The 115,343-nt window shown below is 45.1% G+C and carries 87 protein-coding genes (2 of these 87 cut by a window edge); 41 read left to right on the forward strand and 46 right to left on the reverse strand.

Translation table 11 applies throughout. The features are described from left to right. The 8 genes in view from ABDV94_RS01390 to ABDV94_RS01425 are tightly spaced (at most 10 nt apart) and all read left to right on the forward strand, a layout consistent with a single transcriptional unit that may run on beyond the window. Positions 1-1,441: the 3' portion of a hypothetical protein gene (locus ABDV94_RS01390; protein ID WP_343604116.1), read on the forward strand. 305 nt of this gene lie to the left of the window's left edge; 1,441 of the gene's 1,746 nt are visible here — the last part of the coding sequence; its start codon lies off the left edge, out of view; its stop codon occupies positions 1,439-1,441. After that, entirely contained in the window at positions 1,434-3,434 is a 2,001-nt protein-coding gene (locus ABDV94_RS01395) for a hypothetical protein (RefSeq protein ID WP_343604117.1), read from the forward strand. The genes ABDV94_RS01390 and ABDV94_RS01395 overlap by 8 nt, the downstream gene beginning before the upstream one ends. 10 nt (positions 3,435-3,444) lie before the next feature. Beyond that, positions 3,445-4,419 carry a hypothetical protein gene (locus ABDV94_RS01400; RefSeq protein WP_343604118.1) on the forward strand — a complete coding sequence of 325 codons (975 nt, stop codon included), beginning with the start codon at positions 3,445-3,447 and terminating at the stop codon, positions 4,417-4,419. A 1-nt stretch (position 4,420) separates the two neighbouring features. Then, a complete protein-coding gene (locus tag ABDV94_RS01405) occupies positions 4,421-8,698 on the forward strand; it encodes a PKD domain-containing protein (protein ID WP_343604119.1) in 4,278 nt (1,425 codons plus the stop codon). Between the two features lie 7 nt (positions 8,699-8,705). Next, the gene (locus tag ABDV94_RS01410; RefSeq protein ID WP_343604120.1) at positions 8,706-10,169 is read left to right on the forward strand and encodes a PorP/SprF family type IX secretion system membrane protein; all 1,464 of its coding nucleotides are present in this window, start codon (positions 8,706-8,708) and stop codon (positions 10,167-10,169) included. 8 nt (positions 10,170-10,177) lie between these two features. Further along, a complete protein-coding gene (locus tag ABDV94_RS01415) occupies positions 10,178-13,504 on the forward strand; it encodes a PKD domain-containing protein (RefSeq protein ID WP_343604121.1) in 3,327 nt (1,108 codons plus the stop codon). 7 nt (positions 13,505-13,511) lie between these two features. Further along, positions 13,512-18,668, forward strand: coding sequence for a hypothetical protein (locus ABDV94_RS01420; protein WP_343604123.1), 5,157 nt, complete (start codon positions 13,512-13,514; stop codon positions 18,666-18,668). Continuing rightward, positions 18,637-19,584, forward strand: a complete 948-nt coding sequence (locus ABDV94_RS01425) for a hypothetical protein (protein WP_343604125.1) — start codon at positions 18,637-18,639, stop codon at positions 19,582-19,584. Before ABDV94_RS01420 ends, ABDV94_RS01425 begins: the two co-directional genes overlap by 32 nt. 123 nt (positions 19,585-19,707) lie before the next feature. On the opposite strand, the gene ABDV94_RS01430 is transcribed toward ABDV94_RS01425, so the two are convergent. After that, a complete protein-coding gene (locus ABDV94_RS01430; protein WP_343604127.1) occupies positions 19,708-19,833 on the reverse strand; it encodes a hypothetical protein in 126 nt (41 codons plus the stop codon). 253 nt (positions 19,834-20,086) lie between these two features. Here ABDV94_RS01430 and ABDV94_RS01435 point away from each other — a divergent pair, with 253 nt between their 5' ends. Both ABDV94_RS01435 and ABDV94_RS01440 read left to right on the forward strand, forming a co-directional pair. After that, positions 20,087-25,720 carry a Hint domain-containing protein gene (locus tag ABDV94_RS01435; protein WP_343604129.1) on the forward strand — a complete coding sequence of 1,878 codons (5,634 nt, stop codon included), beginning with the start codon at positions 20,087-20,089 and terminating at the stop codon, positions 25,718-25,720. A 6-nt stretch (positions 25,721-25,726) separates the two neighbouring features. Continuing rightward, on the forward strand, positions 25,727-26,443 hold the full coding sequence (locus tag ABDV94_RS01440; protein ID WP_343604131.1) for a hypothetical protein: 717 nt from the start codon (positions 25,727-25,729) through the stop codon (positions 26,441-26,443). Positions 26,444-26,539: 96 nt separating this feature from the next. Here ABDV94_RS01440 and ABDV94_RS01445 read toward each other — a convergent pair whose 3' ends face one another. Continuing rightward, positions 26,540-27,235, reverse strand: a complete 696-nt coding sequence (locus tag ABDV94_RS01445) for an SMUG2 DNA glycosylase family protein (protein ID WP_343604133.1) — start codon at positions 27,233-27,235, stop codon at positions 26,540-26,542. 174 nt (positions 27,236-27,409) lie between these two features. Between ABDV94_RS01445 and ABDV94_RS01450 the strand changes: the two genes are divergently transcribed. Next, positions 27,410-27,934, forward strand: coding sequence for a hypothetical protein (locus tag ABDV94_RS01450; RefSeq protein ID WP_343604135.1), 525 nt, complete (start codon positions 27,410-27,412; stop codon positions 27,932-27,934). A gap of 102 nt (positions 27,935-28,036) precedes the next feature. Next, complete coding sequence (locus ABDV94_RS01455; RefSeq protein ID WP_343604137.1) at positions 28,037-28,888, forward strand: DUF2911 domain-containing protein; 852 nt, start codon at positions 28,037-28,039, stop codon at positions 28,886-28,888. 175 nt (positions 28,889-29,063) lie between these two features. On the opposite strand, the gene ABDV94_RS01460 is transcribed toward ABDV94_RS01455, so the two are convergent. The 6 genes from ABDV94_RS01460 to ABDV94_RS01485 all read right to left on the reverse strand — a co-directional run bounded on the left by ABDV94_RS01460 (position 29,064) and on the right by ABDV94_RS01485 (position 40,152). Then, the gene (locus tag ABDV94_RS01460) at positions 29,064-30,785 is read right to left on the reverse strand and encodes a sodium:solute symporter (RefSeq protein ID WP_343604138.1); all 1,722 of its coding nucleotides are present in this window, start codon (positions 30,783-30,785) and stop codon (positions 29,064-29,066) included. A gap of 185 nt (positions 30,786-30,970) precedes the next feature. Then, the gene (locus tag ABDV94_RS01465; protein WP_343604139.1) at positions 30,971-33,457 is read right to left on the reverse strand and encodes a PIG-L family deacetylase; all 2,487 of its coding nucleotides are present in this window, start codon (positions 33,455-33,457) and stop codon (positions 30,971-30,973) included. Positions 33,458-33,832: 375 nt separating this feature from the next. Continuing rightward, positions 33,833-35,269 (reverse strand): efflux transporter outer membrane subunit, encoded by a 1,437-nt coding sequence (locus ABDV94_RS01470; protein WP_343604141.1) that lies wholly within the window; start codon positions 35,267-35,269, stop codon positions 33,833-33,835. After that, complete coding sequence (locus ABDV94_RS01475) at positions 35,259-38,471, reverse strand: efflux RND transporter permease subunit (RefSeq protein ID WP_343604143.1); 3,213 nt, start codon at positions 38,469-38,471, stop codon at positions 35,259-35,261. Before ABDV94_RS01475 ends, ABDV94_RS01470 begins: the two co-directional genes overlap by 11 nt. A 24-nt stretch (positions 38,472-38,495) precedes the next feature. Further along, positions 38,496-39,578 (reverse strand): efflux RND transporter periplasmic adaptor subunit, encoded by a 1,083-nt coding sequence (locus tag ABDV94_RS01480; protein WP_343604144.1) that lies wholly within the window; start codon positions 39,576-39,578, stop codon positions 38,496-38,498. Between the two features lie 163 nt (positions 39,579-39,741). Beyond that, complete coding sequence (locus ABDV94_RS01485; protein WP_343604146.1) at positions 39,742-40,152, reverse strand: hypothetical protein; 411 nt, start codon at positions 40,150-40,152, stop codon at positions 39,742-39,744. A gap of 593 nt (positions 40,153-40,745) precedes the next feature. On the opposite strand from ABDV94_RS01485, the gene ABDV94_RS01490 reads away from it, so the two are divergent. The 10 genes from ABDV94_RS01490 (at position 40,746) to ABDV94_RS01535 (ending at position 53,924) form a co-directional block, all read left to right on the forward strand. Further along, positions 40,746-41,378, forward strand: coding sequence for a hypothetical protein (locus ABDV94_RS01490; RefSeq protein WP_343604147.1), 633 nt, complete (start codon positions 40,746-40,748; stop codon positions 41,376-41,378). Positions 41,379-41,672: 294 nt separating this feature from the next. Further along, positions 41,673-42,293, forward strand: a complete 621-nt coding sequence (locus tag ABDV94_RS01495) for a class I SAM-dependent methyltransferase (protein ID WP_343604148.1) — start codon at positions 41,673-41,675, stop codon at positions 42,291-42,293. 204 nt (positions 42,294-42,497) lie between these two features. Further along, positions 42,498-43,583: a histidine kinase gene (locus ABDV94_RS01500; protein ID WP_343604149.1), complete on the forward strand. Its 1,086-nt coding sequence runs from the start codon at positions 42,498-42,500 to the stop codon at positions 43,581-43,583. Continuing rightward, positions 43,580-44,332: a LytTR family DNA-binding domain-containing protein gene (locus ABDV94_RS01505; protein WP_343604151.1), complete on the forward strand. Its 753-nt coding sequence runs from the start codon at positions 43,580-43,582 to the stop codon at positions 44,330-44,332. The genes ABDV94_RS01500 and ABDV94_RS01505 overlap by 4 nt, the downstream gene beginning before the upstream one ends. 408 nt (positions 44,333-44,740) lie before the next feature. After that, positions 44,741-45,877 (forward strand): efflux RND transporter periplasmic adaptor subunit, encoded by a 1,137-nt coding sequence (locus tag ABDV94_RS01510; protein ID WP_343604153.1) that lies wholly within the window; start codon positions 44,741-44,743, stop codon positions 45,875-45,877. 45 nt (positions 45,878-45,922) lie between these two features. Further along, on the forward strand, positions 45,923-49,069 hold the full coding sequence (locus tag ABDV94_RS01515) for an efflux RND transporter permease subunit (RefSeq protein WP_343604155.1): 3,147 nt from the start codon (positions 45,923-45,925) through the stop codon (positions 49,067-49,069). A gap of 10 nt (positions 49,070-49,079) precedes the next feature. Beyond that, a complete protein-coding gene (locus ABDV94_RS01520; RefSeq protein WP_343604157.1) occupies positions 49,080-50,495 on the forward strand; it encodes an efflux transporter outer membrane subunit in 1,416 nt (471 codons plus the stop codon). Positions 50,496-50,733: 238 nt separating this feature from the next. Further along, entirely contained in the window at positions 50,734-52,734 is a 2,001-nt protein-coding gene (locus ABDV94_RS01525; protein WP_343604159.1) for a tetratricopeptide repeat protein, read from the forward strand. Further along, positions 52,725-53,348: a response regulator transcription factor gene (locus ABDV94_RS01530; RefSeq protein WP_343604161.1), complete on the forward strand. Its 624-nt coding sequence runs from the start codon at positions 52,725-52,727 to the stop codon at positions 53,346-53,348. The genes ABDV94_RS01525 and ABDV94_RS01530 overlap by 10 nt, the downstream gene beginning before the upstream one ends. 45 nt (positions 53,349-53,393) lie before the next feature. Beyond that, complete coding sequence (locus ABDV94_RS01535) at positions 53,394-53,924, forward strand: hypothetical protein (protein WP_343604163.1); 531 nt, start codon at positions 53,394-53,396, stop codon at positions 53,922-53,924. Between the two features lies 1 nt (position 53,925). Here the strand turns inward: ABDV94_RS01535 and ABDV94_RS01540 are convergent, their stop codons facing one another. Next, positions 53,926-55,674: a VWA domain-containing protein gene (locus ABDV94_RS01540; RefSeq protein ID WP_343604165.1), complete on the reverse strand. Its 1,749-nt coding sequence runs from the start codon at positions 55,672-55,674 to the stop codon at positions 53,926-53,928. A gap of 5 nt (positions 55,675-55,679) precedes the next feature. After that, positions 55,680-56,510, reverse strand: coding sequence for an AraC family transcriptional regulator (locus ABDV94_RS01545; protein WP_343604167.1), 831 nt, complete (start codon positions 56,508-56,510; stop codon positions 55,680-55,682). A gap of 86 nt (positions 56,511-56,596) precedes the next feature. Here ABDV94_RS01545 and ABDV94_RS01550 point away from each other — a divergent pair, with 86 nt between their 5' ends. From ABDV94_RS01550 to ABDV94_RS01560, 3 genes are all read left to right on the forward strand, one after another. Continuing rightward, positions 56,597-57,778, forward strand: a complete 1,182-nt coding sequence (locus ABDV94_RS01550; protein WP_343604169.1) for an MFS transporter — start codon at positions 56,597-56,599, stop codon at positions 57,776-57,778. Between the two features lie 82 nt (positions 57,779-57,860). Further along, positions 57,861-58,532 carry a hypothetical protein gene (locus ABDV94_RS01555; protein ID WP_343604171.1) on the forward strand — a complete coding sequence of 224 codons (672 nt, stop codon included), beginning with the start codon at positions 57,861-57,863 and terminating at the stop codon, positions 58,530-58,532. A gap of 95 nt (positions 58,533-58,627) precedes the next feature. Then, complete coding sequence (locus ABDV94_RS01560; RefSeq protein WP_343604173.1) at positions 58,628-59,479, forward strand: thioredoxin domain-containing protein; 852 nt, start codon at positions 58,628-58,630, stop codon at positions 59,477-59,479. 278 nt (positions 59,480-59,757) lie between these two features. Here ABDV94_RS01560 and ABDV94_RS01565 read toward each other — a convergent pair whose 3' ends face one another. The 14 genes from ABDV94_RS01565 to ABDV94_RS01630 form a co-directional block, all read right to left on the reverse strand. Continuing rightward, on the reverse strand, positions 59,758-60,726 hold the full coding sequence (locus tag ABDV94_RS01565; protein ID WP_343604175.1) for an ADP-ribosylglycohydrolase family protein: 969 nt from the start codon (positions 60,724-60,726) through the stop codon (positions 59,758-59,760). Positions 60,727-60,974: 248 nt separating this feature from the next. After that, positions 60,975-62,432 carry a nicotinate phosphoribosyltransferase gene (locus ABDV94_RS01570; RefSeq protein ID WP_343604177.1) on the reverse strand — a complete coding sequence of 486 codons (1,458 nt, stop codon included), beginning with the start codon at positions 62,430-62,432 and terminating at the stop codon, positions 60,975-60,977. Positions 62,433-62,542: 110 nt separating this feature from the next. Continuing rightward, the gene (gene prs, locus ABDV94_RS01575) at positions 62,543-63,382 is read right to left on the reverse strand and encodes a ribose-phosphate diphosphokinase (RefSeq protein WP_343604178.1); all 840 of its coding nucleotides are present in this window, start codon (positions 63,380-63,382) and stop codon (positions 62,543-62,545) included. Positions 63,383-63,456: 74 nt separating this feature from the next. After that, positions 63,457-64,149, reverse strand: coding sequence for an NUDIX domain-containing protein (locus ABDV94_RS01580; RefSeq protein ID WP_343604180.1), 693 nt, complete (start codon positions 64,147-64,149; stop codon positions 63,457-63,459). 60 nt (positions 64,150-64,209) lie between these two features. Next, entirely contained in the window at positions 64,210-65,574 is a 1,365-nt protein-coding gene (locus ABDV94_RS01585) for an aldehyde dehydrogenase family protein (protein ID WP_343604182.1), read from the reverse strand. A 52-nt stretch (positions 65,575-65,626) separates the two neighbouring features. Then, positions 65,627-66,535, reverse strand: coding sequence for a hypothetical protein (locus tag ABDV94_RS01590; protein ID WP_343604183.1), 909 nt, complete (start codon positions 66,533-66,535; stop codon positions 65,627-65,629). A 50-nt stretch (positions 66,536-66,585) separates the two neighbouring features. Beyond that, positions 66,586-67,143 carry a hypothetical protein gene (locus ABDV94_RS01595; RefSeq protein ID WP_343604184.1) on the reverse strand — a complete coding sequence of 186 codons (558 nt, stop codon included), beginning with the start codon at positions 67,141-67,143 and terminating at the stop codon, positions 66,586-66,588. A 40-nt stretch (positions 67,144-67,183) separates the two neighbouring features. Next, on the reverse strand, positions 67,184-67,969 hold the full coding sequence (locus ABDV94_RS01600) for a hypothetical protein (RefSeq protein WP_343604186.1): 786 nt from the start codon (positions 67,967-67,969) through the stop codon (positions 67,184-67,186). 163 nt (positions 67,970-68,132) lie between these two features. Next, a complete protein-coding gene (locus tag ABDV94_RS01605; protein ID WP_343604188.1) occupies positions 68,133-68,426 on the reverse strand; it encodes a hypothetical protein in 294 nt (97 codons plus the stop codon). Positions 68,427-68,437: 11 nt separating this feature from the next. Then, a complete protein-coding gene (locus tag ABDV94_RS01610) occupies positions 68,438-68,818 on the reverse strand; it encodes a hypothetical protein (protein ID WP_343604190.1) in 381 nt (126 codons plus the stop codon). Between the two features lie 39 nt (positions 68,819-68,857). Beyond that, positions 68,858-69,784 (reverse strand): carbon-nitrogen hydrolase family protein, encoded by a 927-nt coding sequence (locus tag ABDV94_RS01615; RefSeq protein WP_343604192.1) that lies wholly within the window; start codon positions 69,782-69,784, stop codon positions 68,858-68,860. Then, positions 69,775-70,365: a GNAT family N-acetyltransferase gene (locus ABDV94_RS01620; RefSeq protein WP_343604194.1), complete on the reverse strand. Its 591-nt coding sequence runs from the start codon at positions 70,363-70,365 to the stop codon at positions 69,775-69,777. Before ABDV94_RS01620 ends, ABDV94_RS01615 begins: the two co-directional genes overlap by 10 nt. 2 nt (positions 70,366-70,367) lie before the next feature. Continuing rightward, a complete protein-coding gene (locus ABDV94_RS01625; protein ID WP_343604196.1) occupies positions 70,368-70,769 on the reverse strand; it encodes a ketosteroid isomerase-related protein in 402 nt (133 codons plus the stop codon). 72 nt (positions 70,770-70,841) lie between these two features. After that, a complete protein-coding gene (locus ABDV94_RS01630) occupies positions 70,842-71,054 on the reverse strand; it encodes a Kazal-type serine protease inhibitor (protein ID WP_343604198.1) in 213 nt (70 codons plus the stop codon). A 244-nt stretch (positions 71,055-71,298) separates the two neighbouring features. On the opposite strand from ABDV94_RS01630, the gene ABDV94_RS01635 reads away from it, so the two are divergent. Further along, entirely contained in the window at positions 71,299-73,020 is a 1,722-nt protein-coding gene (locus ABDV94_RS01635) for a PKD domain-containing protein (RefSeq protein WP_343604200.1), read from the forward strand. Positions 73,021-73,400: 380 nt separating this feature from the next. Further along, on the forward strand, positions 73,401-74,645 hold the full coding sequence (locus tag ABDV94_RS01640; RefSeq protein ID WP_343604202.1) for a cation:proton antiporter: 1,245 nt from the start codon (positions 73,401-73,403) through the stop codon (positions 74,643-74,645). A gap of 163 nt (positions 74,646-74,808) precedes the next feature. Here ABDV94_RS01640 and ABDV94_RS01645 read toward each other — a convergent pair whose 3' ends face one another. The 3 genes from ABDV94_RS01645 to rplS all read right to left on the reverse strand — a co-directional run bounded on the left by ABDV94_RS01645 (position 74,809) and on the right by rplS (position 77,032). Further along, positions 74,809-75,684, reverse strand: coding sequence for a nucleoside hydrolase (locus ABDV94_RS01645; protein ID WP_343604204.1), 876 nt, complete (start codon positions 75,682-75,684; stop codon positions 74,809-74,811). 94 nt (positions 75,685-75,778) lie between these two features. Beyond that, entirely contained in the window at positions 75,779-76,570 is a 792-nt protein-coding gene (locus tag ABDV94_RS01650; protein ID WP_343604206.1) for a hypothetical protein, read from the reverse strand. A gap of 105 nt (positions 76,571-76,675) precedes the next feature. Next, positions 76,676-77,032, reverse strand: coding sequence for a 50S ribosomal protein L19 (gene rplS / locus ABDV94_RS01655; protein ID WP_343604208.1), 357 nt, complete (start codon positions 77,030-77,032; stop codon positions 76,676-76,678). Positions 77,033-77,437: 405 nt separating this feature from the next. Between rplS and ABDV94_RS01660 the strand changes: the two genes are divergently transcribed. From ABDV94_RS01660 to ABDV94_RS01700, 9 genes are all read left to right on the forward strand, one after another. Next, complete coding sequence (locus ABDV94_RS01660; protein WP_343604209.1) at positions 77,438-77,887, forward strand: RimK/LysX family protein; 450 nt, start codon at positions 77,438-77,440, stop codon at positions 77,885-77,887. 38 nt (positions 77,888-77,925) lie between these two features. Continuing rightward, positions 77,926-78,804, forward strand: a complete 879-nt coding sequence (rimK, locus tag ABDV94_RS01665) for a 30S ribosomal protein S6--L-glutamate ligase (protein WP_343604210.1) — start codon at positions 77,926-77,928, stop codon at positions 78,802-78,804. A gap of 129 nt (positions 78,805-78,933) precedes the next feature. After that, positions 78,934-79,920: a succinylglutamate desuccinylase/aspartoacylase family protein gene (locus ABDV94_RS01670; RefSeq protein ID WP_343604212.1), complete on the forward strand. Its 987-nt coding sequence runs from the start codon at positions 78,934-78,936 to the stop codon at positions 79,918-79,920. Continuing rightward, positions 79,910-80,392, forward strand: coding sequence for an RNA methyltransferase (locus tag ABDV94_RS01675; RefSeq protein ID WP_343604213.1), 483 nt, complete (start codon positions 79,910-79,912; stop codon positions 80,390-80,392). The genes ABDV94_RS01670 and ABDV94_RS01675 overlap by 11 nt, the downstream gene beginning before the upstream one ends. Positions 80,393-80,578: 186 nt before the next feature. Next, entirely contained in the window at positions 80,579-83,998 is a 3,420-nt protein-coding gene (locus ABDV94_RS01680; RefSeq protein WP_343604215.1) for a PKD domain-containing protein, read from the forward strand. Further along, the gene (locus ABDV94_RS01685; RefSeq protein WP_343604217.1) at positions 83,998-84,969 is read left to right on the forward strand and encodes a type IX secretion system membrane protein PorP/SprF; all 972 of its coding nucleotides are present in this window, start codon (positions 83,998-84,000) and stop codon (positions 84,967-84,969) included. Before ABDV94_RS01680 ends, ABDV94_RS01685 begins: the two co-directional genes overlap by 1 nt. A 19-nt stretch (positions 84,970-84,988) precedes the next feature. After that, complete coding sequence (locus tag ABDV94_RS01690) at positions 84,989-88,675, forward strand: PKD domain-containing protein (protein ID WP_343604219.1); 3,687 nt, start codon at positions 84,989-84,991, stop codon at positions 88,673-88,675. A gap of 3 nt (positions 88,676-88,678) precedes the next feature. Next, positions 88,679-89,665 (forward strand): PorP/SprF family type IX secretion system membrane protein, encoded by a 987-nt coding sequence (locus ABDV94_RS01695; protein WP_343604221.1) that lies wholly within the window; start codon positions 88,679-88,681, stop codon positions 89,663-89,665. 84 nt (positions 89,666-89,749) lie between these two features. Next, entirely contained in the window at positions 89,750-91,771 is a 2,022-nt protein-coding gene (locus ABDV94_RS01700; RefSeq protein WP_343604223.1) for an OmpA family protein, read from the forward strand. Positions 91,772-92,051: 280 nt separating this feature from the next. Here the strand turns inward: ABDV94_RS01700 and ABDV94_RS01705 are convergent, their stop codons facing one another. Then, complete coding sequence (locus tag ABDV94_RS01705; protein ID WP_343604225.1) at positions 92,052-94,100, reverse strand: OmpA family protein; 2,049 nt, start codon at positions 94,098-94,100, stop codon at positions 92,052-92,054. A gap of 340 nt (positions 94,101-94,440) precedes the next feature. Here ABDV94_RS01705 and ABDV94_RS01710 point away from each other — a divergent pair, with 340 nt between their 5' ends. Further along, entirely contained in the window at positions 94,441-94,941 is a 501-nt protein-coding gene (locus ABDV94_RS01710) for a hypothetical protein (RefSeq protein WP_343604227.1), read from the forward strand. A 69-nt stretch (positions 94,942-95,010) separates the two neighbouring features. On the opposite strand, the gene ABDV94_RS01715 is transcribed toward ABDV94_RS01710, so the two are convergent. The 6 genes from ABDV94_RS01715 to ABDV94_RS01740 all read right to left on the reverse strand — a co-directional run bounded on the left by ABDV94_RS01715 (position 95,011) and on the right by ABDV94_RS01740 (position 99,938). Then, on the reverse strand, positions 95,011-95,652 hold the full coding sequence (locus tag ABDV94_RS01715; protein ID WP_343604229.1) for a class I SAM-dependent methyltransferase: 642 nt from the start codon (positions 95,650-95,652) through the stop codon (positions 95,011-95,013). A gap of 1 nt (position 95,653) precedes the next feature. Continuing rightward, entirely contained in the window at positions 95,654-96,103 is a 450-nt protein-coding gene (locus ABDV94_RS01720; protein ID WP_343604231.1) for a DUF1569 domain-containing protein, read from the reverse strand. A 3-nt stretch (positions 96,104-96,106) separates the two neighbouring features. Continuing rightward, the gene (locus ABDV94_RS01725; RefSeq protein WP_343604233.1) at positions 96,107-96,964 is read right to left on the reverse strand and encodes a hypothetical protein; all 858 of its coding nucleotides are present in this window, start codon (positions 96,962-96,964) and stop codon (positions 96,107-96,109) included. A gap of 79 nt (positions 96,965-97,043) precedes the next feature. After that, positions 97,044-97,379: a DUF6150 family protein gene (locus tag ABDV94_RS01730; RefSeq protein ID WP_343604235.1), complete on the reverse strand. Its 336-nt coding sequence runs from the start codon at positions 97,377-97,379 to the stop codon at positions 97,044-97,046. A 122-nt stretch (positions 97,380-97,501) separates the two neighbouring features. Beyond that, entirely contained in the window at positions 97,502-99,040 is a 1,539-nt protein-coding gene (locus tag ABDV94_RS01735; RefSeq protein WP_343604237.1) for a carbon-nitrogen hydrolase family protein, read from the reverse strand. 334 nt (positions 99,041-99,374) lie between these two features. Then, entirely contained in the window at positions 99,375-99,938 is a 564-nt protein-coding gene (locus ABDV94_RS01740; protein WP_343604238.1) for a hypothetical protein, read from the reverse strand. 239 nt (positions 99,939-100,177) lie between these two features. On the opposite strand from ABDV94_RS01740, the gene ABDV94_RS01745 reads away from it, so the two are divergent. Together ABDV94_RS01745 and ABDV94_RS01750 are read left to right on the forward strand one after the other, a co-directional pair. Next, positions 100,178-100,708 carry a sigma-70 family RNA polymerase sigma factor gene (locus ABDV94_RS01745; protein ID WP_343604240.1) on the forward strand — a complete coding sequence of 177 codons (531 nt, stop codon included), beginning with the start codon at positions 100,178-100,180 and terminating at the stop codon, positions 100,706-100,708. 3 nt (positions 100,709-100,711) lie between these two features. After that, the gene (locus ABDV94_RS01750) at positions 100,712-101,662 is read left to right on the forward strand and encodes a WG repeat-containing protein (RefSeq protein ID WP_343604242.1); all 951 of its coding nucleotides are present in this window, start codon (positions 100,712-100,714) and stop codon (positions 101,660-101,662) included. On the opposite strand, the gene ABDV94_RS01755 is transcribed toward ABDV94_RS01750, so the two are convergent. From ABDV94_RS01755 to ccoS, 7 genes are all read right to left on the reverse strand, one after another. Then, entirely contained in the window at positions 101,659-102,414 is a 756-nt protein-coding gene (locus ABDV94_RS01755) for a sulfite exporter TauE/SafE family protein (protein ID WP_343604243.1), read from the reverse strand. The two genes, ABDV94_RS01750 and ABDV94_RS01755, sit on opposite strands and share 4 nt — an antisense overlap. After that, entirely contained in the window at positions 102,411-102,833 is a 423-nt protein-coding gene (locus ABDV94_RS01760; protein ID WP_343604244.1) for a FixH family protein, read from the reverse strand. Before ABDV94_RS01760 ends, ABDV94_RS01755 begins: the two co-directional genes overlap by 4 nt. Positions 102,834-102,919: 86 nt before the next feature. Further along, the gene (ccoG, locus tag ABDV94_RS01765; protein WP_343604246.1) at positions 102,920-104,305 is read right to left on the reverse strand and encodes a cytochrome c oxidase accessory protein CcoG; all 1,386 of its coding nucleotides are present in this window, start codon (positions 104,303-104,305) and stop codon (positions 102,920-102,922) included. 39 nt (positions 104,306-104,344) lie between these two features. Further along, positions 104,345-105,754, reverse strand: a complete 1,410-nt coding sequence (locus ABDV94_RS01770) for a c-type cytochrome (protein WP_343604248.1) — start codon at positions 105,752-105,754, stop codon at positions 104,345-104,347. Continuing rightward, positions 105,751-105,948: a cbb3-type cytochrome c oxidase subunit 3 gene (locus ABDV94_RS01775; RefSeq protein WP_343604250.1), complete on the reverse strand. Its 198-nt coding sequence runs from the start codon at positions 105,946-105,948 to the stop codon at positions 105,751-105,753. The genes ABDV94_RS01770 and ABDV94_RS01775 overlap by 4 nt, the downstream gene beginning before the upstream one ends. Positions 105,949-105,955: 7 nt before the next feature. Continuing rightward, on the reverse strand, positions 105,956-108,118 hold the full coding sequence (gene ccoN, locus ABDV94_RS01780; RefSeq protein WP_343604252.1) for a cytochrome-c oxidase, cbb3-type subunit I: 2,163 nt from the start codon (positions 108,116-108,118) through the stop codon (positions 105,956-105,958). Then, positions 108,087-108,287: a cbb3-type cytochrome oxidase assembly protein CcoS gene (gene ccoS / locus ABDV94_RS01785; protein WP_343604253.1), complete on the reverse strand. Its 201-nt coding sequence runs from the start codon at positions 108,285-108,287 to the stop codon at positions 108,087-108,089. Before ccoS ends, ccoN begins: the two co-directional genes overlap by 32 nt. A 355-nt stretch (positions 108,288-108,642) precedes the next feature. On the opposite strand from ccoS, the gene ABDV94_RS01790 reads away from it, so the two are divergent. Next, positions 108,643-109,746: a DEAD/DEAH box helicase gene (locus ABDV94_RS01790; protein WP_343604254.1), complete on the forward strand. Its 1,104-nt coding sequence runs from the start codon at positions 108,643-108,645 to the stop codon at positions 109,744-109,746. A 141-nt stretch (positions 109,747-109,887) separates the two neighbouring features. Here ABDV94_RS01790 and ABDV94_RS01795 read toward each other — a convergent pair whose 3' ends face one another. Together ABDV94_RS01795 and hemN are read right to left on the reverse strand one after the other, a co-directional pair. Next, complete coding sequence (locus ABDV94_RS01795; protein ID WP_343604255.1) at positions 109,888-112,257, reverse strand: heavy metal translocating P-type ATPase metal-binding domain-containing protein; 2,370 nt, start codon at positions 112,255-112,257, stop codon at positions 109,888-109,890. Between the two features lies 1 nt (position 112,258). Next, entirely contained in the window at positions 112,259-113,614 is a 1,356-nt protein-coding gene (hemN, locus tag ABDV94_RS01800; protein ID WP_343604257.1) for an oxygen-independent coproporphyrinogen III oxidase, read from the reverse strand. A 205-nt stretch (positions 113,615-113,819) separates the two neighbouring features. Between hemN and ABDV94_RS01805 the strand changes: the two genes are divergently transcribed. After that, entirely contained in the window at positions 113,820-114,428 is a 609-nt protein-coding gene (locus tag ABDV94_RS01805) for a Crp/Fnr family transcriptional regulator (RefSeq protein ID WP_343604259.1), read from the forward strand. Between the two features lie 9 nt (positions 114,429-114,437). On the opposite strand, the gene ABDV94_RS01810 is transcribed toward ABDV94_RS01805, so the two are convergent. The 3 genes in view from ABDV94_RS01810 to ABDV94_RS01820 are tightly spaced (at most 47 nt apart) and all read right to left on the reverse strand, a layout consistent with a single transcriptional unit that may run on beyond the window. Next, positions 114,438-114,851, reverse strand: coding sequence for a hypothetical protein (locus ABDV94_RS01810; RefSeq protein ID WP_343604260.1), 414 nt, complete (start codon positions 114,849-114,851; stop codon positions 114,438-114,440). Positions 114,852-114,898: 47 nt separating this feature from the next. After that, positions 114,899-115,261 (reverse strand): hypothetical protein, encoded by a 363-nt coding sequence (locus tag ABDV94_RS01815; protein ID WP_343604262.1) that lies wholly within the window; start codon positions 115,259-115,261, stop codon positions 114,899-114,901. A gap of 39 nt (positions 115,262-115,300) precedes the next feature. Further along, positions 115,301-115,343: the end of an ATP-grasp domain-containing protein gene (locus ABDV94_RS01820; protein ID WP_343604263.1), read on the reverse strand. The gene runs 695 nt beyond the window's last position; only the last 43 of its 738 coding nucleotides appear in the window; the start codon falls outside the window, past its right edge — the gene reads right to left on this strand; the stop codon is at positions 115,301-115,303.

A 115,343-nucleotide genomic window follows, 5' to 3' on the forward strand; every position in this document is an offset into this window, starting at 1 on the left:
GCCTTTCAACCAGTTTGGAATCAGTCCACACTACAAATGGCTCACGGTGCATGCCGGCTACCGCACGATGGAATTCAGCGAATACTCCCTGAGCGGAGCCATGTTCCTGGGGGGCGGTGTGGAAATAGCACCAACGAAAGGAATTGTATCGGGGAGTGTGGCATTCGGCCGTTTTCTGAGAGCTATTCCGACGGGTGGAATTGACGGTGTTTCCGTTTCCCTGCCTTCCTACGAACGATGGGGCGGAGCGGCAAAACTCAAAGTGGGAAAAGACAAGAACTTCATCGAGTTCATTTACTTTAAAGCGACGGATAAAAAAGAATCCATTCCTTTTGATACGTCTACGAATGTACTTCCGGCAGACAACCAGATCGTGGGATTGAAATTCATGAAATCCATCGGTGAGAAACTGTCGTTTCAGGGATCATACCACTACAGCATGTTCACGCCGAATACCTATCTGCCCGTTTCCAAAATTGAGCGCTTTACGTATATCAACAAAGTTTTTTCGCCACGCGCCAATTCCCGCTTCAATGCAAGCTACAATTTCCAGGTCGATTACGAGATCAAAGGTTACCGGATCGGGGCGAAATTCAAACGCGTAGATCCTGATTATGCTTCGTTGGGTTCCGTTTTCATCACCAATGACGTGCAGGAATTTTCAGGTACGCTGGGGAAGGGATTCTTCAAAAACCGGGTGAACATCAACCTGGGAGTGGGAACCACCAGAAACAACCTTGACCGGAACCAGATTGCCACGCAGCGCCGCCTGGCATTGAACGGATCCGTGAACATGAGTTTGGTGAAAAACATGAACCTGTCCCTTTCATACAATAGTTTTTCAACGGATGTGGTAGCGATCAAAGACGTATTCTACGATTCGATCCGCTTGTCGCAGGTCAATGAAACCGGAACGATGAATATCAGCTACAACCTGGGGAAAAATATCCGCCACGTCTTCAACCTGAATACGACGTACCAGGAATCGGGAGGAAACAAGCAGGCTGCAACTTCGGTTTTCATGCTCAATCCTTCCTACAACATGAATGTGTCGAAATACAACATCGGTTTCACGGTTGCGGGAGCCTATACGGTGAGTGATGCGCTGTCTTCCCGGACGGAAAATTTCGGACCTACTTTGGGATTGAATACCTCTTTCTTCAAAAACAAACTGAAAGCCGGAGTGAACGGTTCATACCAGAGTTCCAAAATGAATAAAGTGCTTTCGAACCGGAACTATGCGGTGACTTCGTTCCTGAATTACACACTCACCAAATCACAAGCCCTGAAAGTCAATTATGCCTTTATCAACCGGGTGGCTGTGGTTGCCGGAGCACAGGATTTTATCGAAAACAGGCTCACCATTGCTTATAGCTACACATTCAACACCAGCTACCGCAAAATAAAAGAACTCATTAAAGCGAAAAAAACGGATGAATAGACTGCTTGGAATACTGTTTCTATTGGTTTCATGTTCCCTGTCTGCACAGGAGAACCGATTGGTGATGAAGCAAAACAGTCATTCGATTGAAGTGAAATGGTACTCGAAAGAGCTGATCTTTCGCGAACCGACTGTGTTGTTCCGCTCTGTCAATAACGGAGAATGGGAGAAGGTCGGTCCGGTGCAGTTTGTATTTGGTCAACAGAAACCCACAGCGGAAGAAGTCAAAGCCGATCCGGAGCTGAAAGATTTGCAGGATTTGTTTAAAAGCTCCAAAAAGCTCGACGGACTGGGCTTGCTGATCGTGACCCTGAAATCATTTAACAGCGTTCCTTTTTGCCGTTTTTTAGGAAATTATTACGAAGATACACAGGTAACGGCCGGAAATGCATACCGCTACCGCGTTGTGAAAGCAGGGCAAACCGCTTCGAATCCGCTGGCGGAATCGGTTGTGCAGGTGATGGGAGCACCAACGCTTAGTGCTCCGGTAGACAGTTTGCAGTTCAAAACCCGAAAAAGAGCCGTTGATTTCCGCTGGAAGCCGGAACCGGATCGGTATTACGGAGTAGAAGTGTACCGGTCGGAACAGCCGGACAGTATCGGGAAGTTGATGACCAAAGACCCGATTTTGATTTCGAAGGTTCAGGATCCGAACGGAAAAACCACTTACCCCGAATTCTTTTTCAGCGAAGAAAAACTGGCAGAGAAGAAAACCTATTACTACACCTTTGTGGGAGTTGGTTTCTTTGGCGAACGATTAAAAGCTTCCGCACCGTTAAAAGTGCGCATCAAAGACGAAACATTGCCGGGAGCACCGGAAAATCTTCATAAAACGGTCTACGGAAAACAAGTGCAGCTGAACTGGTTTAAAGAAACGCAGGAAAGCGATTTTGCCGGTTACCGGGTCTACCAGGGGAAGGCAAAAAACAGGGACTCAGCTCAATTTGAAATTTCAAACAAAGAGTTACTACCGTTTGCAGATTCATCTTTCCGTGCATCGGTTCCGGAATTTGGGGTGTATTTCTTCAAAGTGGCGGCAGTGGATGATGATGAAAACGAAGGTTTCTCTGCCGAATTGGTTATTGAAGTCATAGACAACGAACCTCCGTCTATTCCATTGAATGTGAAAGTGATCAGCGATACGGCCCGGTTGATCATCACCTGGGACAACAACCCGGAATCCGATATATTGGGGTATAAAATTTACCGATCGATCAAAAACGATCAAAACAACTTATCGCTGCTATCGGCAAACGTATTGAAAACGAATGTGTTTTACGATTCGCTGCCGGCAAATGCCCTGAATGCGTTTACCTATGCGGTCATTGCGCTCGATACCAGCTTAAACGAAAGTAAATTGTCGGAGCCGGCAACCAATGTGATGATTGATATTCGTCCGCCGAAACAACCATTCCTGAAACAGGTGTACCGGGAAGATGATAAAGTGGTGATCGAATGGGTGAAAAACACCGAACTGGATTTGGCGGGTTATCAGTTGTTCCGCATTTCAGAGACCGATACGAACCGTGTGCGCCTGAACAAAGACCTCGTTCCGAAAGACATTTCAAGTTACTACGACCGCACGGCAGAGCCGGGGAAATCGTATGACTATTTTATGACTGCGCTGGATATCCGGTCGAACTGTTCGAAAGAATCCAACCGGATCACAATCCGCATCAAAAGCGAAACGGCTGATGTGAAGCGCAAAGTGGAGATTTCCAAAGTGAAATACGATAAAGTTACCGGATCGGTGAAAGTTTCCTGGAAATCGAGTCCGGTAGAAGAAACGGTGAGTTATGTGCTTTTCAAGCGAACTGCCGGAACCGAATTTAAAATGCTGACCTCCCGGAGTGAGATGACTTCCTACCGGGATGAGTCTGTACAGCCTGGAGATTTAATGGAATACCAGGTGCGTATGTACAACCAGGAAGGAAAAGTAGTCAGAAGCGGGATCGTCTCGTTTTCAGTACCAGAAAAGAAAAAGAAAAAATAAAACAATCGCTATGAAAAGATCAATCGTTTTCGCTTTGTTTGCCTTGTTCACAGTAACCGGTTTGCAGGCGCAGGTAGGAATCAACACCCAAACACCTGATAGTACCGCTGCTTTGGATATTCAATCTCCATCGGGAGGAGCTAGTCAGCGCGGAGTCTTATTTCCGAGAATGACGAGTGTCCAGAGAACCGGAATGAGCAATCCTGCGCAATCTCTGTTGGTATTTGATACGGATAGTATGATGTTTTATTACTATGTAGGAACCCGATGGGTCGGTCTGGCCGCTGTTGAACCGGTAGGCTCAGCTAATTCCGGCGTTCCGAATATCAGCGGTGATTTGAAACTGAATGCAGGGACGGTTTCTGCAACAAACATTAACTCGAATACTGTCAATACCGGTCTTCTTGCGGTAAACGGGTTCTCCAATAATGCACTTGTGCCTACCGGAGCAATTATGCTTTGGAGCGGAACAACGCTCCCTGCCGGGTGGGGATTGTGCAATGGTCATTATTACGGCCCGGGAGGTTCCGAATTTGTTTCACTTCCACCATTTTTTATTCCTGATTTAATCAAGGCTCCTGATTTGAGCGGGCGTTTTGTTGTTGGCTATAACCCTGGAGCGGCGGCGACACCTGCAACGGCTCCGGCTGATGGAACAACCATCAACTACGGTCAGATCGGGAATACCGGGGGAGAAACCGGACATCAACTGACAAGTGCCGAAAGTGGTCTTCCTGCTCATAATCACAATATCAATGATCCGGGACACTACCACACGATGTACGGATATATCCAGAGTGGTGATGGTTATGCCAACGGAAATGACAATGGAGATGGTGCTTTGCAGGGAAATAACGCTGGTACAAGTACTTACTCGGCTTCAACCGGGATTTCGATTCAAAACAGTGCGACACAGGACGCTTCGCAGGTGCACGAGAACAGACCACCATATTATGTGTTAGCCTACATCATCAAACTGCCTTAACATGAACAAACAACTACTTCTATGGATGTTGTTTCTGCTGGGTGGGGGATTTTCCATCGCTCAAAACGGGTTGTTTGTCAACGACTCACTTGGCGGAATCAGGGTCATGCATAATACGTTTATCAGCATCGACGGAGACTTGCAAATGCTCAAGGCCTTCCCGAATCCACTCAATAAGATGTTTAACGGCCAGGTATACCTTACGGGAAACCTGGTGACTACCGATACGCTTTATTTTGAGCGACAAGACAGCGTGCCGGGAATCAAACCGGCGCAAATTCACTTTATCGGGAATACCGACTCCCGGATTCTGGGGACGATTCCTCCGAAACTTTCCCAGGTGATTATCAACAAATCTGCCGGGAATGTATTGGCCGAATCCGGATTTGAACTGCACGACACGATCCGTTTTCAGAGCGGAAATGTCATTATCGATACGAATGTACTGGTTGAGCTGGTCTACCACACGGGAACCAATTCCGTTGATTCCAATCCGTGGCTGATCGGGGAATCCGCCCAGCACCGGTTTACCGGGGAAGGAATGCTGCACACCACTTTTCCCATCGCCGCAGGGCATGAATTGTCGGTTGCCAATACGGGATTCTTCTTTTACGGACACCAGAGTGATACGCTGAACCTGTACCGCGGACATAAAAAAATGCTGTATGCAGGAAACGGAAGTATTGACCGCTTCTTCGACGTGGCTTTTGTCAACTCCATGCTGAATATCATCAATCACGATACGATTTCATTGAAATACCTCGGAGATGTGAACTATGCCGCGATGGGTGTTGATGCCAATCGTTTGGGAGTGTTTGTTTCCCCGCAGTTCCAGGACATGGATTTCCGGAGAATTCCCGCACAGCAATTCCCGGCACAGGATAGCGCTTCGCTCACGAACGGTGCTCATTTTGCTTTGCCGCAGGTCAATGTTTCACCGGCATTTTACCGCGTAACCTTTGCGGATACCTTGTGTAACCAAATTCCGGTTTCGGCACTTCCTGACACGATGCTGCACATTTGTGCGGGAGACAGCGCCCTGGTGCAGGTTCCGGGAGCAGGTCATCCGTACCCGGTTTATTGTTTCTGGGCAGACGGATCGCAGGCAAGCAGCCGCTATGTTCATCCGGCATCGGTTCAGCAGCAACTGATTGTGCGTTTGATCGATTCACGTGGTTGTGCGTTAACGGACACCTTGTTCATTGACAGTACGGCTTCTGCTCCTGTCGCGCATTTTACGTGGGACGATGCCTGTTTCGGGGATTCGGTGTATGTACACAATGGTTCGACGATTAATCCGGGAACGTTCACTTCTTCCTGGGCATTCGGAAACAATACCTTCCAGGTTTCTGCCGACAGTACGATCGGAATTCACTATGCAACTCCGGGAACGTATGTGGTGAGTCTTCACCTGGAATCCAACTACGGCTGTACAGCAGACACGTCTCACCAGGTCGATGTGTTTAACCTTCCGACAGCTTCCTTTACCTTAACGGAAAATTGTTTCTACGATGTTTTCCAGGCGGATGGAAGTGCTTCGACGGGAATCACGATTCCTTCTTCGTATGCAGTAACTTCTTACAACTGGTTCCTGGATAATGCATTGCTTCCAAATACCACTTCGACGTTCAATTTAACTCCTCCTGCAGTTGGAAACCACACGCTGGATTTGGTTGTTGCTGCAGGTGGCGGATGTTCGGATACGCTTCAGCAGGCATTTACGGTCTTTGCACCGGATACTGCATCGTTTACGATTTCGAATGCGTGTGCCGGGCAAACGGTAACCATTTCCAATACGTCTTTGATTCAGAACTCCGGGGCAACCTATTTCTGGACTTTCGGTGACGGAACCACTTCAACGGCGGCAACTCCGGTGAAAACGTATGCGAACCCGGGAACATATTCTGTTAAATTGATTGTATCAACGGATGCCAATTGTGCTGATACTGCGACGACCTCCGTAACGATTTACGGTCTTCCTCCGGTTTCATTCACTGCCGGGAATTCCTGTGTGTTTGTACTCAATGCTCCGATGCCGGATGTGATCGACAACAACCTCACATACTCCTGGAATTTCGGAGACGGGTATACCAGCTCGCAAATCACTCCGCAACATGCTTACGGAATTTCCGGAACCTATACGATTTCCCTCGATGTTTCCAATTCAAACGGCTGTTCAAGTCACCAGGAAGTTCCGGTAACGATTTACACTGCTCCGAATGCTTCTTTCAACAATACGACGGCTTGTCTCGGAAACGGAACGCAGTTCTATTCGAATGCATCCGGAACGGGATTGAGTTATTCCTGGAATTTCGGAGATTTGACACAGTCGGCTTTAATGAACCCGGTTCATACATACGGAACCTCCGGAAATTACCCGGTTCAGCAAATCGTGACGGATTTGAACGGCTGTTCCGATACAACAGTTCACACGGTGGTAGTCAATGCCTTGCCAAGTGTCAGCTTCGGAACCATTTCCACCTGTGGTTCACAATACGTATTGAATGCACAAAACCCGGGAAGTACTTACCTGTGGTCGCCGGGCAATCAAACCACACAGTCAATCCAGGTGCTTCAGTCCGGAACGTACTCGGTGTCCGTGACCAATGCAAACGGCTGTTCTTCTTCAGCTGCCGCAAACGTGACGCTGAACAGCATTGTTTCCCCGGATTTGGGAGCAGATACTTCCATTTGTGGTACCGTTTTGTTTGATGCGCATTACCCGGGATCAACGTATCTCTGGCAGGATGGATCAACTGCTCAGACCTTCACGGCTTCCGCTGCCGGAACTTATTGGGTTCAGGTAACGGATCAGAATGGTTGTGTGGGCGCTGATACAGTGGAGATTCAGAACGTATTTGCTGCTGCTGCTCCGAACCTGGGGCCGGATCAATTGTTGTGTTCAACCAGCCAGTCGGTGACTTTGACTCCGGGAACTTTTGCAAGTTATTCCTGGAATACCGGTTCGCAAACGCCTTCTATCCAGGTAAGCACGAGCGGTTACTACATCGTGAGTGTGACAACTGCGGATGGTTGTTCCGGGAAAGATACCGTTTCGGTACAGTTCAATAGTTCACCGGTGACTTCTCTGCCGAATAACGTAACGGGGTGTGACAATACCACATTGGTCGGAGCTTCGAATCCGGGATACCAGTATCTGTGGAACGATGGAAATACGAACCAGATCCGCACGATTTCAACATCCGGAACGTATAGCGTTATCGTGACCAACCCTTCAAACGGTTGTACATCTTACGATACCACCGTGGTGCAGATCAACCCGACTCCTGTAGTGAATTTGGGCCCTGACGCAACCGTGTGTTCCAATACACCTTTGCAATTGAATGCACCGCAGATTGCAGGAGCTTCCTATTCGTGGACTTCTTCATCGAACGCGGTGGTGAGTACCACTTCATCGTATGTTCCGACCAGCAGTGATACGTATGTAGTGACCGTGAATACACAGGGCTGTTCAGCCAGCGACGCGATTTCCGTAACGCTGCTTCCTGCGCCTTATGTACCACAGCACGCTTCGGTTTACTATATCTGCGGAACAACTCCTGTTACGCTCAACGGTAGTTTGTTCGGTCAGAATAACTGGACATCCAGTTTCGGATTGATTTCCCAACAGCAGAACCTGACCGTGTATGAAACCGGATCGTATTATTTGCAGGCGGCAGTTGCCGGTTGTCACGTAGCTGACACCTTTAAACTGGAAACCTCTCCGAGCCAGATCCAGGCGATGTACATGGTAGACAACGATACAACGAAAAACAATGCCCTGAAATTCATCGATTTGTCCGAACCGACTCCGCTGAGCTACCACTGGGATTTCGGCGACGGAACGTTTGATACGATTCCATACCCGGTACACGAGTATTCGTTCGTAGACACCTTCTACACGAGCTTGACGGTATCGAACGGAATTTGCATCAGCACCTACCAGAAAATGGTGAATCAGAAAGACTTCATGCCGCACGATCTGAACCCGAATCCGGGGGCGTCTCTGGATTTTGACCAGGTGAATGTCTATCCGAATCCTTCATCGGGACTCCTGCATGTGGAAATCGGTCTGAACAACAAAGCCGATTTGAAAGTGGTATTGGTCAACCCGCTCGGACAGCAGTTGAAAGCAGATTTCCTGAACGAAGTAAATTCCTATTATGTGGATTACGACCTGACGGAGTTTGCCCAGGGAATGTATTATGTGCACGTAACGGCGGAAAGTCTGAAAGGAAAGATTTCACGCATGTTTAAAGTATTGAAAACGAATTATTAATTGAAATATGTTCAAACGGATTAACGTAATCGGTATTTGCTTGTTGGTTGCTTTTTATGGAAAGTCACAGCAGGTAAATACCATCAACCTCATTCATCAGCAGCCGGCCTTTTTGAATCCTGCAGGGCTGGGTATTTCCGGGAATACGGTTTTTGCCGATTACCGGAAACAATGGTCCGGATTTTCAAACGCTCCGGAACAACTGTCCTTGTTGATGGAGGGAGCATTTATGCAAAACAAAATCGGATTGGGGTTGATGGTGGAGCAGAACCAGGTGGGGATGCTGAACCGTTTTCACATCGGGGGAGGTTACCGCCACCGCTTGAAATTTTCGGATGAACATTACCTGAACCTGGGGTTACAGCTCGGAGCAGAGCGCAGTTCCATCGACTTTTCGCGCGTGCAGGCTTACGATCCTTCTGAGATTGGGGATTTGCAAAACGGGCAGTCTTCAACGGTGGCACGGGCAACGGTTGGAGCTCATTACCATGTTGCGAAGTTTGATATCGGATTGGCAGCGACGTTGTTTTTTGGGCGCAACCTGAAATTCACGAACCCGGTTACCACTGCTTCGATGTATTTTTCGAAGGTTCCGTATTACAGTTTTTACGTCAGAAGACCATTCAAATTGTCCGACAGATGGAAGTATACGCCATCCCTGATCCTGATTTCAACCCAGGGACTTCCTGCATTTATTGATCACTGTCACACCTTTGATTTCGACAACCGGATTGATTTCGGAATCGGTCACCGGCAAACGTCGAACCTGTACCTGCATGCAGGAGTGGTGTTGTGGTCGCAGATCAAAATTTCCTATGTCTACCAGCAGAATGTGTCGAGATACGCAGCGATTTTATCGAATACACACGAAGTCGGCATCCGTTTTAACCTGAAATCGCGGGAACAGGGCGTGTCGGGAACACCTTCGCGCCGTTCGGACGAAAAACTACAGGAGCAGATTGATCAGAACGAAATCCGCATCCGGGAACTGAACCGCAAACTGGATTCGCTGCAGCGCCACCTGATTGATCAGAATAACGAGATTGAATCCATTAAGAAAGAACAAATCGACAAAGGCGAACTGGAAAAACTGATCCGCGAGGTGAAAAACCAGGATTCGCTCAGTACCATCAAAGTGGCTTCCTACGAGGTAATCAACGTTCCGAATGATGTGAACCTGAACAACATGCTGGAGGATGCAAATGCTTCCTACCACATTGTGTTGGGAGCATTCCGGAATATGAACAAAGCGCAGGAACTGAAGAAACTGCTCAAACGGGATGCAGGAATCGATTCCCGCCTGATTTCCATCATTCTCTCTGACCGGACGATGTATATGGTCACTTTGAACGAGGAATACAAAGAACTGAAGAAGGCAACGAAAGATTTGCTGGCTTTCAGAAAGGAAAAGCGGGTTCAGCTTGCTAACATGATCAACGGAGAAGTGTGGATTTTAAAAATGAAGAAATAATGAAGAGCATGTTGAAAATCGTTTTCGGAATAGTGCTGCTGGTCGGTTCGATTGGCGGTGCAACTGCTCAGGCTTCGGTTGGGGGAACATTGCAAAGTCCCGACACGGCTAAATGTGTTACATCCAACTCGGGAAGCATTCAATTGACCGGGTATACCGGAAATATCATCCGCTGGGAATACAGCTACAGCGGGGGAGATCCGTGGACGCCGATTGCTCATACTTCTGCGGTATACAACTTCACGAATTTGTCGCAGTCCATTTCATTCCGCGCGATCGTCCAGGTTCCGTCCAATCTTCCGGCAACTTCTTCCGTGATCCGTGTCAATGTGTACCAAACTTCTCTGGGAGGAACGATCAGCGGTGCGGCAGAAGTATGTCAAAGTTCCAATTACGTGTATGCACTTTCCGGGAGCAGGGGAAAAGTCCTGAACTGGGATCAAAGCACGAACGGAGGCTCTACCTGGTCGGCAGTGACGCAAAGCACGGACAGTACGGTACTTTCCCGGTCATTTACTCAAAATACACTGTACAGAGCCGTACTCAAAAGCGGGGTTTGCCCAACAGTGAATTCGCCTTCATTTTCGATCACGGCATACCAGCCATCCGTGAGCGGAACGATTTCCGGAACAGACAGTGTGTGTAAAGCGGCCAATACCGTTGCGCTCAACCTGAATGCTTCCACGGGAACGCAATTCGGCTGGCAGGCTTCCGTGAACCCGAATGGACCGTGGTCTGTTACGGGAACGAATGCCACCACTTATTCAACATCCAACCTTCAGAATACGTCTTACTACCGCGTGGTGGTTCAAAACGGAACCTGTCCGGAAAGTACTTCATCCGTTTACAAAGTGGCTGTTTCCGAAGTTTCAAACGGTGGAACTCTTGCCGGAGATCAACTGATTTGTATCGGGGATTCTGTGTTGCTGACGAATGTAAACTATACGGGAGCTATTCTGAACTGGGAAAAAAGTACTACCAGCGGGTCGGGCTGGAATGCTATCGGAAACCAAACGGTTTCTTACCTGGATAACACGCCGGCTTCCGATACCTGGTACCGCACTTCGGTGAAAAACGGCGTATGTCCGGCGGTATACAGCGTGGTGAAACAAGTCACAGTTTCTCCTTTGCCCGTTCCGGATTTTTCATTTGCGAATGCCTGTTCGGGAACACTGGTTTCGTTTACCAATACAACTCCCGGGACCAATACCTATACCTGGGATTACGGAGACGGAACCGGGAATACCGTCACAAATTCCAATCATACCTTTGCCGCTGCCGGAAATTACACCGTAACACTGAATGCAGTAAACACGGCAGGATGTTCCAATTCGATTGCTCACGGAATCACCGTGTATGCGCGTCCAACGGCTAACTTCAGCACAGAAGACACCATCTGTCTGGAAGACCTGGTGGTGTTTGCAAACCTGAGTCAGAATACGCAAGGTTCGATTGTCAGCTATGCATGGAATTTCAATAACCTGGGAACTTCCAACCTGGCAAATCCAACATTCTCTCAGTTTGTGAGCGGAACAAACCCGGTAAAATTGGTTGTTACGAACTCTGCAGGTTGCGCGGACTCCATTTCGAAAGTGCTGGTTATCCGCGATAAACCGATTGCAGGATTCGAATTTCAAAATGCTTGTTTGGGGATTCCGATCACGTTCTCGAACACGTCTTACGGTGGAAATGCACAGCCGTTCTATCACTGGAATTTTGGTGACGGGCAAACTGCTGCTGCTGTGAATCCGTCGCATACTTTTGCGGCTTCCGGGAACTACAACGTTTCGTTGATTGTTTCCAACAGTTTCCAATGTGCCGATACACTGGTATTGCCGTTGAACGTATTCAACCAGCCACAGATTAACTTTACCAATAACAGCGCGTGTTTGGGAGATTCTACCTTCTTCACGCCGTCTGTGAGCGGAGTGAGTGCGTATGCAACCAGCTGGAGTTTTGGTGACGGTTTCTCCGACACGGTAAACGCTCCGGGACACGTATTCAATAATTACGGAGATTTCCAGGTGCAATTAACCGTTTTGTCTGATTCCGGATGTACACAGAGCATCGTGAAGAATGTGCAGGTGTATGCCGTTCCGAACGCGCTTTTCAACGTACAGAACGGTTGTATGCTGGATTCTCTGGTTTTCACCAACTATTCATCGGTCGCTGCCGGAACGGTTTCAGCTGCCTGGGATTTGGGGAACGGCGTTACAACAACGACCTGGAGTCCTGTGAATGCCTACAACGCAGAAGGAGTTTACCCGATCAGCCTGATTGTGACTTCCAATTTTGGATGTACCGACACGATGCTTTCCGCATTAACCATTTTTGATAAGCCGCAGGCTTCGTTTACCGCAGCCAATGTGTGTTACGGTGTAGCAGTTGATTTCCATAACAGCAGTTCGGTTTCTTACGGAATCATTTCGGGCGTGTTGTGGGATTTCGGCGACAACTCTAATTCCACGATTTACAATCCGCAGAAAGCATACCTGAACAGCGGTTCCTACAACGTGAGCCTGGTGGTTCAATCTTCCAACGGGTGTAGTGATACGGTGGTTCAAACCATTGCCGTTTACGATGCCCCGATTGCCAATTTTACAGCATACAACAGTTGTTTGGGCAGCGCCACCACTTTTGATAATACGACGATTCTCGATAACGGTTCATTCTCTTCCCTGTGGCATTTCGGAGACGGGAATACCAGTACCTCATTTGCTCCGCAATACACTTTTGGAAGTGCGGGAGTTTACGTGGCAAAACTGGTCATCACTTCCGATTTTGGTTGTATGGATTCCATCAGCCGCCCGGTGGTGGTGTACAACCTTCCTGCTGCCAATGCAGGCCCGGATGCTCAAATCGACAAAGGATACCAGGCTGTGCTCACCGGAAGCGGGGGAGTGAATTATACCTGGGCGCCGTCAAACGGGTTGCTTACTCCGACAACGGCTTCCACGCCCGCTTCACCGGATGAAACGACAACGTATGTGATGACCGTATTCGATGTCAACGGCTGTATGAATACTGATACAGTGACCGTTTACGTGGACGACAGCTATAAAGTGAAACCGTTTAATTTCCTGACTCCGGACGGAAACGGGAAAAACGATACCTGGATTGTGGAGAATATCGAGACGTATCCGTCCAACCACGTGTCCGTATTCAATGAATTGGGCCATGAGATCTGGAGTACGGATTCCTATGCCAATACCTGGGACGGAAGAAACAAAACCGGTGAGATCATCACCGACGGAACGTATTACTATATCATTACTTTCTCCGGCTCGGACAAAGTGTATAAAGGAGATCTATTACTAATCAGAAATCACCAATAATCCGATGATGTTCAAACGTTTTATCCTGGTTTTTGCGGTACTTTTCGGGTTGCAGCATGCGGCGGTTTCCCAGGTCTATCCGACCGTGGTGAGTCCGTCCATTTTGGGCCCGTGTTCCATTTATTTTGAGGATTTCTACTCGGCGATGAATCCCAAATTAAGCGTACTGCTGCAACTCAACGATATGTCAGTTGCCCAGCGGGATGTGTACCTGAAAATGAAGATTACAGGTCCGGGGTTAACGATTGCGAGTATGCCGAATTCCAGGCCTGCCGTTCCGATTACGCTGACCGCCGGAATTCCTTCTACCTTGTTCGGAGCGGATATTTCGAGTGTTTTTGATTTCAATAACCTGGTTTTCTCCGGGATTTCACGCCAGCAGCTGGAGATCAACGGGCGTTTGCCGGAAGGAGCCTACATGGTGTGTTTCACCATCATGGATTACCAGCAAAATGTACCGCTTTCGCATGAAACCTGTGTTCCGGTTCAGTTGGCATTGAGTGATCCGCCTACGATTATCAATCCGCAGTGCGGAAGCGTGATTGAACAAGTTACTCCGACCAATTTCCTGTTCAACTGGATGCTCACCAACTCCAACTCGCAGGTAGATATGAGTAATGTCAATTACCAGATCAAACTATACGAAGTAACGCCTCAGACGGCAAATCCCCAGACTGCGATCATCAACAACCAGGCATTGCAGGTGTGGGAATCGGAACTGATTCACGGATATGTGTACAATTACGGGATCACCAACCCGGCGCTGGAAGTCGGGAAGAAATACGTGTACACCGTACAGGCCATTGAAAACACTCCGAAGTCTCAGATCAAGAATAACGGGTATTCTGCTCCCTGCTGGTTTTATTTCGGTTACCCGGAAGGTGGTAAAATTGAACTCACCAAACCGGATAGTTCCTACCAGTTTAACCTGAGCGACATCGGGTTATTCGGATGGAAACGACCGAACAATGCACTTTCCGGTCAGCTGGTGTCGTATAACTACAAACTGGTGAAACTGAACAACGGGCAGTCTCCTGTGGATGCAGTGGCAAACAATCCGCTGGTGAATACCTACACGATTAACCCGACCACGGAATCAAACATTTATTATACTTTGCCCCACGCTGCGCTGAACAGCCTGGAGAAGATGAAGACTTATGCCTGGACCGTTGAGGGAAAATCAGGCATGCAGACGATTGCCAAAAGTAACATCTATACGTTTGTCGGGCCGCCTCATATCGACCGTTTCTATGCCGCGAACTTCCTGGTGAGTGTGACCCGGATTACAGCATATGACTCTGTTACGCATATCATTTCCGGAACGGGGAAAACGCTTCTGAACGGACTCAATGAATCGCCGGAGTTTGAATTTCACAACATTCAGCTGGAATCTGCCGGAAATAACCTGTGGGTGATGGTTGCCGGACAAATCAAAGACGACATTATTCTTTCCGGCTATAACCTGAATCCGAAGACGCTTACTGCCAATGGCGTGATGCGTTTTCAACCGGACAGTATTTTCATTGATGCGGAAGAACTTAGGCTGGGAGGGAAGTGTTCCCTGCAATTGCCGCTAATTACGGATAATCATGTCGTTCCGCTGATTTATTCCCGGTATACCCGTTTGGCACTCACCAATTACTCATTTATCTTGTCGTATGAGAACCTGATCGAACTGGATAATAATTACAATTTCCCGCTTCTGGAGCCTTTCGGATTCCGCTTTTTGGTCGATCAGCCGTCGAAAATCCATATCCTCCAAAGTAAGTATGAATTGTTCCTGGACGGATTTGTCGAACTGCCTTCCAAGGTGAAAGAAACAAACGGTTCGTCGGTACTCATTCCGTATCGAAGCCAGCAGCAGGTGAATTACATGGAGGAAAACAACAACTCCTTCCTGGCCGAGCAGATCGATTTTCTTGAACATGCGGATTTCGGACTGCGTGCAAAGCATTACATGATCGACCTCACGGAATTGAAATCACCGGGAGATTTGGCGGCAGACAGTTTGTGGAAAGGGGTGTATTTTTATGCCGCAGACCTGGTGATTCCTCCGAACGGGGAAGCTACCAATCAATTGCTGGCGGACGAACAATTGAATGTGTCCTTCTTCAATACCACTACCGACTCCAATTCGGTGTATGTAGATGATAACGGGTTGCAGCTGGTAGGACAAGTTCCTTTTTCTTCATCTTCAGTCTTGAAATTCAATACCTTTCCGTCTTCATCAACGAACCTGACGATTGATATCCGGGAAAACTTCTTCAATTCGGGGAAACTGGTCGGGAATATCCAGATTCCGGTGATTGACACGACGCGTTTGTTCCCATACACCATCCCGCTGACTTCCGCTGGATTTACGATCGGTAACATTGATGAATCTTTGGTGAACCTGGCATTTACATTCAATGCCGGAGGTGGCGACGAAGAACGGGTGAATATGACGATTACACGTGCTGTATTCCGCGATAAGAACCGCATCGACATGGATTTGGATGCCGTTTGGCCTCATTTCCAGACAACATTGAACAACTTACAGGGCTTCAATGCCTGGGGAAATGGAAACATCGGGTTTGATATTCCGAACGGAGCAGCTTCCCTGAATGACCAGGCCATTGCCAAAAGCGGCGATTACAACCTGGTGATCGATTACGTGGGATGCGGACGAAACCTCAATGCGTATGCCTTCGGAGTTTCTGCCAAAATGAACATGGCGGAAAACATTTCAGGTGATGACGGAGCTCCGGTGGTGAATGCATACAGTGTGTACCTGAATCCGCTGCTTTCCGGAACGTTTGTGGGGAATGCGAGTGACCCGAACAGTATTCTAAGCGGATTCAACCCGGACGGTAATTCGGGAGTTTCTCCTGCTACTGCGGCAAATGCTGCCAACCTGAACGGCGATTTGAACTATTTAAGTGACAGCCTTGGGATCAATTATTCCGATACCCTGAATCCGGGTGGAAGTTCGAATGTACTGATCTCTGAAGGAACCTACGCGCAATTGCAGCGCATCGTAGACATTGCAGAGTTCTTCGTACAGTTTATGGATTCGACGAAAGTCGGTAAAGCACAGGATTACATCACGGTTGCAAAACAGGCCTTGAATTCAGACCTGGTAAAAGGAGCTGTAAACAAGGATCCGAAGGAATTTTTAAAAGATATCCTGGAAGATGCCCTCGATGGTTTGATCAAACGCGTCAACCAGCCGATTGTAAATGCAACGCAGTACGCCACCGGGAAATTCCGGAACCTGGTTAATGATAATGTTACTGATCCGATCAATAACAAGATCGACACGATCATCAAGAAAGTCTTTACCAAGATTGAAGAGCAGGCCGCGGCATACATTGAAGACCCGGCGGCGCTGAATGTGGTGAAAAACATCATCACTTCGGCAAAAACGGCTATCAGTACCGAGATCACGCAATCGGTTCACAATTCGATCGAGAATAACGTGACGAAGAAAATCACCGACTTTATCGAGATCGGGATTGCCAAACAGGTAACGGACTTTATTTCGAAGGAAATCAAGTATGTCGGGATGGAATTCATCACCAACGGTGTCCATGCAGACATCCGGATGGATAACATTGTAAACGATGCCGGTGACCTCTTTAAAAATATCGGGGACACGATTGTGCAGGGTGTGAAAAGCATCAGCATGAAAAACATTGTCAACACGGCACAAAGCCTGGTGGAAGATGCTGTGACGGGAATTGACTGGGATGCAGTCTTGCAGAAGATCTTGAATGACGTTGCCGGTCAGGGACTCGGTTCTTTGGTCAACTCCGCATTAGGAGATGCATTGAACGGATTGGGCGGCGAAGCATTCTCTTCGTTGCTGAACAATGTGAAGTTTGATTTCTCCAACCTCGGAGAGAAAATCAAGAACGGCGATATCAAAGGAATCGTCAAGTTTGACCCGACCAATATTACGATTAAAACCAGTGCCTGTGAGATCAAAGGACAGTTGAATCACACGAAAGATGATCCGATTTACGGCGACCACTGGCGTGCCATGGTGGAAGTCAAACTACTGAAGCCGGAAAAATTAAAATCCGTGTTTATTTCAGCCTTGTTTATTACCGGGAAAACCGGGTATTCGGCTCCGGTTTCTGCAAATTACGTTTCCCCGGTTGATCCGAATGACGCGGCGGCTGTTGCTGCTCAGCAGGCAGCATTGGCGGCAGACCTTGCAGATACCACCTTGTTCAGCTACTGGTTTGCCAGCCTGGATGTGGGCGGATTGAACGTACCGTTGACGCCGATCCCTTTAGCATTGAATGGAATCGGTGGATTTGCTTACCACCACATGCAGAAAGATTCCCCGACGGCCACGCCGGTTCCGTGCAGGCGCAACAAACTCGGGTTAGGCGTGAAGTTCCAGTTCTCAGATATTCCGATGACCGGAAAAATCGTCAAACTCGACATGCAGCTTGAAGTGATTATCAACGACGGAGCCTGGGCGATGGAAATGTATACGCAAGCCAAGGTCGGGAACAAAGGAGGAAACTCCGGAAGCTTCCCGCCGATCGCTACGGCAACGGGGATCATGGGGTATTACAGTGCGCTCAAGACCTTCAAAGGAGAAATTGTTGTTACGTTCAACACTTCGCCGCTCTTGTGTGCAGGAGGTAAAATCAAATTCCATTTCGACGGATTGAACCATACGTGGTATGTGAGTGCCGGTACGCAGGCAGAACCGATTTATGCGAAACTGTTGTGTAAAGACTGGTTGTCCGTTTCAGCATTCGTTGAAGCACAAAATACCGGGTTCAAAGCCGGGTTGGACATCAATATCGATATCCAGGCAAAATCTCCATGGGTTGATTTTGGAGTGGTTGAAGTGCGCGGTACGGCAGGATTCTATTTCAAATTCAATTCATACGTAGACTTGCAGTTTGAACCGGATTTCCGACTCAACGAAGCCTATGTATATCTCGCCGCCGGAGCTTCCATTGGAATTGATTGGAAAACAGCCGTCAAGGATGGACACTTTACGATTGCAGGAATTTCCATTGCGGGGTATGTGCATTACAAATCCGTGCCGGAAGGAAACCTGAGCGGTGGATTGAGCGGTTCGGTCACAGTATTGGGAATCAGTTGTGGAATTAATTTAAATGTGAATTATGACTTGGGGAACAGATCGGATAATTCGTAACGGATTGATCGCATGCATGCTGCTGACTGCTGGATTTTCACAGGAGCTTTATGCCCAGGGAAATGTGAGTCAGTGGGTGAAAGCATATATCGGAGGAAAAGGAAAGGATCAAAAGGCCTTTAGCTCCCTGATGCAGCACAACCCATCGGCAGATGTGGTGAAAGAGGTGGCTGCTTATGTGAAAGACACCAATAACACCACGTTTGAATATGCCGTATTCCTGGTGAAGAAAATCGAGAAGCGGGTTACGGACAAACAGGCGCGAACTTCATTGGTAAGGTCGCTGCTGGATTGTGCATTGAAACAAGACGCGCAGCTCAGTAAATCCGCACTCCGGGCGATGACCATTTTTGAGAAAACCTGCTTCACCGACGGAATCAAAGAAGACATCCGGCTGATCGCTGCTCACTATCCATCCGGCCGCCAGGAAGCAATGCTGCTTTTGGGCTACGTGGGAGAATCGGGCGATATTTCCTACCTGAACGGACTGGGACGCTATACCTCTCTGAGCAAGCAGGACAAGTATTACAGACAGCTTGCACTGGCTCGTTTGAATGATGGCGATGCGGTACAGGAACTGTGTGCTCAGATTAAGGAAAAGAAGTTGAATGACGAGGTCGTGATGAACATTGTGCCGGATTTGATTTACACCCGGAACAAGAAAATCTTCGACTTGCTGGTTCAGGAGATTCTAAACGACACCCCGAATTGCCTGTCGGCAAACAACGATTCACAGCAGCTGATTTTATGCGCCTACCGGATTATGGAGCAATTGTCGGGGAAAATCGTCGGGTTTCCCGTTCAGACAGATCGTTCGGGAGAAATCGCCGGAGATTATGCCGCTGCTTTGGAGCAGGCGCGAAAATGGATTGTAAGTACCAAACTGGAGTATTCTATTAACACGAATTACTATTAATTAACCGAACATGAAAAAGTTTCTGATATTCATCATTCTGATGGCATTTACAGCATTTCAGAGTGAGGCGCAGGATACCACCACTGCTCAGAATAATTATTTCCTGGAATTTGTCAAGAAGGTTTATTTCAACCCGACGGTTTTCCTGCGAACACAGAATTTCCGTGAAAGCACCAAGGTTAGGGCGCTGGTACTTCCGGATTTGAACGGTTCCGAAGCCAATACGATTACCGGTTTTGAAAAAGCCATGCAGAAGATTATCCGCTTCCTGATCGAAGGAGACGATAAGGGTTCGGTGCGCTTCTATTTTGACATGCATAACGGCACGGCTCCTTTTTCGTTTGTTCCTTCAGACGAATTGAAGTGTAAATTCCGGAATGCCGATGTGGATAGTATCACCAAACGTTTGAATGCTCCTTTTGCAGGGGCAAACTTCAACCTCAACAGCCACATATTGTTCGAAACGGCGATTGATAAGGCATTGAATTACATTTCCGTGTGTTTGCAGAACAATACGTTTGAATGTGGCGATCAGGCCGATAACCAGACGACTGAGATCAATACGAAACCGTTGTCAATTGGTCTTTACAATACTACGGGATCGAAATTCGACGTGGATGTCAAGCAATTTACCCAGCTGGAATCCTTCTACGCCAAAGCCTACGACGTTTTTACCCAGCAGGATTGGTACGCCCCGGCGAAAGTACTTGTCAGCGGAGCCGATGCGGATGAACCGATGGTGCTGGCGCTCAACAGGCATGAATCCTTGTTCAAGAAGGAAAACCTGATGATCAAGGTGCTCTACAATAATTCCGTACTTCCGGTTCTTGCTGGAAGCACCAATGATTCGATCCGCTTTAAGATTCCGAAAGACCTTCCCGTAGGAAACCCGGTGGAAGTGGTGGTCACCTACAAAAGTCCGGTAGATAGCATGACCTACACGGTTGGTTTCTTCATGGTTCAGGTGATGGAAAAGCAGACCATCAAAGTGAATTTGGTGGCGGCTAATGGCTTCAACCTGGCAGGAAGCAAAGCCCAGATCGAAGCCGAACTGAAGAAAATCTACGATCCGGTTGGGATTACTTTTGAAATTGCCGAGAAATCCCTCATCCCGGAAAGTGATTGGAAAACTACTATCGAAATCGGAAGCAGCGGTTTGTTGTCGAATTATCCTCCGGACCTGCGCGATTGGGTAAATGGCGTTCAGGACATCGCAGACTACGATAAAGATGAGTATTACCTTGTTTATGGTTTGTCTACTTCAGAACAACTCGGCTACATGCCGCGTGCGCGTAATATCGGGTTCATTTTCTCCGGCGCTTCGAATCTGGGTGAGACATCTGCTCACGAGTTAGGTCACGGAATCTTCCACCTGCGCCACATTTTCGCAGATGAGGAGCTGGGTGCGAATGGGATGTATGGCACCAGAAATGTGATGGATTATAAAGATGGCGAAACAATCAAATTACGCGATTTATATGCTCATCAATGGCAATTTATCGCAGATCCTGCATTTGTGAGTTGGTTTAGCGGGGATGATGAGGAAGCATTGAGTGCCAATATGATCTACAGCGCGATAGATGATACAACTACAAGTACCTCCTTGAGTCCGGCATCCAGTGCAATGACTTCCATTTATCTTGGAGGACTTGATCAGGATATTATCCTTAAAATTTCAGAGGATCAATACGTCAAATTTAAGGCGAGTGAAGTTAGTGATAAAACAGCCGTATTTTATGGAGAGGTAATAATCCGATTTGAATCTAACGGTTTACAAATGAAGCCCACAGGATCCAGTTATACTACCTCAAAAGAAAAAGTCGCGTATTATAACGGGCCTTCGTCAGTGTTCTTTTGTGAAAGCTGTAGTGACCGTACTTACAATATCTATACCCATTCGGATACCAAGAAGGAGATTAAATTGATTGCAAAATATTCTCCGAATGATATTCTTCCGGTTTTTGTCGACTGTGAAAATGTTCCCGGCTATTATTACCCGGAAAATTCACAATTGGTTATCAGATATCCGGTATGTCCTCCTTCAGGTCAAATTGCTTTAAAAGACCCGGATGAGATGCCTATTCCACATAACTGGAAATTTACCGATGCAGACGGGAAACGATGTGTAAGTTTTGTGTGTCCGGATAAGCGCATCATCAAATTGGATGTGAACAAGATCAAAAAGGCAAGGTTCACAGCCGGACTAAAAAACGATTACAATCTGGAAACTCTTGCGGATGGTTTCCTATCTAATTTCGTTTATGATAACGGAAGCGGGGAGAAAACGTATAAAGCGAAAATCGAAAACCAAGTGTTCAAGGGATATGTTTGTAATTCGGAAATGTTCGAAGACTATCTGCCTTTAAAAGACAATGAGTTTGCAGTGATGTTGCTGCCGTTTGGAGTAGAGCGCATACCGTATAAAATCAAATATTGGGGGAATGCATCTGCTTATTCGGGTAGGGGAAGTACCAAAGTGGTGGAAGTTTTGGGAAGTGATTTGACACTTTCAGCAGAGGGAAGCCATTTTATGAATCTCAAACTAACAGCTTATTCCAATCACATTGAACGGATTGGAACCGAGACATATTATTTGGATGAATCCAAGTATGGAATGAATACATACGGGGCATCAGTCTTTGATTATCTCAGTACATCAGATTACAGTAAGATCAATGATTTTTATTGGTTTATATCAAAAATCAGCCAGCTAAAATCAAAATATCCGCTTTTATATCCCCGAATGACTAAGAGAGGGCTTCTTCAGTGGGACGGATGGACCGAAGTAGCAACTTATACAACTCTGGTGACTAATATGGGAAGCATAGCACTCAATTGGATCGAATCAGATACTTTAACCAATAATCCTGTAGAAAGCTATTTCCTGACAACAGACGGCCTTGTTGCCGGATATTTTGATTACATATATACTGAAATGGGGTGGGGAGATTTCACTCAAAACCCAAAAGAAAAATTTTACCTGGGGAAATTTTACAAGTATTTTAAACGGTTGGTTCGTGCAAATAAATTGCTGAGTCAGGAGTACATCAACACCATTAAAAGCGAGGATTGCACGGGGTCAAAAACAGCTTCGATATATCATAACGGAGCAGCGTTAAACACCACACAAATCTATAATGCGATTTCATCGATGTCGGTGGCGGAGTTGGAAGGATTATGTAATACAACCAGGACCAGGTTGATCAGACACCTGATTTATCCGGGGATGGAAAATATGTGGTTAGTTACCAATGGGTTGGAAAAAATAGTTATTCATATTTTGGATAATACTCCTGAAATTCAACAGGCAGACTTGTTGAATAACTTATGTACGGTTAAGTATGATGATGAACTTCTTATTCAAACCATGGCGGATGCCATTGATGATGAAACATGTTTTTGGGGAGACGATTACTTCTCGGAGATGGTTAAATGGGTTACAAAAGCATATAGCAAATACCAGGGAAATCAACTAAAAAACAGGTATGAGACAAATCAATGTACTCAGAGTGATTTGGAGACATTAAAAAAACGTATTTGTGTATATAATTATGCCGGTTTCGTGAAGCGTCTCGGAAAAGGTATCTGGTACACTGTTTGTTCAGATTTGGGGCTGACGAGCGCAGGTCCCAATCCGGTAAGTGATTTCCTGGTACCGAATCCGGATAAGATGACAGAGGTTGAATTTACTCCCAATGATCAAATTAAGTTCAAGAACTACTCTGAAATGTGTTTTTCAAATGTAGGAACTGCGGAAATTCGGTATTTGGATCCGATGGAGCCTGTTTTTATCGATGACAAGGGAAATTTGATGGACGCTTATTCCGAGACAAAAGGAGTTCTCATGCCTGCAGTTGCATTATATTTCATTGAACAGGCGGCCGAATCCAGAACAACCGTTGCGATCATACAAACTGTGGTCGATGTTGCTACATTCATTATTCCCGGAGCCGGACCGATCAAATTATTGACCTATGCGGATAAATTAAGCACTGTTGCGAGTTTAACATCCGCTTATTTTGAAGACGATAATCCTCAATTAGCTCAAACCCTGGGGATCTTTTCTGCGGTGCTTGGATTTGCAGATTTTGCAAATACTCCCAATGTAGCAGCGAAGTTTGAGAAGTTTCAGGATTTTTCGACCAATTCTCAGAAAGCACTGATTTCTGTAAAAGCGAGCAATATGTCATCTGTTTCCCAGGAAAGTAAATTGGATAATTTATTGAAAAAGTTTGAAGATAATGATCCTGAATTGATGGCGGCATTGGCAGACAACAAGTCTAAAGAATTCGCAAAACGTGCCCTGGTTGTGGAAGAGAGTGCAGCTATTTCTAATCCAGCGATCAAAAGCCGTATCCGAAAAGTAATCAACAGCCTGGATAATCTGGGACCTTATGCAAACCATTCTTTCTATAGTGCATTGAGTAATAAATTGTCTTCTTATTGGGGGAAAACACAGACTACAGTAGGGAAGTTGTATAAAAAAGCAAATTCAACCCAAAGTGCAGATTTAGTGGCAGAAATTACGACTCAGGGAGATCTCGTTATTTACCAGAATAAAGTGGCTACAACCTGGTCTGAAATCAGAGGAAGCGAATGTGTGGATATTTTACCTGCAAGTTCTTATAAATTGAAGAACGGAACGACGCTGTCTGGCGATCAGTTATCGGATTTGACTATTTACAGAAAAAATAATGAACTGATTTGTACTACTACGGGTAATTGCTTTCCTGCCGGAACAAAAGTAATCCTGGGGGATGGAAGAGTTATTGATATACAGAATATCCAGGTTGGAGATGTTGTCGCATCATTCCAGGAGTCAAATCAAACATTTACGAACAATAAAGTTGTTCAGTTGTTTAAAAGAACGACAACACAGCTAACGAGAATCGTAACAACGAAAGATACGATTTGGGCTACTCCGGAACACCCTTTTTATACTGCAAAGGGCTGGATCAATGCAGGGGCTCTTGTATCCGGAGCTCTTCTGCAAACAGTCAATGGTCAAATCCCTGTTACAGCAGCTCATACAATTGATTCCAATTGTGTTGTTTACAATTTTGAAGTAGAAAATACGCATACGTATTTAATTGGAAATGGAGCTTATTTAGTTCACAACACATGTGCTTATAGAAAACAACTGTTGGATGACGGATTGGATCCAGCCAAGGTTACCCGTTTGCAGGAATTGGAAAGTACCAACGCTGCTTTATATGCACAAATAAAGGAAGCAAATCTAAGTGTCTCGAAAGTTTCAGACTTTTTGGATGATTTTGGGACGGATGCTGTTTTACTTAGTAAGTTTGAGAATGGAACAACATCAGTAAAGTCCTGGGAGGCACTAGCTGAGAGTAGTATACTTAGAAAAGACTTGGATGCATTGACCAAAATGACTTCTTTACAAAAGAAGGGGTTGACATATGAACAAGTCAGAAATATTGGTAAAATTGGAGATAAGAAAGCAATAGATATTGCAAATAATTTTACAAACAAAACAACAGAACTTAATGATGGGCTTGATTTGTTAATTAAGAATACATTTGCTGCAGTTCAAAGGACCGAGTTAGATAACTGGTATAATACTTTTGGTGTACGTAAGGATTTAGTAACGATGCTTGATAAATTATCTACAACAAATAAATTGGAGGATCCAGGTTCTATTTTGATATTTTTTAATTCCCAGTTGACTAAGCGGTTCGATAACCCAGGATATGTAGCACAATTAGAAGAAGCAATTGCAAAAATTGACGCCGGATCCATTGTTCGGCTTGAATCTGGAGGTCTTGATATCATAGATGTCACTAACTTAAAAGCATTTGAATACAAAGCATTTACTTCTGCTGATTTAGCAAAGCTTAACGATAATTTAAAGAGTGCAGCAGAACAATTGAGTCAAGCTCAATCGATAAACAATTACTCAAAAATTGCAAAGGTCAAAGTTTTAAATTCTGCGAACCCTGCTTATTCAATGAGCAATACAAATTTACTTGCGAATCTTCAAAATTACTTGAATAATAATCTTACAAACACTGTCGGAAATAATTTGAGAGCCTTAAATGAAATTCAAATCGTAAACGCTGGAGGTAATATTCTCCGTTGTAAAATTGAAAATAATATTGTGATATTAATTCCGTAATTACATATGAAAAAGTACTTCTGGAAAAAGGAAATAGATAATTATTACGCTTTTTGGTATACGATAAAGCTAACTGTAAAGCATTCTGATTTTTCGAAAAAAATATTGGATTTGGATCATTGGTTTCTTTCGATAGGAGCAAAATATGAACTATTTAAACTCGAAGATCAGGATTTGATAGAAGAGTATGTAAAACGTAGACAAAATTGTTTTTTTAACCGTAATCGTGAGTGGTTAGGTTTACTGGATTTTGAGCAATTTCCGGATACTTCCCTGGAAAAAATGGTCATTGCACTACCGGATTGTAATGGTAAGCTTGAGTTTTATCCACAAGGATTTTCTAGTTATTTATATATCCATCCTGGGATCATTGATAGTAATTATAATGAACTTTCCCAATTAAGTAATTGGGAGAGACAAATAACCGTTTCAATAGCTTCCCGAAGTACTATTTGGAATGACAAAATTATATATGGTACGGATGAAAATAACAACCCGGTTAACTTTGAACCTCCTATAGATAACCTGTTTTATGCTTATCGAATTACTCCCCGGTTTAATAGTTTTTTAAGAGATCTAAAAATGAAAATTGAAGAACTTGGAGGGGCAATTGTTTTGGATGATGAACATCATGAGGACGTTACTGAAGATGGAATTTTATTAAATGGAAATATCGTTTATCAGGAAGATATAAATGCAGGAAGGGTGTTGTTCCCTTTATGACAAGGAATCACTAGCAAACATTTGAATTTCAAAAAAAAGAATTATAGATTTCTGTAATCATAAGATGACTGTACTACATCAATCAAAGTGTTTACATTAATCATTTGGATGAAACGCCAACAAATACCGGTCAATATACAACTGGCGATCCTTCAGTTTGTACTGCTGGATGTAGCGCGGGTGATCCAGTACGGTTAGTTGGTCGAACAACTTTTCGCGGGCATTGAGTTTTCGGAGAAAATCGGCATTTTTTTTGCCTAAAACAAACACTTCCGATGTGTCGAGTCCCAGGCTGATGTGCTTTTTTAACGAATCGACCATAAACTCTTTGACCTGTTCAAACAAAGCGGGGTCATCGTAATAGTTGGCGTTGAGCCATTTCCTGTCCGGTGTTTCCCGCACAATGGCAAGCGGAAAAGGGGAGTTGATGTAGAATTCCTTGTAGAAATCAACCGGACCGCCGAAAGCAGCAATCAGGTCGTAGATAAAAACAGAAGAAACCTCGTGGGTGTAGGCAGATTCCATTTTGATGCCGCAAACTTGCTCCAGCCGCTTGGTGTCCGTAAAAGGTACTCCGGTTACACCGGCTCCGTTCCGGCTCGGATTAATCCCGATAATGAACCGCCGCTGATTGGAGTCGTTGTAGTATTTCTGGTAGAACTGTTTCATGACCACCATGGTTTCCGGATTGTCGAGGTAGGGATTCATAACCTGGAATCCCGCAGGTAATTTTCCGGAATAATGTAGCTGGCGGTTAAATTCAATGACTTTATCTGCAAATACCTGGGACATAAATTGAGTGTTGTATGAAGTGTAAAGAGAACTGCTTAGGAGGATTCCGGAGTTGAAATTGGCAAATTTTCACCGGATTTCCGAAGAATGGATGTGTTTCTGTTTCAAAAATGAGATCGTCCGCAAAGAATCGGGAAGCAAATGCTATTTTAGCAGAATCGGAAGGTATTTCCCATGACATTGAAAAAAAGAGCGTTGAATATACTGTTGTTTGCTATCGCGGCAACAACGGGATTGATGCTTGGAAAGACTGCCAGTATTTTAGCGTACATACTAAGTGATTTGTTTTCAACGCATGTTGATTCTTATGTAGTCCAGCTCGTACTTCTTGTCCTGATTGCATCTTTGTGCCGTTTTTTGGTACACCGACTGGCGTTGAGCAAGAAAATCATTATCCTCCTGATCCTGGTTTTTCTCGTTTTTTCCGTACTGCATTCCCGGTACCAGTTTTATTATTACCACGATCATCCGGATTTTGGGGACATGAAAAATGTTCCGGAATGCATCAAAGAATCCAATTATGCTACTTTTTGGGAATATTTGAATAAGACATGTCATTTAACGATCTGGGAACTCATGCGCTCACTTTCTTACAAAGCAGGCTGCTGGCTTGTAGGTTTTTTCGGTTCCGGTTTCATTATTCGCCGCATGGAACGGAAAAAGAGTCATGCAGAACTCATCGACGAACCGGAAGAATAACCCGGAATCGGGCTGTTGGATCTTTAATTAAACGTTAATTAAACCCTGTCTTGACAAATAAGCACTATTTTTAGTGTGAAAAATTTCAAAAATAGACGTAGTATGAAAATCAAAAAAACAAGTAAAGCATTGTTGTTCCTGGCGTTTGGAATGATCACCCTGAATTCCGTTGCTCAAAAAATTACAGTACCGGCACCTAGTCCATTGCAAACAACGACACAAAAATTCGGGTTGGGTGAAATAACTGTTGAGTATTCACGCCCGGTGGCAAAAGGCCGTACGATCTTCGGAGACGTTGTTCCTTACGGAAAAGTATGGAGAACCGGGGCAAACGGTACTACGAAAATCACCTTTACAGACAACGTTAAAATCGAAGGAAAAGAAGTGAAAGCCGGTACATACGGTTTGTACTCTGTTCCGAATAAAGACTCCTGGGAAGTCATGTTGTATTCAGATTTGACCCTGAACGGAAACGTGGGAGATTACAAAACTGAAAACGAAGTAGCGCGTTTCAAAGTAAAGCCTGCTAAAACAGCTGCAAAAGTAGAATCATTTACAATCAACGTAGACAACATCCTGCCTACGGAAGCAACATTGACTATTTCATGGGAAAACACATTGGTTCCGTTGAAAATTACAACAGATATCGATGCACGCGTGATGAAAAGCATCGACGAGTCCATGAAGTCAGACAAGCCTGAATACTTCAGAGCTGCAACATACTATTTCGAAAACGGAAAAGATTTGAACCAGGCTTTGACATGGGTAAATAAAGCTACAGATGAGAATCCGAAAGCGTTTTACATGTTCCTGTTGAAAGCAAAAATCGAATATGCTTCCAAAGACAAAGCTGCCGGAAAAGCAAGTGCAGAGAAAACCATTGCATTGGCAAAAGAAGCGAAAAACGAAGATTACGTTGCTTTAGCGACTAAATTGATCGCTGATAACAAATAAGAAGATCGTAACAGATATCGAAGAGAAGTCCTGCCGTGTTTGGCGGGACTTTTTGTTTTCAGAAACCGTTGAAAAGAATCGTCTATACGTGAAATTGAACCACAAAGGCGTAAAGAACGTGAAGTTTCTTTCTGTGAACATCTATCTGCGTAATCCGCGAAATCTGCGGGAGATTTTATTCCTCCGTCACCACCTTCTGCTCTTTTACCAGTAATTGAATAAACGCGGCAATAATCAACACCAGCAAACATCCGATCACATTCAGCCACAGGAATGAAATCACGTCAATCGCATAAATCCAGATCACAATGATTTCCGTGATGATTGCACCCCAGAAAACGGCTTTTCCACCGATGCGCTTCAAGTAAAATGCCACGAGGAAAATTCCCAGGATGGTTCCGTAAAACAACGACCCGAGTACATTCACCGCTTCGATCAAACTCCCGAGTTTACTGGCAAACATCGCCGTGGCAATGGCAAACAATCCCCAGCCGAACGTGAACCAGCGGGAAGCCTTGTAATAATGGAGTTCACTCTGATCTTTCACCCACATGCGTTTGTACAAATCAATCACCGTGGTGGAGGCAAGTGAATTCAACGCAGCCGCAATACTTCCCCAGGCGGCCAGGAAAATCATCGCGATGAGCAGTCCGATCAATCCTTTTGGCAGGTTCTCGACTACGAAATACAAAAAGATGTAATTGGTATCGTTTGTATCAGCGGTCTTGTCTGCTTTTTTCATTAGCGCAACCGCATCTTCGCGTACGGTTTGGGTTTCCGTTTCCAATTGCAGTAATCCGGCCTGCAGGGTTTTGACTTGTGCCTGATCTTCGTTGTGCAGCGCTTCAGCCATCAGCGTGGTTTGCTCTTTGCGAAGCCCGTTCAGCGAGTCATTTTTAGACTGCAAACGTTGAAAATCGTGTTTGTATTCGGACTGCAATACTTTATCAACCTCTTTTTGATTGAAGAAAATCGGGGCCTGGTAGAAGAGATAGAACACAAAAACCAAACTTCCCACCAGTAGAATCAGGAACTGCATCGGAACTTTCACCAAACCGTTCATGAGCAGTCCTGTACGGCTTTCTTTGGTGTTTTTAGCCGTCAGATAGCGCCCCACCTGAGATTGGTCCGTCCCGAAGTAGGAGAGAGCCAGGAAGAATCCACCGATCAATCCGCTCCAGATATTGTATTTATCTTTCCACCATTCCGAGTCCGTGACATCGATTTTGGTTTCAATCACATTCAGTTTTCCCATTTTTCCGGCAACATGCAGTGCATCCGTAAAACTCACATCTTTCGGAAGCATATGAACCACGAGGTAACCGGCCAGGAACATCCCGATAAACACCACGATCAGCTGCTGCATTTGGGTGTACGTAACCGCTTTGGTTCCTCCCGCAACGGTATAAATGATCAGGAATCCTCCCATGACCAGGTTGGTATAATAAATGTTCCAACCGAGTAACGATGCTAAAATAATCGAAGGGGCATAGATGCTGATACCGGTTGAAAGCGCCCGCTGAACCAAAAAGAGAATGGAAGCCAGTGAACGCGTTTTCAGGTCAAAGCGCTGTTCGAGGTATTCGTAAGCGGTAAACACCTTGAGTTTGTGATAAATCGGAATAAACGTCACACACAAAACCACCATGGCGAGCGGCAACCCGAAGTAATACTGCACAAAGCGCATTCCGTCGGTGTAAGCCTGACCCGGGGCCGATAAAAAAGTAATCGCACTGGCCTGAGTTCCCATAATAGAAAGCAGGATCAACAGCCAGCTCATGGAATTACTGCTCTTGAAATAGCCGTCCAGCGTTTTTTCACTTTTACTTTTGTACAGACCGTAACCGATTACGGCCAACAAGGTAATAATGAGGACTATCCAGTCAATTCCGCTCATGAGAAGTGTTTAGTGAAGAAATAAAAGCATGCGATGAACGCTGCCAGTGCACCTATGACTCCGGCGTATGCCCAGTTCCAGTTTTTTGATTTTTCTTCGTCAGTCATGTGTTGGCTTGGATTAAATTCAAAACAATTCTTTTATTGTTCATTCGACTCTTGCAAATGCTTTATCCGGTATGTGATTTACTTGTTTTGAGGAAGACTCAGCAAATTCACAAATAAACGGTATGCTCCCGGAATTCCGGCAGGAAGCTCGCGGAAGAACACCAATCCGGTATAAACAAAGTTTCCTTTTCCATACTTGGAAATAATCAAACTTCCCTTATGAGCTTCTTCGTTTGGGTCATGCATCGAAAAAATCGTTTCGTAATGTTCGTCCAGCTGCGTGGCAAAGTAAATACCACGTTCCTGTACCCATCCTTCAAAATCTTTTTGTGTAATGACATTCGGAGTATTCAAAACCGGGTGTTTTGGATTCAGGAAATCCACTTTGGCATTATCATCCGTTACGCGGTCTCTGGAGATCGTAAAAGGATACGGACCTATTTTCGTTTCCATCGGCGCAATGCGGTTATTGGTATTGTACTGAACCACCAGGTTTCCTCCCTGTTGTACATAAGCCATCAATTTGTCGTAATAAACCGGCATGCGGTTGTTCGTGTTATATGTGCGCACACCCGTTACGATACTGGAATACACGCTCAGGTCTTCTTTTGCAAGCAATTCATCTGTCAGGATGGTCACGTCGTACCCGATTTGAGTCAGACAGGCAGGAATGTTGTCTCCCGCTCCCGGAATGTACCCGATTTTAGTTCCCGTTTTCTTCAAATCCAGGAATACGATTTTCGCCTGAGCATCCGTGAGGAAAAACTGGTAGGGGATATGATCGTATTCGATGCGGGTGATGCTTTTGGTGTAATCCGTTCCGTCAATAGTTACTGATGCCTGAAGCATTCCGTCTTTTCCGTTCTTTTCAGGAGTAAGCGTTGCTTTGATGATTTGCTCGTCGCCTTTATTTGCCAGGTGAAGCTCCGGGTTTTGAATCGTGATTTTCCAGCCTGCAGGAACCTTCACTTTCAGGGTTCCGTCTACTTTCGGCGTATTGGCTTTCACCGTGAAAGAAACTTCTTTTGCTGTTGCGGAACTGAAAACATATACGGGGTCGGAAATACTCACCGTTACCGGAGGAAGGATCTCAAACGGACGATATACTTCGCCTTTCACCGGATCCGTCGATTTAAAAACCAATGGTCGTTCAATGTTGAACTCATTTCCGTCAATGCTGATGTGATAAACCACTTTCAAAGCGTTGTTATTCTCCGGAGCACCGATCCATTCCGTGTTTTTGACAGTATACATCCCGATGCTGTGCGGTTCCGTGAGCCAGTATGGTGCAGAATAAGGAGTTGATTTGTCCAGCGTTTCCTTCTGATCAACCGTTTCCAATTTGTTTTGAGTCAGTTGTAGAGCCGTATTTTTGGTGTTTTTACCAGGAAAATCGATGGATTTGAGTTGAACAGTTCCCGGGTTGCGTTGAATGATCTGTGCTGAAATACTGATCTCGTTTCCGGGAACGGCACTGTATTCGGCAGTTGTTGCTTCCATCCACAAACCGGCACATTGGAGAATCAGCTCCTGGCAGGCTGCCGCTTTGATTGTTTTCCAATAGCGGATTGCCGGGTCTTTATCGCTCACACTTTGAATGGAACGGTAAATTGCTCCGAGTGCGGTCAGTGAGTTTTGGGGTTGCTGAGGGTTAAATTCGGTGATGCATTTGGTAATCAGTTCGTCCAGTTTGGCTGTTTCTGCAAAACGCTTCCAGGAAGTATTGATGTCTTCGAACAGGTCTTTTTCAACCGGAGCACCTTTCAGTAATTTGAAAAATTCGATGCTTTCGCCACGCTGACGGGCTGAACCGAATCCCTGGCTTTTGTGCATGGAACGGCTGTTGGCGGCAACTTCTCCGTAACTCAGTCCGAGTAAGGGATTAAAGGTTCCTACGTCCAGTTTCAATTGATCCGGGGAAGTGGTATTGTTTCCTCCGAAATTAAACGTGTTCCACAAAATGCGCTTTGCCTGCCATACCTGTGTTTCTTTGAGTTGTTCCGGGAATTTGGTCGGGTCTGCTGCCAGATCGAATGCTTCCAGTGCAAGAATGGCAGAGGCAGTGTGGTGTCCATGGCCGCCTTCACCGGTAGTTGGGAAACGGCAAATGATCACATCCGGTTTGAATCTTCTGATTGCCAGAACGACGTCTGACAGAATTTGTTCTTTTTCCCAGATGGTAAACGTTTCTTCCGGATTTTTCGAGAACCCGAAATCGTTTGCACGCGTGAAAAACTGTTCTGCTCCGTCTGTTCTGCGTGCTGCGAGTAATTCCTGTGTACGGATCAATCCCAACGCTTCGCCTTGTTCTTTCCCGATGAGGTTTTGTCCGCCGTCTCCGCGTGTTAGTGACAAATATCCGGTACGGAGGTTTTTTTCTTTTGCGAGGTAGCCGAGTAAACGCGTGTTTTCATCGTCTGGGTGGGCCGCAACGTACAAAACGGAGCCTACCGTGTTGAGTTTTTTGATTCCCTGGAGGATTTCGGCTGAATTCCATTCGGGAGAAGTTTGTGCGGTGGTGATTTTGGTAAAAGCAAGGGCTGCAATTAGAATGAAGTATTTCATAGACATAGTTTGCGACAATTAATAACGATGGCAATAATACAGGAAATCTGGCAGTAGGAGGGTGCTTAATGGGGTGTTTTAACAATTCTTTAAAGGAATCAGGTCATTTTGTGGCAGTTTTGAAGATAGGGGAGTTGGTGTGTTGCTTCAGACTAAACAATCAGAAGGATTTTGTACTTGAAATCACTCTAAAAGTCCTGCTGATACTGGGCTGTTCGCAATATCGCGAACATGCAATCGCCTCGAAGAAAATTCAAACCGTTTAGACTTCAGACTGCTTCAACGTACTCCGAATTCTATCAATGAAACTCTAAAAACCAAAAAAGGCACCCGCAGAACGGATGCCTTCTTGTAGACTATTATGACTGGGTTTGCTTATTTCCAGCCACCACCTAAAGCCTGGTACATCATAATCCAGCTGCTGAGCTGTTGTTGTTTCATTTCAATCAGCTCGAACTTGGATTCTACGGCATCGCGCTGCGTCATCAACACTTCCATGTAATCTGCCCGTGCATTGCTGAACAAATTGGTGGAAATCGTAATGGACTGCGTCAACGCCTGAACTTGCTGAGTTTTCAGCTCGTAACTCTTTTTCAGGTTACTGATCATGGAAAGCGTGTTAACCGTTTCAATGTAACCGTTTAAAATCGTTTTTTCATAATTGTAAGCCGCCTGAATCTGTTTGGCATTTGCAGAGAAGTACTTCGCTTTGATCGCATTTCTGTTGATCAGCGGAGCTACCAAATCACCTGCAATATTGTAAATCAGGGACTGTGGAGCTTTGATGAAATACTGCGCATTGAAAGCGTTGAATCCTGCACCTGCTGTTAAACGCAACGACGGATAGAAATCTGCACGTGCTGCTTTCAGGTCGAACTTCGTTGCAACCAACTCCAATTCTGCTTTGCGGATATCCGGTCTGTTTTGAAGCAACTGAGACGGAACCCCGGAGTAAATCGTGTCGGGAACCAAATCGGTGAAATTAGCCGAATTTCGCTGCACCGGCTGCGGGAATCTTCCCACCAGGAAATTGATGCGGTTTTCAGCTTCGATAATCGACTGTTTGATGTAGTACACGTGGCTTTGGTTTTTCAACACCTCCGCCTCAAACTTTTTAACCGCCAATTCCGAAACCATTCCGGCTACCTTCTGCATTTTCACGATCTGCAAGGCATCACTCTGGATGGTAATCGTTTGGTTCAGGATTTCCAGTTTGTTGTCCAAAGCAATCAGTTCGTAATACGAATTCGCGATTTCCGAAACCAGGTGCGTCACCATGAAGTTTTTACCTTCCACGGAAGCCAGGTAACGGTTTGCGGCTGCATCTCTCGAGTTGCGGAGTTTTCGCCAGATATCCACTTCCCAGGAAGCATTCACTCCGACAAGCAGGTCCGACATCGGTTCCGGGAATTCTTTCCCCGGAGCAATTTCGTTGTTTGCTTCCAAAGCTCCGTTCCGGGTGTATCTTCCGACCTTGTCAACTCCGGCGCCAACTTGCAGGTTCGCTGAAGGAAGGAATTCTCCCTTTTTGGCTCTCACTTCTGCTTTCGCAATGTTGATTTCCTGCATCATGATGTTCAACTCCTGGTTGTTTTTCAAAGCTGTATCGATCAGCGTGATCAGGTTCTGATCTTTGAAAAAATGATTCCAGGACGTCGCCGCAGAGTTCAGAGTGTCCTGCGAACCACCATAGTTCGCAGGAGTATAGGTATTTTCCGTTTTGGTAGCCAGCTTCAGGTCTTTACATCCTGCAAGCGATACCGCCAGACCGGCAATCAGAATCCAACTGCCCAATCTGTTATTAGTGCTCATTTTCTTCATTGTTTTCATCGGTTGTTGGGAAATTGTCAATTGCATGAACGAAATCTTCTGTCAAAGAACTGTCATCTTCGTTTTTAATCAGTTTTCGTCCGTCGGCAAGACTTCCGAAAATGTAGTACAATCCCGGAACAATGATTACCCCGAAAATAGTACCGAAGAACATTCCTCCGAGTGCACAGGCTCCGATCGTGCGGTTACCGATTGCTCCCGGTCCGGTTGCAACTACCAGCGGAACCAATCCCGCGATGAATGCAAAGGATGTCATCAAAATCGGACGGAAACGGACTTTCGCACCTTCGATCGCCGCTTCGAGAACGCTGATTCCTTCGTGGTGTTTCTGCATCGCAAATTCCACGATCAGGACGGCGTTCTTACCTAAGAGACCGACGAGCATGACTAATCCTACCTGAGCGTAGATGTTGTTTTCCAGTCCCATCACTTTCAGTAAGAGGAAGGAACCGAAGATTCCGGCAGGAAGCGAGAAGATTACCGCCAGCGGAATGATGAAGCTTTCATATTGCGCAGCGAGTACGAAGTAAACGAAGATCAATACGACGATGAAAATATACAACGCCTCGTTTCCACGCATTACCTCATCCTTGGATAGTCCTCCCCAGTCGATGTCATACCCTTTCGGCAAGACTTCTTTAGCAACTTCCTGTGCGGCTTTAATCGCTTCACCGGAACTGTAGCCTTTTGCAGCAGAACCACGAATGGAAGCGGTTGTATACATGTTGTAACGGTTGATCTCGTTCGCTCCCTGAGATTTTACAATCTTCATGAACGCCGAGAACGGAACCATTTCACCGCGGTCGTTTTTCACGTACAGTTTCATGATGTCTTCCGGCAATCTTCTGTATTCCGGCGATGCCTGAACGAATACCTTGAAGAAACGCTGGTACTTGATGAAACCGAGTTCGTAGGTACTACCGATGAGAATGGAGAGGGTGTTCATCGCATTTCCGATGGAAACTCCTTTCTGCATGGCCAAATCATTGTTGATCTGCAACTCGTACTGCGGATAATTCGCACTATAGAATGTAAACAAACCGGTAATTTCTTTACGCTTTCTGAGTGCGTTCATGTACTCCGTGTTCACTTTTTCCAGTTCCTTGTAATCCCCGGTGTTGGTTTTATCCAGCAACTGAAGGGTAAAACCTCCTGCCGCACCATAACCCGGTACTGCCGGCGGGTCGAAGAACTCGATGGTTGCTCCCGGAATCACTTTTGCTTTCTCTTCGAGTTCGTAAATGATTTCCTGTACATTGTGCTTCCGTTCCGACCACGGATCCAGGTTGATCAAACAGGTTCCGGCATTGGATCCGCGACCTTCTGTCAATACCTCATAACCCGCCAATGCGGAAACGGATTTGATTCCCGGCACTTTTTCGGCAATGGCCTGAAGTTTACGCGCAATATCGTTTGTTCGTTCCAGGGTAGATCCCGGAGGAGTCTGGATAATTGCGTAGATCATTCCCTGGTCTTCACTCGGGATGAACCCGGAAGGCAGTTTTTCGTTGATTCCGACAATTCCGATTCCGAAAGCGAGCAGGATTGCGAATGTGACAACTCTTCTGTTTACGATTCTTCGCAGCAAGCCGACATATTTCCCGGTCACTTTTTCAAAACCTCTGTTGAAGCTGTCAAGGAAACGGTTCACAATCGTCTTCTTACGCGGCTGTCCGTGTGTGTTTTTCAATAACATCGCACAAAGAACCGGAGTCAGCGTCAATGCCACCAAACCAGAGAGGACAATGGAAGTAGCCATCGTGATCGCAAACTGGCGGTAGAAGATCCCCACCGGACCGGTCATGAAAGCAACCGGAACGAATACCGCGGTCATCAATAAGGTAATCGCAATAACGGCCCCGCTGATTTCCTTGAGTACCTTTTTCACCGCCTGGTAAGGCGAAAGATGTTCTTCTTCCATCTTGGCGTGCACGGCCTCCACGACGACAATCGCGTCATCGACCACAATACCGATCGCCAATACGAGTGCAAACAAGGTAATGAGGTTAATAGTCAGACCGAATAGCTGCATGAACATGAAGGCTCCGATCAATGAAACCGGAACGGCGATGGTCGGAATCAGGGTGGAGCGCAAGTCTCCGAGGAAGATGAATACAACCAATGCTACCAGAATGAACGCTTCACCCAGGGTGTGGATTACTTTTTCGATGGATGCATCGAGGAAGTTGGAAACGTCATAACTGATCTCGTAATCCATTCCAGGAGGGAAGGAAGTTTCTTTCAGCTCTTCCAGTTTCTCTTTTACTTTTTCAATAACGACCGTCGCGTTACTTCCATAAGTTTGTTTCAATACGATCGCCGCAGACGGATATTCATCCTTGTTAGAGTAGATATCGTAGTACTCACTTCCGAGTTCCACGTTCGCAACATCTTTCAGGCGCAGGATTTCCCCGTCCGGATTGGAGCGGATAATCACGTTTTTGTATTCGTCGGCTTCGTTGAAACGACCTTTGTAGGTCAATACGTATTCCAATGCTTCTGCACGCTTCCCGTCACTTCGACCGATACGTCCCGGAGACCCGATGACACTCTGTGTGTTCAGGGCTTCCATGATTTCATCTGTCGAGATATTGTAGGCACGCATACGATCCGGTTTCAACCAGATACGCATCGCATACTGGCGGCTACCGAGGATACTCGCCTGACCGATCCCGTTGATACGCTGAAGTTCAGGAATCATGTTTACCCCGGCCACGTTGAAGATGAACTTCATATCGGCCTTCGGATCCTTACTGTACAAGTTCACGTACATCAACATACTTGGCATGATCCGGTTCACGATAACCCCTTCCCGTTGAACGAGGACCGGCAAACGGTTCAATACCTGCGCAATACGTGTGTTTACCTGTACGAGGGCCTGATCGGGATCGGTACCCAGGTTAAAAATAATCTGGATGTTTGCTTCCCCCGCACTGGTGGCATCGGAAGTCATGTATTTCATCCCGGGAACACCGTTAACGGCCTGTTCGAGCGGAATGAGAACGGATTCTGTCAATACTTTTGCACTTGCTCCCGGATAGGATGCCCGCACGATAACGGTTGGGGGAGCAATCTCAGGGAACTGGGAAGTAGATAAACCACTAATCGCAAGTACCCCCATGAATATGATGACCAATGACAGCACAATCGCCAGCACGGGTCTGTGAATGAATTTATTAAACATTTTTGGAGCGGATTAACGGTTTAATTATTCGGTGTACACTTTCAGATTGGCGATTACTTTTGCCGGATCTTCATAGTTGTAGTTGATTTTATCTCCGTCACGAACTTTTCGGATTCCTTCCAGCAAGATTTTTTCACCAGGCTTCACACCGCTCTTGATGACATATAAATCAGGCATTTCAGAACGGATGTTAATCTCTCTTGAATGCACCACATTGTCTTTATCTACGACAAAAACGTATTTTTTCTCCAGGATTTCGAATGTCGCTTTCTGAGGAATGATGATCGCATTTTTAAGCGGAACAACCATTTGGATGCTTCCCGTTTCACCGTGTCTCAGCAATCGTTCCGGGCTAGGGAATGTTGCTCTGAAGGCAATGTTACCTGTTTCATTGTTGAAATCTGCTTCGATCGTTTCAACCACTCCCGGATATTTATACAATTCGTTGTTTGCCATCAGCAAGCGCACGTTTTTCATGTTGTCGGATTTGTCTACCGTTTTAAAATTCAGGTATTCAGCTTCCGGAACGTTGAAGTAAACCCACAGTTTGCTGTTGTCTGAAAGGGTTGTCAGCAAATCGCCTTCATCCACCAAACTTCCCAGTCGAACCTGGAAGCGGTCCATGATTCCATCAAACGGAGCCTTGATTTCGGTAAAGCCCAAACGGACTTTTGCAAAAGACAATTCTGCTTTTGCCTTATCGTATTTCGCTTTTTCCAACGCCAATTGGTTTTTGGAGATGATGTTGCTGTCAGCTAGCATTTTCGCATTCAAATACTCAATTTTTGCGTAATTTGCTTCAGCCTCAGCCTTTTGCATTTCAGCCTGGTACATCATCGGCATAATCTGGAACATCAGCTGGCCTTGTTTCACCAATTCCCCTTCGTCTACATAGATCTTTTGCAAATAACCTTTCTCCAGTGCTCTGATTTCAATGTGCTGAATGGCACGGATCTGGCAAACATAATCTTTGATAATGGTGGTGTCTTTTTGCAAAGGGCTTGTTACCAACAGTTTGGTTTTGACTTCTTTTTCTTCGTTTTCTGAATGGCAGCTTGCACTGAGTACAGCAATACCCAAGCCCATGAGAATGAGAACTCTCTTCATAATAGTCTACTTTTTAAACAAGTTGTTTTTATAGTGAAAATGTGTGAGTTAAGTTTCAAATACTTAACTTGTTTCCTCACAAGATACAGAAGTTTAACTAAATACGATTGTAATCCTGAAGGAAAAATAATACTCGGACGACGGGAGTCTGTCCGCAGGTCTTCTATATTCTGAAAACCTGAAGTACTACGTGTCTTCTATTGGAAACAATAAAAGACAAACGATCACAAAAAGTGAGGTTTTTTAAGTCTCCGTACAAATAATCCAATGATTGGTCGTACAGGATTCCAAGAAAGTACTGATTACTTTCCAGGTGTCTTTGAGATGCGAGATCCTCTGTTTCTTCTTCCAGGTTTTCAAAAATCAACTCGGTATCTTCATCCGGAAGTGACGAGTTGGAATCAAACGAAAAGCTCGACTTGTGGTGTTTAACTACGAAGTGTGAATGCTCTGTATGATGAAAACGGATAAAGGAGTTGTTTGCTTCAGAGAGGGGATAGTTATTCAATTGGCTTGATCCGAAAACATGGATAAAGCACAGTAATTGAAAAAATCCGATAAGCAAACTTTTCATGCAGCAAAGCTAATTCAGAGTTTAGTTATCATCAAGCATTCTGCTGTTAAATATTGGTTAATTGTATTTTTTTTAGAATTGAAGATTTACTCTTATCTGGTTTTTAGTGAGTTAGCCGAGTCATTTTTGCCTGAATTTTACGATAGGCAGAACTTGTTTTCGGGAATAGCTGCGAAATTCTGTTTGAGTTGATTGTGGTTCTTCATTTTTGATGAGTCGGAAACAAGAAATGGAAAAAGCCATTAACTGAAAAACAGGTAATGGCTTTTTCGTTATAAACCAACGCAATGTTGCGCATGGTTAAGTTGTAATATGGAAAGGAGTTCCTTTTAAACGCTACAAACCCTTTCAAGTTGCTAAAATACATCTACCCGGGTTATAATCAATGCAAAAAGTGTTGAAATGGGCTTGAAATTGTGTGAATGTCGGGATTTCTTCGGCTAATTTTCAGGATGGGTGATTGTATGGAGGAAAAATATCCCGGATCTCATTTGGTCTGGGATCAATCTTTATTTTTGATGCGCGATCAAGAACTAAAACCGGGCAACCTTTTAGATTTAGATTTGTATAGAGAAGAACAACCAAAATACGATATGCGCAAAAAAAACTTCAAACTAAAACCGGCATTCCTGCTGGCAGGCTCCTTTTGGTTTTTACAAAGCTGTAATCCATTGATGATGAAAATGTACGGGATTAAAGATCCGGAAGTGGAGAATCAAAAAACAATTGAAAAAAGTGCTTTGAAATACGATCTTGATACAACCAATATTGTGGCTGTTGAAAGCCGGCATTTCCCGGCAGCCTTGAAAGGGCACAGTATTCCGGATGCGGCAATTTACGACCGGAACGGAAAATACGTCGAGTACAGGCAAACAGATACTTCCTGTAATGCCGGATTGTTTGAATTTATCCCGGCATTGAACATGAATAACAGTTATAACCAGCCCGATAGTTTGCCGCTCTCATCCCGATGGATCAATTTCCGCGATTTGCAGGGGAATGTGATCTCAGAACCTCAGGGAGCAGATTTCTATGTATTGATTTATTGGGCTGTTTGGGCTGGAAAATTAAACAAAGACCATGTGAAAGTGTGGGAAGACCTGGCGAAAAACAACCAAAACTGCAAGGTTAAAGTGATCAAGGTAAACCTGGATATCCAGGAAAACTGGAATCCTGCAGACAGGGAAAAAATTGTCAATGCAATGAGCAAGAAGAAAAAAAACTGATCCGGATTCGGGGTAACAAAAAAGCCATTTTCTGATGAGAGAAGATGGCTTTTTCTTTGCTTACCACGCAATAACATTGGATTAAGTTGTAATCCGGAAAGAGCCGAAACCCTTTCGAGGGCGCTAAAGTACGGATGTAGAATTTACCGGGGGATAAAAAGGGGTGAATCGGGATGAAAAATGAGTGAATGAGCTTAATTCTTTGGTGAGAATTTGAAAATGGAGGGTTTTTGGTTGTTTTTAAACTAATTGATTCGGGAAAGAGATACTTTTGCGGTTCAAAGAAACAAACACATGGAATCATTCGATCGCAAACAACATTGGGAAACGATTTACACAAACAAAAAATTACAGGAGGTAAGCTGGTATCAGGCTATACCGGAAACCTCCCTGAACTTTTTGAAAGAAGCGTGCCTGCCTAAAGATGCATGTATTGTAGATATCGGAGGTGGAGACAGTTTTTTTACAGATTATTTGCTAAATGAAGGATTTACCAATTTGACAGTGGTAGATATTTCAGCCAGGGCATTGGAGCGTGCAAAAGAACGTTTGTGCGACAAGGCAGATGCTGTGAAATGGATCGTAGCAGATGCTTCGGCACTCAAACTGGACGAACCGGTTGACTTTTGGCATGATCGTGCGGCCTTTCACTTTCTGATTCATGAACAGGAAATCGAAAATTATGTGTCGGGACTGAATGAAGCGGTAAAACCGGGTGGAACCGTAGTAATTGGTACTTTTTCGGAAAGCGGGCCTGCCAAATGCAGCGGTATTGAGATCAAACAATATTCGGAAAGTTCAATGACTGAGTTGTTGGAGCCATCCCTGGAGAAAATTAAATGCCTGGAAGAAACACACGAAACACCATTTAATACCACTCAAAACTTTGTGTTTTGCAGTTTTCGGAAAAATTGAATGTTTTTGAAGGGAGGGGATATCTTAAATGTAAGACTCATTTTTGCAGGAATCAATAATCCGGAGTGAAGTGTAACATAATACAGCCTCCTCGATTTATCAGCTCCCTTCGGCGTATCAATCAGGAGATTCAGTGGCTGAAAACGACATTTGAGTGATAAATTGCCGGTTGATTGCTTAAAATCAGCGTAATTTGCAGCCGGAATGACAACGAAGAGCAGGAAAAATAGTTTTTTAAGTAACAACCGGAAGCGGTTTTTGTTTACGATTTCAGCCTTTTTGCTGATGTACCTGGTTGCTTATATCATCGACCCGTTTTCAGAACACTGGTATCATTTCTTCGACCGCGATTTTTCCGAAATCGCGGAAGACTGGACCATCACACTGTTGGTTTGCCTGGCTATCTCCGAATCCAGCATCACCGTCAGTAACCAGCTCAATAAATACCTGCTCTGGACAGACAGCCCGATTTTGCGGCTGGCGGTGGAAACGGCTTTAAACGTGCTTTTGGTATTGGTTATCAACTGGCTGGTCAGTTTGTGGTGTTTACAGCAATTGCCGGATGCTTCCAGGTACATTCCATCACTGGAAGAACGCCGGGGATTTTTGCAATGGGTAACTGTCAGCGTCATCATTTCCTTCATGATCATGGGAATCAACATCGGGAATTACCTCATTTCGAACTGGAAAAATGAAGTACTGCGCGTGGCGGAGCTCAATCAATCGGTTGTGGAATCGGAACTACAGGCACTCAAACTGCAGCTTGACCCGCACTTCGTATTCAACAACCTGAGCGCACTTTCGGAACTGATTCTCGAAGATCAGGAACTGGGCTACAATTATGCCGAGAATTTTTCCCGCATCTACCGCTACATGCTGGTCAACTCCAAAAAAGACATGATTTCCCTGCAGGATGAACTCATGTTCCTGGATTCTTACATGTTCCTGATCCGGAACCGGCTGGGAGCAGGTGTGATGTTCGAAATTGCTGTCAACCCCGAATGCAGCAGTCTGATGATGCCGCCGCTGACCTTGCAAATGCTGGTGGAGAATGCGTTAAAACACAACCGTACGAACAAAAAAGAACCGTTGATTGTTCGGATTTATACCAATGATCTGTGTGAACTGGTTGTCGAAAATATCCGCCTGCCGCTTGAACGGACACACGATTCTTCCGGAATCGGGATTCAAAACATCATCCGGCGCTACAATCTCTTGTCCGAAAAAGAACCGAAGATTGTCAAAGGACCACATTTGTTTCAGGTCATTATTCCATTGTTAAAGCGATGATTCAGCGTGTATTGATCATAGAAGATGAAAAGCCGAATGCAGACCGTTTGAAACGGCTGATGAAAACGGAATTCCCGCAACTTCGCATCGAAGCGGTATTGGAAAGCGTGGCAGAATCCGTTGATTGGTTGAGCGAACATGAACACCCGGACGTAGTACTCATGGACGTGCGCTTATCTGACGGATTGAGCTTCGAAATCTTTGAAAAGGTAAAAATCGACTGTCCGGTTATTTTCACCACGGCTTATGATGAATACGCTGTAAGAGCGTTCAAATACAACAGTATTGATTACCTCTTGAAACCGGTTGATCCGCAGGAACTGCAGACGGCTTTCGAAAAACTGATGTCGCAGAACATCCGGGCAAACCACTCGTTGGAAGGATTACTGAATTTTCTGCAGCCGAAAACCTTCCGTTCGCGTTTTCTACTCCCATACCGGGACGGTTACAAAACACTGTTGGTGAGTGATGCTGCCTATTTCTATTCCGAACTGAAAATTACCCGGGTGAAATTGCACAACGGTACGGAAGAAACGGTTCCACACACCCTGGAAGAATTGGAACAGCAGCTCGATCCCAAATTGTTTTTCCGCGCCAACCGACAGTTTATACTCCACATCGACGCCATTCAGCAGGTGCATAACCACTTCAACGGAAAATTGAAAGTAGATATCCGGAACAACCCGGAAATAGAAGTTATTGTAAGCAGGGAAAAAGCCGGAACCTTGAAAAACTGGCTGGACTTTTAGATCATAACGAATTCCGAATCTTTCTTTGTCGGTTCGAGTACCGTAGTGCAACGGAGGTGTATCGAGAACTGACTTGCAACAGGAATCGTAAATAATTACGAGTTCCGAATGACGAATGAAAATAATTTTGTTTAGGAATTAGGAATTAGGAATTAGGAATTAGGAATTAGGAATTAGGAATTAGGAATTAGGAATTAGGAATTAGGAATTAGGAATTAGGAATTAGGAATTAGGAATTAGGAATTATTTAACCCCAAATTAGCATCCAATTTCAATTCCGGAAACCTTGGAACTCCGCACGTCTAAACAGCCTGCATTTCATCCTTGAAAAAGTACGTTTCAGTCATTTTATACTTTTATGACGTTGTCTTTATTCGTTTTTTTGTAACGATAAAATTCAAATGTACAATGTCAGAAAGATTTCTTACACCCAAACATCCGTTTAAATTACTTTTACTTACTACGATATTAGCTATTTTACAATCATGCGGAGGAGGTGAGCAGCAAATGCCGCCGAACGCACCCGTGCAGGTAGACTTCAAAACCCTGCATCCGGTAACGGCCGGAATCGAATCGAAGTATCCCGGTTCCATCGAAGGAAAAGTCAATGTGGATATCAAGGCGCAAATCACCGGTTACCTGGAAAACATCTACGTGAAAGAAGGTGATTACGTCCAGAAAGGACAAACGCTTTTCAAAATCAAGGGCGATGTGTATAACGCACAGGTAAGAACCAGCCAGGCAATGCTGAATGCCGCGTTATCTGCAGAAGAAACAGCGCGAATCGAACTGGATAAAATTCGTCCGCTGGTTGCGGGGAAAGTGGTGTCTGAAGTGCAGCTCAAAACAGCAGAAGCAAACTACGCAGCAGCGAAAGCGCAGGTAGCACAGGCACGTTCAAGCCTCGGTTCATCCCAGATCAATGCCGATTTTGCACTGATCAAAGCTCCGGTGAGCGGGTATATCGGACGCATTCCGAACCGGATCGGAAACCTGGTAACGCCGGCAGATGCTGTGGCACTGACCACGCTTTCCGAAATCGACCAGGTATTCGTTTACTTCTCCCTGAGCGAATCCGATTTCATTTCTTTTGCAAAAGACCGCAAAACAGACACGGGGATGAACACCGTTGAGTTGATTATGGCCGACGGAACACTCTACGATCAAAAGGGGCAGCTGGAAATTGCCAGCGGAAACATCGACCGTTCCACAGGAAGTATGTCGCTGAAAGCTGTATTTGCGAATCCGGATAAAATTCTGCGTTCGGGAGGATCGGGAAAAATCGTCCTGAAAAAAGAAATGAAGCAGGTATTGACCGTTCCGATGGCATCGGTGAAAGACATTCAGAACAAATACTTCGTGTATGTGCTGGGGAAAAACAACAGCGTTCAGATGAAACCGATCGAAATCAGCGGAACGTCAGGCGATAACTACATCGTTAAAAGCGGGTTGAAAGCAGGAGACAAGATTGCACTTAACCGCATCGATATGCTGGTTGACGGAATGCCGGTTGTACCACAAGTAGCAGCCGCTCAGAAGAATTAATCCGGATCCCGGAATACGCATTTTTTTCAAAGAATTTAAAGCATTATGATCAGAAAAATCATAGACAGGCCGGTATTGGCCACCGTAATATCCATTTTGCTCTTCATTTTGGGGATCATCGGGTTATTGCGCCTTCCGATCACCCGTTTCCCCGATATTGCACCGCCGACCGTACAGGTAAGTGGAAGCTACCCGGGCGGAAACAGTGAATCGGTACTCCGTTCAGTGGTAACGCCGCTGGAAGAACAGATCAACGGGGTCGAAAACATGGAATACATTACTTCCACTGCGAGTAATGACGGAACGTTTACAGTCCGCATTGTCTTCAAACAGGGAGTGAACCCGGATCAGGCAGCCGTGAATGTGCAAAACCGTGTGCAGCAAGCAACGCCAATCTTACCGCAGGAAGTAGTCAACATGGGATTGACGACCTCCAAACAGCAGAACAGTATGATTATGATCTTCAACGTGTATGCGGAAGACAATACGAAATACGACGAGCTGTTCCTGCAAAACTACGTGAACATCAACCTGATTCCCCAGATTAAGCGGGTTTCAGGAGTCGGACAGGCGATGGTGTTCGGTTCGAAAGACTATTCCATGCGTATTTGGCTGAATCCGCAGAAAATGGCTGTTTACAACTTGATTCCTTCAGATGTATCAGCCGCTATTTCACGACAAAGTTTGGAATCTGCACCCGGGAAATTGGGCGCAGAATCAGATGCGGCGCTGGAGTATGTGATCCGCTACAAAGGGAAAAAGAACCTTCCTGAACAGTATGAAAACATCATCGTGAAGCGCGACGGAACACAATTGGTTCGTTTGAAAGATGTTGCCAGAATCGAATTCGGTTCCATCAGTTACAGCGGAAACACCAAAGCCAACGGACACAATGCCGTTACTGTCGCAATCATGCAGACTTCCGGATCGAATGCAAATGCAATCGAAATCGGGGTGAAAGAAGAAGTGGAACGTGCGGCGAAAGCCTTTCCTCCGGGAATCAAGTACAACTCGCTGATGAGTACGAAAGACCGCCTGGATGAAAGTACGAAGCAGGTAAAATCAACGCTGATTGAAGCCTTTATCCTGGTGTTCATCGTAGTATTTTTGTTCCTGCAGGATTTCCGCTCAACAATCATCCCGGCAATTGCCGTTCCGGTTGCCATCGTTTCGACCTTCTTTTTCCTGCTCATTTTCGGTTTCACGATCAACATCCTGACGCTTTTTGCACTCGTACTGGCAATCGGTATTGTGGTCGATGACGCGATTGTGGTCGTCGAAGCTGTTCACAGCAAGATGGAAGGTTCCGATATGTCGGGCCGCGAAGCAACGCACAGTGCCATGAGTGAAATTACCGGGGCAGTGATCTCCATTACACTCGTGATGGCGGCCGTGTTCATCCCGATTGGGTTTATGACCGGTTCTTCCGGATTGTTCTACAAACAGTTTGCCTACACGCTGGCCATTGCCATTATCATTTCGGCGGTAAACGCATTGACGCTTACACCGGCACTGTGTGCCCTGCTGTTGAAGAACAACCACCGTTCAGATGGTCACGGAACGAAAAAAGTAACCATGAGTCGTCGTTTCTTTACGGCCTTTAACTCCGGTTTCAATTCCATGACCGGAAGATATATCAAGGGTGTGAGCTTCCTGGCGAAGCGCAAATGGCTGGCGGTTGCGTTTATCGGCTTGATCATCGGCGTGGCAGTATACCTGATGAACAGCACGCCGAAAAGTTTCGTACCGATGGAAGACGATAATTTCATCGTATACAGTTTGGGAATGCCTCCGGGAACCGGATTGGATCGCACAGCGGCCGTTTCAGCGAAGATCGACAGCATGTTGAAGGGAATTGAAGCCATTGAAACCAACACGAGTATCACCGGGTTCAACATCTTAGGAAACAGTGCCAGTACAGCATATACAACCGGTTTCATCAAACTGAAAGACCAGAAACAACGTGGCGATATCAAAGACATTGAAGTGATTCACGGGATGATTTCTCAAAAACTGAGTTCCGTGAAAGAAGGATCGGCAATGGCATTCCGTTTTCCTCCGGTAGATGGTTACGGGATGAGCAACGGAGCTGAAATCGTCTTGCAGGACCGGATGGGAAGAGACCCGGCGATTCTGAAAGCAAAAGCCGATAGTTTGATCATGCAGATCATGCAGCGTCCGGGAGTGCAGTATGCTTTTACGATGTTCCGTACGGATTATCCGCAGCTGGAACTGGAGGTCGACGAAGACAAAGCAATCCAGATGGGGGTTGACGTGAGTGGTATGCTGGGAACCATTCAAACTTATTTTGCGGGAGATCAGTCGCTGAACTTCACACGATTCGGGAAGTTTTACCGGGTGAGTGTAAAAGCCGACGGAATCTTTAGAACAGACGAAGAAGCATTCAACGGCGTGTTTGTACGAAACGATCAGGGACAGATGATTCCTGTAAAATCGCTCGTGACGCTCCGAAAAGTGTATGGGCCGGAATCGGTGACGCGTTATAACCTCTACAATTCATTAACCATCAACGTGATGGCGAATCCGGGAGTGAGTAACGGGGCGATTATGGACGATCTGGAGAAAAACGTGTTCAACAAACTTCCGGGAGATTACAGCTACGAATGGACTGGTTTGAGTTTGGAAGAGAAATCTTCCGGAAACCAAACCATGCTGATCCTAATGTTGAGTTTGTTGTTTGTATACTTCCTGCTTGCAGCACAATACGAAAGCTACCTGCTTCCGTTGGCGGTACTGCTTTCAATTCCGACAGGTGTTATCGGGGCCTTTTTGGGCACAAAAGCCATCGGGATGGATAACAATATCTACGTTCAGGTAGGTTTGGTGATGCTGATCGGATTATTGGCTAAAAATGCCATCCTGATCGTGGAATTTGCCCTGCAGCGCAGAAAAGCCGGATCAACCATTATGGAATCGGCACTCGAAGGGTCGAAAGCACGACTTCGTCCGATTATTATGACTTCTCTGGCCTTTATCGTGGGAATGATTCCGCTGATGATGGCACACGGAGGTTCTGCTTCCGGAAACCGTTCCATTAGTACGGGAGCAGCCATGGGAATGCTGAGCGGAGTTGTTTTGGGAGTCTTTGTGATTCCATTGCTCTACGCCGTATTCCAATATTTACAAGAGAAAGTATCAGGAAAAAAATATACCGAAAAGTTACAGGGATAACATGAAGAAAATGAATCGAACAATCAAATTTTGGATCGTACTGGCTGTTCTGATCTCTGCTTGTAACGTCGGAGACAGGTATGTCCGGAACGAAAAAGAACTGAACATGCCCGAAAGTTACCGTACTGAACAGCACGAGTTAACAGCAGATACGGTCATGCTTGACTGGAAGACCTTTTTCAAAGATCCGGTTTTACTCGGGTTGATTGAAAAGGCATTGAATAAAAACAATGAAATAGGCGTTGCACTGCTGAATATGGAGCAGTTGGAATTGTCCTACAAACAGGCAAAACACGCGTTATTGCCTACTTTGGATCTGAACGTGGGGGCAAACCGCACCTGGTTGTCTAAAAGTTCCCTGAACGGTTCCCTGAGCGAGCAGTTTTTGGGAACGCCCTACCTGGATGACTACAGTGCTACAATCAAACTGGCCTGGGAGGTCGATATCTGGGGGAAAGCCAGAAAGCAGAAAGAAGGAGCTTTGGCATCTTACCTGGGTCAGAAAGAAAACCTGACGGCTCTGAAAACCCGGATTGTGGTCCAGGTGGCGCAAGCGTATTACAACCTCATTTCATTGGATGAACAGCTCCGGATTGCACAGCGGAACGTGGAATTGAGTGACAGCACATTGACCATGATCCAAATGCAGTATGCTTCGTCGCTGGTGAATTCACTGGCTGTGGAGCAGATGGAAGCGCAGAAGAAAACAGCCGAATTGATCGTGCCGCTGGCAAATCAGAACATTGAAATCCAGGAAAATGCCCTGAGCATTCTGTGCGGTGAATATCCTTCAAAGGTGGAGCGGGGCGGAAGCCTGGAATCTGCCATGCCGGAGACGGCTTTCGGGACGGGAGTGCCGGCAAACCTGCTGGGAAGAAGACCGGACGTGAAGGCAGCGGAATACGCCGTTGTTTCAGCAAATTCAAAAGTGGGATTGGCGAAGGCAGCGATGTTGCCGTCGATCAGCATTACGCCTTCCATCGGGGCAAACTCTTATCGCTTCAGCTCGTGGTTCGACCTTCCGGGGTCGCTGGTTAAAAACCTGGGGGCAAACCTTGCCCAGCCGATTTTCCAGAAGAGATCATTGAAAACGAGCTACGAAACAGCGATGCTCGAACGAGACAAGCGGGTAACGGAGTACCGCCAGATCGTAATGACGGCTGTCGGAGAAGTTTCAGATGCGCTGGTGCGGATGAAATATTCGGACGAACGTCTCAAACTGCTTTCCCAAAAAGGCGAATCGCTCTCGAAATCGGTGGTCGATGTGTTGCTGCTCTACAAAAGTGGGATGGCAACGTACCTGGAAGTCATTACAGCACAAAACAATGCTTTGCAGAACGACCTGGAGATCATCAGCGTAAAAAAAGAAAAACTGAATGCCCTTACGGACTTGTATCGTTCGGTAGGCGGCGGAACAGATTTATAATCAATTTCACCCATAAAAAAACTCCATGAGTCGGACGTCATGGAGTTTTTCACTTTACGCTATAAAACAGAGTAGTTGTAGGGTTTATGTAGAAGCTTATTCAGCTCAATTACCTGTGTGGTGCTACAAATGTCAGGCTTTTCAGGATTCTGATCATTAAGGGATAACCCCTGTTTTTCAAAATGAGCGACTGATGATTCGCTTCAAAGGGGTAATTTTGTATCGTACATTTGGTTGGATGAAGAAGCTCGTAATGAATATGTTGTTTTTCGGGATGTTGCTGTTGTGCCTGTTTTCGGCATGCAGTAAATCGCCGGATACACTGGTTTACGAGAAAAATACCCCCAAACCGCCTGATTCGGTCTGCGACTGGTTATCGGACAGGAAGCATTTTCACGACAGTACTTTTTACCAGACATTTCAAACGCATTATGCACAACAGCTTCATGAAGGAGACCTGGGGCACGCCGCTTTTGCATTGGGTGAAATGGCAGAACAGGAAATGTATTATGCGTTTTTCAGCGATTCAGTTTTAGCATTGATCAATTCATTTAAGGCCAATTACCAGAAAAAACTTCCCTGGAGTCAGACCCTTTTTGTGGAGTCCTACCTCGGAAATTACCTGGTCAATCAGAGCGAATACCGGAAGGCGATCAAATGCTTCCGGAAATTGGTCGTTCACAAACCGTTCGATTACAGTACCTGTACGGAAGTGGCGCACGGATATGCAGACATGGCATTTTGCTATTTTGCGATGGGAGAACATGAAAAAGCCATTCAGAACAATATCAAAGCCCTGTCCTGGTTCGATAAAACGAAGAGCCAAACCGGAATGGGTGGTGTATACGACAATCTTGCACTGGTGAACCTGTACACGAAGAACTACCGGGAATCTGAAAAGTATTTCGAAAAAGCGATGGCGGCTTACCGTGAAGTAGGTGATACAGCCAACATGATGACTTCACTGCACAACAAAATCCTGTTGTATGAAGATATGGAAAGTCCGAAGAAATTTGCATTGATTGATTCGACGTTCCACTTTTTCCGCAAAAGTAAAATGCAGGACGAATCGCTTGAATTGGGGCTTTCCAGTTTTTATGTCGACATGCTGTTGAACGAAGACCGCTACGCAGAAGCAGAAGCCGTTCTGGGAGAAATGAAGGTTTTGCTGGACACTTTGAACACGCTGAGTGCAGAGGCCGACTATACGGTTTCACTGGCGATGTACCAAATGGAAACCGGGAAGGGAATCCGTGATGTTGAAACGATTAAAAAAGCACTTAGAGCAGTTGAAGAGCAGGACGATTACCAAAACCAGATTGCTTTTCTGAAGGTGCTCAAGGAAGATGCTTTGCTGAAAAAAGATTACCGGACAGCATACGCTTATTCCGAAAGGGAAAAACGGGCAATCAGCAAGATTACCAATCAGCGGATGATTGCAAAAACGCTGGAGTTGAATAAGGTATACGAAACCGACCGGAAAGAACAGCAGATCATGAACCAGAAACAAATCATTGCAGACGGAAGGCTGGCGATTGCTATCCTGGTTTCCCTGTTGATGGCAGCTGTTCTGGTAGTGAGTAGTTTGTTATTCCGGCGGAGACAGCGCAAAAACCGGGCGGAGCGCAAACGGGTGCTTCAGTACACCAAGAAACTCCTGGAAAAGACAGAAGAAGAACGCAAGCGGATTGCCAGTGATTTGCATGACAGCATCAGCCACGAGTTATTGAATTTGAAGCATACAATGGTCGAAAACCCGAAGCTGACAAGTGAAAAGATTGATGCGATCATCAACGATATCCGCATCATCAGCAGGAACCTGCATCCGGTGATGTTTGAAAAAGTAGGGCTCACGGTCAGTGTGGAACAGTTGGTAGAACGTGCCCAGCAGATCAATCAGCTGATGGTCACTTCCGATATTGATTACCACGCTTCCTTGTCCGTATCGGATGAATTGCAGGTATACCGCATCATCCAGGAGGCACTTTCGAATACGATCAAGTACGCTGAGGCAGTTGCGGCAAAGATCACTATTTTTGAAGAAGCACAGCACACACTCATCCAGATAAAGGATAACGGAAAAGGCTTTTCGGTAGAAGAAACACTCCGTCGGAAGGATGCTTTCGGTCTGCACAACATCATTGAGCGGAGCAAAGCAATTGGAGGTACGGCACGGATTCATTCCGACATGAATGGAACCATAGTAACAGTTGAATTAAAAAGAAACACATGGACATAATTATCGCAGACGATCATCCTTTGACACTTCAGGGAACACAAGCTTTTGTGGAATCCTACGGACATCATGTTGTGGGAACATGCGCCAATGGCGTTTCCGCTTTGAACATGATTCAGCTGCGTCTGCCGCATGTGGCGATCCTGGACATCAATATGCCGGCAATGGACGGACTGGATGTAACCAAAAAGATCAAAGAACTGAAGCTGAAAACGAAAGTAATTCTTTTGACGATGCATAAAGAATTGATGCTTTACAACAAAGCCCGCGAGTTTGGAGCTTACGGCTATATCCTGAAAGAACACGCGCAGGATGAGTTGAAAAAGTGCCTGGAAGAAGTCGAAAAAGGAAATCAGTATGTCAGTGATTCGTTGTTGAAAGACCTCATTAGTGTAAGGGAAACCGGAACCAGCGAGCTGGATAAACTGACCTTTTCGGAACGCAAAATCGTAGAACTGATCGCCCAGCAGAAAACAAGTAAGCAAATTGCCGAAATGCTATTCCTTTCTGAAAAAACAATCGAAGGACATCGTACCAATATTATCGAAAAACTCGGATTGCCGAAAGAGAAGAATACCCTGCTCAAGTGGGCGATGAAAAACGGGTTGGATAGGTAAAATCCGATCAAAACAACTACTTTTCCATCCGGAAAATAAAACAGCATGATTGATTTTGATACACGGCAATTGACAGCCCTGGTTCGGAATGAAATTCCACTGGAAGCATTTAAAATCGATGCGATCCAGGTGGGAAAACACTACGACTGCATTGACTTTTATCAAATCAACGATATTTACATCGAAGATCCTGCTGTCGAAGGCTACAATTTCGATAATTCCAATCATACGATACATGAGCGTTTTGCCCGTTTGAACGAGTTGGACGGGCACGTGCATCTGGCCGGAGGCCTGTCCTGTTCCGTAACGGATCAGCGAATCAACAGCATTCGGATCAGTAAGCGGTACATCGAACCGGTAACTCATTTTTCCCGGGAACAAATCATTGAATTTCATGGAGTCCCTGAAATTGAGCTGATAGATGATTACATGCACAGCGGGTTTGATTATTCGGTCGACAACTACATCCTGGTTTACAACACTAAAAATCTCAATTTTTACATCGATCCGGAGACTAATCTGCTTCGTGAAATCTATACCGGAGTTTTGGATTTGAAATATTTCAGCATCAGCTGAATCACTCACTGGCAATTTTCAACAAGGCTTCCTTCAGGTGGATGCGGTTGGTATCATAGAATCTGACACCCAAATCTCCGTATGTTTTTTCCAGGTTTTTCGCTGCTTTTTTGCTTAGCGGTTTGCCCAGGTAAACGAAATAGATTTCGATTCCACCGGCTTTCAATCCGCTTAATAATGTACGTGTTTCGGCATTCAACGGAAATTCACCGTCCGTTAACACCAATACGGCATTCACTCCTTTTTCAAGTTTGTCGGACAAAAGAAGCTGTTCCACAGTTTGAAGGCCGTTTTGAATATTGGTTTGCCCGAAAGCACGAATCCGGTCGATTTTTTCCTGGATTGGTTTCTTTTGATCACATGGCACAGCCCGGAGAATCACTTCAGACTTCCCGGAAAAAGTGACGATTGAAATCCGGTCTGTTTCGCGCTGAATGGCAACCAGCTGTGTTGCATTTTCCTTCAGGTGGGTCAGTTTCCCCGATTCATTCATAGAAGAAGAAGCATCCAGCAGGTAAATCAAATGGTGTGGAGCCGCTTTTTGAATGAGCAGTTCTTCCGGTGTCCATGCAGTTGCAGTTGGAATCGATTCCGTTTCATTGATACTATGAGGAGTGTACTCAAACTTGTAAAGCAGTCTCGGAGCCATTAGTAACACATTCTGGTTGGTATCAATCTCCGATTTGGAAAGACAACAGGCACTTGTTTGGGTAAATGTGAGCCCGTCGGCAATGGCAATGTAATCGTTGTAATCTTCGATAATTGAATTGTAACTGCGCACAAAGTCGTTGTAGGCCTGCTGAGATTGCTTGATAAACGGTTCGGGAGCATGTTTGGAAGCAGCAAACCAGTACAGGTTGCTCTGCATCGAGGTATAAAACGTGCGATACCGCGTGTGAAGCCAGAATCCGCTGCTCAGGTTGCCGTATCCGCGGGTTTTGTACAGGTAGAGTGAATCGTTTTTCAAACCTTCGGCATTGAGCAGGCGAAGTTGGGTATCGTATGAAACGTTGTTTGACAAGTTTTCCCGGTACAAATCCCTTTCCCAGTTTGTCAGCAAATTCATCGTCAGGTTCAATTCCTGCAAGCCCTGTTGTAATTCCTTATGCGAAGACAAAAATGGCGGAAGACTTTGATTGCAATAGTTCACCAGCGTTTGATCCAGTTCCTGTGAATTCAGATGACACTGTTCGAACCAGTAAGCATGCTTTTTCAGGATCGTTTGGGCATTTACAAACAACGAATCCGAACGGAATTGTTTCGCAGAAATGTATTCGTTTAAAGCAGTGTGAACGCTGTATAAACTGTCTGCTGAATGGAGGTATTTGGTAAGTACGGGTGCAATGGTCATGTAACCGTTTTTGGTTTTAGCCAGTGTTTTTAAAACGACTTCCCGCGTTTCCAGCCATGGGAGATAATCTACCTGGTAGGCCGGAATGCGCTTTTGTGCGTCGGGTGTGATTTCCCTGAACCGGAAAATAGCTTCGATTCCTGCGAAGGATACGGTTCCGCTGTGCTGGGTTTTACTGCAGTAGAAGTATGATTCATTGAGCTTTTCACTGCTTCTGTACAGGGCTTTTTGCAGTTGAACAGCATCAAAATACCATTGTTGGTTGCAGGAACTGAATGCATTCATCATTTCCACAATCCGGTTCATTTCGCGCATCCGTTCGTTCCGGTTTTGTGCAAAACTTTGCAGTTGAAAAAGGAGAATTCCTCCAAATACAAGTCGTTTGAAAAGCTGCTTCATCCGCATTAGTTTTGAAATGATTTCGGACTCACACTACGCTTCTTTTTGAAATAATTGGAAAGGTGGCTTTCATCCGAAAAACCGAACTCATAGGCAATTTGCTTCATCGAAAGCTGTTTGTTTGAAATCCGCTTCTCGATCAGTTTGAGTCGCAGGTTGTGTACATAGTCCCGGTAATTCATGTTGAAATGCGTCTTGAAATACGCACTGAAATAGGAGGGAGCAATGTTGAAATGCCCGGCAATGATTTTTACGCGCATTTCTGCCGGAGAATAGATATTCTGATGAATGTAGGAAGCAATCAGTTCCGGGTTGCAAGCCATGATCGCATGATCGAGCTGTTTGGCGCGCAATGCTTCCTTGATGAGCCCGAAAATGGACAAAATCTGGAAGTAGACGATCGGCGAGCTGGCCACATCGTGCCGGCAGTTATAAGCCGTAATATTTGAAACAGTATTGCGGAGAATCGTTTTGCAGGGCTGATCCAGTTCCAGTGGCATTTCTTTCAGAATGTTATAGCGCATCATGTCTTCCGGGTTGTGAATGATGAGGTCGTCTGAAGTGAGGTGCTTTTTGGAACTGAAATAGTTGTCCGTAAACTTGATAAACACAAAACGCGTAGATTCCGTAATGTCAAAATAATGCTGATCGTCCGGGGAAATCACGAACAAATCATCCGCCTTATACGGAATCAGGTTGTTATTCAAATGATGTACTCCCGTTCCCGAAAGAATGTAAATCAACTCGTAATACGTGTGGCTGTGAACAGGAAGGTGAAACTTTACCTCTTCGAATTCATGAATAACCAGGGTTTCAAACTGACTTAATTTTTTCATGTCAGATAATTACAATTTTAACACTTAAAATTACAAGTTTATTCGCTTGCCTGCAAGTAATTTTGCAATTGATTAGAAAGAAAAATATGAAAAAATCACTGCTGGCACTCTCATTCGGAGGGTTAACAATCGGAATTACGGAATTTGTGATGATGGGACTCCTTCCCGATATTGCGAGAGATCTAGTGGTTTCCATTCCGACTGCGGGCTACCTGATTTCGGCTTATGCTTTGGGAGTTGTGATCGGAGCACCAACACTGGTAATCATGACCCGGAACTACCCGCCGAAAAAGGTGTTATTGCTCCTGGCAGCAATGCTTGCTGTTTTTAACGCCCTTTCGATCATTGCACCCAATTACGAACTGTTGTTTGTTTCGCGCCTGCTGTCCGGATTGCCTCACGGAGCCTTCTTCGGAGTAGGAGCGGTAGTCGCCAGCAGGTTAGCCACTAAAGGAAAGGAAGCACAGGCTATTTCAATCATGTTTGCCGGTCTGACATTGGCGAATCTGTTCGGAGTACCGCTTGCAACCTATGTCGGACATCATTTCTCCTGGCGTTATTCATTTGCTATCGTGGCGCTGATCGGAGTGATTACCTTTATCTCACTCATTTTCTGGATGCCGGTACTGGAATCCGGGAAAAAAGAGAGTATTAAAAACCAGTTGAGCTTTTTTCAGAATGCACGTGCCTGGTACATTATCCTGATCACGGCGATTGGTTTCGGCGGTTTGTTCTGCTGGATCAGTTACATTGCTCCATTGCTGACAGATATTTCCGGATTTGCATCTGAAGATGTATCCACGATTTTGGTTTTGGCCGGATTGGGAATGGTTGTCGGAAATTTCCTCGGTGCGAAACTGGCAGACCGTTATTCGCCTGCTAAAATCATCCTGGTACTCTTGCTGGTCATGGCACTTGACCTGACTATCGTGATGTTCGGTTCATCCAACCAGGTGGTTTCTCTGGTAATGGTCTTCTTTACCGGTTGTATTTCGTTTTCCGTTGTTGCACCGATCCAGATGCTGATGATCCAAACGGCAGTTGGTGCGGAAATGATTGCTTCGGCGGCTCTTCAGGCGAGTTTTAATATCGGAAATGCATTGGGTGCTTTCCTTGGAGGAATTCCGCTCGTAATGGGTTACGATTTTACGTCTCCGAACTTTGTGGGCTTGTCCATGGCGCTGACAGGAGCTTTGATTACGACCTTATTGATCCTGAAATCCCGTGGAAGCGAAGAGCTGGTGGTTCGTGAAATTTCGGACAAGTAGTTTGCTTTTTGCACAACATTTTTACCCTTTTTAGGGTATTGTAAGCTGTGTTCATCTTCGTAATTTTGTTTAAAGCGTGAGTATGATGAAAGAGCAGAAACATAAAATGGAATCAGGTTTGTCTGAGCGTTTATTAAAAGAACGCATGGATAATAAGCCTGTTTACACGACTTCGGAAGACTCTTTACGTACATTGATCAGCATGGTTGAAGCAGGTTTTTCGGAATTCCCGGAAGAACTGCTGCAGCAGATTTCCGTTCAGGATTTGCTGAATATGCTGAAACGATCTCACGGGGTTTATCTCAATACCAAGCTTCCTGAAATAGAGCAGTCCATTTACAGCCTGTACAGCAAACAGACCAATTCGGATAATGTATTGCTGATGCTTTGCGGGTTCTTCATTTCGTATCAAAAGAAATTGGTTGCACACATTCAGTATGAGGAGGTATTCCTGTTCCCGTATATCCAGTCTCTGCTGGAGTTTCAGAAAAGTGGTAAGGAAATCGACCGGAACCGGTTTGGGAACTTTACGCTGAAACAGTTTTTTGAAAATCATTCGAACCTGGAAGAAGATCTGAACGAAGTGCGCAGCAAGATCAGCGAGCATATTGAAGGATTGAAAACGCCGTTGGCATTCCGGATTTTTATGACCCAGCTGGAACATTTTGAAAAAGATCTGGCGATTCATGCCGTACTGGAAGATGAAGTATTGCTGCCACGTTTGGTAGATATGGAACTGCATTTGCTTGGATAGTTCCCGTTTTAGGATTCCAACGCTTTTCGTTGCTTTGTCGGGCTGATTTTTGGTCTGATATTTGTCTTTTCGTAACTTCAACAAAAATCTGAAAGATGAAATTGATCGTTCTTGCCTTGACGGCACTTGTGAGTACCTGCTCATTCGGACAAATTACCTTTGAACACGGTACGTTGAAAGAAGCCCTGGAAAAAGCCAAACAAGCTAAAAAACCATTGTTTGTAGATGTATATGCTACCTGGTGCGGGCCTTGCAAGCAAATGGCGGCAACCGCTTTTATCGATCCGGAAGTGAGTAAATTTTACAACGCGAACTTCGTGTCTTTAAAACTCGACGGTGAAAAGAATGATGGTCCGGAGGTGATGACCAAATATGGAATCAACGCTTATCCGACGTTGTTGTATTTTGATGCATCCGGGAATCTTGCGGGAAAAGTAGTCGGGGCTATGCAGGCGAAGCAATTGCTTTCCAAAGGAGTAGAAATCGCGAATCCGGAATCAAACCCGGTTTTTTTGGCGCGAAAAGAATACCTGAAATCCAAGAAGAAACAAGCAGATTTGAAAGCATATGTCAAAGTTCTGAGCGACAATCAGCATGATTCACTGACTAAATATGCAGCAGAATATTACCAGAAATTCCCGAAACTGAATTTGGCCGATCCGGTGGAATTGGTGGTATTCAAATCAGCAGAACATGACTACAAAAATCCGTTGAGCATCCAATACCTGAACGACGAGAAAAACCTGGCAGATAAGGATGAATACCTGAATAAGATCAACGATTACTTTATGGCGACTTACCAGCAGGCAAAAGCCGCGAATGATTTTGAAATCATGAAATCCATGGTAGTGGAACTCTTTCCGTATCTTCAGAAATGCAACGTTCCGAATCTTCCTTCAATGGATGAGTACCTGGAATACGTAAAAACACAATTCGAAAACCAGTAAGTTCAGTCTCGCGGATGCCGCAAATGACGCCGAAAGTCAGGGGCAGTTTGTACTTTCACGTTGCGTTCCTCAGCGTAATCGTTCGGCTGGCTGAGTTCACAACGAAGTCTGCGGAAGAAAATATCCTGGATTTAGTAAATCACTAAACTGAAATTGTCCGCGAATATTTTACCCTGTTCATTTCAAACGCAGAGAAGCCAGGAGCGCAAAGAAGTGTGATTGTCATTACACAATCATTCTGCGAAATCTAAGCAATTTGCGGGAGAAAATCCCCCATTTTATTCAATCCCTAAGCCAGGATTGTCTGCTTGTATTTTGGCTGAAAGCTTTTCAGCAAGTTCTTTGATGTCATTTGCTCGAGTAAGTTGATTCATCCAGTGCTCCGGAATGTTTTCCCAGCCGTAAATTAATCCTGCCAGAGCACCGCATACGGCACCGGTTGTGTCGGTGTCATCTCCCAGATTGACTGCTTTCAATACAGCATCTTCATACGTTTCAGTTGTCAGTAAACACCAGATGCTTGCTTCCAGCGTATGCAAGACGTATCCGCTACTTTTGATTTCTTCAGATGGGAGTACAAAAATATCAGCTTTTAAAAGACGGTCAAACAAAGTCGTTTCTTCCGGATTGATCGATAGTGTTTCCAAATAAGACGGAATCAGGTGTTGGATGTGTGTGTAGGCCTTGAATTTATCGTTGGTAAACAGTAGTTCCCGTGCAAACTCCAGGTAGTAAAAACAGGCAATCACCGACCGGATATGTGCATGTGTCATGGAGGAAACTTCTTTCGTAATCCTGTAGCGTTCTTCAATCGGTTTGTCAAGCAAATAAAAGAGCAGGGGAGCAATCCGCATCAAAGAGCCGTTTCCATTGGATGAAGGAGACATACCACCGGCCAGGTCAGGTCTTTCACCATCCCGCAATCGTTCGATGGCATCTAAGGTCGCGTTCCCGATGTCGAAAACAAAACCTCTGGCTGTCCAATAGCTGTAATCATACCAGTCGACAAAATTACGTGCAGTCAATTCCAGGCTGAAATCATGCGTCAATGCTTCTGCCAAACAAAAAGTAAGTGAACCATCATCCGAAAATGTTCCGGGAGCCTGGTTGTGTGTACCGTAACCGATCATATCAGAAACAGGATGCCGTTCCAGGTATGATCTGTCTTTGAATTCGACCGGAACGCCTAAAGCATCGCCTATAGCCAGTCCGAAAAATACCGATTGGATCTTCTTTTCAAGGTTCATGATGAAATTTGTTGCTGTGTTAACGTTGTTAAGTCAGTCTTTCTAATTCTAATTTTGAATGATGGCCGCTTATTGCACTTATTTCGCAGAATAGGATATACTTACGCATTCATTTCAAACGCAGAGAAGCCAGAAGAGCGCAAAGCAGTGGGATTGTCTCGTCACGCTATCATTCTGCGTTCCTCAGCCAAGTCTGCGGAAGAAGAAAAAAATACCGGAAGATTCATCCGGTATCTTCTATTTCCTAATCAAATCTGTTCTTTCAAGCGCTGGCGGATTTCCTGCAGGCTGTGCTCAAGGAGTAATTTTCCGTCGCGGAATACCTCTTTCAATTCACCTTGCTTTTCTTCTTCCCAGCTTACCTGGTCTTTCAACGTATACACACCGTCGTTCAGTTCGATTTTCATCAGTCCTTTGGCAGATTTTTTTGTTCCGTCGTCCGTAATCGGATCTTTGAAAATTTCACGTCCTTTGCCGTCTACTTCGCCATAGGTGGCTTTCATGGCAAACCCGAAGGTGTCGCGGGTGTTGTACTGGTAGGTATATGAACCGATTCCGAGCACGACGTTCGTAGATGCAAATCCTTTTGCCTTCAGACGCTCACAGATTTGTGTTGCTCTTACCACGGTAATACTATCCCCGTAAATGGCTCCGATGTGCGGATCGAGTTCTTTGTAACCTTTGTCATTGGTTTGTCCGCCGAACGTTTCCCACAACAGTTCTACCACACCTTTTCGCTCGTGTTCGTTCTTTCCTTCCGGATTTCCGCAGATGATATCTACCGGATCACCGCTGTCGGGGCGGATTACGACTTTTCCTTCGCGCTGCAGCACTTCTTGTTTAAGCTTCGGCAGGTAATCGGTCAAAACCCGCCACAAATCCCAGGTATCGGAAACGATTGAAACGATTCCTTTCGGGTACACATCACAGATCAGGCGGCGGAATGTTCCGATTTCATCTTCGATGGTTCCCATACACATCACGCTGTGTTCCGTTGCAGCTACGGATCCACCGATCAATTCTTTATCAGAATCCGCCAGGTAGTAACGTTCCAGTACTTCAATCGCCGGGATGGTATCGGTTCCCGTAAAACTGGTCAGGTGACCGATTCCGGAGATCAATGCGGCTTCTGTTCCCGCCATACCGCGCATGGAGAAATCATGTCCCTGCCAGTCTACAAATTCAGGAGCAGAAGATGTTTCCTGTGCAAATTTGTCCAGTACCATGCGGTATTGTTTGGCGATGGTTGCAGAAGTGCAAGGCATCCACACGACGGCGGAAACAAGCGTTTCAAAGTAATTGGTCAGCCAGAAAAACTCAGGCTGTGTGTTGTACATCGTAAACATCGGAACTTTGGTCGGCACGGTAGCACCTTCCGGCAGTGCTTTGATCACCATCGGGATGTAGCCCAGGTCGTGAAGTGCTTCAATGTGTTTGGTTCCCACCTGGTTTTCGCCCAGGTAATTGTTGATGCGGCGGGCATATTCAGCTACGACCTTTTCTTTCGGCTGTTTGAAAAAATAGGTTTCAAAATCCTCCAGGATGTATTTCTTTACGAAGTACTGAAGGCCGAAAAACACCACTCCCTGGATATCGTCAATCCTGCTTTTGCGTGGAGTCCAGTTAGAGTAAACAAGCGTTGTTCCTTCGGGATATTGTCTTCTGTGGTCGACTTTGTAACCGTCTGTTAATAATAAGGGATTCATATTGGGTGGGTATTTATTTTTGATGTAAGTTATATGTGATAATAGTTCAATAGTGAATTTAAGCCTTTGAACCTTTTGAACAGATCAGGATTGTCTGTTTTGGAAATCCATTAAGCTAAAAGGGCTTGATCCAGCTTGAATTGAGTGAGTTGTTCGTGCTCCAGTTCTCTGAAAGAATCAGTGGTAAACACGTGGTCGAAACATGCCGCCAGTTGATCGATACCCTTGCTGAAAATTCCGTGACTGACTGCTAAATAGAGTTTTCCGGCATGTTTTCGTTTTAATTCAGCTGCCAGACCGATAAACGTTCCTCCACCGTCGCAGATATCGTCTACTACCAGGCAGTCACGGCCCTCCAGGTCATCGGCATAGACTTTAAAGCCTTCCAGTTTGCCAGTTTTCACGTCGCGGTGCTTGCTGCATTCCACTACTTCCATTCCGTTCAGGAATTCAGAAACCTTGTAAATTTTCTTCAACGCACCACCGTCAGGAGAAACCAAAAGCGGTTCATTCCCAATTTGCTGAATCACTTTTTGGATGAACCGGTGATTCGGAACAGCATTGCAATTATTCAAGAGGGCAGGAGCTACTTCTGAGTGGGCGTCGAAAACGGTCACTTTTTTGAAACGGAAACCGTTGATGATATCGGCATAGACTTTTACTGTCAGCGGTTCGCCGGGTATCATTACCCGATCCTGGCGTGCAGCCGGAAAGTAAGGAATCACCAGCTGGTATAATTCCAGTCCCATGCGCTGCAAGGCATCCACAGCAAGGCAAAGGACTCCGAAATCGTGAAATGAATTCAAACGATGCGTAACCGTTACGGGTTGTTGGTGATCAAAGTCGGGATTGATCTTGATATGTGGTTCTCCTCCTGCGAAGGTGAAACTTTGAAACTGGATTTCGTCGCCGTTCAGCGGTTTGAAATGGGAATCGAGATTGAGTATCATATTTTAGTTGTTTGTGTAATATATACGCAAATATAGGTTTAGAATTCAGAAATGCAAAACGTTTTGTGTTAAAATTACGCAAAGTTAATTTCGAAGTGAAAACCATTTTCAGTTAACTGCTTGTATTTGATTTTGTTGAATCGGAAAAGTTTGGCCGGTCGTCCATTTTTTTTGCCGCCTAATTCACCCGTTTCTTCTACAATTCCGAAACTCAGAATCTTTTTCCGGAAGTTTCTGCGGTCAATTTCCCGGTTTAGGATCGTAGTATAGAGATTTTCCAGTTCGGAGAACAGAAATGCTTCAGGAAGCAGGTCAAAACCGATCGGTTGGTACGTGAGTTTGTTCTTTAAGCGTGCAATGGCAGTTTGAATAATCTGCCGGTGGTCGAAGGCGAGGGGAGGAAGTGCATCCACCGGGAACCACTGAGCTTCTTCGGCATCCGTATCGGCTGTCGGGTTCAGTTCGGTTGAGTTGACCAGCGCATAATAGGCAACGGAAACAACCCGGAAACGCGGATCGCGGTGAATATCATCCCCGAAGGTATATAACTGTTCCAAAAAGTTGACCCGGATCCCGGTTTCTTCGCGGAGTTCCCTGTTGACGGCATCTACCAGCGGTTCGTCATCTTTGACAAAACCACCCACCAATGCCCATTGCTGTTTCATTTCCCCGAATTTCTGCTTGATCAGGAGCACGCTGAGTGTGTTTTCCGAATAACCGAAAACAATGGCGTCGACTGCAATTTTGATGTGTTGCTTCAATTCCATGAAGAATGTGTGTGTTTTACGCAAAACTAAGCGAAAATTGTTAGCACGGATAAAGAGCAGTTATTTAATTCCCATGAGACGTTTGATCCATTTCAGTTTTCCTTCTGAATAAGGGGAATACTTCAATTTGGTTTCGAGCCAGTTTGCTTTTTCCAGCACACTTTTGTAATGCGAAAATGCCCTGAATCCGGCTTCTCCGTGGTAAGAGCCTGTTCCGCTTTCACCCACTCCGCCGAATGGAAGCCTGCTGTTTGAAATGTGCATAACGGCTTCATTTACTGCACCGCCCCCGAATGATAGTTCATTCAAGAGTTTGGATTTCAACCCGGAATCTTTGGTGAAAATATAACAGGAAAGCGGTTTTTCGCGGTTTTTGATAGCGGTAACTGCTTCATCCAGAGAATTGTAAACAAGTACGGGAAGCAGCGGACCGAAGATTTCTTCCTGCATCACCGGATCGTCAAAAGTGACATTGTGCAGCACCGTTGGTTCAATGATCCGTTCCGCTTCGTTGATTTGACCGCCGAAATACACTTTTCCCGGATCAATCAGTTTTTTCAGGCGTTGTACATTCCGGTCGTTGATGATCTGGATGTAATTTCCGTTTTCCACGGCATACTTTGCCTGGATGATTTCTTCTTTCGCCTGTGCCAGAAATTGCTCTTTCAATGACTTCGGAACCAGGATGTAATCCGGAGCGATGCAGGTTTGACCTGAATTCAGGAATTTGGCCCAGATCAGGCGTTTGATTCCCATTTTCAGATCGGCATCTTCGGTAAAAATTGCCGGGCTTTTTCCGCCTAGTTCCAGCGTAACCGGCGTGAGGTGTTTTGCAGCTGCCTGGTACACAATACGTCCCACATTCGGACTTCCGGTAAAGAAAATCTTGTCAAAACGCTGTTCCAAAAGTTCCGTTGTTTCCGAAATACCGCCTTCAACGACATGAAAGAACGAAGCATCGAACTGCTGATTGATGAGTTCCGCCATGATCCGGCTGGTATGCGAAGGCAATTCACTTGGTTTCAGAATCACGGTATTTCCGGCGGCAATGGCTGCGATTGCAGGTGCGAAAGACAATTGATACGGATAATTCCACGCTCCGATCACAAGCGAAACTCCTAACGGTTCGGGAATGATGTAGCTTTTTGCGGGAAAATTCACCCAATTGGTGCGCACGCGTTTCCGTTTCGACCACCTTTTCAGTTTTTTGCAGGCTTCGTCAATGTCCAGGAAAACCAGCCCGAATTCGTTGGTAAACGTTTCGAAGGGCGATTTTTTGAAATCGGCGTAAATGGCTTCATTCAACCGGTTTTGGTTATCGAGCAGCAGTTTTTTTAAGCGCTGAAGCTGTTCGATCCGGAAATCCGTATTTTTCGTCCTGTTGGAATTGAAAAATGTACGTTGCTGATCAATGAGTTCTTTCATGACCTCAAGTTAGTAGAAAAAACAATGACATGAAAATGCTGCTGCTGAAATCTTAGTAGTATTCAATCACGCGTTCCACAATGAAGTAGCCTTCCTCTCCCTGAATGATTTTCTTAATCCAGTTTCCGTGCGAATCCAATTCGTAGGTACATTGTTCCGGGTAGGAAACCGTTCCGTCAGTTTCTACTTCCGCTGACAATACGATATTTCCGTTTTCAAAGGTGTCGTCGATATAACCGTCGGGTTGCCCGTCTTCAAAATCGACCCAATGTTCCAGCACTTTTTCCTTGTTTTTATACACATAAGTCGTGATTTCCAGAATTCCTTCCACATTATCGCTCCATTCTTCTTTGGCGAGTAATTGATCCGCGTTATACGTGTAAAGATGTGTGTCTTTATTCGTTCCATGCTTCAATTCCCTTGCAATGAGTTTCCCGGCTGCGTTGTATTGGAATGTTTCGACACTAACAGAAGCATCTCCGAGAAATTCCTCTGACCGGATCAATCGGTTTTCTGCATTGTAGGAATAACTGAAATGAATGGGTTGAGCAGTTTTGACGCGCAGGTCTGTTTTATCAGATGAACTGATCCGGTTCAGTGAATCATAGGTGAAATGGTAGGAAATCCCACGCCTGTTGATTACCGAAATTCTGCCGGGTTTATCGTATTTGATGGAATAGGTGACTTCTTTCTTGTCCAGGTTCAGCTTGTTTTCCAGGGTCATATTTCCCAGCGTGTCGAAAAAGGATTCGGAATCGTATTCAAAATCATACTGCCAGCCTTTGACAGATTTCACGACCCCGTTTGCTGTTTTGGATGCCGTGAACGAAGTCTCCTTCACTTTTTTCACTTTCCCGCGAAGTCCGGCTGATTGGAGGTTTTCTGCGTTCAGGATGAGTTCCTGGGCATTCAATTGCTTGCAAAGAAAGATCAATAAAAGTGAAAAGATGTGTGTTTTCATGAAAATGACTGAGTGAAAATACAGAAACGAACGATTTCCCGGGATATTTTTTAATCGATGAATTTACTGTATTTGTAATACAACAGGGCGTATTTGGAATCGATTGTAAAATGAGTAATCTCTTTGTATTTACAGGAGACCGGTTTCAGATCGTATTCCCCGCGTGCGTTGAAATAGTTGATTTTAACGTGTTTGTTGTTACATGATGCCACCGGCCCGATTTGAAAACGGTCGTCATTCCCATAGAGCGCTTCGATGATAACCGGGATCTGCATTTCCCGGATGGTTTGAAACATGTTCTCGTAGCTGTCCAGGTGAAAATTCAGGGATTTGTTTCGTTCAAAAATCACGTTCTTTAAACCTTCTTTTTCCATGATTTTCTGGATAAATTGTTCATTTTCGGTTCGTTTGATTTCAGAAATGTCTTCTTTCCGGATTACCACTGTTCCATTATAAAAGAAGTCATAATCGGTAGACATCAGCAAGAAGTTTTTATCCTGTTCATGAATGTAACCGTTAAAATTGGTGATAGAGGTTCCATCTTTGTCACAAATGTAGATTTTGACATATTCCTCTTTATTGATGTGTTTTTGAATGCGTTTTTTCATGTTTTGATTGTTGAAGGTAATGAGTGATTAGTTATTCGATTTATTTCCGGACAAACAAATGTAATTGTTTAGAGAACTCAAAGTAGATACTCTTTTTCGAAAAAGTATTGAGTTTATTGGTTTCAACATGGTAGTTCGATTTTTCAACATCCAGTTTTAAATCATAGAGGGGAGACTTTGTTTTCAATGTACTGAGGTTGATTTTAATAACATTTTGGTTGTCCAAATCCGGGAAATAATAGTTGTGCGAGTAGGTATAATTGAAAATCTGTCTTAAAGCAGTATAATCGTATTGGTTGATTTCATTGGGCTCTTCCTCGTACTCGAATTCCGGAGCGTTTTTCTCAATAGAATACCAAATCTCTTTACCGGAAAAATCCCCGGTATTACCACCAATTCCCTGTTGGAAGCAAAGAGCAGTCCAGTTGTTTCCAAGTTTTCTCAGATAAATGTGTCCCTGATCTTCACGTCCTGTTCTGTATTCTCCGAAATATCCCAGATTAATCAGGTGTTTTTGAAAACCGTAAAGTCTCCATTGATCTTTGTGTTTTGTGAATAAGGCAACGCCAAGTGATACACCTTCAAAATGACTTCCTGTGATGATTTCAGTATTCCGATCCAGTTGTATGTTAGGATTGGCAAGTATAACAACTGCAGATTCGTTTCCGTTTGAGTTTCGGAAAAACAATACGGTATCAACTTCGGTATGAATAAAGGAATCATATGAAACGGGGATCAAATCAAGATTCCGGCTTTTTCCGGAAGCAGGTTTCCAAAGAATTCTGTTTTTAGCATCGAATTGATTACTTCCATACAGATAGTTCAACAGTTTAGTTGAATTGTTTAAATCTACTAGTGCTTGAATTTCAATGTGTTGACTATTTGTTTTGCTGTTTGAAGCTGGTTTAGATGAACCGTTCTGAGTACAGCTTTGCAAAAACAGAACAATAATCAGTGGATATCGTTTAAGTTGTTTGAGCGGCATGGTATTAGGATTTGGAAGCGTATACCAGTTTCAGGATAAACAATACCAACTGAAAAATCCCTGTAAGTGGGAAAATAAGAATATACAACCACAAGGCAGCGCCTCCGCCGGTATTTTCATTCCACATACTTTCTCTCGAAGGTGTGTTGGAATAGGCCAGCATTAAGGGAAGCAGAAATAGTATGGTATTTAAAATTAAAAGGATATTCAAGGTGATTTTCCGTGTTTTATTCACGTCTTTGACGAACAACAAAGCAATGCCTGAAACGGGAATTAATAAGAAGAGAATGATTGCCATGTGGTGTGATTTTAGATTTCTTCTACGTCGAGAAATTTCCCGAACAGGATGAAAGTAATAAATATCGAAAAGATAAGCCCCAGGATAAAGGACAATAATCTCAAATTTGATTGTATGTCAGTTTTCCGTGAATAATACAGGCGTAAGATCGTACTTCCGAAACCAAGTGTATAACAGGCATTGGCGCAAAGGGTAAAAGCAACAGAAAACAGAATTACCTTTGAAAAGCCCCACCTCAATACCCCGTTTGGAATGAGTTCGATCAGGAGTATTTCACAGGCAATCAGGATAATGTTATATAGAATTCTCCTTGTTTCCCACCAGCGGATCAATGCAGAGAAATCAATCTCAGGTTTCTCAGGAATATCGAGTATTTCTTCGGGGTGGTTCACACAATTTTGATCTGTTAGATGCTCATTACTGATCGTAAACTAGACGTTCTGAAGCGATGAATTTAGTACGGCTTCCTTCAGCGAAACCACTTCTACCTTGCAAATTCCGTCGTTCATTTCCAGCCGCTGGCTGTGTTTGAAGTTCAGCACCTGGCCATTTTCCCGGATCGTTTCGTTTTTGGAGAGATCCAGTTTGTGAATCAGCCAGCCGGGGAGTTGTGCTTCCGTCAATGCAAGGATTCCTTCGTCCTGGAAATCACCGTCGGGAGAGGAGTAGATTGCTGTATATCCGTAATTGATGTCAACTGCCGGAGACCAGAGCGCATCGCCCACGGTTTGGGAAACTGCCGTGTAATATTGTTGTTCCATGGCCCTTGCCCGCGCACCAATGTGCACACGTGTAGCACCTTTGAGCGTTTCGGTACAGGAGGGAACCAACATAAACTGAGCGCCGGCTTCTGCCAGGAGTTGTCCTCCCAGCGGGAACTCAATATCGAAACAGATTTGGACGCCGAATTTCCCGAAAGCAGTATCGAACAGGCGTAAAGCTCCGTCGGAAGAAGCGATTCCCCAGGATTCGTCTTCGAAACGGGTCATAAAATGCTTGTCCTGCCAGGAATACTCCGTCTTACTGAATACGAAGCAGCGATTAACCGTTTTTTCTCCCAGATCAACCGGGAAACTCGGAGCAACGATTACGCAGTTGTATTGCCGTGCAAATTGCTGAAATGTTTCTATGAAAAATGGCAAAAAATCCTGCAAATGAGCAATCTGCAGTTTCAAATCTTCACGAACAGCTTGTGGAAACAAGGCAGTTAGTTCCATGCTTCCGTATTCGGGAAAGGTGAGGACTTGCGCGCCGGATGAAACGGCTTCTATGATCCATTTTTCCGTATGATTTTTCCAATCTTCGAGTGACCGGTGCTCCGTAATCGGATATTGAGCCAACGCAATCGTTACTTCCATTCTTTTTGCCAAAAAATCAGTTCTTTTTCCGTTTCTTCCGTTTCATTTCTGTCGAGCCACGACATGGTGCAGCTAAAATCTTGTTTCACATATCCGCGTTTCGTCCAGAAGACATCATTCGGACGGTGATCCTGAGGTTTTAAGGGATGATCTTCGGGCCTTACCACCGAGCAGAAGGTGGTGGTTCGAAACCCGTTTTTCAAGGCGTGTTCTTCACGCACATCAAAGAATTGGTGTCCCAGCCCCATTCCTCTGTATTCCGGTAGGAGAATACTTTCTCCGAAATAGAAAATCTCATCCAGGTTCAATCTTCGTTCTTTGAACGGCTTTTGAATAGCTTCGTCTTCTGCAGTCAAAGGCATTCCGGTGGTGGCACCGATAAGCCGGTCTCCGTCAAATACGCCAAACGCAATACTCAGCGGATTCCGTGTGTAGATCTGCAGGTAATGTTGTTCGTATTCCAGGTTGCCCTCATACAAATAAGGAAAATCATAGAATACAGACATCCGGAGTTGTCCCAGTTGTGGAATGAAGGAACTAATTTCTTCCCCGTTTGCCAGTTTGTAAATGAGTTGATCCACGGTTATTTGGAAACCAGTTCAATCCACAACTCCAGGTTGTAGTAAGTGGTAACGCGGGTAATTTTTCCGTTCTGAACTTCCAGGAAAGCCGCTGCCGGAAGAATGTAGCTTTGTCCGTGAGCCGGTGGAAGACCTTCTTCTGCTTTTTTGTATGTTCCGTGAACTACAAATTCCGCAGCAATACGACCTTCAGTTGCCGAAGAAAACAAAACGATGTCTTTGAGGGTTTCCGAGTAGCTTTCATCCATGTGCTGCATGAAGTCGGTAAACAGTTTTTTCCCGATTCGCGGAGTTCCCTGATTGGGTTCGTGTTTGATGTTCTCATCGACAAGTACCAGCATTTCATTCCAGTTGCGTGCATTAAACGCGTCGTAATACGCTTGTACGATTTGTAAGTCAGTCATTTGTTTATAATTGATAATTTAAGATGTAGAATTGAAAAGGTTTTTCCTTGTACATTTTCAATTCTCAATTTTTCATTTGTTTGGGCATTCTCCCTTGACGTATTTTGTAATTCCATGGCACTGAGCAGTGCAGGCGTTTGAATACGTTTTCTGATTGCATCCGCAAACCGGATCGTATTGCATGGTGCATACGCAATCTTCCTTTACCTTTTCGGTACAATCTGCTTTGCTGCAACCTTTTCCGGCAGCTACCGCCAGAATCGAAGAGAATAGTACTATTTTCATGACCCAAGAATTTAGGCTAAGATACTTAAAAAAATGCCGTCAATGAAAAGAGCCGTCCGGTAAAAAATGCTTCAATTCCGATTGGTGGCTGAAAAATCTGAGATGTCTAAGTAACCGGCAGGGCAGAATAGAAATCAAAATCCGGGTTCGAACTGACAGGGGAAGTGTTAAAATACGGATGTTGGTCATTTAATGATCATTTTTTTAATAAATTAATCCTGCTATAAACTAACAAACTACTGGTATGAAAAAACCGATACTACTACTCGGAGCGTTGTTCCTAACGCTTCATATTTGTTTTTCACAACAATACAATGAGCTTCGCTACAGGGAGCAAATTTTCTCAGGAACTACTTCACAGCTGAATGTGCAGTATGGAGCAGCTCCTCAGTGGATTTGGCCGTACTGGAATGAAAACCTGCTGCTTGACGTTTATCAACCGGTGGGAGATGTGATTACCAAACGGCCTTTGGTCATTTTGGCTCATTCCGGGGGATTTCTAAACGGGGCGAAAGACGTAAGCGATATGGTTGCACTGTGTGATTCGCTTGGTCGGCTGGGGTATGTAACTGCCACGATCGAGTACCGCAAAGGGTTTAATCCGTTGGATAATGAGAGTGCAGAGCGTGCGGTTTACAGGGGAATCCAGGATGGGAAAGCGGCAGTGCGTTATTTTAAGCAAAACGCTTCGTTGTACGGAATTGATACGAACTATATTTATTTCGGGGGAATGTCTGCCGGCGGATATGTGGCCTTGCACGTTGCGTATATGGATTTGGAAAGTGAACGGCCCGCAAGTACTTATGGCGGCGGAACGGTAAACGACCTGGGATGTTTGAACTGCGCCGGAAATAACTATGCGCATTCTTCCAAAGTGCGGGCGATCCTGGATTATTGGGGAGCGGTGCAGGACACAACCATTATTGTTGCAGGAGATATTCCCTTAATGATCATGCATGGTGAAAATGATCCGACGGTTCCGTTTGATTACGGTCATCCGTTTGGATTGGCGACTTTGCCACAGACCTATGGCGGCTGGCCGGTTTCAATCAGGGCAGCATCTGTGGGGTTGGATTATGAGTTTTACACTTCAGAAGGTAACTTGCACATGCTCGACGGAAGCGATAACGGAACCTTTAATGCCAGCAATCCGCCAAATTCATTTTGGTATGACACCCTTCTACCGAGAACGCGGGCTTTTTTGTACCGGATGACGAAACCCAACCCGGTCAGGATTTCAAATGACAACGTCGAATTGTGTTTTGGAGAAGTGCTGAACCTGGAGGTCGACGGGAATGATGCTTCGTATTATAAGTGGTATTACAATACGGCCAATGCCTTGAATGTGGTTGATAATCATTCGCAGCAATTATCGCTTTCGTTTTCCCAGTCGGGAGATTATGATGTGGCTGTTGTTGAATTTAACGAGGTGTTTTGTGCCAGTGATACTTTGTGGTTTCATGTGAGCTACAGGGATCCCGTTGTTGCTTCATTCTCCAGTGCGCTCATCACTGTGGGAGAAATGTCATTCACCAGTTCATCTGTGAATGGAGAAACGTTTCTGTGGAATTTTGGTGACGGAGTCAGTTCGTCCCAGGAGAATCCGGTTCATGCATACGCTTCAAACGGAACCTATTCCGTACAGTTGATTGTTACGGATGCATTCGGTTGTTCCGATACGATTGTGCAGCAGGTACTGATCGAGTCGCTGGCTGTTACTGAACATGATTTGACTGATTACGTAACCGTTTATCCGAATCCGTTTTCCGGGAAACTGGTTATTGAAAATCACTTGCCGAATGGAATCACGGTGGAGATAACAGATGCCCAGGGTAAAAAAATACGGATGTTGAATACGCAAGAGAACGAAATTATTCTGGATACTGAAAAATGGAGCACAGGAGTATATTTTGTGACCTGTATATCAGATGACGGAAAGAATTCGGTTTATAAATTGATCAAGTAGAAAGGATTATTTGCTGGTTTAAGGGGTTAATCGGTTGAAAAACGGTTGCTTTTGACGTTCGTGGGCGTAATTCCGCAATATTACGCCCAGGTTTCCAATGGAGTATTTCCATAAACCGAATCCCGTTTTCACCTCACAACGTTTACTTCTTTATTCTACATTGATAAATGATGCGCGGTCAAATTGGAAGCTTCTTCTGCGGATATACTGTTTTCATCAAAACCGATCCTGTAATATCGAAGTTCCGGCGAAACGAATGATAAAAAGGGTTAATAAACAGCGTTTTTTAAGGTTTATTCTTTTCCCCGGTAAATGAAAACGCCTATTTTTCAGAGACACCTGACTTCAAAAGCGAAGTTTTTAACCAAAAACAAGAGTATATGGAGACATCAGTGATCATTATCGTTATCGGATTTTTTATTTTTTGCGGCCATTTTTTAAGTGGTGTTTTCGAACGCAGAAGTATCCCGGATGTATTGGGTTTGATGTTTCTCGGAATTCTTCTGGGGCCTGTCTTTCACATTGTTAACCCGGAATCTTTCGGGAAATTTGGTTCCTTGTTCAGTAATTTTGTGTTGATTTTCATCCTTTTCGAAAGCGGAACAGATCTGAAAATTTCGGAAGTGCGGAAATCGTTCAAAGAATCAGCAGGAATTACGGCCATCGGTTTTGTTTTTACGTCGATTACAATCATGATCCTGTGTATGCAGATTTTTCATCTTTCCTGGGTGAGTAGTTTGTTTATCGGGTCGGCACTGGGAGGAACTTCTTCTGCTGTCGTGGTTGGCTTGGTGAAAAAAGTGGACGTGCAACCGAAAACAGCCACTACGCTCATTATCGAATCGGCAGAAACAGACGTGTTCACGCTGGCCATTCCGCTGGCGATCCTCGGATTGATGGTTTCAGGCGATTTCTCGGTCAAAACACTGGTTTCCCAATTTATTACGTCATTGGTACTGGCAGTGGTTTTCGGAATTATGGGAGCTTTGTTCTGGGCCTTTATTCTTAACAAAGTCCCCACGCTGAAGGCAACGAAGTTTTCTACCCCGGCTTTTTTATTCTTGATCTACGGTCTTTCCGAATACCTCAACTACAGCGGGCCTTTGACAGCTTTGACCTTCGGGATTGCGATCGGTAATCTGAGCTATTTCGAACCGAAAATTCTCCGGAAGATCATCCCGAACCAGCGCATTATTCTGCCGGAAGCCGAGCGGGTATTTTTTAGCGAAATCGTGTTTTTACTGCGAACTTTCTTCTTTGTGTTCATCGGAATCAGCATTCGGATTAACCGCATCGACTGGCTCTTATGGGGTGCGCTTATTACGTTTATTGTGTATATGGTACGCATCCTGGTAGTCAAACTGGTCATTTCTTCCGATACTCCGGTTCTGGACCGGGCGGTGATGTCGTTTATGATTCCTAAAGGGCTCGGAGCTGCGGTAATAGCAACATTGCCTGTTCAGCAGGGACATCCGGACGGGGTGATTATTCAATCGATCTGTTTTGCGGTGATTCTTTCCAGTACGGTGTATTGTGTGCTGTTTTTCTTCCTGACGAAAACCGGGATTATGATTCCTTTTTACCGATTGGTTTACGGGAGGCGCGGGCAGTTGACAAAGAAATAGAGGGATAGAAGCAAGGATGTTTGGTTGTGTTGAAAGAGTATTTGGAGGCGAATACTCCTTCGTTTGCAAACCCGGACGTAATTCCGCAATATTACGCCCAAGGTCAGCTAGTTATCTAATTGGTTCTTGTTTTTCCATGAAAGAAATTCAGCTGGATGCGAAACTAATCCGGCTTCATCACCATCCAAAGAGCTTTTAAATCCGGAATGTAAGTCGTAATCAAAGAAGACTGCTTTTCCGGGTGTTTTTCTGCTTCCATACAGCCCCAGCCACCACTTTTCCGATACGGAATCACTTCTGCCCACAAGGCTTTGGAAGCATCAATCGCTAATAATCCAGCAACTGTATCGTGCAGCGCTTTTTCTTTCAGGTCGACCGCTTTCAGGAACAAATCCAATCCCTTGTTTTGATTTCTGAAGGGAACAAGCAATGCGGCATCAACTTTGGTGAAGATGGCACCGTGACAGACATTTTTGCTGATCAACCGCCTTTCAGTCATCGGAATGGCAAGCAAAGCCTCAGCTGCAAGCGGATTTCCGTTCAGGTTAAAAGTGGGACAGGTGATCTTTCCGTCAAATTTTTCGAGGCGGTGTTCCTTTGGTACAATATTATCGCCGGCAAACCCGCCCTGGCAGAACCAACGTTCAAAGAACGTTCCGGTAGCCTCATAAAACGCATGCGGATTGGTGAGAGCGGCTCCCGTAAGTAAGGTACAATCGGGATGCTTGCGCAGTGTTTCAGCCATGATATTTGCAGCAGTATCATCCGCTTCGGAATGCTCAAATACTCCAATCCAGTCGCTGTGAAAGCCAGAAACACGTTTTGCAATCGATTTGGGAGTTCCTGCTCCAATCCGGATGTCTGGTCTGTCGAGGATTCTCAGGAGATGGCGTATCATTCCGATTTGGTCAGTCCCGCCCGGGTGTACGGAAACACTCACGAGGTGCACTTTCGGGTGTGTAGCCAAAATAGCAAGGGTCATCGAATCGTCGGGGTCGGCAGTTTCCAGATCAAAATGGAAAGGGATTTTAGGTTGCATGTAGTAATTGTATTTTTTTGAGTAGTTTATTTTTACGACTGTAAAGATAAGGAAAACGGCTCAATTCAGGTGGATGAATGACAGGTTGATTGAATCAGTCTGCAATCGTAAAATCCACATGATAATGATCGTCGTGCAGGCTGTCAATCAAATCACTGAGTTGCGTTGCGAAGTAAATCCCGCTGGTTTTGAGTTTCTGACCGTATTCCGTAGCAAACAGTTCATCCTTCAGGGCAATTTTCAGGATTACTTTGTTGATTTTCAATCCGTGCTTTTTGGCTTCCTCGTTCAGAACCAGCAAATGGTGAGCGATTAAATTGAAATCGATTGCATAGGAGGAATCTTCCGTATACACGCCATTTTCATTGAAATCCATCAGGTAATGCGGGAGTCCCAGCCGGTTGAAATCCATCGTAGAAACCCCGTTTTTCAGCATCGGTGACATGAAATCAACACTCAGTCCATTCTGATGCGTCCGGTGAGGCCAGATTTTTCCGCCGTTTTCTTTGGAACATTCCATGAGTCCGAATTCGAAGGACGGCTCAATTTGTTCAAACCGCTCATAGGTTTTCAAAACCGTTTCGTAAACCTTCTGGTGTACAAAAGCATGTTTGTCGAGGTAGCTGGTCGAATCGAAATAAATGAAGTTTGTTCCTTTAAACGGAAACAAGCGGCCATTTTTCAAACTTCCGTTGCTGACCGTTCCCGATGAAATACTCGCTTCCTTGTGGTCTTTGTAGTGATTGTATAAATCCTGTATGGGATTTGTTTGTTGAGCGGAAGTAGTTTCCTGTTGAGATGCCGGTGTTTTGACTGGGGGATCGGTTTGTCCGCTGCATGCCTGGATCAAAACAAGGGCAGGAGCGAGGAAGAGTGCTTTTTTCATGGGGTGAAGCTTCACAAAGTTAGTGCCAACAAAAAAGTCGGGCACAAAAAAATCCCGACGTTCGCAAAGCGAGGTCGGGATCGTATATCGAGATAAATCTTCGGCTTAGTGAGAGAAGCTTCTTTTTTCTTTGATACGTGCCGCTTTTCCGGTAAGACCACGGAAGTAGAAGATACGTGCACGACGAACAGCTCCACGCTTGTTCACTGTAATTGAATCAATGAAAGGAGAAGAAATAGGGAAGATACGTTCAACACCTACGTTTCCTGACATTTTGCGAACTGTAAACGTTTCAGTTGAACCTGATCCGCGACGTTGCAAAACAACACCCTGGAACTGCTGAATACGCTCTTTGTTTCCTTCTTTAATTTTGTAAGATACAGTAACTGTATCTCCAGCACCGAAAGCTGGGAATTCTTTTAATTCTACTAGTTCTTTTTGAAGCTCTCTGATAAAATCCATGACTCTAATTTTCTTTCACTATATCCCGTAATTGGGGGTGCAATATTAGGAATAATTTTTCAATTTATGATAAAACCCTTAACTTTTTTTTATTTGAAGCAGTTTTCCGGTTTTTATTTCCTCTTTATATATAAAGTCTTATCCTGAAAATGACGTTCATTACATGTTTCAAAAAGTTCCATGGTTCAAAAGGTTTAACAAAAGGGCTATTTAACTTTTATACCCTTTCAGCTCATTGAACAAGGATAGAAATTCGAAATGACAACATACTCAGGATCAAACCTTCATTGAAGCTTCCTCCTGCCCGAAATTCATTTTTCAATTCCGGCGAAGCTTCAGGACAAAACATTTTTCTAAATTCGACCGTTCAAATACTAACTTCGTTTACAAAGATACCGCGAAAAAATGGAATCAGCGAATAAGAAAATAATCGGAAGAAAGGATCTGGTGTCTTTCCCGGGATTTGAATTAGAGCATGTGCCGGTTAAAATTGACTCCGGAGCCTATTCCAGCTCGATGCATTGCGAATCGATCGAAATCATTGAATTCGGAGAAAAAGAACAGCTCCGGGTAGTATTCCTCGATCCTTCAATCTCCGGTTATACAGGGAAAGAAGTGGTTTTTGATTCCTTTAAGGTAAAGGTCGTGAAAAGCTCCAATGGAATCGCCCAGGAACGATTTTTTGTTAAAGGTACGATCCGCTTGTTCGGTGAAACATATGAAACCGTATTTTCGCTGACGGAACGGACGGGCTTACGAAACCCCATTCTTTTGGGCAGGCGCTTACTGAACAAACGCTTCCTCATAGATACTTCTAAGACGAATTGCTCCTATAAATACGAAAATACTAATTGATACCGAAGGAAAGGGACGAGCCTTTCAATAAACTGAGAATGAAAATTGCTATTTTATCACGCAATCCGCAGCTCTATTCAACCCGCCGTTTGGTGGAGGCAGCGGAAAAACACGGTCATGAAGCCCACGTGATCGATCATTTGCGCTGTAATATCGAAATCGAACAAAAAGGCCCCTCATTGTTTTATGGATCCGGTTACCTCGAAGAGTTTGATGCGGTGATTCCAAGGGTAGGAGCTTCGGTAACGTTTTATGGAACGGCTGTTGTGCGCCAGTTTGAAATGATGAATGTCTTTTCAGTGAACAGCTCCCGCGGAATCGTGCATTCGAGAGACAAACTGCGTTGTCTGCAGGTACTGTCGAAAGAAGGAATCGGTTTGCCGAAAACCGTCTTTACGAACTACTCCCGGAATGTAGAGCACGTAGTTGAATCCGCAGGAGGAGCGCCGGTTGTATTGAAACTACTGGAAGGAACTCAGGGATTGGGAGTCGTACTGGCTGAAAACCAAAATGCGGCGCAATCGGTACTGGAAGCATTCAACGGATTAAAAGCCCGCGTCATCGTTCAGGAATTCATCAAAGAAGCAAAGGGAGCAGATATTCGCGCATTTGTAGTAGACGGGGAAGTGGTTGGAGCCATGAAGCGTCAGGGAAAAGAAGGGGAGTTCCGTTCGAACCTGCACCGCGGAGGAACGGCAACCATTATGGAACTGACCGAAGAGGAAAAACGGACGGCAATCAAGGCTGCTGAAGCAGTGGGGCTGGGAGTTGCTGGAGTGGATTTACTTCAGTCTTCCCGTGGGCCTTTGGTACTGGAAGTCAATTCTTCTCCCGGACTGGAGGGAATCGAACGTGCTACCGGGGTAGATATCGCCGGAAAAATTATTGCTTTTATCGAGAAGAACGTACTAAAATAGTTGTTGTAAGAAAATCCGGTGATTCTGAATTGAATCTTTTCAACCCATTGAAACTTTTTACTTTTGGATGAGAGTAGAAAGCGAATGTTCGGATGAACGGCAGATCTGACAAGTCTAAAATGAAATAAAATGACCCGAAAGTTCTACATACTTGGAAAAGAGATTCTACCAGGAGAAAGCGTGGAATTGAGCATGGATGTAGCCAGGCTGCATACGCACACGCCGGTTCAGGTGCCGGTGTTCGTGGAAAGATCGTTGAAAGACGGTCCGGTTGTACTCCTGATGGCCGGAATGCATGGAGACGAGATCAACGGGATGGAAATTATCCGCCGCGTGATCCGCAAGAAGTGGAACAAGCCCATTGCAGGAACGATTGTATGTCTTCCGGTATTCAATATTTTCGGGTATCTCAACTTAAAACGGGAATTGCCCGACGGGAGAGACCTCAACCGCAGTTTTCCCGGGTCGAAAAATGGCTCGCTGGCCAGCCAGTTTGCTTATCAGTTTATGAACCAGATTGCACCGAACGTAGATATCGTGATTGATTTTCACACCGGTTCGGCACAGCGTTCAAACATTGCTCAAATCCGCTGCCTGCTTTCCGATCCCATCAGTATGGAGCTGGCACGCGTATTTAGTCCGCCTTTCATCGTGCATTCGGGATATATTTCTAAATCGGTTCGCGAGGCATTAAACAAAATGGGGAAAAAGATCCTGCTTTTCGAGGGTGGGAAAACCAATTCCATTGACGAAACGATTGTGGAAGAAGGACTACTTGGAATTCAGCGCATTCTGAATCACTTCCATATGAAGAATTTCAAGCTGGATCAGGCAGAGAGGGAACCGGTCATTATCAAATCTTCCCGCTGGATGAGAGCTCCGCTTTCAGGTGTTTTTCACGCAGCAGTTCAGAACGGACAATACGTAGAAAAAGGAGATTTACTTGGGTATGTCAGTGATCCTTACGGCTCAACGGAACGAAAGATCAAATCCACAGCGAAAGGATTTATTATCTGTACGAATGAAGCACCGCTTGTCAATAAAGGAGATGCTATTTTCCATGTCGGCACGGCACTGATGAACGATAAACCGCTTATCTTGAAGGATGAAGACTAAAAATATTCACGGGTATTGTGCAATCGGCGTGTTCAATGCAAAAACAGAACACAACATCGGAACGCTTTGGAGATCAGCTTATATCTTGGGAGCTTCCTACATTTTTACGGTGGGGAAACGCTACAAAAAACAGGCCTCAGATGTCACGAGAACCTGGGCACGGATTCCGTATTTTCATTATGATACACTGGAAGATTTGTGCGAGAATATTCCCTATGACTGCCACCTGATTGCAGTAGAGTTAACAGATGATGCGGAGTTTCTGCACGAGTTTAATCATCCCAAACGGGCAATTTACCTTTTAGGTTCTGAAGATCAGGGCTTACCGGAACACGTATTGCAGAAATGCCGGAAAGTCATCAAGCTTCCCGGAAATTCTTCTCTCAACGTTGCCGTAACCGGAAGCATTGTGTTGCATGACCGTGCCGCAAAATTAAATTTGGAACTTCCTCCGTACCATAACCAGGATTAGTTCAAACGGCTCTGTTAGTTTTGGATTTCCGCATTTTCACAGGCCAGTTAAAAATGTAACTTACTGATTTTTATTTGTAAAAAACAATTTTCATTGAGTGAATAGTATGTTTCATTTTCTTGTTTATGCCACCTAATCTTTCCTTTAGAGCTATCTTTGCACCTCAAAACTGAGATAGTTTTAAAGATGTTCAGATTTCTACAACTTACCCTGGTGGCGTATTTTTTGACGTCATCACTAGATACCGCTGCTCAAAGAGATACCGTTTTTTGGTTCGCAGCACCTGATGTTTCTGCTGGTGTCGGACAAACGCCGCTCATGCTCCGCTTTCAATCGTATGATCAGCCGGCAACCATTACCGTAACCCAGCCTGCCAATGGCGCATTCGTTCCGCTCACGTTGACGATGCCAGCTTTTTCCAGCGATAGTCTCAACCTGAGTACCCTGGTGGCTCAGATCGAAAGCCCTGGGGCAAACGTAGCTGCGAATAACGGATTGAAAATTTCCTCAACCGGGAAAATCAACGCGATTTACGAGGTCAACGCACCCAACAACAAAGAGAGTTTCAGTTTGAAAGGTTCCAAAGCATTGGGAACGAATTTCTACACGCCGTTTCAGAAGTTTTGGAACAACGCGGTCACTTCCCCCACAACCTATTCGGGGATTGAAATCGTTGCCACAATGAACAATACCACTGTATTGATCACGCCGAGGACAGCCATTACCGGACACGCAGCGAATGCCTCTTTTTCAGTGGTTTTGAATGCCGGGCAGACCTACAGTGCACGTGATGTGAACGTTTCAGCAGCTACATCGCTTGCAGGTTCGATCGTTTCAGCCAACAAGCCGGTCGCGGTGACGCTTTTTGACGGACAATTGGTGCAGTCTACCTGCGGAGACATGATCGGCGATCAGTTGATCCCGACTCCTTCCATCGGAACGGATTATGCCATTTACAAGGGAACATCTGCTAACGACCGCATCTATGTACTGGCTCCGGATAACGGTTCCAGCATCCAGGTAACGGGAGTCTCTACTTCTACAACGCTGATTAATTCCTGCGAAACATTGGAAATTCCGATGACCAGTGACCTGATGTACATCAAATCCAGTAAACCGGTTTATGTCTATCACGTTTCCGCTTTCGGTTGTGAATTGAATGCGGCAGTGGTTCCGAGTTTGAACTGTAAAGGAAACAACACAATGGCTTTCTCGCGTTCCAGCTCGGATTCATTGGGAGTGATTCTCGTAACCAGAGCCGGGTATGAAGGTAACTTCCTGCTCAATGGAACTGCCGGGGCGATTACTGCCGGGATGTTTCAGAATGTTCCGGGAACAAGTGGTCAATACAAAGCAGCAAGAATCTTTTTCAATACGGCACAGGTTCCGGTCAACAGTCACAACACGATCTCGAACCAGTCAGATATTTTCACCATGGCAATCATGTCCGGAGGCGGAACAAACACCGGATCCATGTATGCTTATACAACCGACTTCTATGCTACGGCCTATTCGCATGCAGGAGCAGACGATACGGTTTGCGCCAATGTGAGCTACACGCTGAGCGGAAGCGTAGGAGGTGGAGCCGTAACGGGATCGTGGTCGAGCAACGGTTACGGTTCGTTCCTCAATGGACTGAATTCCGTTCCGAATGTGTACATCCCGAGTCCGCTGGATACGCTGATCAGCCCGATCCGTATTATTCTTTCCAGTACCGGTTTTTGCCCTTCGGCACGCGATACGATGTACCTGGATGTGACTCCTGCACCAATTGTGAATGCCAATACCGATCAATCCATTTGTGAGAATAACTCGATTATCCAATTAAATGGAATTGTCAGCGGAGGAGCAACTTCCGGAATTTGGAGCAGTAGCGGAACAGGTGTGTTCCAGCCAAATGCTTCCACATTGAACGCCGAATACATTCCTTCTGCCGCAGACCTTGCTTCCGGATTAGTGCAATTTGTACTGACTTCGACCAACTCGGTTTCCTGTGCTACGGTAACCGATACCATGAAAGTACAATTTACGCCTGCGGCAACCGTTCAGGCCGGACCGGACACCCTGATTGTTTGTGCCAATAACTCGAATGTTTCATTATCCGGAACAGTAAGCGGACCTACAACAACAGGGAAGTGGCTTTCTGGTGGTACAGGGATTTTCTCACCGAACAACAGTTCCTTGAATTGTACCTACATTCCGAGTGTTGCAGATACAACAGCAGGATTTGTATGGATTTACCTCGAATCAACTTCGAACGGAAATTGTTTGCCGGTGCAAGACAGTATTTATGTGTTGATCACAGATGCACCGAAAGTGGATGCCGGTCCGAATCAGCTGAAATGTTCCAACAACACCCTGGTTCAATTGAACGGAAGTGTTACCGGGCCGTTTGGCGGAAGCTGGAGCGGAGGAGCCGGACTTTTTACTCCGTCCAATACCACGTTGAATGCAACGTACAAACCAACGGCTTCGGAAGTGGCAAACGGAAGCATCGTGTTGACATTGACTTCAACGAATGTCGGGACATGTACCGTTGTGTCGGATGCGATTCAGATCAATTTTGTAGCACCGCCTTTCGCGAATTTCAGCGGAACGAGCGTGTGTGAAGGAATGCCGAACGTATTTACGGATTTCTCCCTCCCGGGTTCCGGAAACCTGACCAACTGGTCGTGGAAATTTACGGGGACTCAGACTGCAACAACTCAAAATTCATCGTACACGTACCCGACGGCTGGAACTTACCCGGTAGAATTGATTGTGAGCAACTCGAACGGGTGTAAAGATACCGTGACGATCTCCGTTTCCGTGTTTAACAAGCCGACTGCTAATTTTACTACGGTAAACTCCTGTCCGAATAACCAGGTGACGGTGACTTTTACGGATGCGTCAACCAGTTCGGAAACGATTAATTCCTGGTTCTACGATTTCGGAGGACAGGGATCTGCTTCGATGGCGAATGTGAGTCAGCAGTTTGCAAGTGGTGGAACTTATACTGTTTCTCACATCGTAACGACGGTGAGTGGTTGTTCTGATACGATCGTCCTTCCGGTGGTGATTGATCCGCTTCCGGATGCCGGATTTTACTACAATTCCAATGGTGGAATGAATATCGGGGCAATCTTCAATTTCATTGATACGTCGGATTATGCGGTGAGCTATTCCTGGGATTTCGGTGATGGTTCAGGTTCCAATTCCATGAATCCGAGTCATACTTATTACTCCAACGGAAATTATTACATCCTGCTCCAGGTAACCAATGCGCTGGGCTGTACAGACAGTGCGGTACGCTTCATTTCTATTAATACGGTTACTACCGAGATCACGACCCTGATTCCGACAGTGATTTCTCCGAACGGAGACAGCTCGAACGATGTCTGGAAGCTAGACTTCCTGAAACTGGGATATCCGAATGCACATGTTGAAATCTACAACGAATGGGGACAAACAGTCTTCACATCGGATGGCTACGAAACACCTTGGGATGGGACGTATAACGGGGAACCGGTTCCGGACGGGAATTACCTGTTCGTTATTCAGCTGAATGCAAATGCCAGTCCGGATATCTACAAGGGAGTACTCATGGTGTTAAGAAAAAGAGATTAATGATGAATAAGAAATACGTTTTAACAGGTTTATTTGTTGTTCTGTTCCTTCTTTCTTTTGGACAGCAGCAAAGTGTTTTTACCAATGTATTTGCCAACCCGCTGCAGTATTCTCCGGCGTATGTGGGAAGTACGAATTACCACGAGGTGAGTTTCTTTAACCGCAACCAATGGGTCGGATTCAAAGATGCACCGCGCAATTTTTACCTGAATTTTCACGGTTCCTATAAAAACCGGGCAAAACACGGCTATGGAGTTCAGTTGTTGTCCGAACAAACCGGACTGCTGACCAAAACCGGGATTTACCTGAACTACGGCTACCAGATCAAAATGAGTACGAAGTGGAAGCTGGGATTGGGTGTCCGACCTGGATTTGTTCAGTATCGGGTTCGCTTGTATGATGCCGTTGTAGCAGATGCAGGAGACCCGATTTTTACCGGGAATGTGTATTCCGGAAATGCGTTTGATGTGAATGCAGGTTTCCGTCTCTACAGCGACAAATTTGAATTCAGCGGGGGAATTGACCACCTGATCGGAAAAGACCTGAATTTGAACACGTATAACCAGAACCTGCAGTTTCACTATACCCTGATGACTTCTTACAAGTTCCTGATCAGGAAAGACTGGGAGTTGCGTCCGGGAATTTTATTCCGCTATACCAAACCGGTTCCTGCCCAGCTATCGGTTATGACTCAATTGTCTTACAAAGACAAGTTTTTCGGAGGGTTGAATTTCCGAACGAATGACGCGCTGGGAATTTTCCTCGGAATCCGCCTGAAAAGCCGCTTAAGCATCACTTACGGGTATGATTACAGCTACACCAAATTAAGAAAGTACAGTGCAGGGTCTCATGAAGTGGGAATTTCCTTCATCATTACCAAGAACAGGCCTTCGCTGGAAGAAGAAGATGACAAATTGAATAATAGTATTCTCGAAGATATCCAGAAGGATATGGAAAAGAATAATAACTAGTACGATGAATTTAGAGCTTATGAAATTACGTCGAATAATAGTCTTGCTAGCGCTGATTTTTACCGTCGGATCGTTCGAGGGAAAAGCGCAGATTGACTCTGTTTTCTGGTTTGCAGCTCCGTGGGTAACACCGAGCCACGCCGGAAATACGCCGCTGGTTTTACGCATTTCCACCTTCAATGCACCGACAACGGTTCGGGTGTATCAGCCAGCCGGAACCTATGATTCCACCTTTGTTGTACCTGCCAACTCGTTGAATTCTCACGATTTGTCAGCCATCGTCAATACCCTCGAATCGAAACCTGCGGATAACGTATTGAATTACGGGATTAAAATTGAAGCAGACACGCTGATCACGGTGGTGTATGAGGTGGTAACCAATGTCAACAATCCGGAAACGTATTCTTTAAAAGGGCAGAATGCCGTCGGAACCGAATTTGTGTGCCCGTTCCAGACCTCCTGGGCAAACGGAAGTTATACGCCCGTTCAGCCGAAATCAATGATTTGTATTGTTGCAACGGAAGACAATACCACAGTTTGGATTACCCCGAAAGCAACGGTAGTGGGACACCCTGCAGGAGTCACTTATTCCATTACACTCAACAAAGGACAGGTTTATACGGTTGAAAACACCTCCCAGGCAACCAATACGGCAGGCAACAATCTCGGAGGAACCATCGTGGTGGCGAGTAAACCGATTGCCGTTACGGTTTCGGATGACTCTGTAACCAATTCAGGAGGTGGCTGCCGGGATTTGATGGGAGACCAGATCGTTCCGGTTGAAGTAGTTGGAACCAATTACATTGTCAATCGTGGAAATATGTTTTCAAATTCAGATGAAGGAATCTTTGTTGTGGCAACAGAAAACTTTACCAATGTGAGTGTGACAACTGCTTTGGGGACTTTTTCCCAGTTGTTGAATAAAGGAGATACCTGGAAATATGTACTGACTACCGCTGAGCCTTTGGCTTATGTAGATGCAGACAAAAATGTATATGTATTGCAGGCGAGTGGTTTCGGATGTGAATTGGGGGAAGCGTTACTGCCTCCGATCAACTGTGCGGGATCCAACCAGGTGAGCTTTACCCGAACGAATTCCCAGACATTTATCCTCAATATTTTATGTCCGACTTCTGCGATCAACAATTTTCAGTTGAACGGAAGTACAACACTCGTACCCGGATCGGCATTTTCACCGGTTCCCGGAACCGGAGGTTTCTGGAGTGGAGCGCAGATTAATTTCAGTACGGCAAACATTCCGGCGGGATCATCCAACTTACTGACCAATTCAAGTGAATATTTCGGGATGGGAGTGATCAACGGAGGTTCTACTTCCGGATGTTATTATCATTACATGTCATCCTTCAACCGGAAAGTATACGTGAAAGCCGGGAACGACACGACACTTTGTAACGGAGATCCTGCTGTTTTGCTGAATGGTTCGGTTGACGGAGGAACAACAACAGGGCAGTGGTCTGTCTTGAACGGAGCAGGATCTTTTGCCAATGCGGCTGATTTATCGACTTCATATGTTCCTTCTGCTTCGGATTACACGCAGGGAACACTGACATTTGTATTGACTTCTACCGGAAACTGTGATCCGGTGCGAGATACTATGGTGGTGAACTTCATTCAATCTCCGGAAGTCAATGCCGGGCCGAATAACTCGTTTTGTAAAAACAATGTAGGAGCCATCCCGATTTCGGGAGCTTTCTCGTATGCAGCCGCTGCAACCTGGAGTGGTGGAAACGGAGGGGCTTTCGGGAACAGTGGTTCGGCATCTACGACTTACACGCCGTCGCCGGCAGATTTGAATGCGGACAGTGTGGCGCTGGTGTACACCACTGCGGGAAGTTTCTTTGCATGTCCGAATCGCCGCGATACATTGGTCATTTACTTTACCGAGCCTCCTTTTATTGATGCCGGTGGTGATCAGTTGGTATGTTCCAATACGACCGATGTGGCTTTGAACGGAGTAATTTCCGGGGTAACAACTACCGGAGTGTGGTCTTCAGGCGGAACGGGTGGTTTCTCACCATCGCAGACCAACCTGGGAGGAAGCTATATCCTGTCGACAGATGATATTTCCAACGGATTGGTGACCCTGTATCTGCAATCGACCAACAACGCAAACTGTTTGGCAGTGCAGGATAGTGTGCAGATTCAAATCATTGACTTCCCGGTGGTGACCATCACCTCCATGGATTCGATTTGTTCAAGCAATACGTCTTTGAACCTTACGGGAACGGTTTCAGCAGGGTTTTCTACCCAATGGACGACTTCCGGGTTCGGAACGATTGCCAATCCGTCTAACTTGTCGACTTTCTACAGCATTTCCCCGGTAGACGTTTCCAACGGGTACATCGATGTGATGTTGTCGACCACCGGAATTTGCCCGATTGCACACGATTCCATGCGGGTGATTTTTGTTTCGCCGCCACAGGTAAATGCAGGAATCGATCAAGTGTATTGTCAGAACCAGTTGATCCAGCTCGACGGACACGTGGTAGGAGCAGATACGACAGGAACATGGTCAACACTCGGAACCGGAAACTTTATCCCGGGTCCGAATTACCTGAACGGAATGTACGATCCTTCAACCGGGGATGTTGCGAACGGGGAGGTGAGCCTGATCCTGACTTCGACTTCCAATTTCGGTTGTCCTCCGGATCGTGACACGATCGTGGTGACTTTCAACAAAATTCCGGATGCAGATTTTACGTTTGTGAATACCTGTCAGTCGAGCAACATGCCTTTCGCAGATGCCTCGGTTTCGAATACCGGTACGCTGTCTACCTGGTCGTGGTCGTTTGGAGACAACACGAATTCCATTGCGCAAAATCCGCAACACGCGTATGCAAGTGCCGGAAACTTCAATGTGCAGTTGGTGGTGACAGGAAGCAACGGATGTACAGATACGGTCGTGAAACAGGTTACTGTTTTCCCGCAGCCGCAACCATCTTTCAATGCTTCGATTGCCTGTGAAGCATACCCGACGAATTTTACGAATACCTCTTTCATTTCTTCCGGAACGATCAATTCGTATGCGTATGATTTCAACGGGATCGGTTCCAGCAACCAGCCCAACACTTCTTTTGTGTTCCCGGCAAGCGGAACTTACAATGTGAGTTTAACAACCGTTTCAAACATGGGCTGTGTCAACACGGTGATTCAGCAGATCAATGTACACGCTATTCCGAATGCATCGTTTACGGCTTCTCCGAACCCTGCTTTGGTCGAACAGGATATCACTTTCACGGATGTTACAGCAGGAAATATTGTTGCCTGGCAGTGGAATTTCGGTGACGGAGAAGGAGACAATACGGAAATCACACACCACAGCTACGATGCGGGAGGAGTGTACTACGTTACCCTGATGATTACAGATGATATCGGTTGCATGGACACGGTAACGAAAGCCATTTCGATTGCGCTTCTCCCGGTACTTCCAAGCGGCTTCACACCGAATGGAGACGGCGAAAACGATGTGTTTATCATTCGTGGAGGACCGTTTAAAGACGTGAATTTTAAAATATATAATAACTGGGGGCAGGTCATTTTCGAATCGACTGATGCCGCTATCGGCTGGGATGGAACCTACAAGGGCGAACAAGTTCCTGTTGGAGTCTATACCTGGACTTTTGTGATAGATATGGGAAGTAATTTTGTTGTCAGGGAATCTGGCGATGTAACGTTAATTCGATAAGCTATGAGATTTAGAATGACTTTTTTAGCCGTTTTATTGACTGGCTTGTCTTACGGACAGGATGCGCATTTGTCGATGTATGATGCGGCTCCGTTATTTTTAAACCCTGCATTGACGGGAGTTGTGGAGGGCGATTTCAGAGTGCATGCACAATACCGCACGCAGTGGAAATCGGTGAACTACAAACCCTATACTTCGGCGTTGGTGAGTTTTGACATGCCGATCAAGAAGTGGGGCTTCGGAGTGCAGATCAATAACTTCAGGGCGGGAGCCGGAAATTTCAATGTGTTCCAGGGCTTGCTTTCTGCGGCGTATTATGTTCCACTCGACAGGAAAAAGACGCACATCGTGAATTTCGGTCTGCAGGGAGGTGTTACACAGAAATCGATCGAGTACCAGTTGCTTTCATTCAATAATCAATACACGCTCAACAATGGCGGTGAATTCGACCAGACGATCGTTTCAGGAGAAAATTTTGGCGCACAATCCAAGTTCATCCCGATGCTGAATGCGAGTGCCTTGTATTATTACTCCAAGCCGCAGGCAAGACTGAACCCGTTTATCGGTGTTTCCCTGTTTAACCTCACCCAGCCGAACGAATCCTTTTTCGGAAGCGAAACCCGTTTGCCATTGCGTATGTACACGCACCTTGGATCGCGGATCAACATTACGGAGCTGTTCTACATCATCCCGAAGGTTTTGATCATGAACCAGAAGAAATTCCACGAGCAAACCTACGCACTCGAAGCAGGTTATTTCATGAAAGGAAGTGCAGCTTACGTTTTGGGCGGAGTGATCTTCCGTGCAAAAGATGCGATGATTGCAACGGTTGGTGTGAAGAAAGACCAGTTTGTGGTAAAGGTGGCTTACGATTTCAATATCTCTTCGCTCACTGCCGCTTCGAAAAGCAAAGGAGGTTTTGAGTTATCGTTGACCTATGTGCACAAAAAACAAAAACCAGCCGATTATAAAATCTGTCCACGCCTGTAATCCTCGTTTGTTATTATGAAATCTAAATTGATATGCTTGTTGTTTTTGGTGGTATCCGGAATATCACTGGCGCAATCAAAGAAAATGTTTATCTATCTGGGAGACGAGTATTTCAGTAAACTGGACTACGTCAATGCGGTGGAGCAATACAAACTGGCTTTGTCCGATTCAGTGGCAAATTCCACGATGGTATATCCGTATGAAGTACAGATCACCAACCGGAAATTGTCTTCTAAAGCCAATGTGGTGGTAGACAGTACGCTAAAAGTAACCCTGGAACAATACCTGCACCACCAGGTGGCGTGGTGTTATTACCGCATCCACGATTATCCGAATGCAGAAAAGCATTTGACCAGTACGGCAGACGAAAAGGCTTATCCGCATGACGGGTATTACCTGGCTCAGAGCCTGATGAATAATAATAAGTACGACGAAGCCATTTCCCGGTTTGAAGATTACATTCGTTCTCCCCAGGCAGATGATGAGCTGATTCATGCGGCTCAGGTTTCCATGACGGGGTGTCACCTGGCGAAATCAGAACGCGAAAAACCTTCTGAAGTGAGCGTCAAGATGGCGGATACGGCAACTTTTAACAAAGGAACAGCGAATTTTGCCACGATGTATTTTGACCAGGATCAAAAACTGATGTTTACTTCTGCGCGGGCAGGCGGAGTGATCCTGAACCCGGAAAAACAGAAATCGGAGTATTTGTGCGACTTGTATTGGGTCGAATTGAAAGAAGACAGTACCTGGTCTGCACCGACAAATTTCGGACGACCATTGAACAGCGCTCAGAATGACGGAGCGGGTTCGTTTAACAACAATAACGTGATTTTCTACACCCGCTGGAGCGAAGAAAAGCGCACGGAGCAGAACATTTACCTGGCGCGGATGATCAACTTCAAGTTTTTCGAAGCGTACAAGCTGGATTCTTCGGTGAATTATCCCGGCTACAAAAGCATTCAGCCGTATGTATCGATGGATGGAAAAACACTTTACTTTTCTTCCAACAGGCCGGGAGGATTAGGAGGAATGGACATCTGGAAGATTGCGATCGATTCTATGGGAAATACGATCGGACAGCCTGAAAACCTCGGATCATTGGTAAATTCGGATCAGGATGAGGTGACCCCGTTTTTCCACGAGGTTTCGTCGACCTTGTTCTTTTCGTCGAACGGACACGGAAGCATGGGTGGACTGGATATTTTCAAATCGCTTTACGACCGCGAAAACGAAGCGTTTAGTGTACCTGTAAATCTTGGAATGCCGATTAATTCCAGCAAGGATGATGCATACATGATGTGGGATTCCCGTTTGTCGAAAGGATTCTTTTCCAGCGACAGAGAGCCGTGTAAGGGTGGAAGCTGTTACGATATTTACGAAGTCGTCAATGAACCGATTCACATTTACCTGAGCGGTTACACCTACGATAAGGAAACAGAAGCCATTCTTCCGAATACCAAGCTGACGTTCAAAGATGTGCGCGGTGTTTTCCCTCCGTATACGATTGTAACGGATTCGAACGGGTATTATGAGAAAGAACTCTCCTACGGAATTGAATTGTTTATCAAGGCACAGAAAATCAATTATTTTGCAGATGCAACGAGTTTGAATACTAATTCGATTACGCAGACCACATCGATTACCCGTGATTTTTACCTGAAACCGATTCCACAGGATGAAATTGAAATTGAAGGGATTGAATACGACTTTAACTCGGATAAACTCAGACCGGCTTCCCAGGCAATTTTGGATAAATTGTTCGAATTCCTGGAGCTGAACAACAACATTTCGGTAGAAATCAACTCACACACCGATGCCAGGGGGAAAGACATTTACAACCTGGATTTGTCGCAGCGCAGGGCGAAATCATGTGTGGATTACCTCGTTTCGAAAGGAATTGACCCGGCTCGACTGATTCCGAAAGGATATGGTGAAACGCAGCCGAACCAATTGTACGGGCCGGATAAGAAACCTGTTTTGGATGCGAACGGAAAACCAATTTTATTGACAGAAGCGTACATTGAAGCATTCAAAGTGAAAGCCGAGCGCGAAGCACTGCACCAGAAGAACCGCCGCACGACGTTTAAGGTGGTGAACCAGTAGCATGTAATTGAGAAGTGAAAAATTGAAAAGGGATAAACCGTTGATTGGTTGAGCTTCTTTCCCTGCCGCTTCGAGTGATTCTGACGGAAACGTCATGAATTGAAAATTGAAAAGGTGAGAAGTGACAAGGTACGAGGAATAAAGCGACGATCAACTTGTAGAGCTTGTGACTATCGAAGTGCCGTTTTTGAACCAGCATTTGTATGAATACAACATAAAAAAGTCGGGATTTCCCCGACTTTTTTCTTATCACTTTTCAATTCTGACTTTTACCTTTAAACTACATTCCCTGAATCAGGAAGTCTGTCCGACGATTTTTGGCTTTGTTTTCCGCTGTATCGTTTGCAACTTTTGGTTTTGATTCTCCGTAACCTTTTGATTCCAACCGATCCGCATCAATTCCCAGAGAAACCAGGTAGCTTTTCACTCCTTTTGCACGTCGGTCAGAGAGGTCGAGGTTTTTCGCATCGTCACCGTCGCTATCCGTGTGTCCCTGGATCATGATTTTAATGGTCGGATTGGATTTCAGGAAGCGTGCAAATTCGCGCAGAATGAACTTCGATTTGTTCGAAAGCACATCGGAGTTGTAATCGTATAAAATGTCATTGATCGTGTAAGCTTCGCCCACTTTCAATTCTTTTACTTCCAGTTTGTTGTTGAACTGATTTTCTTTCTTCGTGATTTCCTCTTTGGTAATCAGTTTTGAATCGAATGCCGCACCTTCTTTTTTCACGGAAAGCATCACATCCTGCGGTTTTTCCGTTTTCACGACTACCGCAAATTTTCCGTCGTTTCCGTTTACGCGCACCTGGTCTACTTTTTCAGAGTTTTCGTATGATACCTCGATTGTTGCATTTTCAATCGGTTTTCCTTCCGGATCGGTCAAATCTCCCTTGATAATCGTGACCGGTTTCGGACGGGCCTCTTCGTAAAGCTCAAATCCGTAAATATCCCAGTTTCCTTGCTGTTTGGAAGAGAAATAAGCGAGTTTCCCGTCGGTAGAAACGAAAATTCCCAATTCGTCTTCTTTGGAGTTGATCGGGTAGCCGATGTTTTTCGGCTTGCTCCAGGTTCCGTTTTCCTCTTCACGCATGTAGAAAATATCCAATCCGCCAACTCCTTTGCGGCTGTCTGAAACATCCGAAACGAAGTAAAGCGTCTCACTATCCTGGTGCAGAAACGGGCTTTTATCTTTCCCGGCTGTATTGATTTCGTCAAAAGGTCTTGGTGCTCCCCAGGTTCCGTCGGCATTTCGCTTCACGATAAACACGTCGTTGTCTTTTGTACTTGCGCGGTTCGCCGTGTAAAACAACGTATTTCCGTCTGCTGAAAGCGAAGGTTGTCCTTCCCAGCCGTCGGCAGTATTGATTTTCGGTCCCATGTTCACCAGTTCTGTCCACTGATAATCCGCCGGATTCGGTCCTGTTTTCTGATACGTAGTCGAATACAAATCACAGTTCATGTAAGGCTGACCTTTCACATCGGTCTTCTTACAGGCGCAGATGATCATTTCCTTGTTATCCACCGACATGGTTGCTGCTCCGTAGCTTTGGAAGGTTCCGTTATTGAATGGTTTCGGGAATGGTTTTCCTCCGTCGAAAGAAAGTCCTTCGCCGGTGTGGTTGGAGTAGGTGTACACCTCCTGCATGTTGGAAACCATATCTCCGAGGTTTTTCAAATCCTGCTTGCGCGTGTAAAACATCAACAGGTTGTCCGGGGAAATCATCGGGAAATATTCATCGTTTGCCGTAGAAACGTTCGGAACTTTTTTCGGGTTGAAAGGAACCGGGTTGCTGAACATGTCTTTTTCTTCTTTCTGAGTTGCCAGGAGTGCCTTTACGTCACTTAGCTGCTTGGTATATGTTGCACCATAACGGGCATTGTCCGAATGCTTGAACGCGACAAATTTTTCAAACCACTTGTTCGCGATATCCTTCTGTTCCTGCGTATAATTGATCACACCGAGATAGTAATACATATCGGAATGGTAATCCGGGCACAATTCTGCTGCTTTTTCAAGCAATTCTTCCGCCCGCTGGAAACTGCGGTCTCCGGTTGCCGGATTGGCAATGGTTTCATAGGCTTTCAGACCTGAATTGTAGGCATAAAGCCCGAATTCAAAGTAAGCCGCCGCATTGTCCGGCTCAGCTTCCATAGCCTTGCTGAAGTTTTCCGCAGCCGTTTTGGCATCGGGGGCGTTTTTCCCGGCCTCAATATATTTTTGTGTTTTTTTGGACGGAGGCAGGCAAGACGGATCCTCCTCCTGTGCATGTAAAGAATGGATGGAAATAAGGGTAATTCCTGTAATAAATAAGTAGTTCTTCCACATATGCTTTCTAAAATACAGTTCTGACAGGCAAAGATTATGCCCAAAAGACTATATCGTAATTTACGCGAAAAGGTTACTGTTTTTTGTGATTTTATCTTGATTATTACGAATTACAATTACGAATTACAATTACGAATTACAATTACGAATTACAATTACGAATTACAATTACGAATTACAATTACGAATTACAATTACGAATGTTGAGTTTCTAGTTTCAAATATTTTTGCATTAGGCATTAGGCATTAGGCATTAGGCATTATTTTCACATTCCTTAGCATCCCCGAATACGTTGTTTTGCGATTAATCGTTACATTTAGTACATCAAATGTTGAATTCATGAAAATGCGCGTTTTGTTTTACTCTTTGAGTATCTTTTTTATCACGTTATTGACTTCCAATGTGGTTCATGCCCAGGCTGATTGTAAAGAAGAGAAGGTAGGGAAGAGCTATTTTAGTATTTGTCCCGGAAATATTGTGACGGAAAAGAAGAAATTGCTGCTGACAACCAAAGCACTCCCCAAACGAATTGATAACAAGAACACGTTTAAAGTGGTTCATTATTACGTAGCAGACCGCAGGAAGGTGGAAACGGACGAAGTGTTTTTGGAATACAGCAAGTTCCTCAAAAACCTGGAAACACACGATTTGTATATCAACGGGAAAGAATTCACCGGGATTTTAAAAATTGCGCTTCCGTTCAAAAATGAAGGAGTCAGCACGCAGTACGGTGGTTATGATTTGCTGACCTATGAATTCAAGGAAGGGAAGTTTGTAACGAAAAGCAAAGCGAATGACGTGGAACTGGAAAAAGAAAAAGTAGTTGTCCGCCCGACGTAAAAGCGTCTAAAATTCAAAATGCAAAATAAAGTTTCAACCATTTTGCATTTTGAACTGAATCATTTTGCATTATTTCTTCCGTGCAATCATAATCCCGTCGCGGATCGGAAGCAGGATATTCTCCACACGCGGATCCTTGTGAATCAAATCATTGAAATCTTTCAATAACTGCGTGTCTTTGTCGATTTTTCCTTCTTTCTGAACCACTTTTCCCGACCACAATACGTTATCTGAGAAAATATATCCGCCCGGTTTTACCTTATCGAATACCAGGTTGTAATAATGGATGTAGTTCATTTTATCCGCGTCGATGAAAACAAGGTCGAATTGCTCATCCAGTTGCGGAATTTCTTCCATGGCATTACAGATGCGGTAATCTATTTTGGCGGCATAATCACTTTCAGCAATGTAGGAACGTACAAAATCTTCCAGTTGGGCGTTGATATCCAGGGTGATGATTTTCCCGGTTTCAGTTAATCCTTCTGCCATGCAAAGTGCCGAATAGCCGGTATATGTCCCGATTTCCAGGATGCGTTCCGGACGGATCATTTTAGAGAGTAAACTCAGTAAACGCCCTTGAAAATGTCCGCTCAACATGCGGGGTTGTAAAATGTTGACGTGCGTATCGCGGTTCAGTTTTGCCAATAATGCAGATTCCGCTGTTGTGTGTTCGCAGCAGTAATCGTCTAGTGCCTGATCTATAAATTCCATGTTATACTCCGAATTGTTGTAAGTGGTGGTCCAGGTGTTTATACATTCCCATTCCCCATTGTTCTTTAGTTAATTTCCCGAAGAAAGAGTGAGGGGCATCCGTGCATTTTTGGATTCCGCCAGCCTGGAAAGCGCTCAAATGATCAATCAGTTCTTTTTTGGACTTTTCGAAATCAGAAGTGGATGTGATGATAAATGTCTTATGTGTAGGACTGTTTTTAGGAATCGGTTTATCGTTGTAGAACGATTTCTTCATCAAACTTCCCATGATGTAGCTCAGGAAAATACGATCCAGATGTTTTTGACCGCGCGCAACTTTCATCGTTTCGCTGCAGTGATCCAGCATTTGCGAGGGATTCATTTTTCCCCAAAGCGGCTGCTGGTTTGGTTGAATTTTTTGAATGCGTTCGATGCTTTTATCCAACGCTTCTTTTGAAAAAAGTGTTTCCATAATCTATCCTTTTAAATATTCCCAATCTTTGATTTCATGGAACTTTGCTTGTCCGGCTTTTGCCTTCGGATGCCACAAAGTTGATTCAGGAGAGATCGTCGGAAGTTCATCCAAAAGTAAGTCTTTTCGGATATATAGTTGATTAATTCCAAGATCACTGGCTCCGATTAAGCGGTAGCCTTTTTTCTCAGCGAGTTTGTTCATGGCAACCACACTTGCACCGTGGTAGATTGGATGTTTTCCGGGATACATGTAATCCTTGTCGTAAGGCACTACGATGTTTTCCGTTCCGAATTCGGTATGTGTTTCAATCACTACGACTTTAGGTTGCACGATTGTCAGTGCGTCCCAAACCCAATAGTCGTTTCCGTCAATGTCGATGGAAAGCAGTTCGATTTCGCCCGATAAACCGGTTTTTTCGATCAGTTGATTGATATTTTCGCGTTGAATGATGGCCTGGATAAACTGAGGCTTCGGATGGTAAGGAGTCGGGATTTTGGAATAGAATTTTTCGCCGCGTTTGATCAGTTTCGGATCGCCTTCGAAAAACAATCCCGACCAGCCGAAATGTACCGCCAGGTTACTGCAGTTGCTGTTGATCCCATCATTTGCACCGATTTCAATAAAGGTTTTGCTCCCTTCACCAATCAACGAAAACAGGAACAGCAATAAACCGTCCTCTTCGAATTGGGAAAACACCTTGAACCCGGTGGTTCGAAAATCCGGAATTTGCTTGTTTTCCCGTGCAATGAGGTAGTGCTGCATCAATGCGCGTTGCTGAATTCCAACAGACGGATGCAATTTATCGCGGTGAATGCGTTTGCTGAAATAGTATTTAACCAGGTTCTTTAGCCAAGACATGCCACGAAGTTAATTGAAAATGGAGAATTCAAAATTCAAAATTGAAAAGTCTTCTCAATTTTACCTTTTCAATTTTCAATTAATACATCAGTGGTTTCTTACTATTGTTTACCCAGCCCGCCTGACTTTCGTATTCGACGAAGAAGATTTTCAGATCTGCCTGGCTTTCATAATTGACAAAGTAAACGGTTTTTTTCGCCTGGCTCTGGTAATCGGTAAAGAACCATTTGCCGTCGTTGTTGCCTGCCTGGGACGAATATTTTACTTTGTAGACTTTCAAATCGGCTTGTGATTCATACTGCACAACATACACTTTGACATCGGCCTGGGACTCATAGTCGACAGAATAGACTTCTTGCGCATTCACACTGTTTGATGCGAGAAAAAGAAGTAGTAATGTAACGATATTTTTCATGTTTTTGTTTGAGGGGGCTTTGTACAATAATAAGACCATTTTAATTACGAATGCCGAATTTCTGAATTCACAATTCTAAAGTCAAAATGTAAAAAAAATCGGTATTAGGAACTCGTAATTAGTTACAGGTCATTCTTTTTCCGTTTTTTCTTCAAATCAAAAATATCCGTTCTTCTGTCCCGCAGGTTGCGCACCGAACCGAATTGATTTAACTCGCGCAACAGGGTAATGTCTACATCGGCAATCAGGATCATCTCAGTATTCGGGGTAGCTTCTGCCTTGATCCCGTTGGATGGAAACGCGAAATCACAGGGGGTGAATACAATGGATTGTGCATACTGGATGTCCATGTTGTGTACATTCGGCAAGTTTCCGACGCTTCCGGCAATTGCCACATAACACTCATTTTCAATGGCGCGTGCCTGGGCACAGTTGCGCACCCGGGAATACCCGTTTTGCGTATCTGTCAGGAATGGAACGAAGAGAATATCCATCCCTTCATTTGCCAGCAAACGGCTCAGTTCCGGGAATTCGACATCGTAACAGATCAAGATGCCTATTTTTCCGCAGTCGGTATCGAAGACCTGGATGTGGTTTCCGCCTTCCATTCCCCAGATTTTTACTTCGTCGGGAGTAACGTGGATTTTCTCAAAGCGTTCGATTCGTCCGTCGCGGTGACACAGGTAACCGACATTGAACAGGCGGTCGTGGTGGATTTCCGGCATGCTTCCCGTAATGATATTGATGTTGTAGCTGATTGCCAGTTTGGAAAAGTGTTGCACGATTTCCTGCGTATACTTTGCCAGTTCACGAATGGCTTGTGGTTCCGAAAGGTGATTGTTTTCAGCCATCAGCGGCGCATTGAAAAACTCGGGAAACAACGCAAAATCGGATCGGTAGCCCGAAACGGCATCGACAAAGTATTCAGCCTGCTGCATCAAGCCTTCGAGGTTGGAGTAGGGGCGCATCTGCCACTGGATCAATCCCAGTCTGACAACGGTTTTGATCGCGCTCGGAGCCTCGCTTTTCTTTTCGTAATACAGGTTGTCCCATTCGAGCAGTACGGCATAGTCTTTCGAGTGTGCATCCCCTTCGAGGTAGTTTTTCAAAATTTTGGAAGGGTGAAAATCATTCGACATCTGGAAATCAAGCACCGGATCGTGAATTTCTTTGCGTTTTACCTTTTCAATATACTCTTTCGGCGACATGTCTTTCGCATAATGATGGTAATTCGGAATGCGCCCTCCAAAGGCAATTCCTTTTAGGTTGAGTTTCTCACAGAGTTCTTTCCGGTAATCATACAAACGTCTCCCCAATCGCAGTCCGCGGAATTCCTTTTTGATGAATACATCGATTCCGTAGAGGATGTTCCCGTCCGGGCGGTGGGTGTTAAAGGTATAATTTCCGGTAATCTGTTTGTAAGTGTGTAAATGCTCGTATTTCGATGAATCCACAATGATGGAAAGCGCCACGCCTGCAATTTGGTGATTCACTTTGATGGCAACCTGTCCATCCGGAAATTGATTGATCAGTGTTTCTACCTGTTTTCTGGTCCAGTATGGATTTGCCAGCCCGGTGTAAGATTCAACCATGGCTTCTTTCAGGGCTTCGTAATCGGAGATGCTTAAGTAAGTGAGTTCAATATTATCAACAACATCCATAACATTTGTTTTCATAAAAGATACCTAAAAATCAAATGTAACGGATGCGTGTTGGGTGAGAATTAAGGAATTTTAAAGATTCAGGCTATTGGTTTGGTTCCCGCGGACTTCGTCGTGAGTTCAGTCGAACGATCTCGCTGATGACGCAGATTGATTAGACTATATAGAAAATCTATGTGTACTATGTGATCTATGTGGTTTTGTTTCACGTAGATTGCATGGATTTCCGCAGATGAATGCTATGTGTTTTGATTTTTTCCGCAGATTATATAAGGTATTATTTGGTTTTACAGGTAAAAAATCCTTATGCCTTTGTGGTGAAATATCCCGGAGGTTATGCTCTTTGTTTAAAAGCCTCCTGTTTTTTCTTGAGACGCTTAACACGCTGTGTTTTGCCTTGTTTGTCGGAGCACTCAATCATGCGGTTATACAGGTTATTTTGCCAGCCGATCCTTCCATTTCCACAATACAAGTAATTGAATTTCCGGTTGATCAATGACAAGTTGTGGTATTCCTTCCGGTAATTTCCCGTTTGATCGTAATAATCTGCGAGTTTGAAACAGATCCATTGATACCTTATATTCTTATCAAAAGTTTCCCGTGTTCTTCTTATTACGAGATACAGATCGGGAATGAATTTTCTGGATTGTTTGAGCGCGAACGTGTAATCTTTCATTTTGAAAGCTGCTTCGATCATATAATAATCCATGTGGTGTTCTTTTGCTGCTCTCCGGTTATATTTCAGGAAATTCTGACCATTCAGGAAAAGGGAGTCGTACTGTTTGGTTTTATCAAAATAAATGTGTCTTTCGACGAATTTTTCAATCACGGAGTCTTCTTCGAATTGTCCGAGTAAAGTCAGCGGAGCCAAAAACAAGATAGTGATAAAATACTTCATTCAGAATGAGTTGGGTTCGTTTAATGCTCTAAATGAACGAAAAAAATCCCGTTTTGAGTGTCTATTCATTGAAAAAAAGATTGCCTTCGACTCTGCTCAGTCATCTTTTACTTTTTAATTCGTAATGTCCGTAGTCGAAGATCCCTTCTCCCTTTTCAATTTTGAATTGTCAATTTTGAATTTTTGAATGAATATTGTTTACCTTTTCATTTTTGCCACATTAGAATCAAAACAGCTTCATGATTGAACGCAAAGACATACAACAGGAATTGAAACAACTCTATCGGAAATGGCCGGATATCCGGAAGTTCCTGAAGACCCTGGGTTGTGATTCACTGAGTGCGGAAGATATTTTCCAGGAAGCACTGCTGATTTATGTCCGGAAAAGGGAATCTTCCGATTTCGAACTGACGGTTGAACCTTTCTTTTATGTCAGGAATACCTGCAAACTGCTTTGGTACAACCAGGCGCGTAAAGAGCAGAAAACCGGAACCACCGAATTACAGATAGAACTTCCTGCTCCCGAAGAGCAATGGATGGAAAAAGAAATGAAAATCCGTGAGGTAGAATCTACTTTGGGGAAGCTGGGTGCTCAATGCCAGGAGTTACTGCAGTTGTTTTACGGTTTGGGATGGAATATGGTGGATATCGCGAAAAAAATCGGTCTGCGTAACGACAAAGTTGCCAAGGCTCAGAAATACCGCTGCTTGCAGAAAGCTAAGGAGCTGATCAATGAACATGAACTACAGGTTGAACCAATTCAATTATAAGACATGGAAACAAATTGGAATCAACTCATAGAGCGTTACCTGCAGAACGAACTTTCCGAAGAAGGAAAAACCGCTTTTGAAGAGGAATTGGCAACCAATGCAAGCCTTCGGGAAGAACTGGAATTGCATCAGCTGGTTCAGGCTGCGGCAAAACGGGCTTCACAGCGGGTTATGGTACAGCAGACCGGGAAAATGTATTTCCGGAACCTGCGGATCAAACAGTTTACCATCACAGCAGTTTTAACCATTGCAGCAACGGTGGGAATTGTTTATTGGGTACAGCGCGAACAAACGGAAGCGAACACGGAAAATAAAAACCAAGCGGAGGTTTCACCGCCGAAACAGTCACTAGCAGCAGAACATGCATCAACCGGTCAACCAGCCTTTTCAGGAGATAAAAGATCACTTATTCACTCTTCTGACAGTTGTGTGGAAACCGGAACAGATTCGAAGTCTGCAGCCCGGGTGGTATCAAACACCAATCTGAATGTGCTTTCCGGTCATTCCGGAGCGCGCTCTTATGGAATGGTTGATCTGCATACGCAAAATGCGTCACTGAAATCACAGGCAGATACAATGTCTTTACCCAAACCGACCACCGTGGTTTTAGGCTATGCGGATGATCAGCAGAACGAAGAATCAACCGTCATTCAGGCGAAAAAAATGCCGGGAGCTCCGGAATGGACCAGGATGTATGACAGTGTCGGGAAATTCAACGATTTGTATTGCGGTTATGCGCTGGTTATGCGGGATGCGAAATTCGGTTTTATTGATAACAAGGGAAAGCTGTTTATACCGTTAGTTTACGATGAAATTGTAGTCACAACGAATCTCAAGACCTCTAAACAGAAAGACAAACGGTCGAAAAAGAAAATCCTCTACATCCCGAAGAGATCCGGGAAAGATGTAAAGGATTGCGATGAAAATTACCAGCTGAAGATGGAGCGGTTTTAATCGCGTTCTTCCTGCTGGTTGATGGAATGGCACATGACCTGTTTGTGAAGTGTTTCGTAATCCGTCTGATGCGCTGTGTATTGCTTTGTCTCGATTTTCGGGCTGAGATAGGGAATTCCCAGGTTGGTTCCGCGCAGGATTACCAGGATTCCGATCAGGGTGAGCAAATACGGATAGACATGTGTCAATTTACCCCGGAAAGATTGTCCCATTTTTTGAGCGAAATAGGCCGTGCCGATCATTCCCGGAAGTGTCCCCAAACCGAAGAAACTCATTCCCAGAGCCGTTTCCCACGGATTGGAAGCGAGCAGGGAAGAGGCCAGTCCGAGAAAGATCATACCGCAGGGAAGCAGGCCGTTCAGCAAACCGATGAAAAACAAACTGAACGGACCTCTTTTCTGAAGCAATTTGCCCATATTCCGTGAAGTCCACTGGTTGAAACTCCGGTTTCTGAATTCCAGTTTGTTGATCCATTTCCGGCGCCAGGCCAGCACAATCAATGCGAGACCGAAAAGGATACTTGCCACCTGGAAAAAACGGAAAATACCCAGCGAAAAACCGATTGTTCCGAAAACGAGCCCCAGTAAGCTGTAGGTGACAATTCTTCCGGAGTTATTCAGGAGAATTCCGCGGATCAGCGTTCCGTTTGACCGGCGGTTCAGGGGCAGCGTCATGGAAATTGGTCCGCACATCGTCATGCAGTGAAACGAACCGGCCAGTCCCAGCAGAAACAAACTCAGGTAAAACGTCATAAGGCAATCTGTTGACTCATTTGATACTCTTTTCCGCGGTAAACCCCGGAAATAATGCACTTGAATTGCCCTTTCTCGCTATGTTTGAGTGGAATTTTGACCTGCTCGCCTGCATCAATGGCAAATGAAAGATCCTGGTTCTTGTTGTTGGGACGCTGCAACAAAATCATTGCTTTTCCCGTTTGAAAATCAGCCGGAAAATGCAGCAATAAAGTATCAGCATGCGTCCCGACTTCAATCGGATTTTGAGCACTCAGGTAGTTTGATTCCGCATCGTATTGCTGATTGTAGAGCAATTCCTGTTGGTAATAATCTTCCTGCACGAGGTCGATTTTCTGCCGCATCATGATCGTCACCAGGGTAATGATGAATCCCATAAACAGTACCATTCCGATAATAATTCCTTTTCCCCAATTCATAGTTGTTCAATTACGAGTTCCTAATTACGAATGATTAAATGAATCATTCCTTACTTTTCAATTCTACATTTTCCATTATTACTTAATTAAAAGCTCGGCCCGATCAGCTTGATCCAAACCCGGTCGATTTCTTTCCCGTTTCCTATTACAATGACCTCTATTTTTTTTGTTCCATGTTCGATTACTTTATAAGGAAAGCGTGCAATGAAGCGTTCGCGGACATGTTTTTCACCCGGAAGATCGATCCGTTTATTCGCGACCTGGAATGTGACAGCTGCTTCGGATGAAAGCAGTTTCACATCAAAATGTGTTTTTGTTTTATTCGTCAAATCGATCTCGAAGATGTTGGTGATGTGATTTTCCGCATCGATTTGGAATGTAGAACCCCGTTGACGCAGGATCGTGGTGCTGAAATCCGAGCGGTTGATCAGCAGAACAGTCAGTATCCCGATGAGTAATATCAATACTCCGGTATAGGAAACCACGCGGCGCGTCCATTGAAATTTCGTTCGGTTCACAATTCCGTTTTCCGAAACAAACCGGATTAGACCGCGCTCCAGACCCACTCCGTCCATCATGGAGTTACACGCATCGATACAAGCCGTACAATTCACACATTCCAGCTGCGTTCCGTTGCGGATATCGATTCCTGTTGGGCACACGTGCACGCACTGCATGCAGTCGATACAATCTCCTTTTTTCGATTCAGCGCGGTTTTCATTTTTCTTAAACTTCGCGCGCTGTTCGCCGCGCACGTGGTCGTAAGCAACCACCATCGAGTTTTTGTCGAGCAAAACTCCTTGCAGTCGTCCGTAGGGACAAATAGTGGTGCAGACCTGTTCCCGGAGATTCGAGAACACAAAATAGAAAAGCGTGGTGAAAATGAGAATCGCCGTAAAACCTCCGATGTGTTGACTCAAAGGCTCGGTCTGGATGCGGATCAATTCGTGGGAGCCGATGATGTATGCCAGGAACACATTCGCAATTACAAAGGAAATGAGCCAGAAAATACCGTGTTTCAAAATTCGTTTTCCCCATTTTTTGGCATCCCAGGGTGCTTTATCCAAAGCCTGCTGGTGTTTCCAGTCACCGTCGATCCAGTATTCGACCTGCCGGAACACGAATTCCATGAAGATCGTCTGGGGGCAAATCCACCCGCAGAAAATGCGCCCGTAAATGATGGTGAACAAGATCACGAACACAATTCCGATTACCATCAGGATGGCGAAAATGTATAAATCCTGTGGCCAGAATGTGGCACCGAAAATACTGAATTTGCGGTCCAGGATATTGAATTCGAGCAATTGACTTCCATTTACGCGAATCCACGGAGCAAGTAGTAGAAAGATCAGGAGGGAATAGCTGACCAGTTTTCGTTTGTTGGTCAGTGAACCTTTTGGTTTCTTTGGGTAAACCCAAACACGCTTTCCGTGTTCGTTTACCGTTGCGATATGATCTCTGAAATCTTCCATGATTGAAAAAAAGTCTGCCCACACGGACAGACTTCGGTTTTATTTTTTTGGATATTCTGTTCCCTGCGGGGCTTTACCCGGGATGTATTTTAAACTCAGGACGTAAGATGCTACTTGCTGAAGTTGCACCGGATTCAGTTTGGAAGCGTGTTCCGGCATTCCGTTAGATGTTCCGTTTTTGATCGTTCCGAAGACATCCTTGATCTGGTTTCCATAGAGCCAGAAGTTGTCTGTCAGGTTGGGGCCGATATCGCCACTTCCATCTTTGTGGCAGGTCGTACAGTTGGCTTCGAAGATGGATTTCCCGGTTTGAAGCGCTGCCGCATCGGTTAGCAGTGTTACGTTTGTTTCGTCTACGTTCATAGCAGCTTCTTTCAGGTAAGCATCGATTTCCGTTTGAGCTTTTGCCATTTCATTTTTGTATTCCGTTTCCTGGTTTGCTCCATTGAACACATGGAAATAGAGCAGGTAACCCACTGCAAAAAGAATGGTGAGGTAGAATCCCCAAACCCACCAGGGCGGTAAATTGTTGTCCAGCTCACGGATTCCGTCGTATTCGTGATCCATCAGGATGCTGGCTTCGTCTTCGATTGGAACGGAATCCACCAGTACTTTTGAAACCTTGCTCTGTTTTGGTTTTACGGTTTTTTCTTTCCGTTTGTAAACCATGTAATAGAAGTTGTTGAACAGGTTTCTGAGGTAAATCACGACCAATAGCAGGACGATATTGATGCAGATCATCACGTAGATATCGACGTTTTCGACCTTCAACCAGGGCAGGGTTGCCTGTGCAGGATCTGTCGCGTCAGGAGTCGAAAGCGCCAGCACCTCATTCGGGATGAAGAGCGTTCCCAAAGCAATGATGACCATCACTAATTTACCCAGACCTCCGGAATGGTCTTTATCTTCCTTCTCTTTGAGTTTGTCCTTGAACAGGTCAGATTTTACAAAGGTCAGAATGGAATTACTCATCAGGATAATAGCGAGTAACAAGACGATGATCAACCCGAACAGCGCATAGAAAATAGTCAGGTTTCCATGGTAATCGGGAAGTAATTTCACCGGTTCTTTCGGATCTCCTGTGGGAGTCTTGTCATCTGTCGGCGTTGGTGGTGTGTAACTGTCCACGTAATCCAAAATCTGGTCAATCTCTTCCGGAGTTGCCTGTTGTGGCGGCATATCTGATTTGGAGAAATCTTTGATCGCCAGTGCCATTTTACTTTTACCGCTTGCAATCAGGGCAGCAGGATTTTTCACCCATTCATAAATCAATGCACCTTCGCCGGCATCGTTCCATTTGGCTTTGACTCCCTTGAGCCACGGACCTGTGGAGTTTTTATCGATCGCATGACAGGTGTTGCACTTGGCTTTGAATAAGCCTTCTCCCTGGCTCATAACCGGAAATCCGATTAAAAGTCCGCAGAGTAATGTGATCAAATTCGTTTTCATTGGATTTCGTTTTGTGGTGTTACTTCGTCTTGTGCCAAAGGAATATTGCTGAGTTCTTCGATCGTCGATTTATTCATTCTCCAGATGCGGATCAATACCACCAGGAAGAACAGGACGAAAATCAGCAAGGAAAGCAGTCCGTAAAATGCAACTCCTTGTTCACTTGCTAAATGATGTTTGATGAATCGTAACATAGGATGCTTATTTAGAAGGTTTTGCTTTAATATCTGTCCCGATTCGCTGCAGGTAAGCAATCAATGCGATAATCTCTTTTTGCTGCAACTCCTTGATTTTGGTTTCTTTATCCACTCCGTTCAGAGCCATCTCCGGCATGTTTTTCACGATGTCTTCTGCAATGGTATATGCTTGTTTATTGAGTTCTTTCAAAGCAATGTCTTCATAGCCGGGTTTGTAAGGAACTCCGAGTTTGCGCATGGCACTGATCTTTTTTGTTAAAAGAGAGGTATTCAGCTTGTCGTCGCGCATCCAGGGATAAGCCGGCATGATGGAACCCGGAGAAACTCCTTTCGGATCGATCATGTGTTTGTAATGCCAGATATTTCCACGCAAACCTCCTTCGCGGGCCAAATCCGGGCCTGTACGTTTGGAACCCCAGAGGAACGGGTGGTCGTAGACGTGTTCACCCGCTTTGGAATAATCCCCGTAGCGGGTTGTTTCAAAGCGCATCGGACGAACCATTTGTGAGTGGCAGTTGTTACAGCCTTCACGGATATACAAATCCCGGCCTTCCAGTTCCAGTGCGGTATACGGTTTCACGCTACTGATCGTCGGAACGTTGGATTTCACGGCAATGGTTGGGATAATCTCTGCAATTCCTCCGATGGCCACTACGATGATACTCACGATCATGAAGCGAACAGGCTTTCCTTCAATGCGTCGGTGCCAGTATTCATTTTTCTCTTTGTGATTGCGTTCGTCTGTAACCTGAACCACTTCATTGGCAAGAAATGATCCTGCTTTCACGGTTTTCACGACGTTGTAAACCAGCATCAGTGCTCCGAAGATGTAGAGTGCCCCACCCAGTGAACGCAGGATGTAGTATGGTTTCATGTCGATGACGATTTCCAGGAAATCCTTGTGAACCAATGTTCCGTCTGGATTGAAGTATTGCCAGCTCAACCCCTGCATGAATCCGGCAATGTACATCGGAACGGCATAGAGAATGATTCCCAGGGTGGCAATCCAGAAGTGCTGATTGGCCAGTTTGACAGAGTATAATTTGGTTTGGAACAGGCGCGGAACCAGCCAGTAGATCAATCCGAAAGTCATCATTCCGTTCCAGCCCAATCCTCCGACGTGTACGTGTGCAATGGTCCAGTCTGTAAAGTGGGAAATCATATTCACGGATTTCAGGGAGAGCATAGGCCCTTCGAAGGTCGCCATCCCGTAACAGGTCAGTGCAACAACCATGAATTTGAGCATTACGTCGTCCCGCACGCGATCCCATGCACCGCGCAGCGTGAGTAGTCCGTTCAGCATTCCACCCCAGGATGGAGCGATCAGCATCACAGAGAATACCACACCGAGACTTTGAGCCCAGTCGGGAAGAGAAGTGTAAAGTAAGTGGTGAGGCCCTGCCCAGATGTAGATGAAGATCAGAGCCCAGAAGTGAATGATAGACAAGCGGTAAGAATACACCGGTCGGTTTGCGGCTTTCGGTACGAAATAATACATCAGTCCGAGGTAAGGCGTTGTGAGGAAGAAGGCTACAGCGTTGTGTCCGTACCACCATTGCACCAGCGCATCCTGAACTCCTGCATACCAGGAATAACTTTTCAGGAAGGAAACCGGAAGTTCAAACGAGTTGAAAATGTGCAGGATGGCAACGGTTACGAAAGTTGCAATGTAGAACCAGATCGCCACATACAGGTGTTTTACTTTCCGGTTAAGGATGGTCGCGAACATATTCCAGCCGAATACGACCCAGATCAGCGCGATCAGGATGTCGATCCACCATTCCAGTTCCGCATATTCCTTACTGGATGTGATCCCGAAGGGAAGTGTTAGCACCGCACAAACGATGATAAACTGCCAGCCCCAGAAATTGATGTAGCTTAGTTTGTCGCTCCACATACGGGTTTTCAGCAAGCGCTGTAACGAGTAGTAAACTCCCATGAAGATTCCGTTTCCGACAAAGGCAAAGATGACCGCATTGGTGTGCAGCGGACGGATTCTCCCGAAGGAGATGTATCTGAAGCCTAAATATTCGTTGAAGAATTCGGGAAATGCCAGCTGAAGAGCCGCGATTAATCCTACAAGCATGCCGATTACGGCCCAAAGAATGGTTGCGTAGGTAAAATACTTGACAATTTTATTGTCGTACCTCACTGTTAGTTGTTCCATCGTTTTCCGGATTATTGTGATTTGATTTTTTTTCGTCTTCGAAGAGCATTCTGACGCTCGGAGAATAGTCATCGTCATACTGCCCGCTTTTTGCTGCCCACAGGAAAATTCCCAGAAAAAAGACCGCTAAACAGAGGCTTACAATCAGCATTATGTAGATCATTCCCATAGTGCAAAGAAATCGACAAGCCAGCGAAAAAAATATGACCTGCCCCGGGCAAAAAACATGACTAATATCAGGTTTGTGAGGTGGGGGTTGAATGGGGATTTTTTAACCGCAAAGGCTCGGAACGCGAAGAGGTATTATTTGAAATCACATAAAAACATAGAAAATATAGCTTTTATGAATTCATTGATCTGCGTGAATCTGCGAAATCGTTCGACTGAGCTCACGACGAAGTCTGCGGGAAATAAAAAGCGTTATTAGTAATATCAGAAGGAAATTTTAGAAACACTCAATCTGAATAAAGCGGTAATCTGAGCGATTGGCGAAATTTGCGGGAGATAAACTGTATTTTTGCGGTATGAAGACGACATTCAACATCCACCCGGGATTGGTCAAGCGAATGGACGAGCTGGGATTTTCATCTCCGACTCCGATTCAGCAGCATGCATGGAAACATTTGTTCGAGAAGCACCAGGATTATGTAGGCCAGGCGCATACCGGTTCGGGAAAGACCATTGCTTACGGTGTTCCGTTGTTGCATCGCATTGATGCGAAAGACAAGGACGTTCAGGCATTGGTGCTTGTTCCTACGCGCGAGTTGATTGTTCAGACTTCTAAAACGCTCTTCAAACTTTCCAAGCATATGGATAAGTTTTTCATTGAGTCGATTGGTGGAGGTGAGAATATCGAAGAGCAAAAACAGCGTTTGAAGAGACCTACACAGGTCATTGTGGCAACTCCGGGAAGACTTCTGGAACTGATTCGTGCCGGAGCAGTTTCGTTGCGCAGGGTAAAAACAATCGTTTTGGATGAAGCCGATGAGTTGTATGCAAAGGGTTTCATGAAGGATATTGATAAAATCCTGGCAGAAACGAATGATTTTCATAAGAAATGGCTCTTTTCGGCAACGATTCACGGTGAACTGACCAAATGGATCAAAGAAACACTGCACCGCGACGCTCCGAAAGCGATCATTTCAACCAAAGAAGTGATGAACCCGCGGATTGAACACCAATATGTGGAATGTCAGAAAGAAGACAAACCGATGATGCTGCTGGATTTTCTTCAGACAATGAAAAAAGCACGCGGAATTGTGTTCTGCCGTACCAAAGGTGATGTGGAATTTGTGGCGAAGTTTTTACGCGGACACAACATGAAAATCACAGAGATCTACGGCGAAATGTTTACCAAAGAGCGTGAAAAAGCAATTCGCATGTTTCGCCAGGAGCAAACACAATACCTGGTTGCTTCGGATATTGCTGCGCGCGGAATGGATTTCGAAGACCTGGCTTTTGTCGTGCATTACCAGCTCCCGGATGATCCGGATTACTATACGCACCGAAGCGGAAGAACTGCACGTGCCGGAAAACGCGGAATTTCCCTGAGTCTGGTGGAACCTGTAGAACGCAAAAAACTGCGCTATATCCAGGATTTACTCCATGTAGATTTTATCCAGTTGTAGTTGATTTTGTGAAGAGGAACCGCAAAGTGTTTTTTAATCACATAAACTTCATTGTATATATAGATTTTAAATCCGGGACTTCTGAGTGAAAACAAATCCATGAAGCAACTCAAACATCCGCGAAATTTGCGGGAGATAAAACTATGAGAACACTGCCGGGAATTTCTTTCTGACTGTCAGTAAAGTGGCCAGTGAAACCACGGTTACGGAACTCAGCGGCATCAAAACGGTTGCCACGAAAGGGGTTAAAGCACCCGACACTGCAAAACCGATCCCGGTGAGGTTGTAACAGATCGAAAAAGCAAAACAGATTTTCAGGAATTTCTTTCCGTCGCGGATAAATTGGAAGTACTGCGCCAAATGATCCAGGTGCTGCGCTTTCAAAATCGCATCCGAAGCGGGAGTGAAGCGCACCAAATCTTCAGATAGCGCCACTCCGACAAAAGCACTGTTCAATGCTCCGGCATCATTCAGTCCGTCACCGATCATGAGTACATAGTTTCCGCTTTCCTGCAGTTGATCCACAAATGCTTTCTTTTGTAAGGGCTGCTGTTCAAACAGGAATGTAGTTTGTTCGGGGAAAATTGTTTTCAATACGTCGTAGTCTGTTGGTTTATCACCTGAAACTACCGCCAGTCGGTAATTTTTTGCCAGTTCCGGAATGAGTTGTTCCAGGTTGGAACGCAGGCTGGATTGAAACACAAATTTCCCGATGATTTCCCGGTCTAGTGCAAAAAACACAACGGATTCATCACCGCTGGAGGGACATGCTCCTGTAAAACCTGCTGAACCAAGCTTGTAATTCCCGAACTGGATTCCCTTTCCCGGGATTTCAATCGGAGAATCGGTAAAAGATTCGTTTTGAACTCTTTTCAACGAGGTGTGAATTGCCTTCGCATACGGATGAACCGCGTGTCTGGTCATCGCAAAAAGAATTTCTGTTTCGTACAAAGACAAGGTTCTTCCTTCAAAATGGATGTGTTTGTGATCCTGTTCTGTCAAGGTTCCCGTTTTGTCGAAAACGATGTAATTGCACTGTTGAATACGCTCGATAATGGCAGTATTCCGCAGATAAAAGCCATTTTTTCCCAATACCCGGAGGATATTTCCGTAAACAAAGGGAACGGAAAGTGCCAAGGCACAAGGACAGGCAACGATGAGGACAGAGGTAATAATTTCCGGGATTTGAACCGGATCGATGAATGCCCAGACCAGCGATGCTATTGCCGCAATGGAAATCACCGCTGCAATGAAGTATTTTGAAATGCGGTCCTGCCGTGTTTGAAAAGCCAGTTCGGTACGTTTCGCATGCCGTTCGTTCCAGAGTTGCGTGAGGGCACTGCGCTCGGTGGTTTTGGAAACCGTCAGTTCGATGGTCTCCCCGTAGCTTTTTCCCCCGGCATAGATGAAATCGCCTTTTTTCTTTTCAATCCAGCCGGATTCACCGCTCACAAAACTGTAATCAATGGTCGCTTTTTCCGACAACAGAATGGAATCGCAGGGAATAATCTCTTCGTTACGGATCGCAATCTCGTCCCCGATTTGGAGTTCATCAATCGGGCATAGAACGGAATCAGTTGCTTCTTTTTTGATCACCGCAACGGGAAAGTAGGAGCGGAAATCGCGTTCGAAAGACAACCACTGGTAGGTTTTTCCCTGGAACCATTTCCCGATCAGCAAAAAGAAAATGAAAGCGGCGAAGGAGTCCATGTAACCCGGCCCTTCGTTGGTGAAAATAGCAACACAACTCCGGATGTACAATGCCAGAATCCCAATTGCAATGGGAATATCCAGGTTCAGTGTGTTGATTTTCAGTGCGCCGATTGCCGATTTGAAGTAATCCCTTGCCGAAAACAGCAAGACTGGGACGGAAACACCGAATGAAAGGTAAGAACTCAGGTTCCGGATTCCGGCGTAAGTTTGGTCAATACCCAGGTATTCCGGGAAGCTCCAGAGCATGATGCTCCCGAAGGCAAAACCAGCCACTCCGAGTTGAAGAATCAGGCGCTTGTCGAAGGTCGAAGCAGATTTATCGATCGATTTGAAATTCGGCTCATAACCGATTTTAGTCAGTAATACCGCTACTTCCGACAGTTTGATTTTGTCTGTGTTGACGGTAATTGTTGCCGTTCTTTTCGGAAAATGAACACTCGAACGGATAATTCCATCGTTTAATTTGTGTAAGTGCTCCAGCAGGTAAATGCAACTTGCACAGTGAATTTGAGGCAGGTGCAGCGTCACGCGGACAGTTTGCTGTTCCTGGAAATCCACGAAGCGTTTTCTTAGTTCCGGATCATCCAGCACAGCAAAAGCATCTCCGGAAGTAGTGTTCGGCCGGATTCCTGCATTCACATCCTGTTCGTAATACGAACCGAGCGCGTGTTCCGAAAGTAACTGGTACACTTGTTTACATCCGTTACAGCAGAACGGATGTCCGTCGAGGTAAAGAACGGAATCTGCGAGTTGGTCGTGGCAGTGAAAACAAGCCTTTTCTAGTGTGAGTTGTTCCATGTTAAATCGTCATGCTGAATTTCCGGGTTGCAATATCGTGTTCGAAATAAGTGTCAAATGCCATGCAGCAGTTGCGTACAAACGGAATTCCCGCAGGAAGAACCGTGATCGTTCGGTTTTGGATCGAGATGAGGTTGTCCTCGGCCAGTTCGGCCAGTTTTTCACAGATTTGAGCTTCGTTCAGGATGCTTTCGTCCGGGAAAGTAGTTTCAAACTGGCACATGAGATTGAGGATATGCCGCCGGATTTCCAGGTCGGATTCCGTAAGCTGATGCCCTTTGGTGAGAGGCAGCTCTCCGCCTTCTACCCGTTGGAGGTATTCACTGACCGATTTCTCATTTTGTGCAAAACCCAGTTTACAATCCGAGATGGCCGACATGCCCAAGCCGATTAATAGTTCGTTCTGAGTAGTGGTATATCCCATGAAGTTCCGGTGGAGTTTCTTTCGGGCTGCCGCCACTGCGAGGGTGTCGTTTGGTAATGCAAAGTGATCCATCCCGATTTCAAGATACCCTTCTTCGAGGAAGCTGTTTTTGGCATATTCGTACAAACGGCGTTTCAATTCCGGGGAAGGAAGATCGGCATCGTCAAATCCGCGTTGCCCGGTTCCTTTCACCCACGGAACGTGTGCATAGGAATAAAGCGAAATGCGGTCTGGTTTCAAAAGCAGTGTTTGTTTTACCGTGTTTTGAAATCCTTTTATCGATTGTTTCGGGAGTCCGAAGACCAGGTCGTGTGAAATACTGGTAAAACCGTATTTTTGGGCTTTTTCATGACAGGAAGCGACCTGTTCCACCGGTTGAATGCGGTGAATAGCCTGCTGCACAACGGGGTCGTAATCCTGGATTCCGAAACTAATCCGTTTGAAACCTGTTTGATTCAGTTTTTCCAGGTGTTCTTCACTTGTAGAATTTGGATGGGCTTCGAAACTGAGTTCCACATCGTTCGAAAAAGGAAGTATTTCCTTCAGGCCTGTGATCAATCGCACGAGTTCGTCCGGCGCAAAAAAAGTTGGGGTTCCGCCACCGAGGTGGATTTCTTCGATTTCACTTTCCGGGTGCAGGTTTTTTGCAATCAATGTCCATTCCTTCAGAACTGCATCGATATACCGGCTTTCAACTGCGTGGTTTTTCGTGATGTGTTTGTGGCATCCGCAAAAGGTACACAGCGAATCGCAGTAGGGAAGATGCACATAGAGCGAAAGCTTGCGGTTTGTTTCGTTGTTTTGAGCTTTCCGGAGCAGGGAAATCCAGTTTGCTGACTCCCATTGCTGCAGGTTCCAGTAGGGAACCGGCGGATAGGAAGTATAACGGGGTCCGGGTACATTGTATTTTTGGATGAACTCACTTGCTGTCATGCCGAACGTTTCTGCAAAAGTAAATTGTTCAAATCCTTGAAAAAATGATGTACATCAGTTTTCATAGAATCAGTAAAATAGCTAACTTCGCAGGAAACAAATTGACGAAGACAAGCTTATGGTGGAAAAATCGCATAAACATGTTAGTTGCGAAGCGTGTGCAGCCAGAACAAACAGTCTTTTCGGGCAATTTACCCCTGATGAAGTGGGTAAGCTGAACCACCACAAATCCTGTCAGTTTTACAAAAAAAGCCAGACGATCTTTGTTGAAGGAAGTTTTCCGCGCGGTGTTTTCTGTATCAACCACGGAAAAGTGAAAGTCTATGCTTTGGGAGATGAAGGAAAAGAACAGATTGTTCACATTGCAAAAGCAGGTGAAGTGATTGGTTTCAGAGCCATGTTGAGCGGAGAACCTTACAAACTTTCGGCAACCACGCTGGAAGATTCCAATGTGTGTTTCGTTTCCAAAGACGATTTCCTGAATATGCTGGACACGAACGCAAGTCTGCGCAATTCGCTGATCCAGGAACTTTCCAAAGAATTGGGCGAACGTGCGATCTTCATTACAAACCTGGCGCAAAAAACGGTGCGTGAACGCCTGGCTTATTCCCTGATGATTTTGTCGGATATCTACGGAGATGAGCCGATTAACCTTTCACGCGAAGATCTGGCAAATTTCGTTGGAACCGCTACGGAAACGTTGATCCGACTGCTGAAAGAATTCAAGGAAGAAGGATTGATCGACACGCAAACCCGTAAAATATTCATCCTCAAGAAAGAAGAAATCATTCAACTTGCCGGAGGACCGCGCTAAACCAACGATTTATAAATAGTGTGGTCGGTTCAATACCCGTTTGGAGGATTGCTTTCTTCTGCGTTTTCTCTTGGGTTTAAGCCATTTTTTGTCATTTTGCCCGCTTGAAAATTCGACGTGTGAGGTGGTTTGAGGAATCATTTCATCTGCCTGAACGGGAGATACGGTAAATCCGAAAAATGAAACCAGGGTCAGTAAACGAAACAGGATTGCTTTTCTCCAATGAAATACCGGAACATGCGCTAATTGCTCTTCCCGGAAAATTCCGCAGATTTTTTGTCCTTTGTATGCCAGAATCTCGCTTTCTGAAGCGTTCCGGAAATCAATGACCGGTTCGCTGCATTTCTTGCAGAAGTAGCAATTTTCGCCGGTTTTTTCCAGCTGGTTCAGGCTTACCGGGCAGGGATTGTTGATTTGAATCATATACTTCTTTTAAACAGATGTCGAAAACACCAAAAGGTAAGCGTCTGTTAGTCTGGATACTGTTCAAAAAGAGAACTCCGAAGCATCCGGTATCTTTTTTGTGCACCGTGTCCGCCGAGTTCGAGGTAATAAAAGAACAAAGCATTGCATTCCCGGCATTGAAAGAGGTCGCAGCCGTAATACGGGTATTTATCCAGGACGATGCGGGAATCTTTTCCCCAATAAGGCAGGTTGTACTGGTCAGCGGCCGGTTCAACGTCCATTTGACCGATTTTCACGAGCTTTTCAATCAGTTCCGGAGTTTCATTGTTCCATTCCAGGAAATCCGGATGTCCGCCGCACTGATCGGTGATTTCGGTTTGTTCCAGGTAGGCCAGAAGCTGGTGTTCGTTGAGGTTTAGTTCTTCCATGATGCATTTATTGGAGTGAATAAACGAATGGATTCGACTTTAAAAGCGGGCATAATCCGTTGTTTGGGTTAATTCGGCCCAC

Origin of the sequence: Fluviicola sp. (assembly GCF_039596355.1) — a bacterium.
Lineage (GTDB): Bacteria > Bacteroidota > Bacteroidia > Flavobacteriales_D > Crocinitomicaceae > Fluviicola.

Bases quoted from the DNA above. Each gene is read 5' to 3' on its own strand.
- ABDV94_RS01495 (WP_343604148.1), top strand. From the start codon at position 41,673: ATGGAATCATTCGATCGCAAACAACATTGGGAAACGATTTACACAAAC.
- rimK (WP_343604210.1), top strand. From the start codon at position 77,926: ATGAAAATTGCTATTTTATCACGCAATCCGCAGCTCTATTCAACCCGC.
- ABDV94_RS01530 (WP_343604161.1), top strand. From the start codon at position 52,725: ATGGACATAATTATCGCAGACGATCATCCTTTGACACTTCAGGGAACA.
- ABDV94_RS01400 (WP_343604118.1), top strand. From the start codon at position 3,445: ATGAAAAGATCAATCGTTTTCGCTTTGTTTGCCTTGTTCACAGTAACC.
- ABDV94_RS01645 (WP_343604204.1), bottom strand. From the start codon at position 75,684: ATGCAACCTAAAATCCCTTTCCATTTTGATCTGGAAACTGCCGACCCC.
- ABDV94_RS01770 (WP_343604248.1), bottom strand. From the start codon at position 105,754: ATGAAAACGAATTTGATCACATTACTCTGCGGACTTTTAATCGGATTT.
- ABDV94_RS01630 (WP_343604198.1), bottom strand. From the start codon at position 71,054: ATGAAAATAGTACTATTCTCTTCGATTCTGGCGGTAGCTGCCGGAAAA.
- ABDV94_RS01425 (WP_343604125.1), top strand. From the start codon at position 18,637: ATGACTTGGGGAACAGATCGGATAATTCGTAACGGATTGATCGCATGC.
- prs (WP_343604178.1), bottom strand. From the start codon at position 63,382: ATGATACTCAATCTCGATTCCCATTTCAAACCGCTGAACGGCGACGAA.
- ABDV94_RS01605 (WP_343604188.1), bottom strand. From the start codon at position 68,426: ATGGCAATCATTCTCTTCTTATTAATTCCCGTTTCAGGCATTGCTTTG.
- ABDV94_RS01445 (WP_343604133.1), bottom strand. From the start codon at position 27,235: ATGTCCCAGGTATTTGCAGATAAAGTCATTGAATTTAACCGCCAGCTA.
- ABDV94_RS01715 (WP_343604229.1), bottom strand. From the start codon at position 95,652: ATGGAATTTATAGATCAGGCACTAGACGATTACTGCTGCGAACACACA.
- ABDV94_RS01460 (WP_343604138.1), bottom strand. From the start codon at position 30,785: ATGAGCGGAATTGACTGGATAGTCCTCATTATTACCTTGTTGGCCGTA.
- ABDV94_RS01650 (WP_343604206.1), bottom strand. From the start codon at position 76,570: ATGAAAAAAGCACTCTTCCTCGCTCCTGCCCTTGTTTTGATCCAGGCA.
- hemN (WP_343604257.1), bottom strand. From the start codon at position 113,614: ATGACAGCAAGTGAGTTCATCCAAAAATACAATGTACCCGGACCCCGT.
- ABDV94_RS01565 (WP_343604175.1), bottom strand. From the start codon at position 60,726: ATGAACCTTGAAAAGAAGATCCAATCGGTATTTTTCGGACTGGCTATA.
- ABDV94_RS01570 (WP_343604177.1), bottom strand. From the start codon at position 62,432: ATGAATCCCTTATTATTAACAGACGGTTACAAAGTCGACCACAGAAGA.
- ABDV94_RS01750 (WP_343604242.1), top strand. From the start codon at position 100,712: ATGGAAACAAATTGGAATCAACTCATAGAGCGTTACCTGCAGAACGAA.
- ABDV94_RS01485 (WP_343604146.1), bottom strand. From the start codon at position 40,152: ATGAAAAGTTTGCTTATCGGATTTTTTCAATTACTGTGCTTTATCCAT.
- ccoS (WP_343604253.1), bottom strand. From the start codon at position 108,287: ATGGGAATGATCTACATAATGCTGATTGTAAGCCTCTGTTTAGCGGTC.
- ABDV94_RS01405 (WP_343604119.1), top strand. From the start codon at position 4,421: ATGAACAAACAACTACTTCTATGGATGTTGTTTCTGCTGGGTGGGGGA.
- ABDV94_RS01720 (WP_343604231.1), bottom strand. From the start codon at position 96,103: ATGGAAACACTTTTTTCAAAAGAAGCGTTGGATAAAAGCATCGAACGC.
- ABDV94_RS01790 (WP_343604254.1), top strand. From the start codon at position 108,643: ATGAAGACGACATTCAACATCCACCCGGGATTGGTCAAGCGAATGGAC.
- ABDV94_RS01595 (WP_343604184.1), bottom strand. From the start codon at position 67,143: ATGAAAAAACGCATTCAAAAACACATCAATAAAGAGGAATATGTCAAA.
- ABDV94_RS01525 (WP_343604159.1), top strand. From the start codon at position 50,734: ATGAAGAAGCTCGTAATGAATATGTTGTTTTTCGGGATGTTGCTGTTG.
- ABDV94_RS01585 (WP_343604182.1), bottom strand. From the start codon at position 65,574: ATGAAAGAACTCATTGATCAGCAACGTACATTTTTCAATTCCAACAGG.
- ABDV94_RS01760 (WP_343604244.1), bottom strand. From the start codon at position 102,833: ATGAATTGGGGAAAAGGAATTATTATCGGAATGGTACTGTTTATGGGA.
- ABDV94_RS01455 (WP_343604137.1), top strand. From the start codon at position 28,037: ATGAAAATCAAAAAAACAAGTAAAGCATTGTTGTTCCTGGCGTTTGGA.
- ABDV94_RS01625 (WP_343604196.1), bottom strand. From the start codon at position 70,769: ATGACTGACTTACAAATCGTACAAGCGTATTACGACGCGTTTAATGCA.
- ABDV94_RS01795 (WP_343604255.1), bottom strand. From the start codon at position 112,257: ATGGAACAACTCACACTAGAAAAGGCTTGTTTTCACTGCCACGACCAA.
- ccoN (WP_343604252.1), bottom strand. From the start codon at position 108,118: ATGGAACAACTAACAGTGAGGTACGACAATAAAATTGTCAAGTATTTT.
- ABDV94_RS01685 (WP_343604217.1), top strand. From the start codon at position 83,998: ATGATGAATAAGAAATACGTTTTAACAGGTTTATTTGTTGTTCTGTTC.
- ABDV94_RS01810 (WP_343604260.1), bottom strand. From the start codon at position 114,851: ATGATTCAAATCAACAATCCCTGCCCGGTAAGCCTGAACCAGCTGGAA.
- ABDV94_RS01635 (WP_343604200.1), top strand. From the start codon at position 71,299: ATGAAAAAACCGATACTACTACTCGGAGCGTTGTTCCTAACGCTTCAT.
- ABDV94_RS01510 (WP_343604153.1), top strand. From the start codon at position 44,741: ATGTCAGAAAGATTTCTTACACCCAAACATCCGTTTAAATTACTTTTA.
- ABDV94_RS01440 (WP_343604131.1), top strand. From the start codon at position 25,727: ATGAAAAAGTACTTCTGGAAAAAGGAAATAGATAATTATTACGCTTTT.
- ABDV94_RS01775 (WP_343604250.1), bottom strand. From the start codon at position 105,948: ATGTTACGATTCATCAAACATCATTTAGCAAGTGAACAAGGAGTTGCA.
- ABDV94_RS01535 (WP_343604163.1), top strand. From the start codon at position 53,394: ATGATTGATTTTGATACACGGCAATTGACAGCCCTGGTTCGGAATGAA.
- ABDV94_RS01395 (WP_343604117.1), top strand. From the start codon at position 1,434: ATGAATAGACTGCTTGGAATACTGTTTCTATTGGTTTCATGTTCCCTG.
- ABDV94_RS01680 (WP_343604215.1), top strand. From the start codon at position 80,579: ATGTTCAGATTTCTACAACTTACCCTGGTGGCGTATTTTTTGACGTCA.
- ABDV94_RS01815 (WP_343604262.1), bottom strand. From the start codon at position 115,261: ATGGAAGAACTAAACCTCAACGAACACCAGCTTCTGGCCTACCTGGAA.
- ABDV94_RS01705 (WP_343604225.1), bottom strand. From the start codon at position 94,100: ATGTGGAAGAACTACTTATTTATTACAGGAATTACCCTTATTTCCATC.
- ABDV94_RS01480 (WP_343604144.1), bottom strand. From the start codon at position 39,578: ATGAAGAGAGTTCTCATTCTCATGGGCTTGGGTATTGCTGTACTCAGT.
- ABDV94_RS01420 (WP_343604123.1), top strand. From the start codon at position 13,512: ATGTTCAAACGTTTTATCCTGGTTTTTGCGGTACTTTTCGGGTTGCAG.
- ccoG (WP_343604246.1), bottom strand. From the start codon at position 104,305: ATGGAAGATTTCAGAGATCATATCGCAACGGTAAACGAACACGGAAAG.
- ABDV94_RS01690 (WP_343604219.1), top strand. From the start codon at position 84,989: ATGAAATTACGTCGAATAATAGTCTTGCTAGCGCTGATTTTTACCGTC.
- ABDV94_RS01415 (WP_343604121.1), top strand. From the start codon at position 10,178: ATGTTGAAAATCGTTTTCGGAATAGTGCTGCTGGTCGGTTCGATTGGC.
- ABDV94_RS01675 (WP_343604213.1), top strand. From the start codon at position 79,910: ATGAAGACTAAAAATATTCACGGGTATTGTGCAATCGGCGTGTTCAAT.
- ABDV94_RS01695 (WP_343604221.1), top strand. From the start codon at position 88,679: ATGAGATTTAGAATGACTTTTTTAGCCGTTTTATTGACTGGCTTGTCT.
- ABDV94_RS01555 (WP_343604171.1), top strand. From the start codon at position 57,861: ATGATGAAAGAGCAGAAACATAAAATGGAATCAGGTTTGTCTGAGCGT.
- ABDV94_RS01500 (WP_343604149.1), top strand. From the start codon at position 42,498: ATGACAACGAAGAGCAGGAAAAATAGTTTTTTAAGTAACAACCGGAAG.
- ABDV94_RS01590 (WP_343604183.1), bottom strand. From the start codon at position 66,535: ATGAAAACACACATCTTTTCACTTTTATTGATCTTTCTTTGCAAGCAA.
- ABDV94_RS01745 (WP_343604240.1), top strand. From the start codon at position 100,178: ATGATTGAACGCAAAGACATACAACAGGAATTGAAACAACTCTATCGG.
- ABDV94_RS01450 (WP_343604135.1), top strand. From the start codon at position 27,410: ATGACATTGAAAAAAAGAGCGTTGAATATACTGTTGTTTGCTATCGCG.
- ABDV94_RS01730 (WP_343604235.1), bottom strand. From the start codon at position 97,379: ATGAAAAATATCGTTACATTACTACTTCTTTTTCTCGCATCAAACAGT.
- ABDV94_RS01640 (WP_343604202.1), top strand. From the start codon at position 73,401: ATGGAGACATCAGTGATCATTATCGTTATCGGATTTTTTATTTTTTGC.
- ABDV94_RS01540 (WP_343604165.1), bottom strand. From the start codon at position 55,674: ATGAAGCAGCTTTTCAAACGACTTGTATTTGGAGGAATTCTCCTTTTT.
- ABDV94_RS01725 (WP_343604233.1), bottom strand. From the start codon at position 96,964: ATGTCTTGGCTAAAGAACCTGGTTAAATACTATTTCAGCAAACGCATT.
- ABDV94_RS01490 (WP_343604147.1), top strand. From the start codon at position 40,746: ATGCGCAAAAAAAACTTCAAACTAAAACCGGCATTCCTGCTGGCAGGC.
- ABDV94_RS01465 (WP_343604139.1), bottom strand. From the start codon at position 33,457: ATGAAATACTTCATTCTAATTGCAGCCCTTGCTTTTACCAAAATCACC.
- ABDV94_RS01475 (WP_343604143.1), bottom strand. From the start codon at position 38,471: ATGTTTAATAAATTCATTCACAGACCCGTGCTGGCGATTGTGCTGTCA.
- ABDV94_RS01580 (WP_343604180.1), bottom strand. From the start codon at position 64,149: ATGGAATTGAAGCAACACATCAAAATTGCAGTCGACGCCATTGTTTTC.
- ABDV94_RS01505 (WP_343604151.1), top strand. From the start codon at position 43,580: ATGATTCAGCGTGTATTGATCATAGAAGATGAAAAGCCGAATGCAGAC.
- ABDV94_RS01735 (WP_343604237.1), bottom strand. From the start codon at position 99,040: ATGGATGTTGTTGATAATATTGAACTCACTTACTTAAGCATCTCCGAT.
- ABDV94_RS01740 (WP_343604238.1), bottom strand. From the start codon at position 99,938: ATGAAGTATTTTATCACTATCTTGTTTTTGGCTCCGCTGACTTTACTC.
- ABDV94_RS01755 (WP_343604243.1), bottom strand. From the start codon at position 102,414: ATGACGTTTTACCTGAGTTTGTTTCTGCTGGGACTGGCCGGTTCGTTT.
- ABDV94_RS01515 (WP_343604155.1), top strand. From the start codon at position 45,923: ATGATCAGAAAAATCATAGACAGGCCGGTATTGGCCACCGTAATATCC.
- ABDV94_RS01710 (WP_343604227.1), top strand. From the start codon at position 94,441: ATGAAAATGCGCGTTTTGTTTTACTCTTTGAGTATCTTTTTTATCACG.
- ABDV94_RS01545 (WP_343604167.1), bottom strand. From the start codon at position 56,510: ATGAAAAAATTAAGTCAGTTTGAAACCCTGGTTATTCATGAATTCGAA.
- ABDV94_RS01660 (WP_343604209.1), top strand. From the start codon at position 77,438: ATGGAATCAGCGAATAAGAAAATAATCGGAAGAAAGGATCTGGTGTCT.
- ABDV94_RS01520 (WP_343604157.1), top strand. From the start codon at position 49,080: ATGAATCGAACAATCAAATTTTGGATCGTACTGGCTGTTCTGATCTCT.
- ABDV94_RS01615 (WP_343604192.1), bottom strand. From the start codon at position 69,784: ATGGAAGTAACGATTGCGTTGGCTCAATATCCGATTACGGAGCACCGG.
- ABDV94_RS01410 (WP_343604120.1), top strand. From the start codon at position 8,706: ATGTTCAAACGGATTAACGTAATCGGTATTTGCTTGTTGGTTGCTTTT.
- ABDV94_RS01470 (WP_343604141.1), bottom strand. From the start codon at position 35,269: ATGAGCACTAATAACAGATTGGGCAGTTGGATTCTGATTGCCGGTCTG.
- ABDV94_RS01550 (WP_343604169.1), top strand. From the start codon at position 56,597: ATGAAAAAATCACTGCTGGCACTCTCATTCGGAGGGTTAACAATCGGA.
- ABDV94_RS01670 (WP_343604212.1), top strand. From the start codon at position 78,934: ATGACCCGAAAGTTCTACATACTTGGAAAAGAGATTCTACCAGGAGAA.
- rplS (WP_343604208.1), bottom strand. From the start codon at position 77,032: ATGGATTTTATCAGAGAGCTTCAAAAAGAACTAGTAGAATTAAAAGAA.
- ABDV94_RS01700 (WP_343604223.1), top strand. From the start codon at position 89,750: ATGTTTATCTATCTGGGAGACGAGTATTTCAGTAAACTGGACTACGTC.
- ABDV94_RS01560 (WP_343604173.1), top strand. From the start codon at position 58,628: ATGAAATTGATCGTTCTTGCCTTGACGGCACTTGTGAGTACCTGCTCA.
- ABDV94_RS01430 (WP_343604127.1), bottom strand. From the start codon at position 19,833: ATGGCTTTTTCAAAACCGGTAATCGTATTGGCTTCGGAACCGTTCAAA.